The organism is Nonomuraea sp. NPDC049655 (genome assembly GCF_044465465.1).
In the GTDB taxonomy this organism is placed as follows: domain Bacteria; phylum Actinomycetota; class Actinomycetes; order Streptosporangiales; family Streptosporangiaceae; genus Nonomuraea.
In genome coordinates this window covers 279581-392766 of the sequence record NZ_JBITLS010000001.1, presented here as the reverse complement: position 1 = coordinate 392766, position 113186 = coordinate 279581, and the positions used below count along the sequence as shown (strand labels likewise).

General features: G+C 72.7%; 92 protein-coding genes and 1 pseudogene (2 of these 93 running past the window's edge). 35 read left to right on the top strand and 58 right to left on the bottom strand.

Annotated features, from left to right (window positions below; all coding sequences use genetic code 11):
* The 3 genes from bla to ACIBQ6_RS01830 form a co-directional block, all read left to right on the top strand.
* A protein-coding gene (bla, locus tag ACIBQ6_RS01840; RefSeq protein ID WP_397209708.1) for a class A beta-lactamase crosses the window boundary here: on the top strand, positions 1–870 show its 3' portion. The gene continues 102 nt to the left of window position 1, outside the view; the window shows 870 of its 972 coding nt (coding positions 103–972); its start codon lies beyond the left edge, outside the window; its stop codon occupies positions 868–870.
* A 97-nt stretch (positions 871–967) separates the two neighbouring features.
* Positions 968–1567, top strand: a complete 600-nt coding sequence (locus ACIBQ6_RS01835) for a GNAT family N-acetyltransferase (protein WP_397209707.1) — start codon at positions 968–970, stop codon at positions 1565–1567.
* A gap of 109 nt (positions 1568–1676) precedes the next feature.
* Positions 1677–2615: a hypothetical protein gene (locus tag ACIBQ6_RS01830; RefSeq protein WP_397209706.1), complete on the top strand. Its 939-nt coding sequence runs from the start codon at positions 1677–1679 to the stop codon at positions 2613–2615.
* A 71-nt stretch (positions 2616–2686) separates the two neighbouring features.
* Here ACIBQ6_RS01830 and ACIBQ6_RS01825 read toward each other — a convergent pair whose 3' ends face one another.
* A complete protein-coding gene (locus ACIBQ6_RS01825) occupies positions 2687–3952 on the bottom strand; it encodes a valine--pyruvate transaminase (protein ID WP_397159776.1) in 1266 nt (421 codons plus the stop codon).
* A 204-nt stretch (positions 3953–4156) separates the two neighbouring features.
* A complete protein-coding gene (locus tag ACIBQ6_RS01820; protein WP_397209705.1) occupies positions 4157–4843 on the bottom strand; it encodes a hypothetical protein in 687 nt (228 codons plus the stop codon).
* Positions 4844–5069: 226 nt separating this feature from the next.
* Between ACIBQ6_RS01820 and ACIBQ6_RS01815 the strand changes: the two genes are divergently transcribed.
* From ACIBQ6_RS01815 to ACIBQ6_RS01800, 4 genes are read left to right on the top strand one after another with little or no spacing between them, the layout of a single operon-like run.
* Positions 5070–8738, top strand: coding sequence for an amino acid adenylation domain-containing protein (locus ACIBQ6_RS01815; RefSeq protein WP_397209704.1), 3669 nt, complete (start codon positions 5070–5072; stop codon positions 8736–8738).
* Complete coding sequence (locus ACIBQ6_RS01810; RefSeq protein WP_397209703.1) at positions 8731–12441, top strand: type I polyketide synthase; 3711 nt, start codon at positions 8731–8733, stop codon at positions 12439–12441. The genes ACIBQ6_RS01815 and ACIBQ6_RS01810 overlap by 8 nt, the downstream gene beginning before the upstream one ends.
* Complete coding sequence (locus ACIBQ6_RS01805; protein ID WP_397209702.1) at positions 12438–13880, top strand: amino acid adenylation domain-containing protein; 1443 nt, start codon at positions 12438–12440, stop codon at positions 13878–13880. The genes ACIBQ6_RS01810 and ACIBQ6_RS01805 overlap by 4 nt, the downstream gene beginning before the upstream one ends.
* The gene (locus ACIBQ6_RS01800) at positions 13877–14116 is read left to right on the top strand and encodes a phosphopantetheine-binding protein (RefSeq protein ID WP_357988788.1); all 240 of its coding nucleotides are present in this window, start codon (positions 13877–13879) and stop codon (positions 14114–14116) included. The genes ACIBQ6_RS01805 and ACIBQ6_RS01800 overlap by 4 nt, the downstream gene beginning before the upstream one ends.
* A 38-nt stretch (positions 14117–14154) precedes the next feature.
* Here ACIBQ6_RS01800 and ACIBQ6_RS01795 read toward each other — a convergent pair whose 3' ends face one another.
* The 9 genes from ACIBQ6_RS01795 to ACIBQ6_RS01755 all read right to left on the bottom strand — a co-directional run bounded on the left by ACIBQ6_RS01795 (position 14155) and on the right by ACIBQ6_RS01755 (position 23557).
* Positions 14155–14817, bottom strand: coding sequence for a hypothetical protein (locus ACIBQ6_RS01795; protein ID WP_358012259.1), 663 nt, complete (start codon positions 14815–14817; stop codon positions 14155–14157).
* Positions 14818–14842: 25 nt separating this feature from the next.
* Positions 14843–15574 carry a BTAD domain-containing putative transcriptional regulator gene (locus tag ACIBQ6_RS01790; protein WP_397209700.1) on the bottom strand — a complete coding sequence of 244 codons (732 nt, stop codon included), beginning with the start codon at positions 15572–15574 and terminating at the stop codon, positions 14843–14845.
* A gap of 83 nt (positions 15575–15657) precedes the next feature.
* Complete coding sequence (locus ACIBQ6_RS01785; RefSeq protein ID WP_397209699.1) at positions 15658–18735, bottom strand: amino acid adenylation domain-containing protein; 3078 nt, start codon at positions 18733–18735, stop codon at positions 15658–15660.
* Between the two features lie 17 nt (positions 18736–18752).
* On the bottom strand, positions 18753–19421 hold the full coding sequence (locus tag ACIBQ6_RS01780; RefSeq protein WP_397209698.1) for a hypothetical protein: 669 nt from the start codon (positions 19419–19421) through the stop codon (positions 18753–18755).
* Positions 19422–19518: 97 nt separating this feature from the next.
* Positions 19519–19767: an Lrp/AsnC ligand binding domain-containing protein gene (locus tag ACIBQ6_RS01775; RefSeq protein WP_397209697.1), complete on the bottom strand. Its 249-nt coding sequence runs from the start codon at positions 19765–19767 to the stop codon at positions 19519–19521.
* Between the two features lie 34 nt (positions 19768–19801).
* Positions 19802–20437: a hypothetical protein gene (locus ACIBQ6_RS01770; RefSeq protein WP_397209696.1), complete on the bottom strand. Its 636-nt coding sequence runs from the start codon at positions 20435–20437 to the stop codon at positions 19802–19804.
* Positions 20434–21207: a HisA/HisF-related TIM barrel protein gene (locus ACIBQ6_RS01765; protein ID WP_397209695.1), complete on the bottom strand. Its 774-nt coding sequence runs from the start codon at positions 21205–21207 to the stop codon at positions 20434–20436. The genes ACIBQ6_RS01770 and ACIBQ6_RS01765 overlap by 4 nt, the downstream gene beginning before the upstream one ends.
* A 14-nt stretch (positions 21208–21221) precedes the next feature.
* Positions 21222–22241 carry a zinc-dependent alcohol dehydrogenase family protein gene (locus ACIBQ6_RS01760; RefSeq protein ID WP_358012276.1) on the bottom strand — a complete coding sequence of 340 codons (1020 nt, stop codon included), beginning with the start codon at positions 22239–22241 and terminating at the stop codon, positions 21222–21224.
* Positions 22242–22306: 65 nt separating this feature from the next.
* On the bottom strand, positions 22307–23557 hold the full coding sequence (locus ACIBQ6_RS01755; protein ID WP_397209694.1) for an FAD-dependent oxidoreductase: 1251 nt from the start codon (positions 23555–23557) through the stop codon (positions 22307–22309).
* A 194-nt stretch (positions 23558–23751) separates the two neighbouring features.
* On the opposite strand from ACIBQ6_RS01755, the gene ACIBQ6_RS01750 reads away from it, so the two are divergent.
* Positions 23752–24591, top strand: a complete 840-nt coding sequence (locus ACIBQ6_RS01750) for a universal stress protein (RefSeq protein ID WP_397209693.1) — start codon at positions 23752–23754, stop codon at positions 24589–24591.
* 28 nt (positions 24592–24619) lie between these two features.
* Here the strand turns inward: ACIBQ6_RS01750 and ACIBQ6_RS01745 are convergent, their stop codons facing one another.
* The 8 genes from ACIBQ6_RS01745 to ACIBQ6_RS01710 form a co-directional block, all read right to left on the bottom strand.
* On the bottom strand, positions 24620–25900 hold the full coding sequence (locus ACIBQ6_RS01745) for a pyridoxal phosphate-dependent aminotransferase (RefSeq protein ID WP_397209692.1): 1281 nt from the start codon (positions 25898–25900) through the stop codon (positions 24620–24622).
* A complete protein-coding gene (locus ACIBQ6_RS01740; protein ID WP_397209691.1) occupies positions 25884–26744 on the bottom strand; it encodes an arylamine N-acetyltransferase in 861 nt (286 codons plus the stop codon). The genes ACIBQ6_RS01745 and ACIBQ6_RS01740 overlap by 17 nt, the downstream gene beginning before the upstream one ends.
* Positions 26687–28189: an amidase family protein gene (locus tag ACIBQ6_RS01735; RefSeq protein WP_397209690.1), complete on the bottom strand. Its 1503-nt coding sequence runs from the start codon at positions 28187–28189 to the stop codon at positions 26687–26689. The genes ACIBQ6_RS01740 and ACIBQ6_RS01735 overlap by 58 nt, the downstream gene beginning before the upstream one ends.
* Complete coding sequence (locus tag ACIBQ6_RS01730; RefSeq protein WP_397209689.1) at positions 28186–29589, bottom strand: aspartate aminotransferase family protein; 1404 nt, start codon at positions 29587–29589, stop codon at positions 28186–28188. The genes ACIBQ6_RS01735 and ACIBQ6_RS01730 overlap by 4 nt, the downstream gene beginning before the upstream one ends.
* A 60-nt stretch (positions 29590–29649) precedes the next feature.
* The gene (locus ACIBQ6_RS01725; protein WP_397209688.1) at positions 29650–31104 is read right to left on the bottom strand and encodes a tryptophan 2,3-dioxygenase; all 1455 of its coding nucleotides are present in this window, start codon (positions 31102–31104) and stop codon (positions 29650–29652) included.
* A gap of 271 nt (positions 31105–31375) precedes the next feature.
* Entirely contained in the window at positions 31376–31771 is a 396-nt protein-coding gene (locus ACIBQ6_RS01720; RefSeq protein WP_397209687.1) for a carboxymuconolactone decarboxylase family protein, read from the bottom strand.
* 34 nt (positions 31772–31805) lie between these two features.
* The gene (locus ACIBQ6_RS01715; RefSeq protein ID WP_397209686.1) at positions 31806–32633 is read right to left on the bottom strand and encodes a tryptophan 2,3-dioxygenase; all 828 of its coding nucleotides are present in this window, start codon (positions 32631–32633) and stop codon (positions 31806–31808) included.
* Positions 32627–33952 carry an aminotransferase class I/II-fold pyridoxal phosphate-dependent enzyme gene (locus ACIBQ6_RS01710; protein ID WP_397209685.1) on the bottom strand — a complete coding sequence of 442 codons (1326 nt, stop codon included), beginning with the start codon at positions 33950–33952 and terminating at the stop codon, positions 32627–32629. The genes ACIBQ6_RS01715 and ACIBQ6_RS01710 overlap by 7 nt, the downstream gene beginning before the upstream one ends.
* A gap of 221 nt (positions 33953–34173) precedes the next feature.
* Here ACIBQ6_RS01710 and ACIBQ6_RS01705 point away from each other — a divergent pair, with 221 nt between their 5' ends.
* Together ACIBQ6_RS01705 and ACIBQ6_RS01700 are read left to right on the top strand one after the other, a co-directional pair.
* Positions 34174–35616, top strand: coding sequence for an amidase family protein (locus tag ACIBQ6_RS01705; RefSeq protein ID WP_397209684.1), 1443 nt, complete (start codon positions 34174–34176; stop codon positions 35614–35616).
* Positions 35613–36830 carry an amidohydrolase family protein gene (locus ACIBQ6_RS01700; protein WP_397209682.1) on the top strand — a complete coding sequence of 406 codons (1218 nt, stop codon included), beginning with the start codon at positions 35613–35615 and terminating at the stop codon, positions 36828–36830. The genes ACIBQ6_RS01705 and ACIBQ6_RS01700 overlap by 4 nt, the downstream gene beginning before the upstream one ends.
* A 114-nt stretch (positions 36831–36944) precedes the next feature.
* Here the strand turns inward: ACIBQ6_RS01700 and ACIBQ6_RS01695 are convergent, their stop codons facing one another.
* Both ACIBQ6_RS01695 and ACIBQ6_RS01690 read right to left on the bottom strand, forming a co-directional pair.
* Positions 36945–38000 carry an LLM class flavin-dependent oxidoreductase gene (locus ACIBQ6_RS01695; protein WP_397209681.1) on the bottom strand — a complete coding sequence of 352 codons (1056 nt, stop codon included), beginning with the start codon at positions 37998–38000 and terminating at the stop codon, positions 36945–36947.
* A gap of 55 nt (positions 38001–38055) precedes the next feature.
* On the bottom strand, positions 38056–39141 hold the full coding sequence (locus tag ACIBQ6_RS01690; RefSeq protein WP_397209680.1) for a DUF5937 family protein: 1086 nt from the start codon (positions 39139–39141) through the stop codon (positions 38056–38058).
* Positions 39142–39241: 100 nt separating this feature from the next.
* Between ACIBQ6_RS01690 and ACIBQ6_RS01685 the strand changes: the two genes are divergently transcribed.
* The 4 genes from ACIBQ6_RS01685 (at position 39242) to ACIBQ6_RS01670 (ending at position 43072) form a co-directional block, all read left to right on the top strand.
* Positions 39242–40486 (top strand): MFS transporter, encoded by a 1245-nt coding sequence (locus ACIBQ6_RS01685; protein WP_397209679.1) that lies wholly within the window; start codon positions 39242–39244, stop codon positions 40484–40486.
* 52 nt (positions 40487–40538) lie between these two features.
* On the top strand, positions 40539–41060 hold the full coding sequence (locus tag ACIBQ6_RS01680; RefSeq protein WP_364338469.1) for a carbonic anhydrase: 522 nt from the start codon (positions 40539–40541) through the stop codon (positions 41058–41060).
* A gap of 112 nt (positions 41061–41172) precedes the next feature.
* Positions 41173–41913, top strand: a complete 741-nt coding sequence (locus tag ACIBQ6_RS01675) for a helix-turn-helix domain-containing protein (RefSeq protein WP_397209678.1) — start codon at positions 41173–41175, stop codon at positions 41911–41913.
* Positions 41903–43072, top strand: coding sequence for a cytochrome P450 (locus ACIBQ6_RS01670; protein ID WP_397209677.1), 1170 nt, complete (start codon positions 41903–41905; stop codon positions 43070–43072). Before ACIBQ6_RS01675 ends, ACIBQ6_RS01670 begins: the two co-directional genes overlap by 11 nt.
* Here ACIBQ6_RS01670 and ACIBQ6_RS01665 read toward each other — a convergent pair.
* Positions 43062–44537, bottom strand: a complete 1476-nt coding sequence (locus ACIBQ6_RS01665; protein ID WP_397209676.1) for an SDR family oxidoreductase — start codon at positions 44535–44537, stop codon at positions 43062–43064. The genes ACIBQ6_RS01670 and ACIBQ6_RS01665 overlap by 11 nt on opposite strands.
* Positions 44538–44707: 170 nt before the next feature.
* Here ACIBQ6_RS01665 and ACIBQ6_RS01660 point away from each other — a divergent pair, with 170 nt between their 5' ends.
* Entirely contained in the window at positions 44708–45958 is a 1251-nt protein-coding gene (locus ACIBQ6_RS01660; RefSeq protein WP_397209675.1) for a cryptochrome/photolyase family protein, read from the top strand.
* 15 nt (positions 45959–45973) lie between these two features.
* Here ACIBQ6_RS01660 and ACIBQ6_RS01655 read toward each other — a convergent pair whose 3' ends face one another.
* From ACIBQ6_RS01655 to ACIBQ6_RS01645, 3 genes are read right to left on the bottom strand one after another with little or no spacing between them, the layout of a single operon-like run.
* Positions 45974–46240, bottom strand: a complete 267-nt coding sequence (locus tag ACIBQ6_RS01655) for a DUF3303 family protein (protein WP_358297913.1) — start codon at positions 46238–46240, stop codon at positions 45974–45976.
* On the bottom strand, positions 46240–46548 hold the full coding sequence (locus ACIBQ6_RS01650; RefSeq protein WP_397209674.1) for a hypothetical protein: 309 nt from the start codon (positions 46546–46548) through the stop codon (positions 46240–46242). The genes ACIBQ6_RS01655 and ACIBQ6_RS01650 overlap by 1 nt, the downstream gene beginning before the upstream one ends.
* On the bottom strand, positions 46545–46697 hold the full coding sequence (locus ACIBQ6_RS01645; RefSeq protein WP_397210359.1) for a rhodanese-like domain-containing protein: 153 nt from the start codon (positions 46695–46697) through the stop codon (positions 46545–46547). Before ACIBQ6_RS01645 ends, ACIBQ6_RS01650 begins: the two co-directional genes overlap by 4 nt.
* 213 nt (positions 46698–46910) lie before the next feature.
* Here ACIBQ6_RS01645 and ACIBQ6_RS01640 point away from each other — a divergent pair, with 213 nt between their 5' ends.
* Positions 46911–47150 carry a LuxR C-terminal-related transcriptional regulator gene (locus tag ACIBQ6_RS01640; protein WP_397209673.1) on the top strand — a complete coding sequence of 80 codons (240 nt, stop codon included), beginning with the start codon at positions 46911–46913 and terminating at the stop codon, positions 47148–47150.
* Between the two features lie 61 nt (positions 47151–47211).
* On the opposite strand, the gene ACIBQ6_RS01635 is transcribed toward ACIBQ6_RS01640, so the two are convergent.
* From ACIBQ6_RS01635 to ACIBQ6_RS01610, 6 genes are all read right to left on the bottom strand, one after another.
* Positions 47212–50037 carry a BTAD domain-containing putative transcriptional regulator gene (locus ACIBQ6_RS01635; RefSeq protein ID WP_397209672.1) on the bottom strand — a complete coding sequence of 942 codons (2826 nt, stop codon included), beginning with the start codon at positions 50035–50037 and terminating at the stop codon, positions 47212–47214.
* Positions 50038–50074: 37 nt separating this feature from the next.
* A complete protein-coding gene (locus ACIBQ6_RS01630; protein ID WP_358297922.1) occupies positions 50075–51892 on the bottom strand; it encodes a potassium transporter TrkA in 1818 nt (605 codons plus the stop codon).
* Positions 51893–51894: 2 nt separating this feature from the next.
* The gene (locus tag ACIBQ6_RS01625; RefSeq protein ID WP_358297924.1) at positions 51895–52752 is read right to left on the bottom strand and encodes a hypothetical protein; all 858 of its coding nucleotides are present in this window, start codon (positions 52750–52752) and stop codon (positions 51895–51897) included.
* Between the two features lie 260 nt (positions 52753–53012).
* Complete coding sequence (locus ACIBQ6_RS01620) at positions 53013–53372, bottom strand: hypothetical protein (protein WP_358297925.1); 360 nt, start codon at positions 53370–53372, stop codon at positions 53013–53015.
* Positions 53373–53472: 100 nt separating this feature from the next.
* The gene (locus ACIBQ6_RS01615) at positions 53473–53850 is read right to left on the bottom strand and encodes a hypothetical protein (protein ID WP_397209671.1); all 378 of its coding nucleotides are present in this window, start codon (positions 53848–53850) and stop codon (positions 53473–53475) included.
* 86 nt (positions 53851–53936) lie between these two features.
* Complete coding sequence (locus ACIBQ6_RS01610) at positions 53937–55850, bottom strand: ATP-binding protein (RefSeq protein ID WP_397209670.1); 1914 nt, start codon at positions 55848–55850, stop codon at positions 53937–53939.
* Positions 55851–55979: 129 nt separating this feature from the next.
* Here ACIBQ6_RS01610 and ACIBQ6_RS01605 point away from each other — a divergent pair, with 129 nt between their 5' ends.
* Both ACIBQ6_RS01605 and ACIBQ6_RS01600 read left to right on the top strand, forming a co-directional pair.
* Positions 55980–57791: a BTAD domain-containing putative transcriptional regulator gene (locus tag ACIBQ6_RS01605; protein ID WP_397209669.1), complete on the top strand. Its 1812-nt coding sequence runs from the start codon at positions 55980–55982 to the stop codon at positions 57789–57791.
* Between the two features lie 142 nt (positions 57792–57933).
* Positions 57934–58752: a DUF4344 domain-containing metallopeptidase gene (locus ACIBQ6_RS01600; protein WP_358297933.1), complete on the top strand. Its 819-nt coding sequence runs from the start codon at positions 57934–57936 to the stop codon at positions 58750–58752.
* On the opposite strand, the gene ACIBQ6_RS01595 is transcribed toward ACIBQ6_RS01600, so the two are convergent.
* On the bottom strand, positions 58742–60553 hold the full coding sequence (locus tag ACIBQ6_RS01595) for a BTAD domain-containing putative transcriptional regulator (protein ID WP_397209668.1): 1812 nt from the start codon (positions 60551–60553) through the stop codon (positions 58742–58744). The two genes, ACIBQ6_RS01600 and ACIBQ6_RS01595, sit on opposite strands and share 11 nt — an antisense overlap.
* A 613-nt stretch (positions 60554–61166) precedes the next feature.
* Here ACIBQ6_RS01595 and ACIBQ6_RS01590 point away from each other — a divergent pair.
* From ACIBQ6_RS01590 to ACIBQ6_RS01575, 4 genes are read left to right on the top strand one after another with little or no spacing between them, the layout of a single operon-like run.
* Positions 61167–63332: a TOMM precursor leader peptide-binding protein gene (locus ACIBQ6_RS01590; RefSeq protein WP_397209667.1), complete on the top strand. Its 2166-nt coding sequence runs from the start codon at positions 61167–61169 to the stop codon at positions 63330–63332.
* Positions 63333–63343: 11 nt separating this feature from the next.
* The gene (locus ACIBQ6_RS01585; protein WP_397209666.1) at positions 63344–64666 is read left to right on the top strand and encodes a SagB family peptide dehydrogenase; all 1323 of its coding nucleotides are present in this window, start codon (positions 63344–63346) and stop codon (positions 64664–64666) included.
* A complete protein-coding gene (locus ACIBQ6_RS01580; protein WP_397209665.1) occupies positions 64663–66933 on the top strand; it encodes a lantibiotic dehydratase in 2271 nt (756 codons plus the stop codon). Before ACIBQ6_RS01585 ends, ACIBQ6_RS01580 begins: the two co-directional genes overlap by 4 nt.
* Positions 66930–67682 (top strand): thiopeptide-type bacteriocin biosynthesis protein, encoded by a 753-nt coding sequence (locus tag ACIBQ6_RS01575; RefSeq protein ID WP_397209664.1) that lies wholly within the window; start codon positions 66930–66932, stop codon positions 67680–67682. Before ACIBQ6_RS01580 ends, ACIBQ6_RS01575 begins: the two co-directional genes overlap by 4 nt.
* Here the strand turns inward: ACIBQ6_RS01575 and ACIBQ6_RS01570 are convergent.
* The 3 genes from ACIBQ6_RS01570 to ACIBQ6_RS01560 form a co-directional block, all read right to left on the bottom strand.
* On the bottom strand, positions 67668–68603 hold the full coding sequence (locus tag ACIBQ6_RS01570) for a LuxR C-terminal-related transcriptional regulator (RefSeq protein WP_397209663.1): 936 nt from the start codon (positions 68601–68603) through the stop codon (positions 67668–67670). The two genes, ACIBQ6_RS01575 and ACIBQ6_RS01570, sit on opposite strands and share 15 nt — an antisense overlap.
* Positions 68591–69664 (bottom strand): cytochrome P450, encoded by a 1074-nt coding sequence (locus ACIBQ6_RS01565; RefSeq protein WP_397209662.1) that lies wholly within the window; start codon positions 69662–69664, stop codon positions 68591–68593. The genes ACIBQ6_RS01570 and ACIBQ6_RS01565 overlap by 13 nt, the downstream gene beginning before the upstream one ends.
* A gap of 608 nt (positions 69665–70272) precedes the next feature.
* Positions 70273–70881, bottom strand: coding sequence for a helix-turn-helix domain-containing protein (locus ACIBQ6_RS01560; RefSeq protein ID WP_397209661.1), 609 nt, complete (start codon positions 70879–70881; stop codon positions 70273–70275).
* Positions 70882–70994: 113 nt separating this feature from the next.
* Between ACIBQ6_RS01560 and ACIBQ6_RS01555 the strand changes: the two genes are divergently transcribed.
* Complete coding sequence (locus ACIBQ6_RS01555; protein ID WP_397209659.1) at positions 70995–71816, top strand: MBL fold metallo-hydrolase; 822 nt, start codon at positions 70995–70997, stop codon at positions 71814–71816.
* A gap of 597 nt (positions 71817–72413) precedes the next feature.
* On the opposite strand, the gene ACIBQ6_RS01550 is transcribed toward ACIBQ6_RS01555, so the two are convergent.
* Positions 72414–73343 (bottom strand): zinc-binding dehydrogenase, encoded by a 930-nt coding sequence (locus tag ACIBQ6_RS01550; protein WP_397209658.1) that lies wholly within the window; start codon positions 73341–73343, stop codon positions 72414–72416.
* A 75-nt stretch (positions 73344–73418) separates the two neighbouring features.
* On the opposite strand from ACIBQ6_RS01550, the gene ACIBQ6_RS01545 reads away from it, so the two are divergent.
* Positions 73419–74060 (top strand): TetR family transcriptional regulator, encoded by a 642-nt coding sequence (locus ACIBQ6_RS01545; protein ID WP_358297957.1) that lies wholly within the window; start codon positions 73419–73421, stop codon positions 74058–74060.
* A gap of 20 nt (positions 74061–74080) precedes the next feature.
* On the opposite strand, the gene ACIBQ6_RS01540 is transcribed toward ACIBQ6_RS01545, so the two are convergent.
* Entirely contained in the window at positions 74081–74668 is a 588-nt protein-coding gene (locus ACIBQ6_RS01540; protein WP_397209657.1) for a TetR/AcrR family transcriptional regulator, read from the bottom strand.
* A 105-nt stretch (positions 74669–74773) separates the two neighbouring features.
* On the opposite strand from ACIBQ6_RS01540, the gene ACIBQ6_RS01535 reads away from it, so the two are divergent.
* The 3 genes and pseudogenes from ACIBQ6_RS01535 to ACIBQ6_RS01525 all read left to right on the top strand — a co-directional run bounded on the left by ACIBQ6_RS01535 (position 74774) and on the right by ACIBQ6_RS01525 (position 77552).
* Positions 74774–76231, top strand: coding sequence for an MFS transporter (locus ACIBQ6_RS01535; protein WP_397209656.1), 1458 nt, complete (start codon positions 74774–74776; stop codon positions 76229–76231).
* Positions 76232–76352: 121 nt separating this feature from the next.
* Positions 76353–76628, top strand: a pseudogene (locus ACIBQ6_RS01530) (NUDIX hydrolase); the annotation flags it as partial.
* Between the two features lie 150 nt (positions 76629–76778).
* Entirely contained in the window at positions 76779–77552 is a 774-nt protein-coding gene (locus ACIBQ6_RS01525; protein WP_397209655.1) for a polyprenyl synthetase family protein, read from the top strand.
* A 30-nt stretch (positions 77553–77582) separates the two neighbouring features.
* On the opposite strand, the gene ACIBQ6_RS01520 is transcribed toward ACIBQ6_RS01525, so the two are convergent.
* Complete coding sequence (locus tag ACIBQ6_RS01520; RefSeq protein ID WP_397209654.1) at positions 77583–78896, bottom strand: hypothetical protein; 1314 nt, start codon at positions 78894–78896, stop codon at positions 77583–77585.
* Between the two features lie 223 nt (positions 78897–79119).
* Between ACIBQ6_RS01520 and ACIBQ6_RS01515 the strand changes: the two genes are divergently transcribed.
* Entirely contained in the window at positions 79120–80940 is a 1821-nt protein-coding gene (locus tag ACIBQ6_RS01515) for a M4 family metallopeptidase (RefSeq protein WP_397209653.1), read from the top strand.
* A gap of 135 nt (positions 80941–81075) precedes the next feature.
* On the opposite strand, the gene ACIBQ6_RS01510 is transcribed toward ACIBQ6_RS01515, so the two are convergent.
* Entirely contained in the window at positions 81076–81351 is a 276-nt protein-coding gene (locus ACIBQ6_RS01510; RefSeq protein ID WP_397209652.1) for a hypothetical protein, read from the bottom strand.
* 115 nt (positions 81352–81466) lie between these two features.
* On the opposite strand from ACIBQ6_RS01510, the gene ACIBQ6_RS01505 reads away from it, so the two are divergent.
* A complete protein-coding gene (locus ACIBQ6_RS01505; protein WP_397209651.1) occupies positions 81467–82309 on the top strand; it encodes a universal stress protein in 843 nt (280 codons plus the stop codon).
* A 69-nt stretch (positions 82310–82378) separates the two neighbouring features.
* Here the strand turns inward: ACIBQ6_RS01505 and ACIBQ6_RS01500 are convergent, their stop codons facing one another.
* Positions 82379–82990, bottom strand: coding sequence for a TetR/AcrR family transcriptional regulator (locus ACIBQ6_RS01500; RefSeq protein ID WP_397209650.1), 612 nt, complete (start codon positions 82988–82990; stop codon positions 82379–82381).
* 96 nt (positions 82991–83086) lie between these two features.
* On the opposite strand from ACIBQ6_RS01500, the gene ACIBQ6_RS01495 reads away from it, so the two are divergent.
* Positions 83087–84607, top strand: coding sequence for a carboxylesterase/lipase family protein (locus ACIBQ6_RS01495; RefSeq protein ID WP_397209649.1), 1521 nt, complete (start codon positions 83087–83089; stop codon positions 84605–84607).
* A 25-nt stretch (positions 84608–84632) separates the two neighbouring features.
* On the opposite strand, the gene ACIBQ6_RS01490 is transcribed toward ACIBQ6_RS01495, so the two are convergent.
* A complete protein-coding gene (locus tag ACIBQ6_RS01490) occupies positions 84633–85484 on the bottom strand; it encodes an alpha/beta fold hydrolase (RefSeq protein WP_397209648.1) in 852 nt (283 codons plus the stop codon).
* Between the two features lie 69 nt (positions 85485–85553).
* Here ACIBQ6_RS01490 and ACIBQ6_RS01485 point away from each other — a divergent pair, with 69 nt between their 5' ends.
* Positions 85554–86528: a DUF5937 family protein gene (locus ACIBQ6_RS01485; protein WP_397209647.1), complete on the top strand. Its 975-nt coding sequence runs from the start codon at positions 85554–85556 to the stop codon at positions 86526–86528.
* Positions 86529–86624: 96 nt separating this feature from the next.
* Here the strand turns inward: ACIBQ6_RS01485 and ACIBQ6_RS01480 are convergent, their stop codons facing one another.
* Positions 86625–87212 carry a TetR/AcrR family transcriptional regulator gene (locus tag ACIBQ6_RS01480; RefSeq protein ID WP_397209646.1) on the bottom strand — a complete coding sequence of 196 codons (588 nt, stop codon included), beginning with the start codon at positions 87210–87212 and terminating at the stop codon, positions 86625–86627.
* 81 nt (positions 87213–87293) lie between these two features.
* Between ACIBQ6_RS01480 and ACIBQ6_RS01475 the strand changes: the two genes are divergently transcribed.
* Positions 87294–87755, top strand: coding sequence for a DoxX family membrane protein (locus ACIBQ6_RS01475; RefSeq protein WP_397209645.1), 462 nt, complete (start codon positions 87294–87296; stop codon positions 87753–87755).
* 63 nt (positions 87756–87818) lie between these two features.
* On the opposite strand, the gene ACIBQ6_RS01470 is transcribed toward ACIBQ6_RS01475, so the two are convergent.
* Positions 87819–88166 carry a hypothetical protein gene (locus tag ACIBQ6_RS01470; protein WP_358297985.1) on the bottom strand — a complete coding sequence of 116 codons (348 nt, stop codon included), beginning with the start codon at positions 88164–88166 and terminating at the stop codon, positions 87819–87821.
* A 307-nt stretch (positions 88167–88473) separates the two neighbouring features.
* On the opposite strand from ACIBQ6_RS01470, the gene ACIBQ6_RS01465 reads away from it, so the two are divergent.
* Positions 88474–89379 carry a S41 family peptidase gene (locus ACIBQ6_RS01465; RefSeq protein WP_397209644.1) on the top strand — a complete coding sequence of 302 codons (906 nt, stop codon included), beginning with the start codon at positions 88474–88476 and terminating at the stop codon, positions 89377–89379.
* Between the two features lie 45 nt (positions 89380–89424).
* On the opposite strand, the gene ACIBQ6_RS01460 is transcribed toward ACIBQ6_RS01465, so the two are convergent.
* The 4 genes from ACIBQ6_RS01460 to ACIBQ6_RS01445 all read right to left on the bottom strand — a co-directional run bounded on the left by ACIBQ6_RS01460 (position 89425) and on the right by ACIBQ6_RS01445 (position 95203).
* A complete protein-coding gene (locus ACIBQ6_RS01460) occupies positions 89425–91500 on the bottom strand; it encodes a WD40 repeat domain-containing serine/threonine protein kinase (RefSeq protein WP_397209643.1) in 2076 nt (691 codons plus the stop codon).
* A 280-nt stretch (positions 91501–91780) separates the two neighbouring features.
* Entirely contained in the window at positions 91781–93445 is a 1665-nt protein-coding gene (locus ACIBQ6_RS01455; protein WP_397209642.1) for a TROVE domain-containing protein, read from the bottom strand.
* A gap of 723 nt (positions 93446–94168) precedes the next feature.
* Positions 94169–94510, bottom strand: a complete 342-nt coding sequence (locus ACIBQ6_RS01450; protein ID WP_397210358.1) for a LysR family transcriptional regulator — start codon at positions 94508–94510, stop codon at positions 94169–94171.
* Between the two features lie 57 nt (positions 94511–94567).
* Positions 94568–95203 carry a TetR/AcrR family transcriptional regulator gene (locus ACIBQ6_RS01445; RefSeq protein ID WP_397209641.1) on the bottom strand — a complete coding sequence of 212 codons (636 nt, stop codon included), beginning with the start codon at positions 95201–95203 and terminating at the stop codon, positions 94568–94570.
* Positions 95204–95299: 96 nt separating this feature from the next.
* Between ACIBQ6_RS01445 and ACIBQ6_RS01440 the strand changes: the two genes are divergently transcribed.
* Positions 95300–95992 carry an SDR family oxidoreductase gene (locus ACIBQ6_RS01440; RefSeq protein ID WP_397209640.1) on the top strand — a complete coding sequence of 231 codons (693 nt, stop codon included), beginning with the start codon at positions 95300–95302 and terminating at the stop codon, positions 95990–95992.
* 170 nt (positions 95993–96162) lie between these two features.
* Here ACIBQ6_RS01440 and ACIBQ6_RS01435 read toward each other — a convergent pair whose 3' ends face one another.
* The 11 genes from ACIBQ6_RS01435 to ACIBQ6_RS01385 all read right to left on the bottom strand — a co-directional run bounded on the left by ACIBQ6_RS01435 (position 96163) and on the right by ACIBQ6_RS01385 (position 112604).
* Positions 96163–97434, bottom strand: coding sequence for an FAD-dependent monooxygenase (locus tag ACIBQ6_RS01435; RefSeq protein ID WP_397209639.1), 1272 nt, complete (start codon positions 97432–97434; stop codon positions 96163–96165).
* A 169-nt stretch (positions 97435–97603) separates the two neighbouring features.
* Positions 97604–100657 carry a tetratricopeptide repeat protein gene (locus ACIBQ6_RS01430; protein ID WP_397209637.1) on the bottom strand — a complete coding sequence of 1018 codons (3054 nt, stop codon included), beginning with the start codon at positions 100655–100657 and terminating at the stop codon, positions 97604–97606.
* A gap of 165 nt (positions 100658–100822) precedes the next feature.
* The gene (locus ACIBQ6_RS01425; protein WP_397209636.1) at positions 100823–101566 is read right to left on the bottom strand and encodes a hypothetical protein; all 744 of its coding nucleotides are present in this window, start codon (positions 101564–101566) and stop codon (positions 100823–100825) included.
* 449 nt (positions 101567–102015) lie between these two features.
* Positions 102016–103269, bottom strand: a complete 1254-nt coding sequence (locus ACIBQ6_RS01420) for a hypothetical protein (RefSeq protein WP_397209635.1) — start codon at positions 103267–103269, stop codon at positions 102016–102018.
* The gene (locus ACIBQ6_RS01415; protein ID WP_358298005.1) at positions 103266–103784 is read right to left on the bottom strand and encodes a SigE family RNA polymerase sigma factor; all 519 of its coding nucleotides are present in this window, start codon (positions 103782–103784) and stop codon (positions 103266–103268) included. Before ACIBQ6_RS01415 ends, ACIBQ6_RS01420 begins: the two co-directional genes overlap by 4 nt.
* 107 nt (positions 103785–103891) lie before the next feature.
* Entirely contained in the window at positions 103892–107533 is a 3642-nt protein-coding gene (locus tag ACIBQ6_RS01410; protein ID WP_397209634.1) for a carbohydrate-binding protein, read from the bottom strand.
* Complete coding sequence (locus ACIBQ6_RS01405; protein ID WP_397209633.1) at positions 107533–108498, bottom strand: Gfo/Idh/MocA family protein; 966 nt, start codon at positions 108496–108498, stop codon at positions 107533–107535. Before ACIBQ6_RS01405 ends, ACIBQ6_RS01410 begins: the two co-directional genes overlap by 1 nt.
* Positions 108495–109505: a Gfo/Idh/MocA family protein gene (locus ACIBQ6_RS01400; RefSeq protein ID WP_397209632.1), complete on the bottom strand. Its 1011-nt coding sequence runs from the start codon at positions 109503–109505 to the stop codon at positions 108495–108497. Before ACIBQ6_RS01400 ends, ACIBQ6_RS01405 begins: the two co-directional genes overlap by 4 nt.
* Positions 109502–110353: a carbohydrate ABC transporter permease gene (locus tag ACIBQ6_RS01395; RefSeq protein WP_397209630.1), complete on the bottom strand. Its 852-nt coding sequence runs from the start codon at positions 110351–110353 to the stop codon at positions 109502–109504. Before ACIBQ6_RS01395 ends, ACIBQ6_RS01400 begins: the two co-directional genes overlap by 4 nt.
* Entirely contained in the window at positions 110350–111318 is a 969-nt protein-coding gene (locus ACIBQ6_RS01390; RefSeq protein WP_397209629.1) for a carbohydrate ABC transporter permease, read from the bottom strand. The genes ACIBQ6_RS01395 and ACIBQ6_RS01390 overlap by 4 nt, the downstream gene beginning before the upstream one ends.
* Positions 111315–112604: an extracellular solute-binding protein gene (locus tag ACIBQ6_RS01385; RefSeq protein ID WP_397209628.1), complete on the bottom strand. Its 1290-nt coding sequence runs from the start codon at positions 112602–112604 to the stop codon at positions 111315–111317. Before ACIBQ6_RS01385 ends, ACIBQ6_RS01390 begins: the two co-directional genes overlap by 4 nt.
* Before the next feature lie 95 nt (positions 112605–112699).
* Here ACIBQ6_RS01385 and ACIBQ6_RS01380 point away from each other — a divergent pair, with 95 nt between their 5' ends.
* A protein-coding gene (locus ACIBQ6_RS01380) for an ROK family protein (protein ID WP_397209627.1) crosses the window boundary here: on the top strand, positions 112700–113186 show its start. The gene runs 701 nt beyond the window's last position; 487 of the gene's 1188 nt are visible here — the first part of the coding sequence; its start codon is at positions 112700–112702; its stop codon lies beyond the right edge, outside the window.

The following is a 113186-nucleotide window of genomic DNA, read 5'->3' as shown; positions in this document are numbered from 1 at the left end:
GGGGCCGACACGCGCTCGGCGTCCGCCGTCGCCGCCGCGCAGCCGGAGAGCGGCACGGCCGGCGTCAGGAGGCAACTGCGCGCGCTGGAGGACTCCTACCAGGGACGCATCGGGGCCTACGCGATCGACACCGGCACCGGGAAGACCGTCTCCTACCGGGGCGGCGAACGATTCGCCGGCGCCTCCACCTTCAAGGCCATCCTGTGCGGCGCCATCCTGAACAAGGCCCGCACGACCGATCCCGGCCTGCTGGACCGCACGCTGCACTGGACGGCCAAGGACGTGGTCGCGAACTCGCCGATCAGCGGACTGCCGGAGAACGTCAAGAACGGCATGACCGCGGACCGGCTGTGCCACGCGGCCGTCACCGCCAGCGACAACACCGCGGCGAACGTGCTCCTCAAGCAGATCGGCGGACCCGCGGGGCTGACCCGCTACTACCGCTCGCTCGGGGACCCGATCGGGCGGCTCGACCGCTGGGAGCCGGAGCTCAACGACTGGAAGCCGGGCGAGAAGCGCGACACCGTCAAGCCCGCGTTCATGGCCCGCAACCTGCAGAAGCTCAGCCTGGGCGGCGCGCTCGTCCCCGAGGACCGGCAGCGGCTGAACGACTGGCTGCGGGCCAGCGTCACCGGCGCCGAGCGCATCCGGGCCGGGGTGCCGCGGGACTGGATCGTCGGTGACAAGACCGGGGGCGGCATCGGCGCGTACGCGCCGGGCAACGACATCGCCGTCGCCTGGCCGCCCACCGGCGCGCCGGTGATCATCGCGATCTACACCAATCGCACGGACCCGGCCGCGACCATGGACAACAGCGTGATCGCCAAGGCGGCCACCGTGCTGGTCCGCGGGCTCGGCCTCGCCAAGTAGGGTGAATGCGGCTGGTCGGGCCGGGCCGGCCCGGCAGTGACGACCTGGGGCGTAATCGCCTCGCGCAGGAGCCGTACCGTGCCCTACCGTCGCGGCCATGACGTCATGCGATGCGTCCGAAGGCTTCCCGATCGCTTCCGATGGTGCCGGGCTGGTGATCCGGCGAGAGACCGCCGACGATCACCAGAATGTGCGGGAGGTTCATACGCGCGCCTTCGGTGACGGCGAGCGGGTTCCCGGGCTCGTGGAGGCCCTTCGCGTGGCGGAGGCCGCGCTGGCGCCGATGTCCTTCGTCGCCACCGTTGACGACCGGGTTGTCGGGCATGTCCTGCTGAGCGCGACCCGGTTGGACGCTCCACGCCGGATCGTGGACGTCCTGTCCCTGTCACCGCTGGGCGTGGCCCCGGAGTTCCAGCGTCAGGGGATCGGCACCCGGCTCATCGCGTACGCCCTCGACGCGGCCGACAGCCAGGGGGTGCCGTTGGTGTTCCTGGAGGGCTCGCCGCGCTACTACGGCACGCGCGGCTTCGAGGGTGCCTGCGCAGCGGGCTTCCGTTCGCCGTCGCTGCGCATCCCTGAAGCCGCGTTCCAGGTCGCCCGGTTGTCCGCGCACGAGCCGTGGATGACGGGCACATTCGTCTACTCGGAGCCCTTCTGGGCCTTCGACTGCGTCGGCCTGCGCGACCCCGGGAACTGAGGGCCGGGTCGAAGCCGACCGGAATCCGGCGCGGGTGTCGCAGGCAACCTTGTGCGGCGCTCACGCGTATGGGGTGGGGACAGCACTTCCCGACCTCTGGAGGAAAGACATGAAGCTCGCGACCGCACGGGTCCGGCCGCTGATCGCCGTCGGCACCGGCCTGGCCGCCGTGGGCGTCGCCGCCCTGCTGGGCCTGCCGAGCGTGGCGGAGGCATCGCAGACACAGCTCGCGGCCGCCGCGTCGGCTCCGGCGGAAGGCGCCTACTGGCACACGCGGGTGCTGACCCAGCGCACCGGTCCCCGCCAGATGGGCAGCGGCGCGAATCGCTACTGGGTGGTGGAGCAGGCGCTCACCGAGGAATGGACGGCGCCCGACGGCAAGGCGTGGCTCGGATACCGGAACGCGGGGGCGTACCCGAAGAGCGCGGCGGACCGGAAGGCGTGGCGTCGCGACGGTTCGCCGGCCAAGTGGACCCGCACGGCCGACGGCCAGGTCGTGAAGCTGTCGACCGAGCCGGACAAGGGGCACGTCGGGCCCGTACACAGCAAGAACGACAAGTTCTTCCTGGCCGGGCAGTGGCTGACGTACGACGAGGTCCAGCGACTGCCCGCGGACCCGAACGGCTTGAAGTCCTGGCTCTCCGAGGCCGCGCGGGTCTCACGGGTCAAGCAGAACGACACGGACCGGTTCGTCACCGGGGTGCTGCCGGAGATGCTCCATCAGCTTCCGGCGCCCAAGAACGTCCGTGCCGCGGCCTACCAGGTCCTGCTGACGATGCCCGCCGTCCGTGCGCAGGGACAGTCCAAGGACGGCATGGGCAGAGCCGGCGCGGCGCTGTCGATCGACCACCCGAAGGTCGTGCAGAAGAACGGACTGATGATCGAGGAGCAGACCGGCCTGATCGTGGACACCGGCACGATGCTTCTGCTGTCCAAGACCCGGACGACCGCGATCAGCGGCAAGCTGTCCCTCAACGAGGCCACGACCGACACCATGATCGAGACCGGCTGGACCAACAACCCGCCGGCCGTGCCCGCCTTGCCGTAGCGGCGTCATGGCGGCGGGGCCGCGCCGGGCCTGGGCTCATGGGAGGCGGCAGGTCCGGGCGGCGCGGGCCTTCAGGAGCCGCGGCGCAGCTCCAGGAGGCCTTCGGCGATCCTTCCGACGCCCTCGGCGATCACGTGTTCGTCGGCGGTGAGGCTGATCCGGAAGCACCGCCTGGCGTGGGACGCGGCCGTGGCGTCCGACGCCGGGGTCGCGAAGAAGTGGCGGCCGGGAACGACGAAGACCTTCTTGGTCTTCATCAGCCGGTACAGGGCCATGTCGTCGAACCAGTCGTGATCGATCCACAACCAGCAGAACATGCCGCCCTCTCCGGCGTGCAGCCGCCAGGTGACGGACTCGGGCAGGAGGTCGGCCAGCAGGCGCTCGGCGTACAGGCGGCGGGCTCGGTAGAACGGGTTGATCACCGTGGCGGCGAGCCGGTCCAGCAGCCCCGAGGACAGCGCCCTGGCCGCCACCCGCTGCATGAGCTGCGGCGCGTGCAGGACGGAGTTGGCCATGAACGACACCATCGCCCGGATGTACCGGGACGGCCCGATCGCGAATCCGACGCGTTCGGCGGGCATGCCCGCCTTGGACAGGGTGAAGCAGTTGATCAGGTGGTCGTCCCACTGCGGCGCCACCCGGGAGGCGGCGACGCGGGGGAAGGGGGCGCCGTAGGCGTGGTCGACGATCAGCGGCACGTCGTGGCGCCGGGCCAGGCCGACCAGCCGGGCGAGTTCGTCGCCGTCGATGCTGCGGCCGGTCGGGTTGCTGGGGCTGGACAGCAGGAGCATGCCGACCTCGGGGCATCGTTCCACCGCCTCGAAGTCGAAGGCGTAGCGGAAGGACCTGTCGCCGGTCAGCTCGATCTCGGGGGCGATGCCGGTCACGCCGTCGGGGTCCGTGGACAGGCCCAGGTAGCCGGCGTAGTCGGGGGTCATGGGCAGGACCACGCGCTGGAACGAGCCGTCGGCGGTCTGGCCGGAGAACAGCGCGGTGGCGATGAAGAAGAGCATCTGGCTGCCAGGTCCCACCACGACGTTGTCGGCCGTGATGCCCCAGCCGTACCGGGCGTTGAAGGAGGTGACGATCTCCTCGACCAGGGTGGGCATGCCGCGCGAGGGCCCGTAGCGGCTGCTGGTCGCGGCGAAGTCCTCTGCCACGACGGTCGCGGTCAGGTCCCTCCAGGCGTCGATGACCTCTTTGATCTGGGCGGGGTTGCCGATGCTCAGGTTCAGCCAGTCGGACGCGCCCGAGGCGGTGGAGGTCGCGACGTCCTCCATGATGCTCCGCAGGCCCGACATGTCAGACATCTTCTGGCCGCTCCGCGATAACTTCATTCTTGCGTGTCCCTTCTCGGATCTGGCCCGCCGCCGGCACACACCCGCGGTTTGTCGTGATCAAGCGAGTCCACCGCATTAGTCGTCGCCGCACAAGACGGTGACGACGTGCGCCGGCACGGGCGGAGCGCGCCGCCGGGCGTCGCGCACGGAGATCCAGGTCGCGGGGCGAAGAGCCGCGCCTCCGGGAAGGGACCGCCGGGGTCAGGGCCGGGGCTCGTGCGGGTCGGCGGCCGCGGCGGCCCAGTACTGGCCGATGCTCTCCTCCATCAGGCGGGCGGCGAAGACGGCGTCGTCCGCGCTCTGTCCGCGCCGCAGGCCGTGCTCGGCCACCGCCAGCGCCTGCCGTTCGAGCTCGTCGGACTGCCCGCCGCCGTAGTAGACGACGAACTCCTCCGGCACGTCGAGCCCGGTCTTGGGCAGGCGGGCGAGCATCTCGTCGCTGTCGGGGAAGTAGCGGACCATGTCCCAGTACAGGGCGAGCGCGGCGTCGGCCTGGGTGCCGAGGAAGCCGAGCCAGCCCCACGTCCCGGCGACCTGGTAGGCGGCGGGGTCGGCCGGCCAGCGGTGCAGGCGTTCCTCGTCGAGGCCCAGGACGGCCATCACGCTGCGCAGCTTGGGCCGGGCCCGGTGGATCAGGCCGAGCATGCCGTCGAAGAACTCGACCGCGAGCGGGTGCGGGTCGCGGGCGATCAGCGTGGCGAACGCCGTGATCTCGGCCTGGTGGCACTTGTGGGTCACGCCCACGAGCTGCCTGACGTGGTCCATCGTGAGCGTCCCGGCGTCCATGCGTTCGAGGAACCGGTTGCGTACGGGGTTGTCGTCCCGCATCTGCCGCAGCCGCCGTACGGCCTGGCCCGCCAGGGGGGTCGGCTCGAAGTCGGTGTACATGGTTCTCCCGTCGTCGATGGGACGTGCATCCGCCCCCCCTTCTGCCAACCCGGCCTGACGTGCGGCTGATCGTGCTGTGACAGGGCTCTGACGTGCGCGGCGGTCGCCGTGTGCCCCCACGGAGGGCCGGGTAGGGGCGGGCGCCCGGCCCGCGGAATCCAGCGGGCACACGATCACGCGAGCAGCCGCTCACGCGACCACCTGACCAGTCGAACGGGAGCTCCCAGTGACACGACGACCGCAGGAAGGGATCGAGGCGTTCCTGGCCGAGGTGGGCGGCGACGCCTCTCCGGGACTGCCCGGGACGACCGTGGAACGGCCGGTCCCCGTTCCGCCGGACGCGGCGCGGGAGCCGGCGGTCCTTCTCGTGGCAGGCCTGGGCGCGCTGCTGTCCCTGTACGGCGCGGACGGCGGCGTGCGGCTCGCCCTGCACCGCCCCGGCGACGGCTCGGCCCGGCCGGTCGAGGTGCGGGTGGGGGTGGACGTCCCGTTCTCCCTGCTGTGCCGGGAGGTGGCGCAGTCCCCCGCGCTCTCCCCGCCGCCGGACGCCCTCACGGTACGGACGGCCGGTCCCGGCCGGGACGCACCGGGCCCGCTGCACGTGCGCCTGGCCCTGGAGGACGGCCGGCCACGGGCATGGCTGGGCGTGTCCGGCCCCCGCCCGGCCGCGGAACGCGTCGGACAGCTGGCCGGCTACCTGGGCGCGCTGCTGGACACGGTGGCGGGATCGCCGGACCGGCGGCTGGGCGACCTCGACCTCGTGACACCCCCGGATCCGCAACCGGCGGGGCGGCAGGCATCCGGGGGGACCCTCCACGGTCTCGTCCGGGCACGGGCGGAGGCGCAGCCGGACGCGGTGGCGGTCGTCGGGGGCGGCGAGCGCGTCACGTACGGCGAGCTGTGGCGACGGGCCACCCGGATCGCGGGCGGTCTGGCCGCGATGGGGGTACGGCCGGGAGATCCCGTCGCGCTCAGGCTGCCGCCCGCCCCCGCCACTGTGGAGGCCATCCTCGGCACGCTCCTGGCGGGCGCCTGGTACGTCCCGATCGATCCCCGCCATCCCGGCTCGCGGGCCTCGTTCATCCTCCAGGACAGCCGTAGCCGGCTCCTGGTCGAGGAGACCCCGTCAGGGGAGGACAGCGCCGTCACGCTGGACGCCGTCCGGGCGGCGGCCGGGCCGTCCGGCGCCGGGAACGGCCCGCTTCCGGAGCTCCCGGGATCGTCGCCCGCCTACTGCCTGTACACCTCGGGCACGACGGGGCAGCCGAAGGGCGTCCTGGTCACCCACGCCAACGTGGTGGCCCGGATCTCGGGCCCGCACTTCCCCTTCGGCTTCTCGCCGCACGACGTGTGGGCGCAGTTCCACTCCTGCGCCTTCGACATGTCGGTCTGGGAGATCTTCTGCTGCCTGGCCACCGGCGGCCGGCTGGTCGTCCTGCCGGACGGGGACGTCCAGAACCCCTGGGCGCTGCGCGAGACGCTGCTGCGCGAGCGCGTCACCGTCCTCAACCAGACGCCGTCGGCCTTCGCCCGGCTCGTCGCCGTGGACGACGCCGACCCCAAGCCGCTGCCGGACCTGAGGTACGTGCTGTTCGGCGGCGAGCGGCTGGACCCGCCCCGCCTACGCGACTGGCGCCGCCGCCATCAGGGCGTCCGGCTGGTCAACCTGTACGGGATCACCGAGGCCACCGTCCACGCCACGGTCCACGAGGTGACCGCCGAGGACTGCGAGCGGGACGTCAGCCCGATCGGCCGCCCCCTCCCGCACACCAGCGTGCACCTGGTGGACCCGCGTTCGGGGCGGCGGCTCGTCCCGGAGGGCGCGACCGGCGAGATGTGGCTCGGCGGAGCGGGCGTCGCCGCCGGGTACCTGCGCCGGCCGGAGCTCGACCGGGAACGGTTCGTGCGGGACGCGTTCGGCGAGGACGTGCTCCTGCGGACCGGTGACCTGGCCCGCCTCGGCCCCGACGGCGGCCTGCTCTACCTGCGCCGCATGGACGACCAGTTCCAGTGGCACGGTTACCGGATCGAACCGGGCGAGATCGCCGCCCGGCTCCGCGAGCACCCCGGCGTCGGCGACGCGGCCGTGCTGCTGGAGGGCGGCTCCGAGGGCAGGATCGTGGCCTACCTGGTGCTCTCGGGCGCGCCGCCGGCGCCCGACGAGCTGAGCGGCCACCTGGCCGAACGGCTGCCGCCCTACATGATCCCGCACGCCTACGCCACCGTGCCCGGCCTGCCCTTGACCGTCAACGGCAAGCTCGACGTCCAGGCGCTCGCCGAGACCGCCGCCGACCTGCGCAAGGCGGGCGCGGACGAGGCGCCGGCCTCGGCCACCCAGCGGCAGATCCACCTGGCCGACCGCCTGCTGCCCGGTTCCTACCAGGAGACCGTCGCCTGGCGGGCGGCCGGGCGGCTGGACGACGGCGCGCTGCGCCGGGCCGCGGCCGAGCTGACCGGGCGGCACGAGATCCTGCGCACCCGCTTCCGCGTCGGCGAGCACGGGCTGCGCCGGCTCGTCGGCGAACCCTGGCAGCCGGACGTGGACGTGCGGGAGATCCGGGCGCGGGAGGTGTCCGAGGACGACGTCGCGCGATGGGCGGCCGGGGCTCCCGCGCTGGACCCGGCCGCGGGACGGCTGCTGCACCTGGCCGTCCTGCGCCCTGCCGCCGGGGACGACGTGCTGGTGCTGCGCCAGCATCACCTGGTCACCGACGGGGGCTCGGTGCGCGTCCTCGTGCGCGACCTCGGCCGCTGCTACGCCGCCGCGCTGGCGGGTGGCGCGCCGCCGCCGTGGGAGGGGCCCCAGTTCCGCGACGTCGCGGCGGCCGAACTCGCCGGGGACGACGAGGCCGCGCTCGCCCGTGCCGAACGGCGTCTGGCCGGCGCGCCGGGCACGATCCTGCGGCCGTCCGCACATCCCGGCGAGGAGCCCGTCACGGTCCCGCTGCCGCCGGTGCGGCGTGAGGAGCTGCGCGCCGCCGGGCGGCGGTTGCGGGCGACCCCGTTCACGGTGGTGGCCGGGGCCGTGGCCGCCGCTCTGCACCGCTGGACCGGACGCGACGACGTCACCTTCGGCGTGCCCGCCGAGAACCGGGCCGATCCCGCGCTCGCCCAGGCCGTCGGGCCGTGCGTCAACCTGGTGGTCCTGCGTTCCCGCGCCGAGCCGGCCGGCACGCCGGACGAGCTGGTCGCCATCCTGCGTGGCCAGCTCGCCGAAGCGCTCGACGACCAGCACGTGCCCTACGAGCGGGTCGTGGCCCGGCTGCGTCCGGCCCGGCGGCTGGACGCGGCGCCGTACTGCGAAGTCCTGCTCGCCTTCGAGACCGGCGACGCCGGCGAGCCGACCGAGCTGGGCGGGCGCCCGTTGACCAGGATGCGTTTCCCGGAGATCCGGCCGCACGCCGCCCACCCCGTCATGATCACGGTCTGGACGACCGCGGACGGCGGCCTGGAAGGGACGGTCACCTGCCGGGGCGGCCTGCTGGACGAAGGCGAGGCGGCCCGCCTCGCCCGGCTGGTCGCCGCGGCCCTGGACGACCTCGCCCGGGGCCGGACCACGCCGCTGAGATCCGGCGGCCCGCCGGCGGCCGCCCCGCCCCGGGAGGACGGGGAAGGCCCCGTCCGCCCGGCCGGGCGGGCGGCGGCGCTGGAGGAGCACGTCCTGAGCGTGTGGCGCGAGGTGCTGCGCCGGCCGGGGATCGGCGTGGACGACAACTTCTTCGAGGCCGGCGGCGACTCCGGCCTGCTCACCCGCGTCCAGGCGCGGCTGGAGGACGAGCTCGGCGCCGAGGTGCCCGTGACGGTGCTCTTCGCCTGCCCGACCGTGCGTTCCCTGGCCGCCCGCCTGGCCGCGGACGGCGTGGCGGCGGCCGTGGAAGGAGGCGGGCATGTCTGAACTGATCGCCATCGTGGGCATGGCCTGCCGCTTCCCCGGCGCGGCGAACGTGCGGCGGTTCTGGCACAACCTGCGCGCCGGCGCCGACACGATCGAGCGCCGCCCGAGCCCGCGCGGCGGCGCGGACCCGTCCGGCGAGGGGTTCGTCGCGGCGTACGGCGTCATGCCGGGGGCGGCCCTGTTCGACTGGCGCTTCTTCGGCTACAGCCGGGCCGAGGCGGCGTCCATCGATCCGCAGCAGCGGGTGTTCCTGGAGACGGCCTCGCTCGCGCTCGACGACGCCGCCCTCGACCCGGCCCGCTTCGACGGCGCGATCGGCGTCTTCGGCGGCTGCGACCCTCCGCTGATCAAGGAGGGCGCTCCGGAGACCTCCTGGGACAAGGACATGCTGGCCACCCGGGTCGCCTACAAGCTCGGCCTGCGCGGGCCCGCGATCACGGTGCAGTCGGCGTGCTCGACCTCGCTGCTGGCCGTGCACCTGGCCTGCCGCAGCCTGCGCGACGGCGAGTGCGACGTGGCGCTGGCCGGGGGCGTGCGCATCGGCGTCCATCCGGAGGGCGGCTACCGGCACGCCGAGGGCGACGTGCTCTCGCCGGACGGCTACTGCCGGCCCTTCGACGCCGGGGCCCGCGGCACCGTGCCCGCCGACGGCGTGGGCGTCGTGGTGCTGAGGCGGCTGGAGGACGCCCTGCGCGAGCGGCACGAGATCGTCGCCGTCGTCCGCGGGTCGGCGGCCAACAACGACGGCGCCCGCAAGGTGGGCTTCACCGCTCCGTCCGTGCAGGGGCAGCGGGACGTGACGTCGCGCGCCCTCGACGCGGCGGGCGTCGATCCGGCCGAGGTGTCCTACGTCGAGGCGCACGGCACCGGGACCCGGCTCGGCGACCCCGTCGAGGTGGCCGCCCTGACCCAGGCGTTCCAGGCGCACACCGGGCGGACCGGGTTCTGCGGCCTCGGCTCGGTCAAGGGCAACATCGGGCACGCGGGCGCGGCGAGCGGCGTCGCGGGCCTCATCAAGACCGCGCTGATGCTCCGGCACGAGGAGATCGTCCCGAGCGCGCACTTCGAGCGCCCCAACCCGGACCTCGGCCTGGACGGCGGCCCCTTCCACGTCGCGACCGAGCGGCGGCCGTGGCCCGGCCCCGCGCTGGCCGGGGTGAGCTCGCTCGGCATGGGCGGGACCAACGTCCACGTCGTGCTCGCCTCGCCGCCGACGCCGGCGGCGAGCACGCCCCGCCCCGGGCCGCGGGTCCTGTGCCTGTCGGCGCACAGCGGGCCCTCCCTGTCCGCCTACCGCAAGGACCTCGCCGACCGGCTCGGCGCCGCGGACGCTCCCTCGTTGCCGGACGCCGCCCGCACGCTGAGCCGCGGCCGCCGCGAACTGCCCCTGCGGCGGGCGGTGGTGGCGCAGACGCCGGAGGCGGCCGTCCGCGAGCTGGCCAGGGAGACCACTCCGCTGCGGGCGCGGGACGCCGGGCGGGTCGCGCTGCTGTTCCCCGGCCAGGGCGGTCCGCGCCTCGGCGGCGCCGCCGAGGCGCTGCGCGCCTGCCTGCCGGCCGTGCGGGAGGCCGACGCGCGCGCCCGGACCGTCCTCGCGAAGCGGCTCGGGCTCGACCCGGACGTCCTGGGCCGGGACGGCGGCGACACGCTCGTCCAGCAGGTGAACCTGTTCGTGCTCGGCTACGGGATCGCGCGCCAGCTCATGGACTGGGGCCTGCGGCCGGTCGCCGCGCTGGGCTCCAGCCTGGGCGAGTACACCGCGGTGGCCGCCGCCGGGCTGTGGACGTTCGAGGACGCCCTGGTCCTGGTGGCGGAGCGCGCGACCGCGATGCGCGGCTGCCCGCCCGGCCGGATGCTGGCCGTCGATCTGCCGCTCGACCGGGTGGCGGAGGCGGTGCCCGGGTTCGGGCGGGACACCGGCCTGTCGGTGGCGGTCGAGGACGTCGGCCGTACGGTCCTGGCCGGCCCGCGCGAACGCGTCGAGCGGCTGCGCGCGGAGCTGGCGGCGGCCGGAGTGGCCCACACGCCGCTGCGCACGGGCCACGCCTTCCATTCCCCGTCCATGCGCGCCGCCGCCGACGCGCTGTCGCGGGCCGTCGCCAGGACGCCCGTGCGCGGCGGCCTCGACTTCACCGTGCTGTCCGGCCTCACCGGCGAGCCCCTGGACGCCGGGACCGCGGCCGATCCCGGCTATTGGGTGGCGCAGCTGTGCGGCACCGTCCGGATGCGCGCCTGCGTGGGCAACCTGCTGTCCGGCCCGGCCGAGCTGTTCGCCGAGCTGGGCGCGGGGACCGCGACGACGGCCTCCGTGCGGCGCCATCCGTTCTGGAACGCCGATCTCGCGGCCGTCGCCCTCCCCGGCCGCCACGGCACGGACAGGACCGGCGTGCTCGACGCGCTGGGCTCCCTGTGGGCCCACGGCGCCCCCGTGAACTGGGCGGACGTGGACGACCCCGACCAAGACCACCCCGACCAAGACCACCCCGACCGGGACGACGCCGGGGCCTGGCGGCGCCCGCTCCCGGCCCCGCCGTTCGACCCGGTCACGCCGGACGACACCGCCCCGCTCCCGCCGCCCGCGACCACCCGCGACCGTCCGGACGCCGCCCGCACCTCCTTGGAGGACCTGTGGCGGGACGCGCTCGGCGTGGACGCGGTCTCCCCCGACGACGACTTCTACCGGCTGGGCGGCGAGTCCCTGGGCCTGGTCCGGCTGGCCGCCGCCGTGCGGGAGCGGCTGGGGGCCGAGATCCCGGTCGGCGTCCTCGCCGAACGCCCCACCTTCGGCCACTTGCTCGACCTCGCCGGACGCCCCACCGTCGGCGAGCTGATCGACCTCGCCGACCGGCACTCCGCCGACGACGAGCAGGACGACGAGCAGGACGACGGGCCGGACGACGGGCCCGCGCTCCTCGCCCGGGGCACGTCGCCCGCCCCGATCTTCCTGGTGCCGCCCGCGTCGGGCAGCTCGCTCGCCTACCGGCCGCTGGCCGCCGCCCTGACCGGCCGGACCTGCCACGCCTTCGACACCCCCGGGCTCGTCCCCGGGACCCGCCACCCCGGCACGGTCGAGGCCCTGGCCGCCGGCCACGTACGACAGCTCCGGCGGGTACGGCCGGAGGGGCTGCCCGTCGTCCTGCTCGGCTGGTCGATGGGGGCGGTCGTGGCCCACGAGATGGCCAGGCAACTGACCCGTGACGGCGACCCGGTCGCCCTCCTGATCTGCGTGGACGGGCATCCGCCGCCAGGGCCCGGCATCCCCGTGGGCGCCCACCCCCGCCACCTGGCCGACGCGCTGACCCATCTGCGCCACCTGCGCCGTGCCCGCCGTCGCCCCGGCGGATCCACCCCCGGGACCGCCACCGGAGCCGCCACCGAGACCGGGCGGCGCATCGCCGGGCTCGTCGAGGCGTCCGGCGACGGATTCGACCTCGCCGGGGTCTACCGCCGCAACCTGCGCGCGCTCCTGCGCCACCGCCCGCGCCCGGCGCCCTGCCCGGCGGTCGTCCTGCGGGCCGGCGCCTCGCCGCGCCGCTGCCGGTGGTTGGAACGGTGGCTGTCGTCCCTGTACCCGGCAGGCGTACGGGTGCGGCCGATCCCCGGGGACCACTGGAGCGTGCTGACCGGCGAGGGGGCCGCCGCGATCGCCCGCGCCGTGCAGGACGTCCTGCCCCCGACCACGCGAGAGGTGAGCCGCCCATGAACGTGACCGTGCCCGACATGGTGGCGCGGATCGCCGCCGCCCATCCCGGCCGCGTCGCGATCGAGGACGACCGAGGCGGCCTCACGTACGGCGAGCTGCTACGGCGCGCCGTCAGCGGCGCCGCCGCCCTGGACCGGGCGGGCCCGCCGGGCGCGCCGGTCTGCGTGCGCCTGCCGCGGGGGCGCGACTTCGTGGTCGCCGCGCTGGCGGCCATGTTGTCCGGCCGCCCGTACGCGCCCGTGGACGTGGCGCTCCCCCGGCGGCGGCAACGGGCCCTCCTCGACCAACTGGGGCCGGACACGATCCTGGTGTCCGGCCGCTCCGGCCGCACGCCCCGTGAGCTCGACCGGGGCGGGACGGAGTACCGGCCGGCCCGAGCCCGGGCCGCCTACATCGTGCACACCTCGGGGACCACCGGGACGCCCAAGGGGGTCCTGGTCGGCCACGAGAGCCTGGCCAACCTGGTCGCCTGGCATCACCGCACCTACCGGACAGGCCCGCGCACCCGTCAGCTGCACACCGCGGGCCTGGGGTTCGACGCGGCCATCTGGGAGATCTGGCCTTGTCTGTGCGCCGGGGGCACGCTCGTGGTGGCACCCGACGAGGTGCGGGTCTCGCCCGTGGAGCTGGTCGAGTTCGGCCGCGAGCGGGCGATCGACATCCTGTTCGCCCCCACCCCGCTCGCCGAGATGATCGTCGAGCTGGACGCCGACGACGACATCCCCTGGCGCACGATGCTCACCGGCGGTGACGCGCTGCGCCTGCGCCGGCTCCCCCGGGGCTGGGACCTGGTCAACCACTACGGGCCCGCCGAGGCGACCGTCTGCGCCACCTGGCACACCGTCGGCCGGGTGCCGGACTCGGGCCTGCCGCCCATCGGCCGGCCGATCGACGGCGCCCGCGTCGTCCTGGTGGACCCGCGGGGGCGGCCCGTGCCGGCCGGGAGCACCGGCGAGATCCACATCGGCGGTACGGTGCTCGCGCTCGGCTACCACCGCAGGCCCGAGGAGACCGCCCGCCGCTTCGTCACCCTGCCCGGCCTTCCCGGCCGCTGGTACCGGACGGGCGACCTGGCTGCCGTCAACGCTCGCGGCGAGCTGGAGTTCCAGGGGCGGATGGACGACGGCCAGCTCCAGGTGCGCGGCGTCCGCGTCGAGGCCGCCGAGATCGAGGCCGCGCTGCTGCGCCATCCGCGCGTCCGCCAGGCGGCCGTCGCCACCGTCGGCGACACGCGTGCCCTCGGCGCGCTCGTCGTGGTGTCCGGGCCGTGCCCCACCGTGGGGGAACTGCGGCGCTTCATGTCGGCGGAGCTGCCGGAGAGCGCCATCCCCACCCGGGTCGTGCCCGGCCCGGCGATCCCGCTGACGCCCAACGGCAAGATCGACCGGCCCGGCGTGCGGCGCCGGCTGGCGCAGGAGCAGAACAGGAGCGGACGATGACCATCCCCCTGACCGGCATGGTGGAGATCTGGCGTGAGGTCCTCATGGTGGACGACGTCGGCCCCCGATCCGACTTCTTCGACCTCGGCGGCCACTCGCTGGCGGCCACCCGCATCGTCCAGCGGGTCGAGGAGGTGTGCGGCGTCCGGCTTCCGGTGTCCGCCGTCCAGGACCATCCGACGCCCGAGGCCCTGACCGCCCTCGTCGCCGGTCCGCGGGGCACGGGCCGGGGTTAGGGATGCAGGCAGGGCCCGGTCCGCGGGCCGCCGGAGCGTCAGCCGGTCGACACCGCTCGCCAGAAGTACCCCATGACGTCGCGCATCACGTCGCTGAGGCGCAGCGCCTCGTCCGGGTCGTCGCCGGCGTCGAGCCCGGCCTGGATGAAGGCGACGGCCGACGCGCTCAGCCCCTCCGGCTCACTGCCGTAGAAGGCCACCGCCTCCTCGGGCGCGCCGATGCCGGAGCTGCGCAACCAGGCGCCCAGCTCGTCGGAGGTGGAGAAGTACGAGCGGACGTCCACCAGCGAGGCGGCGCCCAGACCGGCCCGGTTCGCGTTGAGCGCGAGCCAGCTCAGATAGGAGCCGTAGGCGTAGGCGGTGAAGCCCTCCGCCTGCCCGTCGGCTCCGGTGCGCGGCTCGATGGGCAGCACGCGCGCGCAGTCCAGCAGTTTCGTCCGGGCGCGCGACGCCATTTCCTGGAGCTGCAGGCAGTACACGTCCTCCGGCCGGCCGGTGAATCTGGACGCGGCCAGCGCGTAGGCGGCGAGCTCGGTGCGGTTCAGTCGCACCTCGAATTCCAGCAGCCGCCGCAGATCCGCCAGGGCGAACCGCCCCTCACGCAATTTCGCGACGATCGGATTGTCGATCGGATTTTCCGCCGTCCGCCGGTCGATCTCCTGCACGAGGGAGACGGCGTCGAGCCTGCGGTCGGTCTTCATATCGGTTTCTCCTTTTCTCGTCCGGCTATTTGGTGGAACGATTGAGAATGGCCAGCATTTGCCTTTCCAACGCGGGCGAGGGGGACAGCCCGATCTCTTTCGCGAAGGACACGCGGGCGAGCTGGTAGATCCCGAGCGCATCGGCGGGCCGGCCCGCGCGATGCAGCGCGACCATCAGCTGGGAATAGAGCCGTTCTTCCAGGGGGTTCTGCAGCACCAGCGCCTCCAGCTGGGGGATGATCTCGACGTGCCGGCCCAGTTCGAGGTTGATCTCTATGAGGCTGGTGGTGGTCAGCATCCGCCGGCTCTCCAGGAGCTGCGCCGCCTGGTCCCTGATCGGGCCGCGCGGCACGTCCTGCAGCGCCGGGCCGCGCCACAGCGCCAGCGCCTCGCGCAGGAGGGCGACGGCCTTGTCCGGCTCGGCCGACTTCAGCGTGTTCGCCGCCGCGTCGAGCTTTTCGAAGCGCACGGCGTCGATCGCGTCGGCCGGAACCTGGAGACAATATCCGGGATAGCGGGTCTGCAGCGATATTTCCAGGCCGTGGCGTTCCCGCCAGCGCATGATGGACATTCGCAACCGGGACGCGTGCGCGTGCAGCGCGTTCGCCGCCTGCCTGGGCGGGTCGTCCCGCCACAACTCGGCGACCAGGTCCTCGACCGGGACGACGTCGCCGTGCCGGAGCAGCAGCACGGCGAACAACGAGCGTTTTTTCGGGCCGGCTATCTGGATCCGGTCTTCATCGACCCTGACTTCCAATGGGCCCAGAATGTCAAATGAGATCATCATCGCCCGCATCGATTGTGCCGCGCCGCCACGCAGGCATTCCTGTAAATATTAACTTATCCACGTGAACCGCGCGGAGAATGTGTTTCCCGGGGTGCTGCTGTGCTTTGATGCAGGTAGCCGGTTTCGCGCAGCCAGCCGATATAGAGGTCGAGCAGCCCGGCGTCCACGGGCGGGCAGGCGGCCGGCACGTCCGGGACCGCCTCGGCCAGGTTGGCGAGATCCGGCTCGGGTAGGGCGCCGGTGAGCTGCCGGGCCGTCACGGAGCCGTCCGCGGCCTCCTCACCGGTGAGCAGTGTGAGGTACCCGGCCAGCGGCGCGGCCGGGTCGGCGGCGCACAGACGTTCCATCTCCCGGACCCAGTCCTCCCTGGAGATGACCCGGACGGGGTAGCCTTGCCGGCGCAGCCGCTCGACCAGCAGGGGCAGGGCGGCGGGGCGCGGGTTCGCCAGATGGTAGACCCGGCCGCGCGCGGGCGCCCCGGCCAGCAGCGCCACGACGGCCTGCGCCACGTAGTCCACGGGGACGAAGTCCAGCCGGAGCGGCACGTCCGGCGCGAGCCCGGTCTCGGCGATCGCCTTGATCACGGCGGCCATCATGGTGCCGGTGTTCCACACGCCCCGGTCCCGGCTGCCGGTGATCTCGTACGGCCGGTAGAGGGCGACCGGCAGCCCGCGCCCCGCGGCCTCGCCCAGCAGGGCCTCGGCCACCCATTTGGTCTCCGCGTACCCCTGCCGCAGCCGTTCCGGGCGCGGCAGCGGATCGTCCTCGCGCACGCGCCCGCCGGTGGGCGGCCCGTCCGCGGCGGCGAGCACGTCCACCGTGGACACGTGGTGGAACGGGCGCGCGCGCCCGCCGTGGGCGGCCAGGCGGATGAGCGAGCGCACGCCGCCGACGTTGGCGTCCTGGAGCCGGGAGTAGGGGTAGACGAAGTTCACCTGGGCGGCGGCGTGCAGGATCACGTCCGTGTGGTCGGCCAGTCCGTCCAGCTCTGCCTGCGGGAGTCCCAGGCCGGGCAGGGCGAGGTCGCCGGGCACCGCGGTCACCCTCGTGCCGAGGTCCGCCGCGGGCAGGCCGTACCTGCGCAGCGCCGCGCCGACCCGGCGGAGCCCGTCCTCTCCGTCCGCCGCACGTACGAGGCACGACAGGCGCAGGTCCGTGGCGTCGAGCAGCCGCCGGACCAGGAAGGCGCCCAGGAAGCCGGTCGCGCCGGTGACCAGGATCTCCCGAGGGGGCGCCGGGTCGGCCGGGCCGAAGCGGAGGCCGGGGTCGAGCCGGGCTTCCCGGGCGAAGTCCACGGTCGGTTCGCTCTCCACGCCGCCGTCGGCGCCGCTGCGCAGGGCGGCGATCCGGGCGGCGAACGCCTCCAGCGACGTCGAGTCCAGCAGCGCGCGCACCAGCGCGGGGCCGGGGAGGCCGCCCATGCCGGGACGGGCGCGCAGCGCGGTGACGATCTGGACGGCCTGCAACGACGTGCCGCCGAGCTCGTAGAAGTCGTCGGCGCGGGACTCCACCGGCGTGCCGAGGACGGCCGCCCACACCTCGGCCGAGTACCGCTCGACCTCGCCCCGCGGCGGGTCGGCGGGGCCGGCCGGCGGCTGGTCGCCGGTCCCGGCCAGGGCGCGCGTGTCGACCTTGCCGCTGCTGTTCAGCGGCAGCTCGTCGGCGACCGCCACCCGGCCGGGGACCATGAACGCGGGCAGCCGGTCCCGCAGGAACGCCCGCACCCGCAGCGCGAAGGACCGCCGGTCCGCCGGCCGCCGAGGCACCGCCCACGCCACCAGCGCCCGGTCGCCCCGCCCGGACTCCCGTACGGCCACGGCGGCCTCGCGCACCTCCGGATGGGCCGCCAGCTCCGACTCGACCTCGCCGATCTCCACCCGGTGGCCGCTGATCTTGACCTGCCGGTCCAGCCGGCCCAGGAAGTCCAGCACGCCGTCCGGCCGCCAGGCCGCCCGGTCGCCGGTCCGGTACATGCGCGCGTCCCCGCCGAGGAACGGGTCGGGCAGGAAACGTTCGGCCGTGCGTTCCTCGTCGCCCACGTAGCCGAGCGCCACGCCGTCGCCGCCGACGTACAGCTCGCCCTCCTCCTCGGGCTCGCACGGGCTGCCGTCCTCGCGCAGCACGTAGCACGTGGAGTTGGCGATCGGCCGTCCGATGGGCACGCGTTCGGCGTCCGGCGGCAGTTCGGTGACCTCGTGGGCGGTGGAGAACGTGCCGTTCTCCGTGGGGCCGTAGCCGTTGACCAGGTGCTCGGGCGGGCCGGCGGCCAGGACGCCGCGCACGCAGTCGGGGTTCAGCACGTCCCCGCCCGCCACCAGGTAGCGCAGCGAGGAGAACATGCCGGGGTCGGCGAAGCCGAGCTGGTGGAACAGGCCCGCGCTGAGCCACATCACGGTCGCGCCGCGCTCGCGCAGCTCGCGGGCCAGGTCCGGCGGCGACAACAGCGCCTCGGGCTCGGGCACGACAAGGTGGGAGCCGTTCAGGTGCGCCCCGAAGATCTCGAAGCAGGACACGTCGAACGTCGGGTTCGTGGTGGCCAGGACGACGTCGTCGGGGCCGAACGCGGCGCAGTCGGTGCCCGTCGCCAGCCGGACGGGCCCGCGATGCGGTTCGGCGACCGCCTTCGGGACGCCGGTGGATCCGGAGGTGAAGATGACGTAGGCCGGATCGGTCGCCGAGGCCACCTTCGGGGGCAGCGGCCCGGCCTCGGGCACCGGTCCGTCCAGCGGCAGCACGTGCCGCGCGTCAAGCGACGGACGCCGGTCGGCGCGCGTCACGACGTGCTCGACGCCCAGCCGCCGGGTCAGCTCGCGCAGCCGGGCCGGCGGGTCCTCGGGGTTGAGCGGGACGTACGCGCCGCCCGCCTTGAGCACGGCCCAGATCCCCACGACGGCCTCGGCCGACCGTTCCACGGGCAGGGCCACCGGCGTCCCCGCCCGCACGCCCTGCCGCCGCAGCACCCTGGCCAGCGCGTCCGCGCGGCCGGCCAGCTCCCGGTAGGTCATCGTCCGGCCGCCGCCGGTCAGCGCGGGCGCGTCCGGGGTCCGGGCGGCCTGGGCGTCGAACAGCTCGGGCAGCACGGCGTCGCGCGGGTAGGGGCGCGCGGTGTCGTTCCATTCCTTCAGGCTCATGCGGGGTCCTCTCCAGCTCAGCCGGTGTGCGCGGCTGCCTTCCAGAAGCGGCCGATGTGCTCCTCCATCTGCCTGGCGCGGGCGATCGCGGTGGCCTTGTCCTCGCCGTTCCGCAGGCCGTGCTCGACGACCTCCAGGGCCCGCCGTTCCAGCTCGTCGGACTGACCGCCCTCGTAGTAGTCGACGAACTCGGCGGGCACCTCCAGTCCCTGCTTGCGCACCGCTTCGAGCAGGGCCTGGCAGCCGGGGAAGTAGACCGTCATGTCGGTGTGGAGGGCCAGCGCGTTGTCGGCCTGGCCGCCGTGCAGGGCCAGCCACGAGACACAGCCGTTGAACGCCTGCGCGTCGGGCCCGGACGGCCACCGCCCCGCCGCGTCCGGGTCCATGCCCAGCGGGCGGACGCAGGCCAGCAGCTTGGGGTGCGCGTCGTACACCAGGCGGGCGACGTCCAGGTAGAGGCCGACGAGGGGGCTGTCGGAGAAGCGGGCGATCACGGTGCCGTACGCGGCCAGCTCGGCGATGTGGCACTGCAGCTCGATCCCGACGAGCCGGCGCAGGTGCTCCAGGGTGAGCCCGCCGACCTCGGCCAGGTCCAGCAGGCGGTTGCCGACCGGAGAGCGGTCGCGCAGCCGTTGGAGCTCGGTGACGGCGGAGGTGGCCAGGGTGAGGTCTGCGGTGGCGGTCATGGTGAAGCCTTTCTGTTGTGCGAACCTGTCTGCGTTCCCCGGGGTCATGACAAGGGCCTGACGCGGACCTGACATCCGGCTGCCGTGCCGCGCGGCCCTAACCGAGCAGCGTGCGGACGATCAGCTCGGCGGCGAGGTCCTGCGCGCCGGCCCGGCGCAGGCGCGCCAGCGTCCCCCGGAGCTGCGCGCCGTCCTCGCAGGCCACCCGTACGGTGAGGTCGAAGTCGCCGACGACCACGTGCGCGGCGACCACGCCGCTCATCTCGCGCAACCTTCGCTCGTAGTCGCGCGTCGTCACCCCCGGGGCCAGGCGGACGTGCACGTCGGCCCGGACCGGGGCGGTCATCCCGGGCTCCTGCCGTGGCGTCCGAGTCGTCTCCTCACGTGCGGGCCGCCGCCGTCCAGAGCAGGGCCATGTACCTGTCGCACAGCCGGGCCGCGCGCAGGGCCTCGCCGGGGTCGTCCCCCCGGGCCAGGCCGTCGTCCACGACGGCTGCGGCCTCCTCGGTCAGCAGCGGGTCGGGAGTGTTGCCGTAGTACGCCGTGAACTCCTCGGGCACCGTCACGCCGTGCTCGTCCAGCAGCCGCACCAGCTCGATGGCGCCGCCGTAGTAGACGCCGTCCGGGGCCGAGTACAGCGACAGGGCCATGGCCGCCTGGCTGCCGTGCAGGGCCAGCCAGGAGACGTACCCGCAGAAGGCGTGCGCGGCCAGGTCGTCGCCGAGGTCCGGCGGCTCGCCCAGACGCTCGGCCACGACGGCGAGCGCGGCACGCGCCCCGTCCACCAGCCCGGCCACCTTGAGCAGGAACCCGGCGGCCGGCGGGTGCGGGAACTGGGTGAGCAGCTCGCCGTAGGCCACCAGCTCGGCATGGTGGTAGGCGCGCTCGATCGCGACGAGGCGGCGCAGGTGATCGGCGGTGACCCGGCCGTCGGCCGCCAGGGCGAGCAGAGGGTTGGCTGGCGGCGACTCCGCCCGGGCCCGCGCCAGCTCCTTGACCAGCGTCTCGGCGGTCATTCCGCGGCTCCTTCCGCCGGGTTTCTGAGGCCGCCCTTTTCGAGGAACTCATGCGCCTGGGTCATCGTGGCCTGGCCGCTGTGGAACAGGTTGTTGACCAGGGCGTGCCGGGCGCCACCCGTCGTGAGCCCTTCGTACAGGTGCTCGACGGAGCCGGCGCCGCCCGAGGCGATGACGGGGACGCCCACCGCCGAGGCGATGGCCGGCGTCATCTCCAGGTCGTAGCCGTTGCCGGTGCCCTCCTGGTCGAGGCTGTTGGCCAGCAGGCGGCCGGCGCCCAGGTCGGCCAGCATCTTCGCCCAGACGACGGCGTCCAGGTCGGTCTCCTGCTCGCCGCCGCGGATGGCGACGTTCCAGCGGCCGTCGCCGGCGCGGGCGACGTTCATGACGCCCACCACGCGGGCGGATCCGTGCCGCTGCACGAGCGTGTGCAGGACCGAGGGGTGCTCCACCGAGGTGGTGCTCAGGCCGACCGCCGCCGCGCCCGCCGCCAGCAGGGCCTCGGCCGCCTCGATCGAGGGCATGTAGCCGTTGTCCACGGTGACCCAGAACGTGCCGCCCGTCCCGCTCAGCGCCTGGATCAGGGGCAGGAACGTCTCGTGCTCCGTCCACGGCTCCTGCACGTCCACGAAGATCGGCCCGGCGCCGTCGCGCAGGTAGACCGAGGCGATCTCGACGGCGTCGGCGGGGTCGGCCAAGCCGGCGATCGCCGAGGGCGGCGTCGCCCTGCCGCCGGCCACGTCGATGCACGGGATGATGAGGTCGTTCATGATGTCCCTTTCCGTCATTCGGGTTGTGGGTCGCCGGCCGGCCCCGGGGCGGGGGCGTCCGGTCGTCGTTCGGTGAGCAGCACCTTTCCGGCGCCGCCGGTCCTGGCGCTGTGCCGCACCGCCGCCCGGACCTCGGGCAGCGCGTACCGGCCGGCCACGTCCACGCCGGGCCGGCCGCCCGCGAGGTCCGCGACCACCTCCTCGGTGAGGCGGGCCCGGTCGTGCGGGTCCAGCGCGGCGAGCCGTTCGGGCAGCCAGAAGCCGCTCACGGTGAGGGAGGAGAAGATGACCTGGCGGGACGGCAGCGGGATCGGCTCGCCGGACAGCGCCCCGAACACGACCAGCCGGCCACCGGGACGCAGGCAGTCCAGCAGGCCCCGGCCCACCTGGCCGCCGACCGAGTCGATCGCGGCGGCCGCCCCGCCCGACGTGACGGCCAGCACCCGGTCCACCCACGGGCCGCCGGAGACGTCGATCACCTCGTCCGCCCCCAGCAGGCGCAGCGGCGTCACCTGTTCCGGCCGCCTGACCAGATGCAGGCACCGGATCCGGCGTCTTGCCGCATGGGCCAGGACCATGCGGCAGACGGCCGACGCGCCCGCCGACAGCAGCAGCCACCCGCCGGGCGGCACGTCGAGCTGGTCCACCAGCAGGCGCGCCGCGAACGGGTTCACCGTGAGCTGGCAGGCGACCTCGTCGGGCATGGCGTCCGGGACCGCGATCAGCTCGGCGGGCGCGGCGCTGACGTAGTCCTGCCAGGTGCCGGTGGCGGCCACGGCGACCCGCGCGCCCTCGCGGTACGTGCCCGCCCGGTCGGCCCGCTCCACCACGCCCACGCCCTCGAACCCCGCCGGTGCGGGGAACGTCGCCTCGCGTCCGTACTCCCCTCGCACGTACATGAGGTCGGAGGGGTTGATCGGCCGGGTGGTCATCCGTACGAGCAGGTCGTCCGGCCCTTTGACGGGGACGGGCACGTCGTCCACGGACAGGACGGCGGCGGGGTCACCGTGATGATGGAACCGCACGGCGCGCATGACATACCTCCTTGCCTGGGTCGGATGTGTCTCGGTCGGGTGTGTCTGGTTCGGACCTGTCCCGGTCAGGCGGACAGGAGCTGCGCCAGGCGCGGCGAGCGCGGCGCGAGCCTGCGGGCGACGGCGACCGCCGACCGCACGGCCGACTCCTGGCTGGAGACCCACGTGGTGTACTGGCCTGCGAGGTGCAGCCCGCCCCGCCCCTGCAGCGCGTCGAGGCGGCGCTGGGCCCGGACCACCGCGGGCGTGATGAGCAGGTGCCGGTAGTCCTCCCGCAGGACCACCTGCCTCGGCAGCCGGTCGCGGTGGGTGAGCTGGCTCTTGAACACCTCGACGCCCCTGGACGGGCCGAACCAGTCGGTGCTCTCGCTCCAGCCGTCGTGCACCTCGAAGGCGCTGGTCGACCAGTGGGCACGGCTCTCGGGCAGATACGCGGGATCCAGGTGCAGCGCGTACGTCGTGTCCACCGGCTCGAAGCAGGCCAGGACGTCACGGACCTCCTGGGTGCCCGCCAGCGGCCCGAGCAGCCGCACCGCCTCCCACGGCGGCACCGCGAGGACCAGCTCGTCCACGACGTGCCGCTCGCCGGCGGTGTCGAGGAGCTCGTAGCGCCCCTCCGCGCGGCGGACCTGCCGCACCCCGGCCGCGGTCCTGATCCTGGCGGCGGGGGCCCGCGCCGCCAGGGCCCAGGCCGTGCTCTCCAGCCCCGGGAGGAGCTGCTGCCATCTCGGCTCGCCCGCGGTGTTGACGTAGAAGGCGACGGCGGCGCGGGCCGAGAGTGTCATGGCCTGTTCGAGGCTGCAGCAGAACAGGAAGGCCGGGCGGGCGTAGAGCACGTCCCGCTTGATCTCCTGGCTCACCGGCAGGGGCTCGACCAGGTCGGCCAGCGGTCGTTCCCAGCTGACGTCCTCCTTGTCCCATTCGGTGGCCCGCTGGAGGAAGGTCCCGACCGCCTGCCACGCCGCCCCGAGCCGCTCGTCCCGGGGCCAGGACGCCTCCGGGGTGTGCGGGCTGACCAGCAGCGGCTCCCGGCGTCCCGCCTTCAGGACGGTGAGCGAGGCCGGCAGGTCCACGAACTGCTCGTCGCCGTACCCCAGCAGCTCCAGCAGCCTGCGATGCGTGGGGAACAGGTCCGGCGAGATGTCCTGGGCGCCGAGGTCGAGGGTCGCCTCGCCGCCGCCGGCGCGGACGCGGACCGACCGCATCGTGCCGCCGACGCGGTCACGGGATTCGAGCACCACGGTCTCGCAACTGTCGGCCAGGAGCCAGGCCAGGGTGAGCCCCGACAGACCGGCTCCGACGATTCCGACGCGCATGTCATTTCACCTTGAGAAAGCTAGAGGGGACGTGCTCCGGTAGCGCGCCATTACCCGCCGCCCTGGAGATCGCACGGCGACTTGCGGCGGAATCGAAAGGCGTGCGGCGGATGTCAGCGCGAATTCAGGGCCATGTCAGGAATGCGTGGCAGCGCATTGTCCGGCAATGCCTGCGCGATGAAGGAGGAATTTTTATGAACGGGCCGTCGAACAGGGCTCCTGTGGTGGTCGGCGCCGACGTGTCCGCGCCTTCGTCCGTCGCCCTGGAATGGGCGGCGGAGGACTCGATCCGGCGGAAAAGGCCGTTGCGGATCGTGCATGCCATGGATCTGGCCGGATATTTCGCGGGGCCTCCGGCGGCCAAGGCGTTCGCCGCTCCGATGATCGTCGAATCGGCGCACGAGATCGCCGTGGGGGTCGCCGCCGACGCGCTGGCCCGGGTCCGCGGCAGGCGGCGGCACCCGGCGGTGACGGCGCACGTCGCGCCCGGCGCGCCGGCGGCCGTCCTGCGCGACGCGGGGCGGGACGCCGTCGAGATCGTGGTCGGCCACCGTCCCCGCAACGAGGTGATCGATCTGCTGTTCGGCTCGGTCGCCCTCGCGCTGGCCGCCAGGGCCGACGCGCCGGTGGTCGTCGCCAAGGGCGCGACGGCACGTCCGTACGACGACGTCGTCGTGTTCCTGGAACCAGGGCCCGCGCCGGACGCCCTCCTCGGTTACGCCTTCCGGACCGCGTCCGCGCACGGCGTCCGGCTGCGCGTTCTGCGCGCCGACTCGGCCGCCGGGCCTTCGCTCGGCGGGTGGCGGCGGCTGCATCCTGAGGTCCGGGTGCACGAGCAGCGCTGCGACGGGGACGCCCGCTCCGCCCTCCTGGCGGCCTCGGTCGCGGCCCGCCTGCTCGTGGTGGAGTCCCGGCGTCCGGCGGGGGTTCTGGCGTGGCGGCGGCCGTGGGGGCTGGCCCGGCTGATCCGGCGCTCGGCGTGCCCGGTGGCGATCGTCCCCGCCCCGGCGAACTCCGGGCGGCTCGGGCCCTGAGCGGCCGTTCGAACCGCGGCGGCCGGCGTCATGTCCAGCCGAGTCCGTGGCGGGCCAGGCGGTCGATCGCCTCGTCGAGGATCGGCCGCGGGTGGCCGAGGAACAGCCGCACGTGGGCGTGGCCGTCGCCGGGAGGGCCAGGGGTGACCATGCTGCCCGTGCCCGGCAGGACGCCTGCCCGGTCGAGGCAGAGTCGGCGATAGCCCTCTTCGCCGCCGGTCTCGTCCACGTAGCGGGGCGGGACGCGCAGGCGCAGATAGGACGTGCATTCGCCCGCGTGGCAGGCGTGCCGGGGGAAGCCGAGCTCGGCGGTCAGGCGTGCGGCGGCGTGCCGGCGGGCGTCGGCGTAGTGGGCTCGCATGGCCTGCAGGTAGATCTCGCAGGCGGGGTCGCGCAGCCAGCGGGCCATGGCGGCCTGGAGGGGCAGGCCGCTGCCGTAGGAGTGATGGTGCTGCTGCGCCGCCAGGGCCGCCAGCGTTCCCGGATGAGCGGTGAGAGCGCCGACGCCCCAGCCGTTGCAGTGGAACTGCTTGCCGAGCGTGCGGACGGCGAGCCAGGGCGTCGCGCCCCGCGGATGCCGCCCCATCTCCGCCAGCAGGATCTTCAGCGTGTTGGTGGGCCGGACGTCCGGGTCGTGGACGGCGTAGTAGGCGTCGTCGACGAGGACGGCGGCACGGTGGTCCAGGGCCGTGGCGATCATGGCCCGGACGGTTCGCGCGTCCCAGTTCGCGGCGGTGGGGTTGTGCTGGGCGTTGAGCACCAACAGCGGGCGGCCGGTCGCCGCCGCTCGTTCCAGCTCCGCCGCCACCTGGTCGGGGACGGGCTGGTGGCCTTGCGCGGCATCGACCGCGTAGTACCGGACACGGCACCCGAGAGGCGCGAAGACCCCTGGGTAGTCCCATCCGGGCGCCGGGACGAGCACGGTGGGCGGCGCCGCGCCGTCGCGTACGAGCAGCCGGCCGAAGTCGAACATGGCCGCCCGAGTGCCGTCCTGGCTCACCGCCACCTCGTAGTCGGCCGGGCCTGACGGGCGCGGCAACCGGTGCGTGGTGACGATGTACTCGGTGAGCGCGCGTCGCAGGTCGGGCAGCCCGTACGGCGAGAGCGTGTAACCGTGGCTCAGATCGGGCAGCCCCCGGGACAGGGCGGCCACGAGGCCGGGAGCCGCCTGCGTCCAGGTCTCCCCCAGGCTGAGATAGATGAGGCCGGCCGGATCGCCGCCCGAGCCCCGGTAATGCTCGATGAGGCGGGCGTCGCCCAGCGGGTTGGCCAGCCGGCCGCTGTCGAGGACGTCATGTAACGCGTGCATCGTGTCTCCTACCGTACGCCTCGGATGTCGCCGCGACCCGTCGCCGCAGCGCCGCCAGTTCCTCTTCGCGCAGGACGATGCCGAAGGCGTTCAGCACGTCGGGCAGGCCGTCGGAATCCACCGAGCTCTCCTCGGCGTGCTCCGCGGTCACTCGCGTCAGCGTGTGACCGCGGAGCTTCAGCCGGGTGGTGCCGGACAGCCGCTGGAGGTACAACTCCCGCTTGAGCATCGAGCGGGGATGCGTGCTGAGGTAGTGGTGCGCGACGGCGAAGTCGACGGGCGGTCGGGCCTCCAGGCTCAGCAGGTACAGGCATTCCCACTCCCCGTTCCGGTTCACCTCCACACGACACTGGTGGTCCTGGTGGGTCCGGACGCGGAACGCGCGCGAGCCCTGTGTGGTCACCTCGCCCGGCCGCAGCGGCAGCGGGTCGAGGAAGCCCTCCTCGCCGAAGCCCACGTCGCACAGCCAGGCGTCGCCGTCGGCCAGGACCCGCAGGGCCATGTGCGTGCGGGGACGCGGGCCCCGGCCGCCGAGGATGACCCGGGCCGCCAGGCGGTCCACGCGGAAGCCGAGGCGTTCCAGGACGCAGCCGAAGAGCAGGTTGTGCTCGTGGCAGCAGCCGCCGCGCGGCCGTCGGCACATTTTGTCCACGATGTCAGGGACATACAGGCTCGGCGTGCGGTCGAGGAGCAGGTCGATGTTGTCGAACGGCAGCGTGGTGGCATGGGCCCGGTGCAATCGGGTCAGCAGGGACAGTCCGGCGGTGCCGGGCAGCGTGCCGGGAGTCACGCGGGCCAGATAGGCGGGCAGGTCGAGCGTGTCGGTGTCCCACAAGTCGGACACGGCTCCTCCTCAAGGGTCGCGGTGGGCGGGGCAGCCGGCGGTTCGGCGGAGGAACGCCAAATCCCGGCGCATCGCGCGGCCAGTGCGAGCAGAAATCTGTCGGTATGGGGCGGGGTGTCGAGGAGCAGCCCGACAGGCAGCCCTTCGGGGGTCGTACCGGCGGGCAGGCTGATCGACGGCCAGCCCATGACCGCGGCGAAGGCGGTGTTGCGGATGTAGGAGAGGAAGACCGGCTCGGGCCGGCCGAGCACGCTGACCTCGGCGCCGACGTCCGCGGGCGCGGCGGGCAGGATGGTCGTGGGCGACAGGAAGGCGTCGGCCCGATGCTCGCGCAGCAGGCCAACGGCTGCGCCGGCGAGGTCGTCCTGAACGCGCAGGGCGTGCCGGTAGCGCTCGTCGGGGACCACTGGGCCGTGCAGCAGTGGAGCGAGCACGTCGGCCACGTCCGGGCTGGCGATCCGGCGGATCAGTTCGCCGGGGTCGCCGCAGGTCTCGCACCGGGCCAGGTAGAAGGCCAGCTCGTGCCAGGTCTCGTGCAGCGGCACCGGCAGTGCGGCCTCGCCCAGCAGGTCGGCCGGGTCGGGCAGGTCGACCTGCACGAGGTCGGCTCCGGCGCACCGCAGCTCCCGCAGGCAGCCGGCGGCCACGGCGGCCACCCGGGGGTCCAGCCCCGTCCAGGCCCGCCGTGGCAGCAGGAGCCGGATCCGCCCGTCAGGCCGGGGCGACGGTGCCCGCGGGTACGCGTACCGCTCTGCCGGGTCCGCGGCCAGGAGGCCGTCGAGGAAAGCGACGTCCGCCAGGTCCGTGGCGATGACTCCGACGGTGTCCCGGGTCCGGGAGATGCGCAGGACTCCGGCGGCCGGATAGCGACCGGTGGTCGGACGCATGCCGACCAGGCCGCAGAGCGCCGCCGGGATGCGGACCGAGCCGCCGGTGTCCGTGCCGAGTCCCGCCGGGGCGAGCCCGGCGGCGACGGCCGCGGCCGTTCCCGAGCTGCTGCCGCCGCAGATGTAGCCGGGGACGACCGGGTTGCCCACGGTGCCGAAGGCGGCGTTCTGGCCGGTGACGCCGTAGGCGAGCTCGTGCATGCCGGTCTTGCCCAGGGCCAGGGCACCGGCACCGGCCAGACGCCGCCACACCTCCGCCGAACGGCCGGGCCGATGATGCCTCAGGGCCGGAGTCCCGGCGGTGGTGGGCAGGAGGGCGACGTCGATGTTGTCCTTGACGGCGAGCGGGATGCCGTGCAGGGGACGGCGAGCGGGACCCGCGTGATCGGCGGCCCGCGCCGCGGTCAGCAGGCGGTCGGCGTCCAGGGTGACGAAGGCGTTGCACGAGGCGTGCTCGGCACACCGGTCCAGAACATCGCGTGCGTGTTCCTCGCAGCTCAGACGGCCCTCGCGCAGCAGTCGCGCGGCCAGCGCGAGCGAGCGGGCGGGACGGCTCATGGCGTCGCCGGAGCAGGCGCCAGGAGATCCGGATGGCGCTCGGCCAGGTAGGGGCGCAACGTGTCGAGGGCGTGGGCGAAGGCGGCGGCGAAGGCGGTCACGTCCGCGTCGTCCATCGGCAGGCTCAGGCACAACAGGCCGTGCCGGGCGGTGAGGAATCCCTGGTTGAGCAGGTGCAGGTGGAGCAGGGCACGCAGCTCCTCCCGTCCGTGCCGCAGGGCGGCCGTCGCGGCGGCGTCACGGGGCCGGTCGGCGCCGAAGTGGAAGTAGCCGAGCGAGCCCGCTCCCACGGCGTGGCCCGCGATGCCGCGTTCACGGGCGGCATCGTCCAGCAGGGCACGCAGCCGTCCGCCCATGGCGTTGAGCCGGTCGATGTCGTCGGGGCCGAAATGGTCGAGCGCGGCGATGCCGGCGGCCAGCGAGAGGTTGTTGGCCCCGAACGCGCTCGCATGATAGACGGGGTCCGGCCCGGACGGGTCGAAGATCGCCATGACGTCGGCCCGGCCGCCGAACACGCCGATGGGCAGCCCGCCGCCGATGATCTTGCTGAAGGTGGTGAGGTCGGGCCGCAGGTCGTGGCGGACCTGCCAGGGGCCGATGCGGAAGGTGGCGCACTCGTCCAGGATGAGCAGCACGCCCTCCTGTTCGGTGGCCGTCCGCAGGCCCTCCAGGTATCCGGGCTCGGCGGGCACCCCGCCGCCCACGCCGAGCATCGGCTCGACCAGCACGCCCGCCACCTCGCCGCGGCAGGCGCGCAGCACCCTGCGCACGGCGTCGAGGTCGTTGAACGGAACGGTCACCACGCACTCCAGCACCGCGCGCGGCACGCCTTGGGCCAGGCGGGCGTCGGGCAGGCCGGGAAGCCGCTGCGGGAACCGCGGACCGGAGGTGATGAAGGCGCTGACATGGCCCCAGTCGTGGGTGCCGTGGTAGCCGCCGTCGATCTTGACGATGAGGTCGCGGCCGGTGAAGGCGCGGGCCGTGCGGATGGCCCACATCGTCGCCTCCGTGCCGGAGTTGCAGTAACGCAGGCGTTCCAGCGCGGGGACCCGGGCGCACAGCCGCTCGGCGTGCCGGATCTGCAGCAGACTGGGGCCGCCGGGCGCGGTGCCCCGGCCGACCTGCTCCCGCACGGCGGCCACCAGGGCGGGATGGTTGTGCCCGTGGACCAGCGCGCCGTAGTTGGACAGCACGTCGAGATACCGGTTGCCGTCCACGTCCTTGACGTGGGCGCCTTCGCCCTCGTCGAAGTACAGCGGGTACGGCGTGTAGGTGATCATCGTACGCGTGTCGCCGCCGGGCAGCACCTCCGCCGCCGTTCGGAAGGCGGCCCGTGAGGAGGGGCTGCGGGCGGCGTAGTCGTCGAGGATGGCCTGGGCCACATGGTCGGCGTCGGACATGGACTTTTCTCCGTTCGATGGCGGCTCGGCAGGACGGGATGCGGTGCGCGGGGGCGTGGGTCAACCCTTGTCGCGGGCGGCGGGGCAGCGCTCGGGGTTCGGTGCCGGCCGGGCGCCGTCCGGCCCGAGGTCGGACCTGGCCTGCCACAGCTCGGGGAAGAAACGGTGCTGGACGCTGCGGCGCAGCCAGCCCACACCTGCCGTGCCACCGGTGCCGGGCACGCCGCCGATGGTGCGCTCGACGGTCAGCAGGTGCCACGAGCGCCATCTGCCGAAGGCGGCGGCCACGTCCGTCAGCGCCTCGGCCAGCCGGAACAGGTCGTCGTCCGGCCCGCGGTCGCGGTAGAGGGCGGCCCATGCCGCTCGCAACGCCTCGCCGCCGAGCTCGCCGGGACGGCCGGGCACGCCGATTCCCGTCCCGCGCCTGGCCAGCAGGGCGGTCGCCTCGTCGTAGAGGCTGGTCTGGCGAAGAGCTCGGTAGACCTGCTCCGCCACGCCCGGCACCCCGGCGTGCCGGCGCGCCATCTGCTCGGACTTGTGGCCGAGCACGAACTCCACCATGCGGTACATGTAGGAGTCGATCCCGGAGGCGCCGTCCAGTTCGCCGCGGAAGGCGCCGAACTCCGGCGGTGAGATCGTCTCCAGCACCGACCAGGCGTAGGCCAGCAGGTCGATGGTCCGGCACACGCGCCGCAAGGCCCAGGTCGCGTCGTCCACGCGGTCCTCGACCAAGGCCAGCCGGGCGGCGCAGGCCTCCTCGTACACCAGCTTGAACAGCAGTTCCTTGACCTGGCCCACCAGATAGAACGACATCTCGGCCGGTTGGCGGGTGTGCGGGTGCTGCAACGACAGCAGCACGTCGATGCTCTGGTAATCGATGTACGGCGTCCTGGTCGCTGTCGTCCCCGGCCCTTGGGCCGCGGCCCGGTAGAGCTCGGCGAAACGTGGATCGACGTGCGCGGCGTCGTCGCGGTACCGGTCGGCGAAACGCTCCTGGTACGCGGCGAAGGTCGCCGGATCGGCGTGCAGGAACAGGATGTCGTGCAGGGCCATGTGGCGGATCGCGAACAGCGGGCGCGGCGCGCGCGACACCGCGAACCCGGGGTTGCGGGCGGCCGGTTCCGGGCAGCCCGGATGGAACTGGCCGATCATGAGCCCGTCCGCCACCACGTCCCCTTTGACCCGCCGATGCGCTTCGTCCAGCAGCGGCGTACGGTGCTCGGGCAGGCCCCGCACCAAGGTGACCAGCGTGGCCAGGCCCTCCTTACCCTCGGGCGGCCGCCGCCGGGCGAACCGCCCGGCCTGGGCGCGCATCGCGGCGCACAGCTCGTCCAGGCCCTCCCCCTCCTCCAGCGCGGCCACCTCGATCGTGACGGTCCCGGCGTCCAGGGCCGAGCGAACGAAGGGACACACCGCGTTGTCCCGGCCCAGTTCCGGATGCGGACGGGTGAGATAGTCCTCGAACCACGGCAGGATCGCGGCGGCCTCCGCCGCGGAGGCTCGCTCCAGCTTCATGGGAACTCCTCGGTCATGGAGTCGACGTGCGGGACGCCGCGCCGGAAGGTTCCTTCCGGCAGGCGCCGCCTCCTACCCGTCGCCCCATGCCGCGAACGCCGGTCGGACTCGACGTGGGCCGGACGTCAGGACCGGGTAAGGCGCAGGTCAGGATGGCGGAACGGGGACCCGCGACGTCGCGCCGGCACCTGGAGCGACAAGGCGCAGGTCACTGCGCCCGCGGCGGCCGTCCTGGTGTGGCGCCGTTCCGTGCGCCGGTGTGCCGGTCGGGTCAGTCCTGGTCCTGCCGCTCCTCCGCGATGGCCTTGAGCTGTTCCATCGCGGTGATGACCCGGGGGAAGCCCGCGTAGGGCAGGCACTGGATGAACGTCTCGGCGATGTCGGAGACCGGGAGGCCGACGTTCAGCGCGGAGTTGATGTTCGCCCGCATCGGCGCGCCGCCGACGCCCATCGCGGCCAGGGCGGCGAGCCGGACGAACTGCCGTTCGCGCAGCGACAGCACGGATCTGCTGTAGATGTCGGCGAAGGCGAACTCGACCAGGAACCGTCCGAGATCGGGGGCGATGGTGGCGAACTCGTCGAGCATGCGTCCGCCGTCGGCGGGGTCGATCTCGTTCATCAGCTCCAGGCCGCGCCGGTGGCGCGGGTCCTGAGATCGGTCGCTCATGGCGGGGCTCCTGGGCGGGTGAGGGTGGTGCCGGTCAGGGGTCGAGGACGGTGCGGGCGGCGTAGATCTCGGGGAAGAGCGGCCGGTCGACCAGGGAGGCCAGGTACGGCACGCCGCGGGAGCCGCCGGTCCCCCGCTTGTCGCCGATGACGCGCCGCACGGTGCGCATGTGGCGGAACCGCCACAGCTGATGCCGCTCCTCCAGCTCCACCAGGCGTTCGGCCATCTCGTACTCGGCGGCGTGGGCCCGCTGGTCCTCGTAGACGCGGCGGAGCACGGCGACGATCTCCTGGTCGGGTTCCTCGTGACAGCTGTGGGTGCGGTCGAGGTGGCGGGCGGGGACAGGATGCCCTGCCCGGTGCAGGAACCGGATGAACTCGTCGTACACCGTCGGCTGCGCGATCGCCGCGCGCAGCGCGTCCTGCCGGACGGACCCGTCGTACTCCTCGACCAGCTCGGGGCGTTTGTCGCCGAGCCGGAACTCCAGCATCCGGAGCTGGACGGACTGGAAGCCGGTGGCGCCCCCGAGCACCGGGCGGAACTCGGCGAAACGGTCGGGTTTCAGGGTGGCGATGACCGACCATTGCTCGATGAGCTGCCGCTGGATCACGAAGATCCGGTCGAGGGAGCGGAACGCCGATCGCAGCCGGTCGTGCCGGAGTTCGCGGATCGCGTCGTCGAGCTCGTGCAGGATCAGCTTCACCCACAGCTCGGTCGTCTGGTGCTGCACGATGAACAGCAGCTCGTCGTGGTGCGGCGGCTCCGAGATCGGGCGCTGGGCGCCGAGCAGCCGGTCCAGGCAGAGGTAGTTCTCGTAGGTCAGCTCGCAGGGGGCGGTGGCGCGCCGGCGACGTCTCAGCATGACCGCTCCCAGCCCATCCCGGCCTCCGCCAGGCGGTGCAGCGCGGTCTCGACGCTGCTCAGCGGCGGGCCGAGGAACATCCGCACGTAGGGGACGGCCATGGCCTGTCCCTCCTCGGGCGCCGCCTGCGGGGTCATGGTGCCGGCGCCCAGCAGCACCCCGGCGCGGCGCAGGCAGTCGCGGCGGAACCGGGTGACGCCGTCGCGCGCGTCCGCCGCGTACGGCGGCGGCACCCGGAACAGGAAGTAGCTGGTGCAGTTCCCCGGGCAGAGCGCCTCGGCGGGACAGCCGAGCTCCTGCCGGAGAAAGTCGGCCGCCCATGCCCGCTTGCCCGCGCAGCCTTGCCGGAACGCCCGCAGGTACCGCTCGGACTCCTCGCCGTCCAGCCACCTCGCCATGGCGTTCTGCAACGGCACGGCGGCGGTGAAGGAGCGCTGGAGCTGGAAGTGGTTGACGAGCCTGTCCAGGATGGGCGGCGGCGCGGTGCTGACCCCGATGCCCCAGCCGTTGCAGTTGAACTGCTTGCCCAGGGAGCGCACGGCCAGCCAGCGGACGGACCGGTCCCCGGCGCCCGGACGGGCGAGCCGTTCGGCGAGCAGCCGCAGGGCGCTGGTGGGCGCGGTGCCCGGATCGGTGACCCCGTAGTAGGCGTCGTCGATGAGCAGGTTCGCCCGCGCCTCGACGGTCAGGCGCACCATGTCGGCGACGAGGTCTTCGTCCCAGTTGACGCCGGTGGGATTGTGCTGGGCGTTGATGACGACGATGACCCCGCGCGGATCGCCCGCCCGGGCCAGCGCCTCGCGCAGCGCCTCCGGCGCGGGCTGGAAGCCCTGCGAGGCCGCGAGCGGCAGGTAGGTCATCCGGAAACCGAGCCCGGCGAACACCCCCCGGTAGTCCCAGCCGGGCGCGGGGGCGATGACGGTGGGGGACGCGGTGCGCGGCGCGTCGGCCAGGATCAGCCGTCCGTAGTCGAACATGGCGTTCCTGGTCCCCGAGCACGTGACGGCGACCTCGAAGTCGGCGCCCGCGGTGAGGCCGGCGGGCAGGGCGTGGGTGCGGGCGACGTAATCGCGCAGCAGGCGTTGCAGCGCGGGCAGGCCGTACTGGGAGATGACGTATCCGTGCGCGTACGCCGGCAGCCCGCTGCCGAGCAGCCGGGCCAGCCCCTCGGGCGCCTCCGACCAGGTCTCCCCCAGGCTGAGGTAGATCGGGTCGCCGGACGGCGCGCCGGCGTCGAGGTATTCCGCCACCCATTCGGCGTCCTTGAAATGACCGCGCAGCCAGGAATCCTCGGTCACGTCGTCGAGAACGGTTCCCATGTCTACTCCGCCGTCCGGTTATTTCCGGTGGTCGGCACGATTACCCGGCATTCTCCCGCCTTAACAACAGACTTATCGCGGCTTTTATCACACCGACCGCAAAAGCCTCCTGAGTGTCAGGCGAACTCTCGTTCCAGCCCCATGACGGGCCCGACATTCCGTCCCGCCGGGAGGTGTTACGTTGGGTTGGCTCGTGCGGCGCCCCTGAAAGGTGAACGCTCATGTGTGACGACGTGGCCGCCTGGAGCTCATGGACGGCCGTCAACGCGATTCGCGACAGGCGCATATCCGTTTCCGAATATGCGCGATGCCTGCTCGGGCGATGCGCGGAGGAGTCGCTCGGCGCGTTCGTCTCGTGCGACGAGCGCGCCGTCCTCGACGCCGCCGCGCAGGCCGACAGGGCGGACCGGCGCGGCCCCCTGCACGGCGTCCTCGTCGCGGTCAAGGACAACGTCGACGTCGCCGGTCATCCCACCACCGCCGGCACGCCGGCGCTGCGCGCCCATCGTCCCGGGCGGGACGCCGAGATCTGGCGGCGGCTGCGCGCCGCCGGCGCACTGGCGCTCGGCAAGACCAACATGCACGAGCTGGCCGTCGGCATCACCGGCAACAATCCCGGCTTCGGCCCCGTCCGCAACCCGTGGGCCGCCGATCGGTTCGCCGGAGGCAGCAGCAGCGGCAGCGCCGCCGCCGTGGCCGCCTTCCTGGCGCCGGCCGGTCTCGGCACCGACACCGGGGGTTCCGTGCGGATTCCGGCGGCCCTGTGCGCCGTGTTCGGCTACCGCCCGTCCGCGGGCCGGTATCCGCAGCGCGGCCTTCTCCTGCTCTCCCGCACCAGGGACACCGCCGGCTTCCTGACCCGCACCATGCGCGACATCGTGCTGCTCGACTCCGTCGTGGCCGCGCCCGGCCCGGCCCCCGAACCGGTGCGCTGGGCGGGGCTGCGGCTGGGCGTGCCCCGCCGGCCGTTCTGGGAGGGGCTGGAGCCGTCGCTGGCCGCGGTGGCCGAACGACGCCTGGAGGAGCTGAGCGCGGCCGGCGCCGTGCTGGTCGAGGCCGACCTTCCGGCGGGCGCCGGCGCGTCGCTCGCCCGCGACGCCATGACGGTGGCCCTGTACGAGGCGGCCTGGGAGATCCCCTACTACCTGGCCCAGACGTCGCCCGCGCCCACTCTCGACCAGGTGCTCGCCCAGATCGCCTCGCCCGGCGTGCGGGCGGCATTGAACGACGCCCTGGGCCCGGCGCGCGCCCCGGCCGCCGACTACCGGGCTGCGTGCGCGAACCTCTCCCGTCTGGCCGGCGCCCTGTCGGACCACCAGCGCGCCCACCGGCTGTCCGCCCTCGTCTATCCCACCACTCCGCTGCCGGCCCAGCCGTTCGCCTGCGAGGACTCCGTGGTGATCGACGGCCGGGAGCATCCCACCTTCCCCACCTTCATCCGGAACACCGACTGGGCCGGCGTCCTCGGCCTGCCCGCGCTGAGCCTGCCCGCCGGCCTGACCGCGGACGGGCTTCCCGTCGGGCTCGAACTGTGCGCGCCGGCCGGCGCCGACGCCCATCTGCTCCAGATGGGATGCGCCTACGAGGAGATCTGGCCGCCGCCCGCCCTGGAGCCGTCCGTTGCCCACCGCCCCGGCCTCCCACCCCGGGCGCCGGGCCGATGACCGGCCCGGACGAGCCGCATCTGCTCGTCACCGCCGCGCAGGGCTGGGACGGCCTGCGCGACGACTGCCTGCGCCCCTTCCAGGTGCTGATGCGCGGTGACCGGATCGTCGAGACCGGCACGCGGGTGGAGCGTCCTCGCGGCACACGCGTCCTGGAGGCGTCCGGGACGGTGCTGCCCGGCCTCATCGACTGTCACGTCCACGTGGCGGCCGGTGACGGCACGGGCGGCGGGCCCGCCTCCCGTCAGGCCCTCGACGCGCTGCCGGCGTTACGGACCCTGCTGTCCCACGGCTTCACCACCGTCCGTGACCTCGGCTGCCCCGCCGCGGACCCGGTGACGGTGGAACTGGCCCGCGCCGTGGAGGCCGGGCTGATCGAGGGGCCGCGCATGCTCGTGGCCCCCCACATCATCTCCCCTCGGGGTGGTCACGGCGATCCCCGTTCCACCCTGCAGCCGCCCTACGGAGGCCGCGCGGCGGCGGTCGCCGACGGCGTGGACGAGGTCGTCCGCCAGGTCAGGATCGAACGCCAGCTGGGCGCCCACTGGATCAAGTTCGCCGCGACCGGCGGCTTCGTCAGCCCCGCGGACGCGGCGGACACCGTGGCCTACACCCAGGAGGAGATGACCGCCCTGGTGGCGGCGGCCCGCGACCTGAACCTGCCCAGCGCCGCGCACGCGCACTTCGACGAGGGCGTCCGCCGGGCCGTGCGCGCGGGCGTCCGCAGCGTGGAACACGGCACCTTCGCCACCGACGACACCTTGCGCCTCATGGCGGAACACCGGACGACGCTCGTGCCCACCCGATGGGCCTGCCACCTCTACATCGACCATCTCGACGACCCGCGGTTCTGGGCGGGCCAGCCGGCGGGCGCGCGGGACAAGGTGGCGCCGGTGGCCGACGACATCCTGCGCAACGCCCGCCGCCTGCTGTCGGGCCAGGTCCCCGTCGCCTTCGGCACGGACGCGGGGACCGTCCCGTTCGAGGACAGCTGGCGGGAGTTCGTGGTGCTGGTGTCGGAGGGGATGACCCCTCTCGCCGCGCTCCGGGCCGCCACCTCGCAGGCCGCGCGGCTGCTCGGCCGGGCCGACCTGGGTGTCCTGCGGCCCGGTGCGCGCGGGGATCTCGTCGTCGTCGCGGGAGATCCGTTCGCCGACATCGAGACGATCGGTGAGGTCGCCCACGTCGTCCGGGGAGGGCGGGTGCGCAGCTGAAGATCCCGCCGGCCGGCAGGCGGAAGGGCGGCCTGCTGTTGCCGCCCGGCGGCCCGGCGCGAACGGTGGTGTCGGGCTGCTCGCCGTGCCTGATCCCGTGCGCGGCGGGTTCTGTCAGGTGAGGAGTTCGGCCAGGCGGGCCATCTCGGTGGGTGGGTCGATCACCGGCTGGATGAGCAGTTCGTCGACGCCGGCCCGTTCGAGGGTGGCGATGCGGGCGCGGAGGTCGTCGCGGGTGCCGACCAGGGCCAGGGTGTTCATCAGCGAGGGCAGGATCAGGTCGCGATCCTCCGGCGCGATGCGTCCGAGGTAGCCGGGGTAGAGCTTGGTGTGCCGGTCGGGCGCGGTGGCGGTGGTGCCGCGCCGGTCGAGAAGTCGCCGCACGGCCTCGCGTTCCCCGGGGTCCAGACGCCCGGCGAAGGCGTCCGTGTCGGCCGCCGTGTCGGCGGCGAAGGTCAGCAGTGACAGGACGAGGTGGCCGGTCGCGTCCCTGGCCGCGTCGCCGCGGGGATCCTCGTCCTCGCCCAGTACGTGCAGTGCGGTGACCACGTAGGAGGCGGGGTCGCGGGGTGCGCCGTGGGCGGCGTGGCGGCGGGCGTCGTGCAGGGCGCGCCAGGCGGCGGGGTCGAGCAGGCCGAAGGAGATCAGGCCGGTGCCGCGGCGGCCGGCGACGGCGGCGGCCTTCGGCCCGGCAAGCGCGGCCACGACGAACTCGATCGGGTCGTCCGTGTGCACGTGCGCCCCGGCGTGCAGGAACCGGACGTCGCGGGCCCGGTCGCCCTCGCGGTACTCGACGCTCCGCCCGGCGCACAGGTCCTGCAGCGCGGCGGTGAAGTCCTCCATCGTCGCCACCGAGGCCGGCCGCATGCCCAGCGTGCGCCGGGCGGTGTTCCCGGTGCCGACCCCGCAGATGATCCGGCCCGGCGCCAGGGCGTTGAGGCTGGCCAGCCCGCTCGCGGCGGCCGGGGCCGAGCGCAGCGCCGGTGAGGTCACGCCGACGCCCAGCCTGATGCGGCTGGTGGCCTTCGCGCACAGCCCCAGGGCGACGAAGGGGTCCCCGTGGAGCATCGGGCTGTCGTTCACCCAGAAACTGTGCAGGCCCAGTTCCTCGGCCCGCACGGCGAGATCCTCCACACCGGGCTGGGCGGCGACCACGACGCCTGCGCGCATCTGACCTCCACGAAAGGATCGGCTCGAACGTCCTCAGCCTGACAGCCGAAGCCGCTCAGCGCAGTACGGCCGTCAGCAGGTCGGCGCCCAACGCCGTCAGGTCGGGGACATTGACGGTGTAACGGACGTAACGGCCGTGCCGCCGGGCTGTGAGCAGGCCCGCGCGGCGCAGGACGGCGAGGTGGCGGGAGACCTCCGGAGGTGAGAGTTCCCAGGCGTGGGCCAGCTCGCCGGTGGTGTGCGGACCGCGGGCCAGGGTGCGCAGCAGCCGCAGCCGCACCGGATGCGCCAGCGCCTCCAGCCGCAGCGTGACCGTCTCCAGCGACACCGGCTCCGACGGCCCCGCCTCGGCCACGGGGTACTGCACCACCGGCTGCCATCCGGGCGCGTGCACCACCACCAGATGCGGGCGGCCGAAGACGCTGGGGAGGAAGGTGACCCCCGTGCCGTTGGCGGTGGTGGCGTTGTCCTGCAGCTTGTCCACGACGATGCGGGTGCCGTCCGGCGCCAGGGTGACGGCGCCGGAGACGGACGCGAGCGCCGCCCCGAGGCCCTGGCGCTTCAGCAGGTCGTTCTTCAGGCGCAGGTCGGTGGCGAGTTGTGCGGCGACGCCCGTCCAGGCGGCGTCGAAGAACGCCTCGGCGCACTGTTCGAGGGTGTCGCGCACCCGCGCCCGCACGGCGGCCGGGTCCGCGAGCAGCCGTTCGGCGAAGGCCTCCTGGAGCGCGCCGCGGGCCTGGGCCAGGTCGAGCGCCCGCTCGCGCGCCGTCGCGTCGGTGAGCGGCGACGGCGCGGCGAAGTGCACCCGGTTGCTGCCGCACGTGGTGATGAGCGCGGCGGTCACGTAGGTCTCGTCGTCGATCCGGTCGACGTCGTCCAGCTCCTCGGCGAGGGTCGGCCGGGGACGCGCGGGGACCAGGAAGTCGGCTCGTGAGGAACGCCAGAGGAACTCCGCCTCCCTGAGCCGCTCGGCCAGCTCCGGCCGCAGCCCGGCCCAGACGTCCCCGGCCCAGCCGGCGAGCTGCGGGTGATGCCCGGGTTCGGCCAGCACGTGCAGCATCGCGGTCAGCTCGGCCAGCGGGGAGGCGGCGAACCGCAGCCGCCCGGACGGCAGGCCGCCGATGTCGATCCTCAGCGTCATCCCCACATCATCCCTGGCCGGACGGCCGACGACCGCGTCGGTTGACGGTGTCCGTCAACTGGCGGAGCCGTCCCCCGCGGCCGGACGCATGGTTGACGCCATGGCATCCACCACCACGATCCGGCCGCGTGCCCTCGTCCGCGCCTCCGGAGGCCCCCGCTACGCCGTCGCCCTGGCCGTGGACGCGCTCGGCACCGGCCTGCTGCGGCCCTTCCTGCTGCTCTACGGGGTGACGGTGCTGAGGCTGTCCGCGCCGGTCACCGGCATCGCCATGACGGCCGGCGTCGTCGTGGGCCTGGTGTGCATGCCCGCGGTCGGCCGGTGGCTGGACCGGGGCGCACGCAGCACGGTCGTGGCCGCGTCGATGCTGGTGCGGGTGCTGGGCGTGGCGCTGCTGCTGGCCGCCCCGGCGGGGCACGTCTGGCTGTTCGCGACGGCGGCGCTCTTCCTCGGCATCGGCAACCAGGCATGGCCGGCCGCCCACGCGGCTCTCGTGGCCACGGTCGCCCACGGCCGCGACCGCGACGCCGCCCTCGCGGCGGGCCGCGCCCTGCGCAACGCCGCTCTGGGCGTGGGCGCCCTGCTCGCCACCGCGTGCCTGGCGGGCGGCGCCGCCGCGTTGCAGGCGCTGGCGGCCGTCACCGGGCTCGCCTGTCTCGCCGCGGCGGCCTTGGCGTGGTCGGTGCGCCTGCGTGCGCGTCCGGCCGCCGCTGCGGCCACGGACGTGACCGGCGGGCCCGCGCCCCGGATGCGCGCGCTGCTGGCCGCCAACGTGGTCTACGTCTTCTGCCTCAACGTCCCCGAGATCGCGGTGCCCCTGGTCCTGGTGACGCAGATGCACGCGTCCCCGGTGTGGCCGGCGGCCGTCTTCGTGGCCAACACGGTGCTGGTGGTCACCTTGCAGGTGCCGGTGACCGTCCTGCTGTCCCGCTTCTCCCGGCGGACCGTGCTGGCGTTCGCCGGCGTGGTGCTCGCCGCGTCCTACCTCGGCTTCCTCGCGGCCACCTCCCTGGGGCCCGGCTGGGGTGTCCCGGCCGTCGCCGTGGTGTCCGTGGTCTGCACCATCGGCGAGATCGTCTACGCCGGCAGTGCGACGGCGCTCGTCACCGCCCTCGCACCGGCCCATCTTCTGGGACGCGCCCTCGCCCGCTTCCAGCTCTCCACGGGCTTCGGCCTCGCCGTCTCCCCGGCGGTCATCACCGCCCTCGCCGCCCACGGCCCGGCCACCCTCTGGGGCACCCTTTCCACCGCGACCCTCCTGTCCGCCTCCGCCGTCGCCGACCGCCGTGTTCGCCGTCGACGCAGGGGGGCTACACAGCGGGGCAATAACATGTACAGTCAGTAGGGAATGTGGACTATGACCGCGGGCCGCGGCACGTGACAGGAGGACGTCCCCCATGAGCGTCACCGACCAGCTGATCGCCAACTCCGAACGCTACGCCGCCGCCTTCGACTCCGGCGACCTGCCGCTGCCGCCCGCCCGGGGTGTGGCCGTGCTTGCCTGCATGGACGCCCGGCTCAACGTCTACGGCCTGCTCGGCCTGCGCGAGGGCGACGCGCACGTGATCCGCAACGCCGGCGGCGTCGTCACCGCCGGCGAACGTCGCAGCCTGGCCATCAGCCAGCGCCTTCTGGGCACCCGCGAGATCATCCTCATCCACCACACCGACTGCGGCATGCTCACCTTCACCGACGACGGCTTCAAGCACGACATCTACCAGGAGGTCGGCGTCAAGCCCGACTGGTCCGCCGAGGCGTTCCAGGACCTGGAGGCGGACGTGCGCCAGTCGGCCAGGCGCATCCAGGCCGACCCGTTCATCCCGCACAAGGACTCCGTCCGCGGGTTCGTCTACGACGTCGCCACGGGCCGGCTGAACGAGGTCAAGCTGGACGCCGGCCCGCAGGGTTCGTCCGACTGATCGGGTGCGGATCCGGCATGCCTCGCCGGGGCCTGCGCCTGTGGCGCTCGTCGGGCGTCCGCGGCCCGGTTAATCGGTGGCGGGCGCGGCGGTCGCCGGGTTGACTGCACGGGTGACCGCGTTGCCCGTGCCCGCCGACCTGGCCCACCTCGTGGCCGGGAGTTGGGTGCTGGCCGGCGACACCGTGCCGCGAGGGTTGCCGTACCCCGCCGTCGACCTGCTCGTCATGCCCGACGGAGAGTGCCGGCTGGCCGGGCCGGAGACGCGCCTCCGGCAGGGACGGCTGCCCGGGGGCGGGCCCCTGGTCGGAGTGCGGCTGCGACCGGGAACGGTGACCGGGCTGTTCGGGGTGGCGGCCGACGAGGTGCCACTGGCCGGGGCGGCCGTCGACGTCGGGCGGCCGGACGGGGCGGTGGGCGAACGGCTGGCCGGGGCGCTGGCCCTGGTACGGGCGCGCGCCGGCCGATGCCGGGTCGACGAGCGGGTGCGCGTCGTGCTGGCGGCGATGCACGCGGCGCCAGGTGCGCCCGTGGAGCAGCATGCCGCCCGGGCCGGGCTGTCCGAGCGGCAACTGCGGCGGCGGTTCGGGGCGGCGGTCGGGCTGCGGCCCAAGTCCTACGCGCGGGTGGTGCGGCTGCACCACGCGCTCGCCGCCGCGCGCGCCGCGCTGGCCAGGGGCGAGCGCCCCGACTGGGCGGCCATCGCCGTGCGCAGCGGCTGCTACGACCAGTCGCACCTACTGGCCGAGTTCCGGCACGCGGTGGGCGCACCGCCGACCACGCTGCTGCCGGATGGCCGTTTTCTCCAAGCCTCGGCCAGCCGGGGGCCAACACACTCGACGCATGACCGATGACGTCGTCAAGGAGATCCTCGACTGGTACCGGCAGACCGCACAGGACGGTCTGGCCGGGGACGGGGTGCGTTTCGCCGAACCGTTGCAGAGCTGGCTGGTGCACGGCTACCCCGAGGTGAAGCAGGTGCTCACCGACCACCGGACGTTCTCGTCCGACGAACTGCGCCACAGCGCGCAACCCCCGCCGCACCGGGACAACCCGCTGCTCGGCAGCCTGTCGGCGATCGACCCGCCCCGGCACCACCTGCTGCGCCGGCTGGTCAGCCGGGCCTTCACGCCCCGCGCGATCCAGTCGTTGCTGCCCTCGATCACCGACACCGTACGGACGCAACTGGCCGGCGTGGACGGCGAGCTGGACGTGATCGACCGGCTCGGTCATCCACTGCCCGTGCGCACCATCGCCGCGCTGCTCGGCGTGGAACCGGACCGGCAAGCGGACTTCGTGCGCTGGACCGAGGCGATCACCTCCTTCGCCGGCGCGTTCAGCGAGGACCCGGCGCGCCGGGCCGCGTTCCGCGCCGCGCGCGCCGAACTGGCCGCGTACTTCGGCCAGGTGTTCGCCGAGCGCCGCGCCCGCCCCCGGGGCGACGTGATCGGCACCCTGCTGGCCGCCGAACCGGACGGCAGCCGGCTCTCCGACGAGGAACTGCTCGACTTCTGCACGCTGCTGCTCGTCAACGGCCACGAGACGACCAGGACCCTGCTGGTCAACACCGTGTTGTGCCTGGCGGCCCACCCGGAGGCGCCGGCCCGGCTGCGTGCCGCCCCTTGGCTGGTGCCCGCCGCCGTCGAGGAGGTGCTGCGGTTCCTGCCCCCGATCGGCGGCACCGACCGCTTCACCACCGGCCCGGCCGACATCGCCGGACACCCCGTCGAGGCCGGCCGGCGGGTGGTCGCCATGGTGCTCTCGGCCAACCGGGATCCCCGGGTGTTCGCCGAGCCGCAGGAGTTCCGGCTCGACCGGACGTCCGACGAGCACCTCTCCTTCGGCCACGGTGTGCACTTCTGCCTCGGCGCGCACCTGGCCCGGCACGAGGTCGCGATCGCGCTGCACGCACTGCTGCACCGCTTCCCCGGTCCGTGGTCGCTGAGCCGGATCGCGACCGAGCGCACCCCGGTCGGCATCGACGTGCTCGATCTGGCGCTGGTCAGCTCGTAGCCGCGGACCGATCCCTGCGGCGTGCCGCGGCGGCCACGTTGACCGGCATCCGGCCGAAGATCAGGCCGTGGAAGGGCGAGATCGCCCACCAGTACAGCTGGCCGAGCAGGCCGTGCGGATGAAAAATGGCACGTTGCGTGTAGATCGTCCGGCCGCCGGAGCGGGTGACGCCGAGCTCCAGCCAGGCCAGTCCTGGCAGCCGCATCTCGGCGCGCAGCCGCAACAGCCGTCCGGGCAGCACCTCCTCCACCCGCCAGAAGTCGATCGAGTCGCCCACCCGCAGCCGGGCCGGATCGCGCCGGCCGCGCCGCAGCCCCACCCCGCCCACCAGCCGGTCGGCCAGGCCCCGCAACTGCCACGCCACCGGCAATGAGTACCAGCCGTTACGGCCGCCGATGCCCTCGATCACCTGCCACAACGCCTCCGGGCTGGCCTGCACGGCCAGGCTGCGGTCGTCCACGAACAGGCTGCCGCCCGCCCAGTCGGGATCGGTGGGCAGCGGATCGCTCGGCGCGCCCGGCGTGGACGCCGAGGACCAGCGTGTGGCGACGTCGGCCTCCTTGATCTTCATCAGCGCCAGCGACACCGCCCGCCGGAAGCCGACCAGCCCGCCCTCGGGGTCGGGTACGTGGCGGGCGATGTCGTGCTCGCCGCACACGGCCTCGTTGCGCAGCGACTCCACCAGCGGGCGGGCGATGCTCGCGGGGACGGGCGTGACCAGCCCCACCCACAGGCTCGACAGCCGGGGGGTGAGCAGCGGCACCGGGATGATCCACCTCGGCGGCAGCCCGGCCACCGCGGCATAGCCGTGCATCATGTCGGCATATGTGAGGACATCAGGCCCGCCGATGTCGAACCCCCGGTTGACCGTTCCCGGCGCATCCGCCCACGCCACCAGGTAACGCAGCACGTCCCGCACCGCGATCGGCTGCGTCCGGCTGCGCACCCAGCGCGGCGTCGTCATCACCGGCAACCGCTCGGTCAGGTATCGCAGCATCTCGAACGAGGCCGACCCCGACCCGATGATCACCGCGGCCCGCAGCACCACCGCCGGGACCGCGCCGCGCAGGAAGATCTCCCCCACCTCGGCCCGCGACGACAGGTGCGGCGAGAGCCGCTCGTCCGCCGTCAACCCGCCCAGATAGACGATCCGGCGCACGCCCGCCTCGGCCGCCGCGGCCGCGAACGTGCGCGCCGCCAGGCGGTCCCGCTCGGCGAACCGGCCGCTCGTCCCCATCGCGTGGATCAGGTAGTACGCGACGTCCACCCCGTCCAGCGCCCGGCGCGTGCGCTCGGCGTCGGTGGCGTCGGCCTCGACGGCCTCGACCCGTTCGGCCCATGACAGATCGCGCAGGCGTCCGGCCGAGCGCACCATGCACCGCACGTCGTGACCGGCGGCCAGCAGCTCAGGCGCCAGCCGCCCGCCGATGTACCCCGTCGCCCCGGTCACCAGGCACAATGCCATGCCCACGCACCTTCCCCGTCCCTCGGGCCTCATGCCGGAGCGGGCCGGTCATCGTCACGTCCACCAGCACTGCCGCCGCGCGCGTGCGGGCGCGGCCGGCGGGGCATCTGTGAGGCATGGGGGAGGTGCACGGTCGCGGCAGGCCGCGGGGGGCCGTGAAGGGACCGTCGATGGACACGGTGATCGTCCTGCTCAACAGGGACCTGCGGGTGCACGACCACCCGGCCCTGGCGGCCGCCTGCGAGCGCGCCCGCGCCGTGCTCCCCCTGTTCGTGCTGGACGAGACCGTCCCCGCCGGCCGCCGCCGCGGCTTCCTGCTGGAGTGCCTGGCCGACCTGCGGGCGTCCTTGCGGGCACGCGGCGGGGACCTGGTCGTACGGCACGGCGACGTCGTGACCGAGACCATGAGGCTCGTCCGGGAATCCGGAGCCGAGGCGGTCTTCGCCAGTGCCGACGTCAGCCTGCTGGCCAGGCGCAGGCAGGACCGGCTGGCTCGTGAACGGATCGCGTACGAGCTCTTCCCGGGGGTCACGGTGGTGCCGCCCGGCACGCTCACCCCGTCCGGGGGCGGCGATCACTACCGGGTCTTCACGCCGTACTGGCGCGCCTGGAGCCGGCACCGGCGCCGCCCCCTGCTCGCGGCCCCCGACCACGTGCCGACGCCCCGCGACCTCAACGCCGGGCGGCTGCCGGGCCCGGCCAGGCCCGAACCCGTGCCCGGCGGCGAGACCGCCGCCCGCGACCGCGCCCGCCGGTGGATCCGCCACGCCCTGCCGGGGTACGCCGACGGCCACGACGACCTGGCCGGCGACCGCACCTCCCGGCTGAGCCCGTACCTGAGGTTCGGCTGCCTGTCGCCGCTGGAACTGGCCCACCTGGCCGCGGGCAGCGAGCCGTTCGTCCGCCAGCTGTGCTGGCGCGACTTCCACCACCAGGTCACCCACGCCTTCCCGCGGATCAACCGGGACGACTACCGCCCCCGCGGCCACCGCTGGCGCGACGACGAGGACGCGCTGCAGGCCTGGCGGGAGGGCATGACCGGGCTGCCCATCGTGGACGCCGGCATGCGCCAGCTCCTGGCCGAGGGCTGGATGCACAACCGGGCCCGCCTCATCGTCGCCTCCTACCTGGTCAAGGTCCTCGGGATCGACTGGCGGGCCGGCGCCCGGCACTTCTTCGAGCACCTCCTCGACGGCGACGTGGCCAACAACTCGGGCAACTGGCAGTGGATCGCCGGCACCGGCAACGACACGCGTCCCAACCGCGCCTTCAACCCGCTGCGCCAGGCCCAGCGGTACGACCCGGCGGGCGACTACGTGCGCCGCCACGTGCCCGAGCTCGCCGCCGTGCCCGCCGCCCACGTGCACCAGCCGTGGCTGCTGGGCACTCCACCGGCCGGATACCCACGTCCGATGCTCTGACCGGCGACGTCCGGGTCAGCCGTCAAGGGCGGCGGCGGTCGCGGCTCCGGGCGCCACCGGCACGATCTCGAACTCGACGAGGTCCGACCATTCGGCGACCCAGCGTTGCAGGAGTGCGATGTCGTCACATTCCATGAGCTGGAAGCAGCGGCTCAGGTCGGCCGTCACCCAGCTGGAGACGAACACCAGACCTTCGCCGGTCATCCGGCCCTTCTCCCGGAACCGCCGGTAGACGGCCTTGGCGTCCTGGCCGCGGAAGCGTTCGATCACCATGAACAACATCAGTCCTCCGCCGGCTCCCCGTCCGGGACGGGCCGGAAGCCGGAGCACAGGATACGCAGCCAGGCGATGCGCTCGCCGGCGACGCCGTAGTAGACCTGCTGTTCGACCAGATGACGGGTGGCGCCGGGTTCGAACCACTGGCCGAGGATGATCCGGTCCACGACCTCGCCGGGGTCGTCGGCGTCCCAGTGGGCCCCGGGGGTGAGCGCCTTGAAGTCGACCGGGTCGCCGAGCAGGGCGTGCAGCGTGTCGCGGTCCTTGGCGGGCAGCGCCCGCGCGAACGCCGCTCCGAGCGCGTCCCCGTTCACCGGCGTTCCTCCTCGGCCTGGAGGGTCACGGGGCGGCCGTGCTCCTTCCAGGCGTTGAGCCCTCCGTCGAGGTGGGCGACGTCGGCGTAGCCGAGTTCCCGCAGCGCCAGGGCGGCGAGCGCGGAACGGCCGCCTGACGCGCAGTACAGGATGGTCGATCAGGCTCACCGTGCCCGACTCCAGGGCCTCGGCCACCTCTGCGACCGACAGGTTGCGTATCCGTGCGCGAGCGTGCGCGATCATTTCGGTGACGGAGCTTGCCATGCGCGGGTCCTTTCAGGAGGCTTCCGCCATCACACCTCATGCTCGGAGCCGGCACATCCGTGCTCAGTACGGAGCTTTTCCGGGGGATGATTCGCGTCATGAAGGACGCCGCGCTGCCGGAGGCGTCACGGTCCGCCGGGGTCACCAGGCGGGAGGCGGAGGTCTTCTGGCTGGTCGGTGACCGGCTGGCGAACCGGGAGATCGCCGACCGGCTCAGGCTGTCGGAGCGGACCGTGGAGAGCCATGTGTCGTCCCTGCTGCGCAAGCTCGGCCACCCGGCAACGCCACCCGCCGAGCTGCTGGAAGCCGTCAAGGCCGCGGACGCAGGACCCGGGTGAGCCCCGGGCATCGCCGTCCGGCGGAGGCGGCGGCCCCGCCGACTCCGCGGGGCCCGGCGGCTCAAACCGCGTCGAGCAGCAGGCGCACGTCGGCGGCCTCCGGCAGCGAGAGCCGGTCGAAGACGTGCAGGGCCTCCTGCAGGCAGGCCCGCGACCGTCCCGGCTGGCCCTGCTCGCGCAGCGCCCTGCCGAGCACGGTCAGCGCCATCCCCCGCCCCCACTCGTCACCCACCTCCGTGAGGATCGCGAGCGCGTCCTCGGCGTAGTCGAGCGCCTGCTCGGCCGCGCTCCCGGCCAGGTGCGTCTCGGCTATCCGGAAGAGCACCGCCCCCTCCCACGTCCGCTGCTTGAGCCTGCGGTACTCGGTGAGCGCGAGCTCCAGCTTGACCAGGGCCTCGCTCGGGTGGCCTGCTTCGCGCAGCACGATTCCCAGCTGGTAGACCGCGCTCGGGTCCGGCCGGCCGCCGCCGAGGTCGAGGGAGATCTGCTCGGCCTCCCGCGCCGCGGCGATCGCCTCGCTCACCCGGCCGAGGTCGATCAGCGCCCGTGCCAGATTTCCCAGCCCGAGCGCCAGGTCGGCCTTGTCGTCCAGTGAGCGCCACACGTCGACGGCCTGGACGTACCAGTCGACGGCCTCGGTCAGCTGCCGCCTGCTCATCGCGCTCAGCGCGAGGAGGTTCAGCGACTCGGCGTAGGTGTCCAGGTCGCCCTGCTGGCGGCTGAGGTCCCGGCTTGCCAGGCCGTCCTCGGCGGCGGCGTCCAGACGGCTCCTGCTCACAAGGGTCAGCCCGCGCAGGCAGCGGGCCTGTGCCTCCAGGGCTCTGTCGGCCGACTCGACGGCTGCCGACACGACCAGGTCGCCGAGCCGTTCGTAACGCGCGGGGTCCGACTCGTACCCGAGCGCGTCCGCCGCCATGTCCAGCAGCTGTACGACCTGGGACACGGAGGTGCCGGTCGTCCGCGCGGCCTGCTCGACGCATCCGAGCAGCCCCTGCTCCTCCTGGTCGATCCACTCGACCGCGGCCGGCGCGCCGGCGAAGTACAGCCCGGCCAGACGGGTCCGCACCTTGGCGGGCCGGCGGTCGCCGGGATACAGCAGCCGGAACGCCGAGGCGACGGACGCCAGGTAGAAGTCGAGCAGCCGGCCGAGCGCCGACCGCCGTACTCCGTGATCCTCCGACCGGGAACGGGCATAGATCTTGAGCAGGTCGTGGAAGCGGTAGCGCCCGGGTGACGGCGACTCCAGCATGCTCATGTCCACCAGCCCCTCGCACACCGCCTCGGCCTCGTCCTCGGGCAGGTCGAGCAGCGCGGCCGCGGCCGGCAACGAGACCCCGGCGGCATCCGGCACGGCGAGCAGCCGGAAGGCCCGCGCGTGCGCGGCGTCGAGCTGCTCGTAGCCCAGCGAGAAGGTGGCCTCGATGGCCAGGTCGCCGGCCCGCAGCTCGGCCAGCCGGCGGCGTTCGTCCGCCAGCCGGTCGCGCATGGTGGCGACGCTCCAGTTGGGCCTGGCCGCCAGCCTGGCGGCGGCGATCCTGATCGCCAGGGGGAGGAAGCCGCAGGCCCCGACGAGGTCCAGGGCGGCGCCGCGCTCCACGGCCACGCGGTGCTCGCCCACGATCCTGGTGAACAACGCCAGCGCCTCGACGGGGCCGAGCACCTCCAGGTCCACCTGGCGGGCGCCGGTGAGCCCGGTCAGCCTGGCGCGGCTGGTGACGAGCACGCCGCAGCGTGGCGAGCCGGGCAGCAACGGCCGCACCTGGCCGACGTCGCACGCGTTGTCCAGGACCACGAGCATGCGCCGGTCGGCGAGCACGGACCGGTACAGCGCGGCGCGTTCCGCCACTTCCTCCGGCGGGTCGTCCTGCCCCAGCGCCCGTAGGAAGGAACCGAGGACCGCGGTGGGCTCGACCGGCGTGGCTCCGGCGCCACGCAGGTCGACGAAGAGCTGCCCGTCCGGATAGTCGCCGGCCAGCCGGTGGGCGACGTGCACGGCCAGGGTCGTCTTGCCCACTCCCCCCACGCCGGCGACGGCCGAGACCACCAGGGCCGAGGTGTCGCCGGCGCGCAGCGCGGCCGCGATCTCCTCGACCTCCCTCTCCCTGCCGGTGAAATCGGCGACGTCGGCGGGCAGTTGCCTGGGCGTGTGCCTGGGCGCCGCCGCCCGCGCCGCCGGCCGTGCCGTCCGGCCGAGTGCCGGGTCGGCGCTGATGATCTGCTGGTAGAGCTCGGCCAGCTCCCGGGACGGATCCACGCCCAGCTCGTCGGCGAGCAGCCGGCGCGTGTCGAGGTAGACGCCGATCGCCTCCGCCTGGCGGCCCGACCGGTAGAGCGCCAGCATCAGCAGCGCCCGCAGCCGCTCCCTGGTCGGGTGGCTCGCGCACAGCGCGGTCAGCTCGGAGATGACCTCCGCGTGGCGGCCGTTCCCGAGGTCCTGGTCGAGCCGGCGTTCGAGGATGGTGAGCTGCCGCTCGGCCAGCCGGACCCGCTGGGCCTGGGCGTAGAAGCCCTCAAGCCCGGCGAGCGGCTCGCCCTGCCAGAGCGCGAGCGCCTCGGCGTACCGCATCTCGCCGTGGAGCCGCTCCACCTCCGCGACGTCACGCAGGCCGCCGTGCAGTGCGTAGCCGTCCCCGATGGAGAACACGACGCCGTCACCGAGCACGCGGCGGAGCCGTGAGACGTAGGTGCGCAGCGTGCTGAGCGCGGTGCGCGGCTGTTCCCTGCCCCAGACGGCGTCCACGAGCTGATCGTTGCCGACCGCCCGGCCTCCGGCCAGCAGGAGCATGGCCAGGACCAGGCGCTGCTGCGGCGAGCCCAGATCCAGCTCCTGGTCGCCGCGCCAGGCGCGCACCGGGCCCAGCAGGGAGAATCTCAGGTCCTGCCCCATGTCGTCCGCTCCTCCGTCGGTTTCTGTCAGTCCTCTGTCAGTCCTCGGAGAGGACGATCACTCTGTCGCCCGGCCGGAACGCCAGCGGGGCTGATTTGTCGGGGTTGAGGGTGACTCCGTGCTGACGCGCCTGACCGGCGGAGGCCGTCAGGCGGTAGCCGATCGCGGTCTCGCCGCGCCGCCTGGCCGCCTCGATCACGGTGGCGAACGTGGCGGTGGCGCCCGGGACGATGTAGTCGCTCGCCGGCTTGAGGTAGATCTCCGAGCCCTCGTGGGAGAAGAGCTGGTCGAAGACCTGGCCCAGGTGCCGGTTCTCGGCGAGCTGGGTGAGCAGCAGGCTGACCAGCTTGCCGCCGACCACGAAATCGTCGGCCTCGGCGATCTCGGCGAGCTTCCTGTTGCGCTCGTCGTTCATCTCGCTGACGATCGCCACGCCGGTCCGCATGTCCCGCAGGTGCAGCAGGGTCACCAGGGTCCTGGCGTCGGCCTTCTGAGCGTCGTAGGCGCCGTCGGAGAGCACGATCGCGTGGTCGTAGCCGCCGATGCCGAGCGACTCCAGCGCGGTGCGGCTGGTGACGTCGACCTCCTTGGCGGAGACGAGCACACCGGGTGGCAGGGGCTGGTCGGCCAGGTCGGGCCCGGCGAGATGGATCTCCGAACCGGTCAGCAGGTACGGCGCCAGGTCGCGCAGGATCCTGGAGCGCCGATGGTTCGAACCCATGATCAGCGTCCTGGTCGGCTCCCGTCGCGGGGCGCCGGGGCGGGCGATGGCCTCCTGGCGCACCACGGCCGGCGCCGCCGCCAGACGGATGGCCGAGTCGTCGGGGGCGATGAGGATGAGCTGGTCGCTGTGCCGGATCACGCTCTGGCTCGGCGGGTTGAGCACCACGGAGCCGTCGCCGTGGCGCAGGCCGATCGGCACCGCGCTGGCGTAGGCGAACAGCGCCTCGCCGTACATCCTGCCGACGAGGGCGGGCTCGGCCCGGATGTAGATCTCCTCGCCGTCGAAGTCCAGCAGGTCGCTGTAGACGGTGGACAGTCCGGGCTGGCGGCAGGACTGCGCGACCAGACGGGCGCCGAGGTCCTGCGAGTCGACGATCTCGACGTGCGCCCCGCCCGCGAGCCGGGCGGCGGGCAGGTTGCCGCTCTCGGTCACGGCGGCCACGATCGGCGGCCGGGTGCCGGCCCAGGGGCGGTTGCCCAGCGCGAGCAGGATCTTGATCAGCTCGGCGTCGTCGGTGGGCAGCACCAGGATCGAGTGAGCCGTGTCCGGGCTCACCAGGTCCAGGGCCGTCGGCTCCGCCGGATCGCCGCTGCGCGCCACGATCCGGGTGCGCCCCACGTCACCGAGCCGGTCGCGCAGCTCTTCCTCCATCTCGACCTTGTCCCGGTCCGCCAGGACGGCCACGACGGGGCGCTTCTCGCTCTCCTTGGCCTTGGCCAGCTCGGAGACGATCGCGAAGACCTCCTCCGACCAGCCGAGGACGACGCTGTGCCCGCTCTCCACCACGCGGGACCGGCCCTTGCGCAGATTCTCCAGCTTCGCGTCCAGGCCCGCGGTGAGCACGCCGACCAGGGCGCTGACGATGAAGATCCCGCCGATGGTGACGAAGAGCATCATGAAGACGAAGAACGGGCTGCCCTCGTCGCCGCCCATGGTGCCCGGGTCGAGAGTGCGGAGCAGGCTCATCCAGGCGACGTTCCACCAGGGCCCGTTCTCGCCCGCGATGGGCGCGGCGATCACGGTGACGACGCCGACGAGCACCGCCGACGCCACGGCCAGCCAGCCGATCAGGGCGGGCGTGCCCTTGGACATCGTGTTGTCGAACCAGTAACGCAGTCGCTCACGGGACACGGCTATTGCTCCCCGGTTGCGGGGTCCTGCGCCTCCAGGGCGTAGCCGCAGGCCTTGACCTCGCCGGTCTCGGGGTCGGCGAAGTCCGGGTCGAACTCGATCTTGCCCAGCGTGGTGCCCTCGATCGAGCGGCGGAAGGTCTCCTGCCTGCCGCAGTCGTAGAGCACGTAGGCGCCCTCCTTCTCGCCCAGGAGCAGGAACCTCTCGTCCGGGCTGTCCTTGTGCAGCGGCTTGCCGTCGCCGTCGCCCACGGTGGCCCACTGGTTCTGGAAGCCGACGGTCTGCAGCAGGGCGTTGCCGTTGCCGTTGGCGGCGATGTCGACGGCGCCGTGGACCATCTGGGCGACCAGGATCAGCCCCAGCCCGATGCCGAACAGCGCGCCGGTGAGCACCTTCATGCCGGCCCGTCCCGTGTCGCGGGTCCGCATCAGGCGGAACGGCACCAGCAGGCCGAAGACCGCGACGAGGACGACGGCCACCAGGAGCCGGCCGCCGGACAGGTCCCACAGCGTGCCGAAGTAGGCCCAGTAGGCGACGACGGAGACGAGAGCGCCCACCGTGGCCGCGATCCAGGGCTGTTCCCGGAGCCGGCGCGTCAGCCGGCCGACGGATCCGCGGGTGACCAGGTTGAGCAGCCAGCCCAGCGCCACGAGCAACCCCACTCCGGGCAGGGCCACCAGGAAGAGCTCGATCAGCGTGCCGATGAGCCGGCCGAAGATCGTCGCCTGGTCGAGGCCGGCCTGCTCGGGGGTGATGCCGAACACCACGTAGACCTGGGCCAGGCCCAGGTACAGCATGGCGTACATGCCCACGGCGACCGGCACGGCGACCGATCCGATCTTCTCGAAGACGTCGAGCACGCCGCCCTTGGCCGTCGCCGGCTCGGGTACGGGGGCCGTGGGAGGTGCCGGGAGCGGAGGAGCCAGGGTCTGTTCTGGCGGAAAAGGCTGATAAGTCATGGGAGGAGAGACTGGGTTGTGCGCCTCTACACCTGGTTGACGGGAGATAAACGTTTTCGTCCATCGGGCGTCCACGCGGGCGGCCGTACCCGGGCATGAGAACGGCCGGCGGCAGATTCGATCTGCCGCCGGCCGTGTCCGGATGTGCCGACGTGCCGGGCTCAGCCGGCCCGGCAGGCGGAGTTCAGCGCCGTCGTCTTCGCGTCCGTGCCTTTCTGCGCGGCGTCGATGCCCGCTTCGTCACCTGCGTCGATGGCGGCGTTCGCGGCGTCGAGCGAGGCGGCCATGTCGTTCATGGCCGACCTGACCGCGCCGTCCGCCTTGCCGGCCTGCTCGGTCAGCACCGCCTTGTACGCGGCGTTGACCCCCTTGACCGCCTCCGCACCCTGCGCGGAGCCGAGTTCCTTCTCCCAGGTGGCACTGGCCGCCGCCGCCGCGTTGCACGCGTCGGCGGAGGTGGAGCCGCAACCGGTCAGGAAGGGCACGGCGGTCATCAGGGCGATGGTCATCACGATCTTCATGGCGCCAGATCCTGCGAGACCCACCTTGACGGCTGATGAACGGTCCGTCCACGCCGGGCTGCGCCCAGGCGGAGGAGGCGACGGCGGCGCCCGGCGCCCGTCAGGCGGCGCAGGCGGAGTTGAGCTTCGACACGGCGTCGCCGGCCTGGGCGGTGTACTCATCCGCCTCCTCCGGCTCGCCGATCGCCGCCAGCTCCTCGTACAGGGAGACGGCCGCCTCCTGGGCCTCCTTGACCTTCTCGTCGACGTTCAGCCCCTTGAGCTTCCGCGCGCTCTGGCTGTAGAGCTGCTTCATGGCCTCAAGGTCCCCGGCCTTGCTCTGCAACTCGGTCAGCGTGGTCGTCATGACGGCTCGCAGCTCCTTGCACCCTCTGGTGCCGGCCACGGCGGCGCTCTCGCCTCCGGAGCCGCAGGCCGCCGCCCCCAGGGTCAGGAAGGCAAGGGCTGAGACGCTCAGTGCGAGTCTGTGGCAGGACATGACTTTCCTCCGTACTGTCGCTATGGGTCACGACAACCTTCGCCACGGCCATGGACAGCCGGTCATCAACCGGTGAACCCCTCCCGTCAGGCGATCCCGAGACGGCGGCGGACGGCTCGCCCCTCGGCCATGTCGTAGGGGCCGAGGATCGCGTCGGCCTCCTGCCAGCAGCGCCGGGCCTGTTCCGGTTCCCCGAGGTCGGTCCACGCCTGTCCGAGACGGCTCAGGATCCTGCCGGCGAGCAAGGGGTCGTTCATCGACCGGTAGAGCGGCAGCGCCTCCTCGCCGACCTGCACCGCCTCCTGCGGGCGTCCCAGGGCGCGGTAGGCGTCCATGAGGCGGTGGGACGCCCACGCCGCCCTGAGCGGCAGGCCGCCCTCGCGGTAGGCGCGAGCGCTTTCCAGCAGGCTGTCGATGGCCTCCTCCAGGTCGCCCGAGTGGAACGCCGCCGCCGCGGCGCCCAGGTGGTTGACCCCGATCCCCTGGGTGTCGCCGATCTCGTGCGCCAGGCGCAGCCCCTTGCGCACGTGGGCCCTGGCCTCTGTGACGAAGCCGGCGTCGCCCAGCGCCATGGCCAGCAGGCCGTGGGCGCTGGCCGCCAGCTGGGGGCTGTGCTGCGCCTCCGCGACGGCCAGTGCCGCCGACAGCAGGCTGATCGCCTCGTCCACGCCGCGCACCCGCAGCGCGCCCAGTCCCAGCGCGTGCAGGACGGCGCCGAGGATGAGGCGGTCGTCGATCTCGGTGAGCCCCGTCACCTCGGCCAGCAGCGGCACCTCTTCCGACAGGACGCGGGTTCCCGACCGTCCCGCCTGCTCGACCGCCGCGCTGACGTTGGCCTGCTCGGCGCGTACCCAGGCGCGGGCGGCGGGCGCGTCGGCGAAGGCGAGCTCGGGGCCCTGGTGCCCGGCCTGGTGGACGAACCCGGGGAGCGAGACCCGGCAGACTCCTCTGATTCCGGCGAGGTAGTGGTCGAGCAGCCGGTCGAGCGCGGCCGCCCGTTCGCCCGCCGGGTCCGCCCGCTCGGCGAGCCCTCTGGCGTACAGGCGGACGAGATCGTGGTACCGGTAGCGGGCGGGCCCCCGCGACTCCAGCAGGCTCAGGTCGACGAGCGACTCGCAGAGGTTCTCGGCCTCCGCCGGGCCCACGTCCAGGACGGCCGCCGCGGCGGCGACGGACAGGTCGGGCCCGTCCATCAGCGCCAGCAGCCGGAACGCACGGGCGTGCTCGGCGTCGAGCGGCTCGTAGCCGAGCGCGAAGCACGACTCCACCGCATCGTGGCCGATCTTGAGCTCGGCGAGCCTGCGCCGCTCGTCGGCCAGCCGCCTCGCCAGCATCTCCACGCTCATGCCCGGCCGCGCGGCCAGTCGCGCCGCCACGATCCGCACGGCCAGCGGCAGCAGCCCGCAGGACTCGGCCAGCTCGATCGCCGCCGCGGGCTGGGCGGCGACCCGTTCCGCCCCCGCGACGCGGGCCAGCAGCTCCAGCGCCTCTTCCTCGCGGAACAGGCCGAGCCCCTCCTGGTGCGCACCCGGCAGGTCGCCCAGCCAGGACCTGCTGGTCACCAGCACCGCGCAGGTGGCGGCGCCGGGCATCAGGGGCGCGACCTGCGCGGCGTCCGCGGCGTCGTCGAGCAGGATCAGCACCCGCCGTCCCGACAGCACCGAGCGCAGCCGCGCGGTCCGCTCGTGGACCCCGGAGGGGATCTCCCGGGCGCTGAGCCCGAGCGCCCGCAGGAAGTCGGCGAGCACGTCCTCGGCCCGCAGGGGTGCGGCTCCCGTGCCGCGCAGGCTCGCGTGGAGCTGGCCGTCCGGGTACGCGGCCCGTACGGCGTGCGCCACGTGCAGCGCCAGCGTGGTCTTGCCGATCCCGCCCGCCCCCGAGAGGGCCACCACGGTCAGCGCGTTGCCGGGGCTGGTGAGCCGATCCGCCAGCTGAGCGATCAGCTGCTTCCTGCCGGTGAAGTCAGGAATGTCAGCCGGTAACTGTGCTGGCCGCAACACTGAGAAACCCACCCCAAACCTGATCCACAACGAGTCATCGAAGAGAGCAAATGACTATCATTCGTACAAATATTCCGAAGGCGCGGTATGGAACGATCTCACAGGTTGTACTTTTCGGTGCTGGGTCCGGTGCGGGCCTGGGAAGGCGACAAAGAGCTCAACCTCGGCTCGCCGCAGCAGCGCGCGGTGCTCGGCGCCCTCCTCCTCCACGAGGGCAGGGCGATCACCTGCGACGCGCTCATCGCCGCGATCTGGGGACAGGAGCCGCCGTTGCGCGCCCTCAGCACCCTGCGCACCTACGCCTACCGCCTGCGCAAGGTGCTGGAAGCCGACAGGTCGCGGCCGGGCGTGGTCGTCTCCGCCGGCACCGGCTACGCCCTGTCCGTCCCCCGGGACGCGCTGGACGTCGCCGTCTTCGAGGACAGGTACGCCGAGGCCGAGAAGGCCCGCGCGGAAGGCGACCTCACCCGTGCGCGCACGCTGATGTCAGCGGCCCTCGGGCTGTGGCAGGGCGACGCCATGGACGGCACGGTCGGGCCGTACGCCGAGGCTCAGCGCGACCGGCTCGGCGCTCGCCGCCTGAGCGCCCTGCAGGTCAAGCTCGAACTCGACATCGAGCTCGGACGGGCCACGGAGGCCGCGGCGGAGCTGGCCGTGCTGTCGGCCGCGCACCCGCTGCGGGAGTCGCTGAGCGCTCTGCTGATGCTGGCCCTGTTCCGCTGCGGCCGGCAGGCGGAGGCGCTGGAGGTCTTCGACCGCACCAGGCGTCTGCTCGCCGAGGAACTCGGCATCGACCCCGGAGGCGAGCTCAGGGAGCTGCACCAGCGCATCCTGACGTCGGACCCTGAGCTGCTGCCCGCCCGGGTCGACCCCAGACCCGGCCCGAGGCCCGCACCGGCCCGCCACGAGGACGAGGCACTCCCCCGGGTGGCCCAACTGCCGGCCGACCTGTCCGACTTCACCGGCAGGGACGACGAGGTCGCCCTGCTCGGCGAGGTGCTGAAGTCCGGCTCCGGGCAGGCGACCACCGTGGTGAGCCTTTCCGGCAAGGGCGGCGCGGGCAAGACGGCCCTGGCGATCCACGTCGCCCACCTGCTCAGCGACGCCTTCCCCGACGGCCAGCTCTACATCGACCTGTGCGGGGCCGGCGGCCGGCCCGTCGAGCCCGCCGCGGCGCTGCGCGCGTTCCTGTGCGCGCTCGGCCATCCTGACCTGGACGTCCCCGAGGACCCGGCACAGCGGGCGGCGCTGTTCCGCAGCTTCATGGTCAACCGCAGGATGCTCGTCGTCCTGGACGACGCGGTGGACGACGCGCAGGTCAGGCCCCTGCTGCCGGGGACGGGAGGCTGCGCCGTGCTGGTGACGAGCAGGGCCAAGCCCGCGGGGCTGCCGACCACCGGCCGAGTCGACCTCGACGTGCTCGAACCCCGCGACGCGGTGCGGCTGTTCACCAGGATCGTGGGGGAAGACCGAGTCGCCGCCGAGCCGGCGGCGGCGCAGGACGCGGTCGCTCTGTGCGGGTTCCTGCCGCTCGCGGTGCGCATCGCGGCCTCCCGGCTGGTCTCCAGGCCGCTGTGGACGATCTCCTCCCTGGTCAGGAGGCTGGCCGACGAGCGCACCCGTCTCTCGGAGCTGCGGCTCGGCACCATGACCGTCGAGGCGACCTTCCGGCTCGGCTACGAGCGGCTCGGCGCGACGCAGGCACGGGCCTTCAGGCTGCTCACCGATCTCCCCACCACCTCGTTCTCGCTGCCTGTCGCGGCGGCCGTGCTCGGCCTTGAGACGCTCGACGCTGAGGAGATCGTCGAGGGCCTCGTCGACCTGGGCATGCTCGACTCGCCCAGCCCGGGTCACTATCGCTTCCACACGCTGCTGTGGCTCTACGGCCGGACCCTCGCCGAACCGTCGGACAACCTCGTCGTGCCGATGGTCATGACCTGAGACGATGGCCCGCCGTCGTCGACAGCCGATCGACGGCACATTGACGGAACCGCCGGTGGCGCACGCGGACGCGGAGACCATCCGTCCATCGGACACCAAGATCGTGACTGCAGGATCCGAGGGTCAACTCAGACCTGGAGACATGATGAAGTGGAATCAACTCACGATGGGCGCCGGCGTGCTGCTCCTCACCACCATGCTGTCCGCCTGCGGCAGCGCGGAGCAGCCGGTGGCGGCCGCGGAGGAAGCCCCCAAGGCGACCCAGGCCGCCGGGGGGAAGTTCGTCGCCGAGTACGGCGAGGCCGACACCGACCTCGCCGCCGAAGGGCTTCAGCTGCTGAAGCCGGGCAAGGTGCTCGAAGGCTTCGCCGCCAGCCTCAACGGCATGCTCATCCTGCCGTACGACGTCACACTGGCCGGTGAGCAGTGCGGCGAGGTGAACGCCTACTACAGCCCCGACGAGAAGAAGATCACCATGTGCTACGAGCTCGTGGCCGACGGCTTCACCCGCTATCGCGACAAGGCCGAGTCGGAGGAGGAGAACGACCAGCACGGCCAGGCCAACCTCGTCGACACGCTGTACCACGAACTCGGCCACGCCGTGATCGACCTCTACGACCTGCCCGCCCTCGGCAAGGAGGACGACGCGGCCGACCAGTTGTCCGCGCTCATGATGTCGCAGAACGACGACGACTCCGCGAGCGTCCAGACGATCAACTACTACTTCTCGTCGGCCGGAGACCAGGACCGGGCCGCGCTCCCGTTCTACGACGAGCACTCGATGGACGAGCAGCGGGCCTTCAACTACATGTGCTGGATCTACGGCTCCGACCCCAAGGCCTACGCCGACTGGGTCGGGGAGGACGGCCTGCCGGAAGGGCGCGCCGCGAAGTGCCCGGCCGAGTACGAGAAGCTCGCCGGCTCCTGGACGAAGCTGCTGGAGCCGCACATCAAGGGCTGAGGGCGAACTGCGGGACACCGGCCCGCACGCCTTCGAGCACGGCCCGCCGCACGACAGGCTGGGTGAACCGCAGCGGCGACCCGGCGCCCAGGATCCCCATGCCGACCAGCGCCGACAGGGCCGCGGCCGCCTGGCTGTCCGGCAGGCCGGCCAGGTCGGCCACAGCGTGAAACTCCGCGTCGTGGTCGAGTGCCGCGACCGCCTCGGCCAGCGCGGCCGCCCCGGGCCCGGCGTGGCGGAGCTGACCGGCCACCCACCGCTCGATGGAGGTGGACCGCTCCCCCGCCCCCTGCGCCCGCACGTGCTCGGTGAGCAGGAACGTGTTGCCGCCGGTCTCACGCAGGCACGAGGAGATGAACGCGGGCTCCGGTTCCGCGCCCAACAGCTCGCCGGCGAGGGCCGCCGCCGCCTCGCGGGGCAGACCGCCCAGGCGCACGAGGCCGAAGATCGAGCAGAGCGACTCCAGCAGCTGACCGTCGCCGGCCGGGACGCCGGTCGCCCTGCTCGCGGCGACCAGGAGGGGCACCCGCTCGATGCGCCTGGCCAGGTAGGCCAGCCAGCGCAACGAGCCGGGGTCGCACCACTGCAGGTCATCGATGAGGATCAGCAGCGGCACCCGCTCCGCCAGCCGCACGGCCAGCCGGTAGAGCGCGTGCAACGCGTCCGGGCCACCCGACGACGGCCGGTTGTGCCAGACGATGTCGGCCGCGGGCTCGACCGTCCCGCTGAGCAGTTGCCGCCGCTCCTGCGCCGGCAGGGCGTACAGGATGGGCTCGAAGATCTGCCGGGCCACGCCGTAGTCGTACTCGCTCTCCAACGGATGCGCCTGCGCCTGCGCCACCTGGAATCCGCGCATGTCGGCCAGGGCCTCCACCCCTCTCAGGAGCTGGGTCTTGCCGGCGCCCGGCACGCCGTCGAACAGCAGGCTGCCGCCGGTGCCGGACTCGGCGGCGGCCATGGCCGCACCGGCGGCCGCGAGCTGGTCGTCCCTGCCGAGGCAGCGCAGGCGGGTGACCGGCTTCCTGGTCGCCACCGGCGCCGGCGGCAGGTCGAGCTCGGAGGTCTGCGCGAGGATGTCGGCCTCAAGTCTGCGCAGCTCGGGCCCCGGATCGACGCCGAGCTCATCGGCCAGGTAGCGGCGTGCCTCGGCCAGTACGGCAAGGGCGTCGCCCTGCCTGGACGAGCGGTAGAGGCCCAGAGCGAGCAGCCGCCAGCCCTCCTCGCGGGTGGGCTGGGCGCGCGCGTGCGCCTCCAGCGCCGGCACGGCCTCGGCGTGCCGGCCCAGGGCGAGCAGGATGTCGAGTCTGCGTTCCGTCGCCCCGAGCTGGAGTTCCTGCAGCCTGGTCGCCTCTCCCCGCGCCCACAGGGTGTGCGCGAACTCGGCGTAGGCCGGGCCCCGCCACAGGGCGAGTGCCTCGTCGACCAGGTCGAGTGCGGTACGTGGCTCGGCGGCCGCTCTGGCCTGCTGCAGCAGCCGCTCGAACCTGGCCGAGTCGAGTGCCGGCTCCTCCACCCGCAGGACGTAGCCGCGCGGCTCGGTGATCAGCACGGACGGCTTGCCGGGTTCCCGCGCGGGCGGCTCGACCACGCGACGCAGCCGGCAGACGAACGTCCGCAACGAGGACAGCGCCTGCGGTGGCGGGTTCCCCTCCCACAGGTCGTCCAGCAACTGGTCGACGGGGATGACCCTCCCGGGCGACAGCAGCAGCCGGGCGAGCACCGCCCTGTTGCGTGGCGTGCCCACCTCCAGACGTTCGTTCCCCCGCCACACCTCGACAGTTCCGAGCACGCCGAAACGCATCGACCGCATCGTTGACCCCCCAACGGTTCCGATCTGAACGCAGGCAATGGTGAGGGGGGCCGGTAGACGTTTCATGGACGAAGAATCGACGACCCGTTGATCGCCGTCCCGTGCCTCAGGTTGCTGTCGTGGCACCTTCCTGCCGTCTGTTTTCCGTGGCGAATTCCCAAAATGCCGGGCAGAGTGGCTCCCGTTCCCCGGAATCACCGAAAGGAGGAACCATGGACCATTCCATGGGCACGGCTCCGGAACTGACCATCGAGGACCTGAGCCAGGACGTCGACACGGCGCCGTCGTCACTCAGCTCCGTTTTCTGCGTGGGCTGCGACTGATTATCGAAAGGGCGGACATGGAAGACATCAGCATCGCCGCGACGGACATCACCATCGAGGAACTCTCGGACGCCGAAGGAATCGCACGGGGCTGCACCAGCACCGTCCTGTGCTTCACCCTTCCGCCGACGTAAACACCTGCCGATCTGAACGACAGCCGATTCGGCCCCCCACGCGGGGGGCCGAATCACTTTTCACCCGAAGGAGCGGAATTGCCGGTCGCCATTGGATTCACCAGGTTCGCCGCGGCGCATGTGGTGCCGGAGCACGGCGTGTTTCTCATGTCCGAACACCGTCAGCTCCTCCTGCGCGGCGCGCTGATCGAGAAGATGGCGCCCCTGCTGGACGGATCCCGCACCCGCGCCGAGGTCGTCGGCGAGCTGGCCGCGGCGTACGGGGCGGAGGCCGTGGAGCGGGCGCTCGGGCAGCTGACCGAGGCAGGGCACGTCGTCGAGATGGATCCGGGCACCGATCGGCGGGCGGCGGGGTACTGGGAGCGTGCCGGGCTGAACGGCGACACGGCCTGCGAGGCGGTGCGCGCCGGCAGCGTGCGGCTGCTGGCGCTGGGCGGCACCCGGCGCGAGTGGTTCACCGTCGCCGCCGACGAGGCGGGTCTGCGCCTGGGCGGCGCCGAGGCCGGCCTCACCGTCGTCCTGACCGACCACTACCTGCACTCCGAGCTGGCCGGCATCAACCGGGCCTGCCTGCGCGAGGGCCGCCCGTGGCTGCTGGCCAAGCCGACGGGCACGACGATCTGGATCGGCCCGCTGTTCCGGCCCGGACGGTCCGCGTGCTGGGCCTGCCTGGAGCACCGCCTGCGCGGCCACCACCCGGTCGCCTCCTTCGTACGGCGGGCCGGCGGCCTGCCCGAGTTGCCGCTGGCGGCCACGGACGTCCCCGCCGGCGTGGCCGTGGCGGTCCGGCTGGCCGCGCTGGAGGCGCAGAAGTGGCTGGCCGGCGCGCATACGGAGGAAGACGCCGTGATCACGCTCGACACCCTCACGCTGACGCCGGAGCGGCACGCGGTGCAGGCGAGACCGCAGTGCCCCGAATGCGGCACCGCCGACACCAGCCCCGAGCGCGTCCCCGGCGCCGTGCGATTCACCGACCGCGTCAAGGCGGCCACGTCGGACGGAGGGCACCGGGCCCGGGATCCCGAGCGGTTCCTCGCCGACCACCAGCATCTGGTCAGCCCGGTCACCGGCCTCGTCCCCCGCCTGGTGAAACAGGAGACCGACACGGACCTGCTGCACACCTACACCGCCGGGCACAACTTCGCCGCCCGCGCGCGCGACCTGGACGGGCTGCGGTCCGGCCTGCGCATGAGCAGCGGCGGCAAGGGCCGCAGCGACGTGCAGGCCAAGGCCGGCGCGCTGGCCGAGGCCATCGAGCGCTACTCGGGGGTCTTCCAGGGGGACGAGCCCCGCGTCACCGGCTCGTTGCGCTCGCTCGGGGACCGGGCCGTCCACCCCAATGCCGTCTCCCGCTACAGCGACCGGCAGATCAGCGAACGCGATTCCTGGAACGCCGGGGACTGCCCGTTCCACTGGGTGCCCGAGGCGTTCGACGAGGACGCCGAGCTGGAATGGAGCCCGGTGTGGTCGCTGACCGAACAGCGCCACAAATACCTGCCGACCGGCTCCCTCTACTACCAATACCCCGGCGGCGGCATGGTGAAGGCCGACTCCAACGGCGCCGCCGCGGGATCCAGCACGGAGGACGCCGCGCTGCAGGGATTCCTGGAACTCGTCGAGCGCGACAGCGTCGCCATCTGGTGGTACAACCGGATTTCCCGTCCGGGCGTGGAGCTGGCCGGATTCGGTGACGACTATTTCCTCCGATGGCAGCACGAGTACCACCGGATGAATCGCGAGACGTGGATTCTCGACCTCACCACCGATCTCGGCGTCCCGGTCGCCGCGGCCGTTTCCCGGCGATACGACAAACCGGCGGAGGACATTCTCGTCGCGTTCGGCGCGCATTTCGACATGCGCATCGCCGTTTCGCGGGCCATGACCGAGATGAACCAGTTCCTGCCCGCGGTGCTGCCCATGCGGGCCGACGGGACGGGTTCCTACGCCTACGACGATCCGTACCAGGTGCGGTGGTGGCGTACGGCGACCGTCGCGAACCAGCCCTACCTGCTGCCCCACGCGAGCCTGCCCGCCCGGACGGCCGCCGACCACCCCTGCGTCTTCCGGCCCAACCTCCGTGACGACCTGCTGGAGGCGCAGCGGATCGTGGAGGGCAAGGGGATGGAGATGCTGGTGCTCGATCAGACCCGGCCGGACACCGGGCTGCCCGTGGTGAAGGTCATCGTGCCCGGTATGCGGCATTTCTGGCCCCGCTATGCGCCCGGACGCCTCTACGACGTGCCCGTGGAGCTGGGCTGGCTGCCGGAGCCGCGCACCGAGGACCAGCTCAACCCCATCGGCGTCTTCGTCTGAGGAGTGGTGAGATGAACCCGGAGCTGTCGCCGCGCCTGGCCTTCAGGGAGGGCGTGCAGGTGCTGCCGGAAGGCTCGGTCACGCACGTACGGCACGCCATGGCGGCCTTCCGCCTCCGGGGGGTGCCGCCTGCGCTGCGGGCCGCGCTCCACCGCCTCGCGGGCGGGCGCGTCGCCTGCGACCCAGAGCTCGACCGGCTGTGCGCCCGGCTGTCCCCGCTGGTCACCAGCTTCCTCGTCGACGCCGAGGACCGTCCCGTGCTGAGCGTCGAGCGGCTGACGCGCACCGCCACGTTCGCGCCGGCGCCCCTCGCCGCCGGGACGCGGGTCCGGCTCTCCCGGTTCACGATGTCCCGCCGGCACCAGGGAGACCTCGTCCTGGAGTCGCCGCTGTCGATGGTCCGCCTGCGCTGGCACTCGGACGAGGGCTGGCGATTCATGGCGGGCCTGTCGGCCGGCCGGGCGGCGTCCGGGCTCACCGACGCCTACCTGCACGCCGCCGGGCTGCTGGAGCTCGACACCGGCAGCGGATTCCACGAGCCGGACGTCCTGCGCCAGTGGGAGTTCCACGATCTGCTCTTCCACTCGCGCAGCAGGCTGGGACGGCACGGCGAGCCGTTCGGCGCCACGTACCCGTTCAGGGGAGAGATCCCGCCGCGGCCCGCCGTGAGACGGCCGCCCGCGGGGCCGGTCGTCGGCCTTCCCGCACCCGACCTGGACGCGGCCTGCGAGCGCGACCCGGCCTTCACCGACGTGCTGGAGCAGCGGCGCTCGATCCGCGAGTACGGACAGCGGCCGCTGCGGGCGGACCAGGTGGCGGAGTTCCTGTACCGGGTGGCGCGGGTGCGTTCGCTCACAGACGCCGAGGGGCTGCCCTACCAGGCCAGCTCGCGGCCCTATCCGTCCGGCGGCGCCTGCTACGACCTGGAGCTCTACCCGCTCGTCGAGAGGTGCGACGGCCTGGCCTCCGGGATCTACCACTACGACCCGCTGGGTCACCGGCTGACCGGCGTCGAGGCCCGCTCCGCCGACCTGGCGAGGATACTGGGTGACGCCCGCGCGGCCGCCGGGCTGGACTGCTCCCCCGACGTCATGTTCGTGATCACCTCGCGCTTCCAGCGTCTGTCCTGGAAGTACCGGGGCCTGGCGTACGCGGCCACGCTCAAGAACGTCGGCGTGCTCTACCAGACGATGTACCTGGTGGCGACCGCCATGGGGCTGGCGCCGTGCGCGCTCGGGTCGGGCGACTCCGAGCTGTCGGCCCGGGTGCTCGGCCTCGACCGGCTCGAGGAGTCGGCCGTGGGCGAGTTCATGCTGGGCAGCCGTCCCTCATGACGCCCGTCGTGGCCCTGGTGCTGATGAGGGTGGCCGGACTGCCGGTGCGGGATCTCGACGTGCTGGTCGCCCCCGAGCTCGGCGGCCTGCTGGAGCGGGCCGCCGAGCAGCGCGACCGCTCGGCGGAGCTCGGCCGCCGGGTCGCCGGCGCCCTGCACGACGTCGTCCCCCGCCTGGCGGACGAGGCCCGGCGGGAGGCGCTCAGGCTGCGGCGGGACGCCCACAACGGCCGCTGCACCGACCGCACGCGCGCCGCCGCCGGCGCCGTGGAACAGTACCTCGACCGTGAGCTCCGCGATCTCGTCGGCTCCTGGCTCCGCTCGGTCACCGCGCTGCGGGCGAGCCTGGCCGAGACCGACCGGGCGGCGGCCGCGCACGTCGCGGCGGCCGGCCGCCAGGTGTTCGGCCTGCTGACCCGGCCCGGCATCATGGGCACGCTCGCGCTGGCGAGCCCCGCCTTCACGCGCGTCCTGCTCGGCCCCGGATCCGCCCGGCCGTCCCCGCCGGACAGCAGGACGTGCAGGACCGCCGTGTCGTACGCCACCAGGGCGGCGCTGAAGCCGAGCCCGTTCGGGTCGCTGGGCCGCACCGTCCCCTCGACCGCGACGGTGAGCTCTCCCCTTCATCTGGCGGTCGCCCTCGTCCGGGCCTGCGCGCAGCACCCGGGCCTGTCGTCGCGGTTCCCCTCCCGGGTCAACCCGAGCCTGCGCGACGTCGCGGGAAGGTGGTACGCGATGCTGCCCTGCTACGACGTGCCCGCCGGGCTCCTGCCGCATCGCTGGGACGAGCTGACCGACGCCTCCCTCTACGTGCCCGGCCACCTCGTTCCTGACCACCCGGACAGCGCCCGCCCCCTCGACAACTGGCCCCGAGCCGGGACGGAACTGGCCGGCAGGTGGGTGGAGATGGGGCTGCTGCTCCCCGATGTCCCGTGGCGATCCGGTGAACGCGACTGGCTGGCCCGGCTCGCCGACCGCGTACCCGCGGGACCCGTGTCCGGCGCCCTCGCCGAGTTGAAACGGGCCGAACAGCGGATGCCGGCCGCCGACGCCGCCGAGCGGGTACGGCTCGACGCCCGGGTACGGCAGGCCGCCGCCGACGCCTTCGAACGCCTGGACACCTCCCCGCCCGCCTGGCTCCGGAACGCCCCCCTGTTCCACGAGACCCTGCCCGCCGACGACGTCCCGCTGCCCGCCCTCCCCCCGCAGGTGAGCGAGGACCTGGGTGTCGTGGCGGCGCAGATCCGGGCCGGGCTCGGCCGAACACGCCTGTACGAGGGCCTGGTCCGGCACTTCGTCGCCCGGTACGGCCCCGGCGGACACTGCGACGACCTCCTGGAGTTCCTCTACACCTATCCGTGGACCGCCGCCCCCTCCCCGGCGCACCCGCCACAACCCGGCGGCACGCTGGGCCTCCCCGCCGCCACGGTGTTCTACCAGATCGCCGCGGACGACCGCGCGGCCCTCGACCGGGGCGACTACACCCTGGTGGTCAACCAGGTCTGCGTCGAGCCGGGCGGGCAGGCCGCGCGATGGGACGGCGCCCACGGCACGGCGGACACGCTGCGGGCCTGGATCTCCTCGCTGCACCCGGGGTGCACGGTGTACGAGCTGCTCGCCGGAGCCGACTTCGCCGCCGTGCAGATGCCGGCCGCCCGGCTCTTCGAGCGCGTCGCCTGGCCGTCCGACCTCGGCCCTCCGCAGGGCCGCGACCTGCGCGGCTTCGCGGTGACCCACGACCGCCGGACCGGCACGCTGCAGGTCCGTGATCCGGCGGGCACCCGTGCCGCCTTCGTCTATCTGGGCGCCGTGCCGCTGCCCCTGCTCCACGGGCCGGTGCGGCTGCTGGCCACGCTGACCCACCCCTGGATCCCGGCGTCCCTGGAGACGCCGGGAACGCCGGGAGCGCCGGCCGCGAGGGTGCGGCAGGGCAGGGTGGTCATGAGCCGGGCGCGGTGGCGTCTGCCCGCCGCCGCCGTCCCGCGGCGTACCGGCTCGTGGGCCCGGCACCTGGCGGACCTCGACGTCTGGCGGGTCGCTCATGGCGTCCCGCGTCAGGTGTTCGTACGGCGCGGCGGGCGCAAACCGTTCTGGGTGGACTTCCGCGCGCCGCACACCGTCGCGCTGCTCGACCACGAGCTGACCGGCGGGGAGATCGAACTGACCGAGGCCCTGCCCACCCGTGAGCAGCACTGGGTGCGCGACGGCTCCGGCCGTGCCCGTGCCGCCGAGTTCGTCGCCCTCGTCCGGCTGGACGGCGGCGCATGAGGTGGGACTGGCTCTACTACCGGCTGCTCGTCCAGTCGGGAGACCACCTCCAGGACGTGGTGGAGCACCCGCTGAGCCGGCTGATCGGCGCGGCCGACGGGATCGAGCGGTGGTTCTTCCTCCGGTTCACCGACCGGTGGGGCCCGCACGTCCGGCTGCGCCTGGCGGCGACGCCGGACCGGATCTCCGGCCTGCGGCGGCTCGCGCGGCAGGTGTTCGAGGTCCGGGACGCGTGGCCGAAGCGCCTGACCGAGTCCTGGCGCGGTGCGGCACTGTCCCTCTACGAGCCCGAGCTGGCCAAGTACGGCGGCGTCGCCGGCGTGGCGAACGCCGAGCGGGTCTTCCATGCCTCCAGCGAGCTCGCCCTGTCCCTCGCCCCCTCCCTCGCCGGGCCCGGCCGGCGGGAACGGCGGCTGGCCGCCGCGCTGGCCGTCACGCGGACGGCGGCCGAGCTGCTGCCGCCGACGGGCCGCAGATCGTTCCTCTACCACATGGCGTGGCACTGGACCGGCCACGACCAGGAGCGGCGAGCCAGGATCCGCCTGCTCGCCGGCCGCCGCCCGGTGGAGCCGGCCCCCATGAGCGGCCCCGCGTTCGACCTGTACGGGCACCACCTGGAACGGGCCCTGGCCGAGGGGCCTCGGCCCGCCCCGCACCTGCTGTTCCACTTCGTCCACACCACGAACAACCGGCTCGGCCTGAACGTGCTGGAGGAGGCGCTGATCGCCGAGCAGCTACTCCTCGGCTGACGGAGTCAGCTCCTTGGCCAGGTATCCGGCCTGGAAACGGCTCTGTGCGCCCAGCGTCTTCATGATCTCGGCGATGTGCCGGCGGCACGACCTGACCGACAGCCCGATCGCGCGGGCGATGAACTCGTCCTTGGCCCCCTCCGCCAGCATGGCCAGGATGGTCGAGCGCAGGTCGTCCAGCACCGGCGCGCTGTACTCCGCGGCGAACTGCTCCCCCGACGTCCAGTACGACTCGAAGACCCGGCGCACGAACGCCACCAGCGCCGGCTCCCGGACCACCAGCATCATCGCCGGCTCGCCGGACGCCGGGACGAGCGCGATTCTGGCGTCCAGGACGACGACGCGCGCGGGCACCTCGGCGACGCTGCGCACCTGCGCGCCCATGCCGGACAGGTCGAGCACGTCCTGACGCGACCTCGCGACGCGCCGGTGCGCGTGCGGGCACAGCAGCCGGACCGCGACGCCGCGCTCCAGCGCGCGGCGAAGCCCGCGGGCAATCGATTCCTCCCCCGGCTGCGCCACGGCCACCTCCTCGACGCAGGCGGACAGCTCGCTGTCGAGCAGCGCCTCCGCCTCCGCCATGGGGACGGCGGTGACGGCCTGCTCCCGCCACCCGTCGAGCGCCTGCACGTACAGCGGCCCGAACTCGGCCAGCACGCTGCGGGTACGTTCCAGCCGCAGCTGTTCGAGACGGAGCCGGGCCTCCTCCTGCAGGGTCTCGGCCGCCACCAGGGCCGGCCCGATCGCGTGCAGGCGGCCTGCTGCGTCCTCACGCAGCAGGCCCAATCCGGTGAGCCAGGTGGTGGCCCGCGCAGGGGGCTCCCGGAGCCGGAGACCCTCCCGCAGTTCGGCCATGGTGGCCCCGCCATGCCGGACCACGTGCAGATAGATCTGCACGGCCTCGTCGCTCAGCTCGGGCATCGGTGCTCGTCCCACACCATGGGCAGCCGCTCGAAGTCCTCGGTCGTGGTGCCCCCCACCTGGCGGAGCTCCGCCACCGGGATGGCCAGCCGGAGGCCGGGGAGGCGGCGCAGGATCGCGCTCACCGCCTCGGTGAGTTCGACCCTGGCCAGCCCGGCGCCCACGCAGTGGCGCGGACCGCGGCCGAAGGCGAGATGCGGGGCCGGAGAGCTTCGCGTGACGACGAAACTGCCCGCGTCGGGGAAGACGCCGGGATCCCTGTTGGCCGCCGGCACGTTGAGCAGGATCCCGTCCCCCTCCCTGATCGTCACCCCGCCGATCCTGAGGTCGGCGTGCGCGTAGCGGGGTATCCCGTGGGTGTTGGCGGACGCCAGCCGTAACCCCTCCTCCACCGCGGCCTCGACGAGCGCCGGACTCCGCTGGACCAGCGCCCGCTGGTCGGGGCAGGCCAGCAGGAAGGCCGTCACGAAGTCGACGCGTAGGGCCGTGGTGGCGTACCCGCCGAAGAGCACCGCCGCGCCGAGGCGCGCGAGCTCGGCGACGGAGAACGGGCTCTCGGCGACGACCAGATCGCTCAGCAGGTCCCGCGCCGGCCGGCGGCGCTTGCGGTGGAGCAGTTCCTCCACGTATGCGACAAGCCTGCTCCAGGCCGCCCAACTCCGCTCCGGCTCGCTCAGCAGGCTCGCCTCGTCGGCCCAGGCGGCGAAGTCGTCACGGTCGGCGTACGGCACGCCGAGCAGCTCGCAGATGACCCGCCCGGCCAGCGGACGGGAGAAGCAGGCCCGCAGGTCCGCCGGAGGACCGTGGGCGGCCACGCCGTCCAGCACCTCCTCCGCGGTGCGCCGGACGAACCCGCGGAGCGCGGCCGTCCTCCTGGCGGAGAAGGCCGGATTGAGCAGCCGCCGCATCGCGGCGTGATCCGCCCGCTCACTCGCGTGTGCGCCCGCCGGGCCGCCCAGCCTGATCGAGCCGGACAGGCGGGCGGCCCGTTCGGGGCACGGGTGCGATCTTCCCAGCCGCCGGTCCGACAGCAGGTCGCGAACCTCGGCGTAGCCCGTCACCAGCCAGGCAGGGTCCCCTGCCGGTGTCGTGACTCTGCGGACGGCCGGGCCTTCCAGATAACCGGCGGCCAGTTCGAACGGGTGAAGTCCGGCAAACGGAAGCCGCGGTGGTTCTTGCACGAGTCATCCCCCAGGTCGTTACGATCATCCCGATCCAAGAACTCGATGATCGACAGCCGGTTGACACGGGGTTGACGGCAGAACCTCGGCGGCCCGCGCCGTCCGGTACGCGACGCACGGCACGGCGGACGAGCTTCTCGTCGGAATCATGCCGTCGTGACGCGACCTTCGCGGGTGCTCGCGCATGGCGAAGGCATACAGTTCGACATCACCCACGGCGCTCCCCGTTCTCCGGCCGCCGCGGCGTCGGTTGACGCGGCGGTGACCGAGTCGTTCCCCGTCCACCGGCTTTCCGTGGTACGGCTGGCGTTCCTGCTGGCCGGAGACCGGCAGACCGCCGAGGGACGTGGTCCAGGACGCCTTAGCCGCGGTGTGTCGCAGGCGGCCGGCGCGAGGTTCCGCTTCGGTCGGCCGAGGCCGCGGCGCTGCTGGGCGAGACCCTGACGGAGGTCGCCGTCGCCGGTGACCGGTCGGCGATGGGTGAGCGATCAGGGCCGGCGTGAGATGAACATGATGTACTCGCAGGGAGCGTTCGTCCGGTTGGCGAAGCCGTGGTCGGCGTCGGCCTGGAAGAACAGGGAGTCGCCTGTCTCCAGGGTCTCGTTGATCCCGCCGATCGCGACGGTGAGACTGCCTTCGAGCACCAGGAGCTGTTTCTCCGTACCCGGCGGATAGGCGGGCAGCAGCCCGGTGGACACCTGGGCGGGGAGGTGGTGGAAGACCATCTCGGCTCCTCCCGCGCCCGGGGCCGCGGACACCATGTGCCGCTCGAAGCCGGTCTCCGGGTCACGGAACACGGGACGATGGTTCCTGCGCATGACGACGGCCACGCCGGACGCGGCCCCGGCCGGCGCGCCGATCAGGTCCGAGAGCGACGCGTCGAGCGCGTGGGCGATCCTGGACGCGACGCCGATCGTCGGGCTCTTCTCACCGCGTTCGACCTTGGACAACATCGCCCGGCTGACCGACGACTGCGCGGACAGCTGCTCCAGCGTCAGGCCCGCCTCCTCGCGACGTCGCCGCACGTTGACGCCGAACGCGCCGGCCAGGTCGTCACCGTGCTGTGGTTCGGCCACGTTCCCGTCTTTCTCGACCACCGTGCTCCTCGATCGATCCGTCCCTCGCTGTCCCACAGTGTAGGGTTTCTTCTAAAGAAGATAATGTCTTCTATCGAAGACGGGCGATGCGCGCCCGACATGACGGAGGTTCCATGCGTTTCACTTCGGGTGGCCGGCTCCACGCCACGTTCGAGTTCGGCGAGCTGCGGGTGATCTCGTTGCGCGACGGGTACATCGACATGCCGCCCACACGGCTGCGCGGCGAGGACGGGCGCGCGCTCGGCGAGCTGCCGGCCGCCGTCCCGCTGGCCGGCGACAACCTGCGGCTGTCGGTCAACGCCTTCTACGTCACCGACGGCACGCGGTCGGTGCTCATCGACACCGGCGCGTCCGACGCCTGGCACGTCCCCACCATGGGGCTGATCTACGACGCGCTCGACGAGGCGGGGATCGACCGCGCGGACGTGACGGACGCGGCCATCACCCACAACCACGAAGACCACGTGAGCGGCCTGATCGCGCCGGACGGCTCAGAGGCGTTCCCCAAGCTTGAGCGCGTGTGGATCGGCGCGGGCGACGCCTCGGTCTTCGCCGGGCGGCGGCTGGAGCCGGTCCGCGACCGGGTCGTACCCGTGTCGGAGAAGGTGGCGATCAACGAGTGGGCCACCGCGCTCCCGACGCCGGGCCACACCCCCGGGCACACCGTCTACGAGATCAGCAGCTCCGCCGGCCGTCTTCTCGTCTGGGGCGACACCGTTCACGTCCCCACACTGCAGTTCGATCGGCCGAAGGTGTCCTGGGAGCTCGACGGCGACCAGGCCGAGGCCCGCGCCGCGCGGGCGGCGCTGCTCGAACGACTGAGCCGGCCACACCACTTCGTGGCCGGCGCCCACCTCGACTCACCCGGCATCGCCCGCGTGACCCCCTCCGGCGAGGGCTACGCGCTGGAATACCTCGCACCGCCGATCGGCTGATCGACCCCGCCGGCTCCGGGCCGCGCCCGCGATGCGGCAGCCGGTCGGTCCGGCGCTCACGCGTCCCGTACACGGGGACGGAGTCCAGGCCGGGCCGGGGCGTCGCCGTCCGGGCCCGGCCGGGCACGGCCACCGGGCCGGACGCCGGGTTGCGGAACCACGCCTTCCGCCCCAGGTACCAGATGGCGGTCCACTCGCCCTGCCGGTCGGCGACGACGTAGCGCTGCCCGGTGGCGGCGCGGGCGGCGTGGTCGTACATGCTGAACGTGGACTGGTCCGTCGGATGCTTGCCGATGTCCTTGACGAGCGGCGCGTCCTCGCGCGGCTCGGTGTGCAGCCAGACCGAGGCCGACCCGTGGGCCGGGCAGTCGGTTTCGGGGTGGTCGTCGTCGCAGCCGATGTAGTGCGGCCGGTTGGTGTCGTAGTCCGGCCGGATCATGACCGTGGCCGTGCCGGAGTCGCCGTCGGGGCTCAGCGGAGCGCCCAGCAGGTCGAAGCAGTGGGCCCGGTCCCATTTCTTTCTGGAGACCCCGGCCTTCTCTCTGGAGACCCCGCCCCCTCGCGCAGGCTCTCCGGCTCACTCGTCCAGCCCGCCTCTCACGCCAGGTCGAGCACCGCCTTGCCGTGCACGCGGCGGTCGAGGAGGGCGGTCGCCGCCTCGGCGGCGTCGTCCCAGCCGCCGCGCCAGGTGATCTCCGGGCTCAGCGTGCCGTCCGCGACCCGCCCGGCCAGCCAGGTCAGGTCGCGGTGCAGGCCCTGGCAGTAGAGCAGGTGGAAGGTCACCAGCGAGCGGTCGTGGCGGTCGGGCCCGCCGAACAGCGCGCCGAACGGGAAGTTCTCGCCCTCGCCGGTGGAGTGGCCGACGGCGACCAGCGTGCCGCCCTCGGTGAGCTGGTCGAACGCCTCGACCAGCGGGACGCCGCCGAGCAGGTCCAGGACGCCGTCGAGCCGTCCGCCGCTCTCGGCGGGAGCGGCGACGACCTCGTCCGCGCCGAGCGCCCGCAGCCCGTCGCCGTGCCGGGCCGGGTCACCGGTGGCGGCGATGACGTACGCGCCGCCGAGCCGGGCGAGCTGCACGGCGTACCGGCCGACGCCGCCCGTCGCGCCGGTGACCAGGACGCGCCGCCCCAGGATCGGCCCGAGGCGGTCGAGCGCGCGCAGCGCGGTGGCGCCGGCGACCGGGATCGTGCTGATCGCGCCGGGGTCCGCGCCCTGCGGCACGACCCCGATCCGGTCGGTCGGAACGGCCCGCAGCTCGGCCCACCCGCCGTCCCAGCCCAGCGTGACCACGGGCGTGCCCGCCGCGGGCCCCGAGCCGTCGGCCGCCGCCTGGACGACGACCCCCGCCGCGTCCCAGCCGAGCACCGTGCCCTCGGGCGCCTCCTGCAGGGCGTGCCTGACCTCGCCGTAGTTGAGCGACGTGGCGGTGACGCGGACCAGCGCCTCGCCGGACGCCGGCACCGGGTCGGGCGCCTGGCCCACCCGCAGACCACCGGGAACGGAACGGTCGACGATCAAAGCGCGCATGCTGACATCCTCCAAAGTGCCACTGAGTGGCATAAGCCTATAGGAGGCATATGCGCTCCGGATACACTGGGGACGATGACCGCCGACCTGCTGCCGCTCCGCGAGCGCAAGAAGCTCAAGACCAGGGCCACCCTGGTGGACACCGCGCTCGCGCTGTTCACCGAGCGCGGCTTCGACCAGGTGACCCTCGACGAGCTGTGCGCGGAGGTCGAGGTCTCCAAGCGCACGTTCTTCCGCAACTTCGCCAGCAAGGAGGAGGTCGCCTCCGCCCCGCTGGAGGCCCTGTGGACCGCGCTCCTCGACGACGTCGAGCACGCACCGCTCGGCGGCCGTCCCGTGCTGGAGGTGCTGCAGGAGGCGATGCTCGCGGCGGTGCGCAGGATGTCGGCGGAGGGGCCGGAATGGGTGGCCCGCGTGCGGCTCAGTCAGGAGCTGTCGCAGCGTACGCCGTCCATCGCCGCGCACGGGCTGCAGTTCTGCGACCGCACCAGCGCGGCCTTCGAGACCACCCTGCGCAGGCGGCTCGGTCTCGGCGACCGCGACCACCGGCCCAGGCTGGCGCTCGACCTGCTGGTGGCCGCCTTCCACGCCGCCCTGCGCGGCTGGACCACCGCCTCACCGGACCCCACGCTCGACGACCTGCTCGCCGAACTGCGCACCGTCTTCGCGGCCACGCCGCAGGCGGCGACCTTCACCGGCGACGAGCCGGGCCGCTGAGCCCCCCTGGACCAGCAGGCTCAGGCCGGCCCATCCGCCCGGCGGTGGAGCCCGTCGAACATGACGGCCAGAAGCTGATCACGGTGCGCAGGGGTCCGCTCCACCGCCCAGGCGACTGAAGCGATCAGCGAGAAGAGGGCGGACGCGTCCACATCGGGCCGGATCTCCCCCGCCTGCTGGGCCCTGGTCAGCAGTTGCGCCCCGGCGGCCTTGACGGCCTGGCAGGTGGCGTGGAGTTCGGACGCGGGGTCGGCGAGGCTGTTCACGAGGGCGTCGACCAGGCCGCGATAGGCCATGGCGTGCTCGACAGCGGCCGTCGTCCAGGTGATCAGGGCCCTGCTCGGGGACGGTGAGGCGAGCAGCTCGTCCGAGCGCGCCCGCAAGCCGCGCAGGCTGTCGCCCAGCAGCGCCTCCAGCAGCGCCTGGCGGGTCGGGAAGTGCCGGTAGAGGGTCACGTTGCCGACGCCGGCGGTGCGCGCGATGTCGTTCAGCGACGCGCCGACGCCGTGTTCGGCGAACGCCGCCTGGGCGGTCGTCAGGAGCCGCTCGTAATTGCGTCGCGCATCTTTGCGCCCTACGGGCCGGGCCTGCGTCGACCGATCCGCCACCGGAACCCTCCACACATTTGCCAAAACGAGGAAGCTCCTCGTATCTTAGCCCACCAAAAGCGAGGAGGTTCCTCGTTTTTTGTGGACACCATTCCGAGGAGTGCCATGACCGAGCACAGCACGCATGCGGCGAGAACGGGCCGCGGGCCGGCCGGTGCCGCCTCCCACCAGCGCCACCCCGGCCTGGTGCTCGCCATCGTGCTGATCTGCCAGACGATGTTCATCCTGGACACCAACGTGGTGAACATCGCCCTCCCCGACATCCAGCACGACCTCGGCTTCTCCGCGGCCGGCCTGTCCTGGGTGCTCAACGCCTACATGCTGGCCTTCGGCGGTCTGCTGCTGCTCGGCGGTCGCGTGGGCGACATCGTCGGCCAGCGGCGGGCGCTCGTCGGCGGAGTGGCCGTCTTCATCCTCGCCTCACTGGCCGGAGGGCTGGCCACCTCGGCCGGGATGCTGCTGGCGGCCCGTGCCGGTCAGGGGATCGGCGCCGCCGTCGCCGCACCGACCGTGCTCGCGCTGATCACCGTGGGCTTTCCTGACCCCGCGCGCCGGGCGCGGGCGCTGGGGGCTTACGCGGCGGTCTCCGGTTCCGGCGCCGCGATCGGCCTCATCGCCGGCGGCATGCTGACCGACTGGATCTCCTGGCGGTGGGTGCTGTTCATCAACGTGCCGATCGGCGTCGTCCTGCTGATCCTGGCCCCGCTGTTCGTCACCGAGACCGATCGCCACCCGGGCCGCTTCGACCTGGCGGGTTCCCTGACCTCGACGCTCGGCATGACCGCGCTCGTCTACGGCTTCATCCGCGCCGCCGAGCAGGGCTTCGGCGACGCGGTCACGCTCGGCGCGCTCGGCGTGGCCGCCGTCCTGCTGGTCCTGTTCGTGGCCGTCGAGTCCCGTGCCCGGCAGCCGATCGTGCCGCTGCGGCTGTTCGCCGACCGTAACCGCGCCGGCGGCTACGTCGTGCTGCTGTTCGTGCTGGCCGCGGGCAACGGCATGTTCTTCTTTCTCACCCAGTTCCTGCAGCAGGTCCGCGGATACAGCCCGTTGCAGGCGGGCTTCGCCTTCGTGCCGCTGGCCCTGGTGATCCTGGCCCCTTCGGGAGCGGCGGCCCGGCTGCTGCCGCGCCTGGGCGCCAAGACGCTGATCGCCGCCGGCGCCGGGGCGATCAGCCTGGCCCTGCTGTGGATGACGCGGCTGACGCCGCAGAGCGACTACGCCTCCGCGCTGCTCGGCCCGATGATGATCGCCGGTCTCGGCATGGGCGCCTTGCTGGTGGGAGCCACCACCGTGTTGTCCTCCGGCATCCAGGCGCGGGACGCCGGCGCCGCCTCGGGCCTGCTCAACGTCATGCAGCAGATCGGCGGCGCGCTGGGGCTGGCCATCCTCGTCACGGTGTTCGGCGCGGCCACGCGCGCTTCGCGCGGACCGTCCCACCAGGTCCTCACCGAGGGGGTCAGCGCGGCCTTCACCGTCGCCGCCGTGTTCACCGCCGCCGCAATCCTCCTGGCCCTGACCATGAAGACCCGTCCGGCCCCCGCGGCCGTCTCTGAGGCGCCGTAGGGCCTCCAGCCTCGCTCGGCTCACAACGTAGGCCCGCGTAGCGTCTCGCGCAGACAGGTGAGCTGGACGAGCCGGCCGGGTTCCTGGAAGTCCGCGCCCCCCGGTACCGGTCGAGGTCGCGGCGGCGCGGGAACTGCTGGAGGAGACCGGCTACGAAGCTGCGACGCTCGAAGTGGTCATGCGGACCTTTCTGGCGTCGTACGCCTCACATCGCCGCCACGCGCTCCTGGCCCGCGGGTGCCGGAAGGTCGCCGAGCCGGGACTGGACGACGGCGAGTTCATCGAGACCGTGCTCATGCCGGTCGGCGCGTTCGTCCAGCACGTGCTCAGCGGGCAGATGACCGACACCGACCTCGCCTTCGCGGGGCTGGTCGCCGCCGGCTACCTGAAGCCGTGAGCACCGGCGCGTCGATCGCCATGAGGTGCTGCAGGCCGCGCCGAGGTAGGTGAAGGCCAGTTCGAGCTGGCCACCCTGCTGCGCAAGGCCCTCAACGGAACACGGGGACCCACCTGAGGCGCGCCCGCCGTCGTCGCCGGCAACCTCCTCATGAACGTGGCCACCCTCCACGACGACATCGTCGACCTGGAGGCTCGGCGTCGCGGCCGGCCCACCGTCCTGGCGGCCTACACCACCGGGCACGCCATCATGGCCGGTGACGCCCTGCTGGCCCTGGCCTTCTCCCACCTGGGCGAGCACCCGCACCCCCGGACCCAGCAGGCGCTGCGGACGATGCGCGCGGGCTGGCTCCAGCTGTGCGCGGGCCAGGTCCGCGACGAGGAGCACGAGGGCCGCTGCGAGACCAGCCTCGACCAGGCCGTCTCCGTGCAGGCGGCCAAGACCGCCGAGGGCGTGCGCGCGGTGTACTGCCTGCCCGCCCTGCTGACCGACGCCTCCGGCGCGCAGGTGGAGGCCGTCGGCCGGTTCGGGTTCCATCTCGGCATGGCCGTGCAGTACCACAACGATCTGTCGGACCTGTGGCCGGCGGAGCAGCTCAGCCGGTCCCGCTACGGTGACGTCCGCCGTCGCAAGATCACGCCCACGGTCGCGGCGTGCCTGGAATCGGGGCACCGCGACAGCGGGCGGCTCGCCGCGTTCTACCGAGGGGACGGCGAGCCCGCCGAGGAGGGGCTGGCTGCCGTCGCGGACCTGATCGACCGGTGCGGCGGCCGCGCCTGGACCCGTGAACAGAACCACGCGCACCTGCGCCTGGCCCTCCAGAGCCTCCAGGAAGCCGACCCGCCGCCGGCCGTCTACCGCGACGCGGTCACCCTCGCCGGCATCTACCAGGTGGGCGATGCCGGGCCCCCTGCCCACCAGTGAGCCGTTCCGGCTGATCCAGGGGCGGAGCCGTCAGTGCGGCACGTCCAGACCGGCGCTGCGGGCCGCGTCCATCGCCGCGGTGACGAACTGCTCGTAGGTTCCCATGCCGTTCTTCAGGCCGAACAGGTCGGTCTGCCGGTACTCCACGACGACGTGCGTCGCCTTGTACGGCGTCGTCTTCTGCCCCATGGAGTACGTGAACCACTCCGCCGGCCGTCCGGGGAAGGGCTCGTGGGCGGGGTAGCCGCGCGGCGGGGACATCGCGTCGTAGGCGATGCCGCGCGGGCCGTCGCCGCTCATGTGGAGGGCCAGCGTCTCGTCGCCCTGGCCCGGGTCGCCGGCCTGGATCGAGCGCAGCCACCAGAAGAGACTGAGCTGGTTGTCATACGTCTGGCGCCCGCCCAGACCGTACGGCCGGGGGCACACCCGGGAATTCTTGTCCCCGTCGGACAGGGCGTTGACCATGGCGTCGAAGGCGGACCGTTCCACCTCCGTCAGCGCGTTCATGTAGACCGAGCGCAGGTTCGTGCGCGGCAGCAGCGCGAAGCCCGCCTTCGGCCCGTCGCCGGAGGTGAGGTTCTGATGGGCGAAGACCCACAGCATGTACTGGATCAGCGTGACGAACCCGATGAGGTTGGCCGTCTGGTGGCGTCCCCGCAGCCATGCGCCCACCTGGGCACTCGGATCGAAGCCGAGCACCCCCAGCCGGGCGGGCAGCTCGGCCAGCGGCACGTCCAGGGTGGCCTGAGCGGTGCCGTGGACGAGGTCCCTGCCGGCGGTCAGGGCCAGCACCTCGCCCTTGGCGTAGACGGGCGTCATGACCGGGTTGCCGGCGAAGTCGAAGTCGCACCGCTTGATGGGCGCGGCCAGGGACACGGTGATGATGTTGCCCACGTTGGTGCCCGGCACGAAGCGCAGCCCGTCGGTCGGCTGGACGTCGTCGTGGGTCTTGAGGTGCCCCTGGGCCACGCGCACGGCCTGCGTCTTGGCGCTCGTCCGGGTCCTGCTCGATCGCCGGGTGCCGGTCGTCTCCTCGTCCTCCTGCTCCCCTGACCGCAGGAACGTGGCGGGAAGCTTGGCGGTGTCGGGCGAACGGCCCGTCAGCAGGCTGATCAGCTCGCCGATGAGGACGAGCTGACGGCGCAGGGCGGCCCACGTCGTCACCGAGTCGGTGATGATCTCGACGTCGCCGCCGTCGGACTCGATGGCGATCCCGGGGTCCTGCCAGTAGCAGACGCGTCCCTTGGACGGCAGGGCGTCCTCGGTCTGCCAGCCGTCCTTGGAATCCGCCAGAAACCTCAGCTCGTTACGCTGGAACTGCCATTCGAACCCGATCCTGGGCATGGGCGCCTCCTGGGGGATGTGTGTGGCTGCCCCTCCCGAGCAGGTCCGGCGTGCCTCAGATACGTGCTGACGGGTGGAGTTCCTTGCGTCACCGACTTCGGGGCTGAATGGCCATAAATCCCGATTTTTCCGCCTATTTACCTCGATATTGACCTGCTGTAGTTCATCAACTCAAATGCAGGTGACCCCGTCCATCGCCCGCCGGCGCAAGAGGAGCGATTCCATGAGACGCAATGCCGTGTTAGCCCTGGTCACGAGTGCCGTCTGTGTGCTCGTGGCCACTTCGGTCCCCGGCCCGGCCAACGCCTCCAAAGGCGATCCCGCCGACCTCCTGGTGAAGTCCAGGCCCGCACTGCTGCACAGCTCGACCGAGGACGCGTACGTACGGCAGGGCCCGATCGAAGGGCAGAACGGGCTGCGCTACACGCCCTACACCCGCACGTACGCGGGGCTGCCCGTCTACGGCGGCGACTTCGTCGTGGTCAGCGCCGCCACCGGCGAGGTCCTGAGCACCTCCGTCTCCCAGGACAGCCCCCTGGACGTGGCCACCACGCCCAGGCTCGGCGCCGCCGAAGCAGCCCGCGTGGCCAGGAGCCAGCTGCCCCAGGTCTCCTCGATCGCCGCGCCCCGGCTGGTGGTCATGGCTCAGGGACGCGGCCGGCTGGCCTACGAGGTGCTCGTCCACGGCTCCGTCGGCGGCAGGGAGAGCAGGCTGCACGTCTTCGTCGACGCGCTGACCGGCGCGGTCGTCCTGAAGTCCGACGAGGTCAAGGCGGGGGTGGGCAACAGCTACTACAACGGCAACCCGGTCACCATCGGCACCATGGCGACCGGCTCCTCCTTCGCGATGATCGACCCGGTGCGGCGGAACGTGCGCTGCGGCGGCCCGAACGGCTCCGCCTTCACCGGGCCCGACGACTACTGGGGCAACGGCAGCGGCACCAACCTCGAAACCGCCTGCGTCGACACGCTCTTCGCGATCGACACCGAATGGGACATGCTCAAGACCTGGCTGGGACGCTCCGGCTTCAACGGAGCCGGCGACGGCTACCCCGCCCGCGTCGGCCTGAACGACGTCAACGCCTACTGGAACGGCGTCAACACCGTCTTCGGCCACAGCTCCGACAACCTGCGCCAGCTCACCGCGATGGACGTCGTGGCGCACGAGTACGGCCACATCGTCTTCGCCACCACGCCCGGCCTCGACCTCGGCGACAACGAGAAGGCCATACTCAACGAGTCCACCGGCGACATCTTCGGCGCGCTGACCGAGCAGTACGCCAACGAGCCCGCCACCCTCGACCCGCCGGACTACACCGTCGGCGAGGAGGTCAACGTCGACGGAACCGGCCCGATCCGCTACATGTACAAGCCGTCGCTGATCCCCGGTCACCCCGACTGCTACAGCAGCGCGGTGCCGTCGATGCCGCCCCAGGTCGGGGCCGGCGTCCAGAACCACTGGTTCTACCTGCTGGCCGAGGGCAGCAACCCGACGAACGGCCAGCCCCCCAGCCCGACCTGCGACTCCTCCTCCATCGTCGGGCTCGGCGCGCGCAAGGCGGGCCAGATCTACATGGGCACGCTGCTGCGCAAGACCTCCGCCTGGCCGCACACCATGGCCCGCCGCGCCTCGCTGCAGGCGGCCCTGGACATGTTCCCCTCGTCGTGCCTGGAGTACAACACGGTCAAGGCCGCGTGGAACGCCGTCCGCGTGCCCGCGCGGGCCGGCGAGCCGTACACGTGCGACTTCTCGGTCGCGGTCAACCCCGCCGCGGCGACCGTGCAGCCCGGCCAGACCGTGAGCGTCACCGTCGGCAGCGCCGTCGTCTCGGGCGCCCCGCAGCAGATCTCGCTGTACGCCAGGGGGCTTCCGGCGGGCATGACGGCGTCCTTCAGCCCGTCGAGCATCACCACCGGCGCCACCTCCACGCTGACCGTCACGGTCGGCAGGAGCACCCCGTCCGGGACCTACCCGATCACGGTGCTGGGCGACGGCGTCGCCCTCGACCACACAGCCACCCTCACCCTGACCGTGGCCCCATGAGCCGATGACGCCTCAGCCGGGCTTGCGCCCGGCTGGCGTTGCGGCGGCCGCGCAGGCCAGCGCTACAGATCGCCCAACGCTGACGATGCCCACGCCTGCGGTGCAGCACCAGCGACACCAGGACGGGCGGCAGCGTCAGGGCCGTCGCGACCGCGAGCGCGGACGGTCCCGGCAGCCAGATCCCGGCCACGGCCACAGCAGCCCGTACACCCCCCACGAGAAGGCCAGGCCGCCCAGCAGCCGGCCCATCCCGCCTGCCGACCGGACGTGCCGCGCCAGGCAGGCGGGCAGGCGCACGCACACGTCGGGCAGCGAGGTGTCGAGCGGGAGCACCGGCCGCTCGGCCTCGGACGGCTCGTCCGCCCCGGACGGGCCTTCCCTGCGGCTGAGCGGATGAGGAGCATCGTTCACCCGCCCTGATCTACCAGGGCCGTCTTGTGATCCACTGGAGGTCACTGGTCACGCCAGACATGACGGTGGGCGGCTTCGGGGTAGGGGAAGGGCGGGGGCTCGGGGGAGGCGGAAGATGGCTGGACGGATCGTGGCGGGCGTGGACGGCTCGCCGCCCTCGATGGCGGCCGTCGAGTGGGCCGCGGCGGACGCCCGCAGGCGCTCGCTGGCGCTGCGGCTGGTGCACGTGTGCGAGCCGTGGACAGGCGACGTCGGGACGGCCGAATACTGCGCCGGGATGCTGGAAGCGGCGGCGGACCGGGCGCGCGGCCTGGTTCCCGGCGTGGAGGTCGGCACGGAGATCCTGCCCGGCCCGGTGGTGGACGACCTGGTGCGGGAGTCGGCGGAGGCCGACAGCCTGGTGCTGGGCAGCAGAGGGCGGGGCGGCTTCGCCGGGATGGTGCTCGGCTCCACGAGCCTGGCGCTGGCCGGGCACGCCGCGAGCCCGGTCGTGGTCGTCCGGGAGGCCGTCACGATGCGCCGCGGCCGGATCGTGGTCGGATACGACGGCCGGCAGTCACCGGCCGCCATGGAGTACGCCCTGAAGCAGGCCCGTGCCCAGGACGCGGAGCTCCTGGTGCTCTACGCCTGGCGGCCGCCGCTCCTGTCCTCGTACGCCTCCGCCTACAGGATGACCGGCGAGAGCTTCGAGGAGAACGCCCGCGCCGCCGCCCAGGAGGTGATCCCGTGGCGGGAGGGGAACCCTGACGTGCGGATCGTGGACGAGCAGGTGTGCGATCATCCGGTCGCCGCCCTCAGGAACGCGTCGTCCACGGCCGACCTGGTCGTGGTGAGCTCGCGCGGGCTGGGCGACTTCGCCTCCACGATGCTGGGCTCGGTGAGCCACGGGGTGCTCCACCACGCCGCCTGTCCGGTGGCCGTGGTGCCGCCCGGCGGGGCCTCCAGCGCGTCCCGTTGACGGGCCGGACGCCCCGTCACTCGAACCCGCCGGACTTGACGGGCACCGGGCCTTCCTTTGCCCGGCCGGTCACGCGCTCCGGCTCTCGCCGGCGAACAGCCTGTCCAGATGCAGGTCGATCGCGGTGAGGGCGTCCTGGGGGGCGATCACGTCCAGTTCGAGTAGGGGGGTGAGGCCGGTGAGGGCGAGGAGCAGGTTGGTCTCGGTCGCCGGGTCGCGGTCGGGGGCGAGGTGCCCGTCGGCGATCGCCTGGCGGACCAGCCGCTCGACGAGGGCCCGCCCCTGGAGGAGGCCGCGGCGCGCCTGCTCGTGGACGGCCTCGTCGTGCAGCGCCTCCAGGACGTAGGCGGCGCTCATCCGGCTGGTGGCGCGGGCGTCGGCGTGCAGGGGCAGCATTTCCGCGAGCGTCAGTCGCAGCACGTCACGCGGGTGCGGACGGTCGCCGAGCCCCGCGAGGCCCTGCTCGACGCGCAGCGAGGTCTGTTCCGAGGCGAAGTCCATGGCGAAGGAGAGCATGGCGGCCCGGGAGGCGAAGTAGTGCTGCAACTGCCCGAGTGAGATGCCCGCCTCCTGCGCCACCACCCGTGTCGTCAGGTGCGCGACGCCGCGCTGCGCCACCACCCGCCACAGCGCGCGGGCGATCGCTTCGCGGCGTTCGCGGTGGTCCACCTGTTTCGGCATCGCGGGCCTCTCCCTCGTCACTCCGAGCTTTCCCATACAGTTGACATAATACACTTGACCTATAACCATGGGGGTCCGTTCGAGGAAGGAGCCGTCATGTCCGAAGAGCCGAGGGTGCGGACCGCGGAAGGGGTGGTGCAGGGGCGCCGGCGGCCGGGCCACGCGGTGTTCCGCGGCATCCCGTATGCCCAGCCGCCGGTGGGAGCGCTTCGTTTCGCCGCGCCCGCCCCGCCGCGCCGCTGGGACGGCACGAGGCAGGCGGCGGAGTTCGGTCCCCGGGTGCCGCTGTCCCTGCCGGTCGACGTGGGCCCGCCGCAGGGCACGGACTGGCTGACGCTCGACGTCGGCACCCCGGATCCGGGCGCGGCCGGGCTGCCGGTGCTGGTGTGGCTCCCCGTGGGCGGCTACGTCTCGGCGGCGTCGAGCGACCCGATGTACGACCCGGCGGCGCTGGCCGGGGCGGGGCTCGTCGTGGTGACCGTCAACTGCCGCGTGGGCGCGGAGGGTTTCGCGTTCCTCGACGACGCGCCGCCCAACCGCGGCTTCCTCGACCAGATCGCGGCGCTGGAGTGGGTGCAGCGGAACATCGCCGCGTTCGGCGGCGACCCCGGCCGGGTCACCGTGGCCGGACAGTCCGCCGGGGCCGGGTCGGTCGCCGCCCTGCTGACGATGAAGCCGGCGCGCGGCCTGCTCCGGCGGGCCATCGCCCACTCGGCGCCGGGGCTGCACAGCACCCCCGCGCTGGCCCGGCAGGTCACCGCCGCGCTCGCGGACCGGGTCGGCGCGGCGGCCCCCACCGCCGCGGCCCTGCGCGACATCGACCCCTGGCGCCTGGCCGCGGAGCTCACCTCCTTCAACGCCGCCCTCCATGCGCACCGGGAGAGCTGGGGGCGGCTCACGAAGACCGGCACCGCCCTGTGCCCCGTCGTCGACGGCGAGGTTCTGCCGGAGACGCCCTGGTCCGCGCTGACCGGCGGGCGCGCGGGCGGGATCGAGCTGCTCGCCGGCCACACCCGGGACGAGTTCCGGCTGTTCAGCGTCATGAGCGGGCGGCAGGGCGGCTTCACCGAGCAGGACGCGCGCACGGCCCTGGAACTGCTCGCACCCCGGCCGCATGGCGCGCGGGCGTACCGCGCCGGGTTTCCGCAGGCCGGTCCGGAGGAGCTGGTGGAGACGGTGTACTCCGACGCCCTCTTCCGCATGCCGTCACAGCAGCTGGCCGAGGCCAACGCCGCGGCCGGCGGCACCTCGTACCTGTTCGAACTGTGCTGGACCGCCCCGGCGCTCGGCGGCGCTCTGGGCGCCTGCCACAGCCTCGACGTCCCCCTGGCGTTCGGCACGCTGGACAGTCCCATCGGCGCGCAGCTCCTCGGCGATGAGCCCGCCCCCGAGGCCGTCGCGCTCTCCCACGAGCTCAGGGAGGCATGGGTGCGCTTCGTCACCACCGGCGACGCGGGATGGGCCGCGTACCGGCCCGACCGGCGGCTGACCCGCGTCCTGGACGCCGAGCCGGCCACTCTCCCCTACCCCGAAGAGGTCTCCCGCCGGATCTGGGCAGGCCACTCCCCCGCGCCCTTCGACCTCTCCCAGGGCGGAGAGACGGCGCCGCGGCAATGAGGACGATCTCCGGCCGGGTGTGCGCTCAGCTGGGCGCCTGACGCAGGAACGCCGAGGTCGTGGCCACGAACCGGCCGGCGTCGTCGAGCCACGGAAAGTGCCCTGCCCCGGCCTGCACGACGAGCTCGGCGTGCGGGAACAGCGCGGCGAGCTCGGCCACCGCGGCGGGCGGGGAGTTCAGGTCCACCTCACCCGCGAGCAGCAGCACCGGCGAGGTGAAACGGGTCAGCGCGGCGCGGGTGGCGTCGGGGGCGAAGGCGCCCTCGGCGCCGAAGACGGCTGCCGCCTCGTTGTTCCGCTGCTCGTCCTCGGCGGCCTTGTGAGCCTGGGCCGTCTCGTCCCAGCGGCGGTACCAGAACGGCGCGATGGCCTGGAAGGCGTCGTGGCTGGCCTGGCCTGACATGACCTTCTCCAGGGCCGCGAACGCCTCCGGGAACCAGGACTCCCCCTCGCGCAGCCGGGCGGTCGCCCGCCGGACCTCCTCGGTGATCCTGACGCCGACGGCGGCGACGCTCGGAGCGACCAGAACGAGCCTTCCGACGCGTTCCGGATGGCGAGCCGCGTAGAGCACGGCCAGATTCGTGCCCCCGGAATGGGAGAGCAGGTCCATCCGGTCGAGCCCAAGGTGCTCGCGCAGGGCCTCGACGTCGTCGACAAGGCGGTCGCAACGGTACGAGGCGGTGTCCGGCGGCACGGCGGACCGCCCGGTGCCCCGCAGATCCGCCATGATCAGCCGCCGGTGCGCCGAGAGGCCCCCGAGGTCGCCGAGATAGGCGGAGGCCTGCATCGGCCCGCCGGGCAGGCAGACCACAGGAGGGCCGTCGCCGGACACGTGGCAGGCGAGCTTGAGGCCGTCGTAGGAGGTGAAGAAGTCCATGCCCGCCAGCCTGCGGGGAAACGGCGCGCCGCGGCTATCGTTAAGCCACAGCTACATGATGAGGGGCGGATGGCGGTCGAGATCAGGTTCACCGCGGCGTCGGTCGCGAAGGTGCGATTCGCCGTCTCACCGCTGGGCGAGACCGTGCTTGCGCTGCGGATCCTGTTCGGCACGGGCGGTCATGCCGTCCACCGGCCCTGGGTGCGCCAGGCGCGCCCGCTGCTGGCGCGCGAGCGCGAGCTGCCGCTGCTGCGCGCGCTGATCGCCGGGCCGCTGCCGTCGTTCCTGTTCCCGGCGCCGGCTCAGCGCCTGCCGTCCATCGCGACGGAGCTGGACCTGGTACGCGCCACGCAGGACGACTTCTTCCGGCAGGAGTACGCCGCGGTCCTGGGCATGCCGGCCGAGGACGTCCCCGAGCCCGCGACGGTCCTGCCAAGGCTGGCCGAGGCGCTGCACCGCTGCCACGAGCTGCTGATCGCGCCCCAGTGGGGCCGGATGTGCGCCGTGCTGGAGGCCGACATCGGACGGCGTGCGCTGACCCTGGTGGAGGGCGGGGTGCAGGCGCTGTTCGCCGAGTTGCACCGCGACATCGCCTGGGAGGACGGCCAGCTGGTCGTGCACGGCCGGCGCACCCCGCACTCCGTGTTCACGGTGGACACCGGCGGGCATGGCCTCGTTCTGCAGCCCAGCGTCTTCAACTGGCCGGACGTGGGCGTCGACAAGGCCCCGGTCGCCGCCGCGTCGATCCGCTATCCGGCGATGGGCGTCGGCCTGCTCCGGGAGTCGCCCCGGCCGGCGCTGACGGGCCTGATCCCGGTGCTCGGCCACACGAGAACGCTGATCCTCGCCGCCTTGGCCGAACCTCAGACGACCGCCGCCCTGGCCACCCGCCTGGACATCACGCCGAGCGCGGTGTCCCAACACCTGGGCGCGCTGCGGGGGGCGGGGCTGGTGCTTACACAACGCAAGGGCCGCACGGCCCTCCACCTGCGCACGGAACGAGCAACCCACCTGATGGACGGTCCGGCCCCGAACGGTCACTGACACGACGGAATCAGGTCTCAGGGCGCAGGACGGGCGAGGCCGCCGACCGTCAGACCGTCTCAGGGTGCAGGACGGGCGAGGCCGCCGACCGTCAGATCACGGGCTGCCCGCCCCGCCCGCCACGGCGCCGAGGACGAGGCGGAGCATCGAACGGGCCAGGGCCTCCGGGTCTCCGTCCGCGCTCTCCGGCAAGGCGCCGCTCAGCCACAGGGTGGTGAAGCCGTGCGCCAGCGACCACGCGGCGACCGTGGTCGTCCGGTCGTGTTCGGCGCCCGGGGACAGCGAGTGGGCACTGGCGTTGAGGACGTCCGCGGCGCGCTGCTGCGCGGATCGAACGCCGGGATCGTCCACCCGGTAGAGCTCCGGCCGGAACATCACCTCGAAGTGGGGCCGGTGGTCGAGGCCGAAGCGGAGGTAGGCGACGCCGACCTCCCACACGTCGGAGGCAGCGTGCTCAAGAGCGTCGGCGAACAGGGTGAAGCCCTCGGCGGCCACGGCCGTCAGCAGACCTTGCTTGTCGCCGAAGTGGTAGGCGGGGGCGGCGTGCGAGACGCCGGCCCGGCGGGCCAGCTCGCGCAGGCTCCATCCGGCCGGGCCGGATTCGCCGATGGCCTGCAGCGCGGCGTCGATGATGACGCGCCGCAGGTTGCCGTGGTGGTAGGACGGCTGGCTGATGTTCCTCACCTCCGCGTTCCAAGGCTCAGCGGGACGACCACACCCTAGCTTGACATTGACAAGATGACGAACCTCCCTCCAATCTGTCCAATGACAAGATTGGAGTACGGAATGGTTCCGTTCATCGCCCTCATCGGTGGCTTCGTCGTCCTGCGGCTCGTCGGCCTGGTCGGCGTCGACGCACTGGACGCCTGGCAACCGGCCCTGCGCGGCGCTTTGGCCCTGATGTTCGTCTTCACCGGCGTGCCCCACTTCCTGCCCTCGTGGCGCCGCGACTTCGTCGCGATGATCCCGCCGTCGTTCCCGCAACCGGCCCTGCTGGTCACCCTCACCGGCGTCCTGGAACTGGCCGGCGCCGCCGGGGTGCTGTTCGCGCCGGTCGCGCCGTACGCGGCGATCGGGCTGGCGCTGCTCATGATCGCCATGTTCCCGGCCAGCGTCTCGGCGGCCCGCCGCGGCCTCACGCTGGCCGGGAAACCCGTGACCCCGCTGCCGGCCCGTACGGCCCTTCAAGTGCTCTTCATCGCAGCCGCCGTCGCGGCAGCCGTATGAGCTCGGGGGCCGTCGATCCACACGTCGGCGTCCGGCATCGGCGAGTTCGCGGGAAGGCCGGGGCTAGCAGTTCACGGTGCGGTCATAGGAGCCGAAATGCCAGGGGTAGTAGATGGTCTCCGAGTCGCTCAGGGTGCGGCAGTAGGAGTCGGGGCCGTGTTTGACGACGACCTTCACCTTCATCGTCCTGCCGCAGCGATTCGAGATCCAGACCGTCTTCCTCTTCTTGCTCACACTCCGCTCGATGCAGGCCGGCGCCGTGGTTCTCCCTGCCGCCACGGACGCCGGAACGGCCTGCGCCTGGGTGACGGCCGCGCTCGCGGGCGCCGGGAACGAGGTGACGCCCAGCGTGAGCGTTGCCGCACAGGCCAGACCGGACAGCGGAGCCTTGATCGTACGGGCGATGCGCATGGTCACTCCCTGTTTCATTCGAAGTCGGGTCGAACGTCATGGGAAGTCTGAACCGCGCCGCGTTGAAGATGCATTGAGGATTCGTTGAGTCGGCAAGCTGATGCCATGCCGCTCGGGGGCCGATTCCTTTCTGTGGCGGCCGGGGTCTACATGAGAGATCGGCTCGCGCGCCGGGCCGATCGTTCGGCCGGACGCGCTCATGCGCTGACCCGCCGACGAGCACAGCCGTGCAGGCCGTTTCGCCGCCTGCCGAAGGCGTTTCAAGCGTCTTTGACGTCTTCGGAGGGGCGGTGCTCTACTTCCAGCCATGACGCCCCTGACGAACCTTCGGCCTGCCCCCGTCATCGACGAGACGACCCGCCTGCTGACCGAGCACTACATTTTCCCCGAGACAGCCGAACAGCTTGCCGACCTGCTGCGACGACGCCTCGCCGAGGGCGCCTACGACGTCGGCGGCGCCGAGGAGCTCGCCCGTCTGGTCACCGCGGACCTGCAGTCCGTCAACGGCGACAAGCACCTGAGGCTGAAGCACCACGCCGACCCGGTGTCCCCCGAGCAGGGCGCGGCGACCCTGGAATCCATCCGCCGCGACTACGACACCTCGCTGGGCGGTGCGCCCCGGGTGGAGCTGCTCGACGGAGGAGTCGCCGTGGTGGAGCTGGCGCCGATGCTGTTCCCGCTGGATTGGGCCGCCGAACCGCTGAGCGCCGCGCTCACCTTGGCCTCTCGCGCCCAGGCGCTGATCGTGGACCTTCGCGACAACCGGGGCGGCGACCCGGACACCGTCGCCTTCGTCTGCAGTTACCTCCTGGACGAGCGCACCCACCTCAACACCATGCACTGGCGCGGCGGCGAGCGCGGCGAGCAGTCCTGGAGCCTGCCGCACGTTCCCGGCGCGCGTTTCGGCGGCAGCAAGCCTTTGTACGTGTTGTCCAGTGGCAGCACCTTCTCCGCCGCCGAGGAGCTGGCCTACGACCTGCAGCAGCTCGGCCGCGCCGTTGTCGTCGGCGAGCCCACCCGCGGCGGCGCGCACCCGTGCAAGGGCTGGACCGTGCATCCCCACCTGGAGGCCACCGTCCCCACCGGCCGCGCCGTCAACCCCGTCTCGGGCGCGAACTGGGAGGGCACCGGCGTGCAGCCGGACGTCCCTTGCGCCGCCGCGGACTCCCTCGACCAGGCGCACGCCCTGGCCCTCACCCGGCTGGCAGGCTGACGCAACCGAGCTCATCGTCGGTGCGGCACCGGACGCGTAACCGGGTCACGAGTCTTCGACCGGCCACAGCCGGCAGCCCTCGGCATCCACGAACCAACCTCCTGAGACCAGGAAGGTTCCATCGGGATGGAAGGCCAGCGCAGCAGCCCTGCGGTCGGTCACGGTCGCCTTCGCCCGGCCGGTCGCCGGGTCCCACAACCCGATGCCTTCCTTGTCGGCCACTGCCAGGGTGGCGCCGTCCGGGCTGAAGGCGAGGGCGTCGACGTCCGCGTTGCTGATGGTGCGCAGCCCGGTTCCGTCACCGGATGTCAGGGAGCAGCCGTGTGCGCCGCCCAGCGCGTACTGCTTCCCGTCGGGGCTCACGGCGACCGCCGAGCCGTCTCCGTCGGGGCCGATCGCCTCCAGGTCGCCGCTGTCGAGGTTCCAGCGCCAGAAGCCGTCCGTCCCGTCGGCTGCGGTGAGGTCCTCCCCTGCCAGCAGGATCGAATGGCCGTCGTCGATGAAGGCCGCCGAGTTCACCGCGGAACTGGCCTTCGTGGCGAACGGCAGCTTGCGCTTCGGCTCCTTGGCTGCGACGTCCCAGACGACACAGATCTCGGCGGCTTCGAGGTTGCCGACCGGGATGTTGCCCGCCACGACGAGTTGGGCGCCGTCCGCGCTGAACGCCATCGTGCGAGCGCCCCCGACCGGCGAGGGAAGCGAGTGCGTCACCTTCCCGGTGGAGGGGCCGCGGAAGCTCAACGGCACCTTCATCCCGGCTGTCACCAGTGCGGAGCCGTCGGGGGTGAAGGCCATGGCGCCGTTGACGGAATTCTCGGCGGAGAAGTCGGCGATCATCTCGTGCGAGTCTGCGGCCCACAGCCAGCCGCCGCCGGAGATGTTGCCTCCCGCGATGGTGCGCCCGTCCGGGCTGAACGCCACCGCGTACAGATCCTCGTCGGTCAGCCGGTTGCGGCGGGACCAGAGGTTCCAGCCGATCGGGACCGCCGCGGCGCCCAGCGCGGCCAGACCGCCGAGCAGGAACCGGCGCCGGGTCGGGCGGCGCCTGCCGGCGGGCATGTCGGCGGGCATGTCGGCGGGCATGTCGGGGCCCTTGGGTGCCTGGTGCTCCGGCTGGTGCGGGTGCCGCTCCGTGTCACCGGGAGCGTCCAGGGCTCGACCGTGGTCGGGATCGTGTCGGGTGCTGCCCTGGTGGGCGCCGGGATCGGAAGGCGGGAGAGGCGCCAGGTCCGGCGGGGTCCGCAGCTGACGTTCGGCGATCATCGTCGCGAACGGCGGCGGAAGCCATCGGGTGGTCGTCCGGGTGGGGTCGGTGAGCTCCTTGAGAATCCCGGCCACGCCGGGACGGTCACCGGGATCCTTGGCCAGGCAGCGCTTCACCAGCTCCGTCAGGGGGGCGGGCAGGCCGGTCAGGTCGGGTTCGTCGTGGGCTATGCGGTAGACGACCGCCTCGGCCCGTCCCGCGCCGAACGGGCTGCGACCGGTGGCGGCGAACACCAGGACGAGCCCGAGGGAGAACACATCGCTGGACGGGCCGATTCCCCGGCCTCGTGCCTGTTCCGGGGACATGAACGACGGCGTGCCGACCACCGCGCGGGAGAGGGTGTGGGAGGTGGCGTCCAGTGCACGGGCGATGCCGAAGTCGATGACGCGGGGGCCGTCGGCGGCAAGGATGACGTTGGACGGCTTGAGGTCGCGGTGCACCAGGCCGCAGGCGTGGATCGCGCCGAGCCCCTCGGCCAGTCCCGCGCCCAACACGATGATCGCCTCCGTGGGCATCGGGCCGTGCGCTTCGACGGCCTGGTGCAGGGACGGGCCGGGAATGTAGGCGGTGACCAGCCAAGGCGGGTCGGCCTCCGGGGCGGCGTCGACGAGTTGGGCGGTGTAGAACCCGCCGACCCGGCGGGCGGCCTCGGCCTCCAGGGCGAACCGGCGCCGGAACCCGGGATCGTCGGCCAGGTCGGGCCGCACCAGCTTCACCGCGACCGGGCGGCCGCCGGGAGAGCGCCCCAGGAACACCTGTCCCATCCCGCCGCCACCCAGCCGCCCCTCCAGCCGATAGGCCCCCGCCTGGCGCGGATCACCCGGCCGCAAGGGCTCCGGCCAGAGCGGGAAGTTCATCGCACCTCCGTGTGCAGGTCCTGGAAGCGTTCCAGCAAGCGGTACGCCGTCGCCCGGTGAACGGAGAAAGCGTTTGTCAGCTTCGCCCGCTTGCGATCCATCGGCGCACACCCCATCGAGAAGAACACAGGTGTCCGTCCATCGGAGATCTTTTCAGGAAACCGCCCGCTGGGAGAGGCGTGAGCGCTGCGACTCACGCGAGTGTTGAGCCCTGCCGTCCCAGGCGCAAGCGAGGGGAGAAAGCGACGCGTCACGCCTTTCGAGCAAGTCACCGCGCTTTTCAGCCGCGGATGAAGCCGTTGACGATGAGCGGAAGCGACGCGTCCAGGCCGGCCACGTTCAGGACGCCTTCGTCCTTCGCGTCGCCGATCGAATGTCCCGCGGCCGTCATCGCGGCGACGACCACGCGAGCGTCGGCGTTGACGGTGCGGCGGTAGGCGTCGAGGGCCTGCGTCGGGTGGGAGCGTCCCGCCCAGGTCTCGTTGTCGGTGAAGACGATGATGCCGTCCACCTCCATACGCCGGTCACGCGCCCACGTGAACGGCAGTGACAGGTCCGTGCCGCCGCCCGACGGCTGCCACGAGGCGATCTCGCGCAGGTTCGTGCGCGGGGTCACCTTGGAGGCGTGCACGGACGTGTCCACGTCGATGACGTGCAGGTCACCCTTCTCGATCCGCGACAACATGACCGCCATCGCGTTGCCCACCTCGTACGGGGAGCCGATCGGGGAACCGCCCACCCGGACGCCGCCGCCCCAGCTCATCGACCCGGACGAGTCGACGGCGACCAGCAGCCGCTTCCCGGACGGCTCGACCGCGCCGAACGACAGCTCGTACGTCTCCTCCAGCGCGTCGAGGATGGCCGGGACGGGCTGCCAGGTGTGCACGTCGGCGCGCGGGTTGGGCTGCGCCTGCCCGGAGGCGTAGACGCGCATCGCGAGCCAGGCGTCCATCGGGTGGATGCGGGCGCGCAGGATCGCCTGCTGGTCGGTGAGCCGCAGCACCGCCCGCGACGTGGCGTCCGCCCTCGGCTTGAGGGTGCCGAGCCGGGTCATGCGGGCCAGGTTGCGGATGAGCGCGGTCAGGCCGACCGTCTCGATCAGCGCCTCCCACACCGACGGCTCCTTCAGAACCGAGTCCGGCAGGAACTCCCACGGCACCTTCGCCTCGGTGACCACCCGGACCGCGTCCTCGGCGGTGGTGACGGCCTTCGCGGTCAGGAACCGGTCGACGGCGGGCAGCTCGTCGCGCGCCTCGTCATCGGAGATGTTGCCGGCGATCCAGCCGAACAGCGTCCTGCGCTGGTCGGAGTCGGCGACCGGGTGGGCGATCCGCAGCACGTCCCGCAGCGCGAACGCCTCGCCCTGCGGCGTCCTGCGCTGGGCTGCCTTGCACGCCTTGAACGCGACCGCGTCGGCCTCGCCGGTGAGGAACCAGGAGCCGAGCGCCGTGCGCAGGCTCCGGCCCATCGTGGGCGCGGTGCCTCGACCGGTCGCCTTGCCGCCGAGGTTCTTGTAATAGCCGAAGAACTGGGCCAGGTGGTCGGTGGTCCGGGCGACCTTCGCCAGGGCCTGCTTGGCCGCTCGGCGGGTGTCGGCGTCGCCCTTGGCGTAGCAGGCAGCGAGCGCGAACAGTGCCGGACGCTGCTTCGGCGCCCGCGGCGGCCGGGCCGTCGAGATGTCGGTGAGCAGCCTGACGACGCGCGGACCGTCCTCGGCGACGGCCTGGAACAGCACGCCCGCGTTGTCGGCGGTCAGCTGGTTCTCGCCCACGTAGTAGGTGCCGCCGGTGGTGCCGAGGATGAGGAAGTCCTCCACCTTGCGCCACACGTCCTTGGCGAACGCGTAGCCGCCGGCGGCGTTCCGCACCTGGTCGGTCCGGCCGGGGATCGGCTGCGTCTGCGGGGTCGCGAACGCCGAAACGCTCGCGAGAGGGTCACGTGCCATCGTCAGCTCCTTGCTTTCGACCCGCCCGAGGGCGGATATGACGAAGGGGAGCGGACGAACTTCGACCCGCTCCCCCGCCTGTGCGCGTCAGCCTTGCCGGCGGTACGGATGTGGGGGTTCCGACCGGCTTTTCAGCGTGCTGCCAGTTACACCACGGCCCGCGAGTGCGGGCCGCCGGGGCTCGAACCCGGACAACTCGAATGGGAATCGATAACCGATCGAATTCGACCCGTACCGCCGATAAGGCTGACGTGCGATCAGGTCGGGAACCGGCCCGGATATGGGTGACCCACCGGCCGTTACGGTGCTCTGCCATTGAGCTGCACGGACCGAGATCCGCGGCGGGATTCGAACCCGCAACCACCGGCTTAGAAGGCGATAACCGATGAGATTCGACCCGTGCCGGCACCAGACCTGACCAGCTTCGCGCGGCCCGGAAAGGCGCGGATGTGTGCGGCGGGCACCGGAGGGTTCTTTGTTGGAGAAAGATAACCGATGCCCATTCGACCCGCGCCTTTCCGTGTCTCGCGAAGCTGATCCCACAGTAGCGATCAGCGTGCCGCATCACACCTGAATATCGCCGAGATGGGGAAATATCAGTCCATCATCCCGAGCAATGCACTGCCCCGCCCTGTTCCGGCGGACGGCGTCGTCACCGCCCCGCTCGGCAGGGCAGTCCCGCGGCGGGCAGGTAGGTGATGTCCGGGCGGATCCAGTAGCGGGTCATGTGGGCGGGGAAGAGCACGACGATCTCGGCCGTGCCGGCGAGCGTGATCGCGTCTTCGGTGTCGTGGACCAGGGGTCCGCGTTCGATCGTGCGGCCGTGGCCGGTCGCGCGGGATGGCGGCGTCGTACCAGTAGCCGGGCCGGGTGTCGGAGCGCGGGTGCTGGAAGTCGGCGGCGATCTCCAGGGAGACCGACGTGCGGCGGGTGAGCTCGCGGCCGGCGGAGACGGCGAGGACGCGCGGTCTGGATCGCCTGGCCGATGCGGGCGGGTGACACGTGCAGCCGGGCCGCGGTGCGGCCGAAGTGCGGTTCCTCGGCCAGGGCCAGGAAGATCTCGATGTCACGTAGTTCCGCGTCCGCTCTGCCCGCTCCACCTGAAAGATGAGCTTTCCGGACTCATCGTGGTTCCGGCTGGGCACGGTAGTTGATCAGCGGAACGTGCGAATCACGTGCGGTGTCCCTCTCGGGAGTGGTCCGGTCGCCGGTCAGTGCCGTGCGGGCGGCGGCGAGGATGTCCTCCGACAGCGGGTCGCCCGCAGTGGCGCGGGCCAGGACGAGGGCGCCGACCATGGTGCACAGCCGTACGACGCCGTCCTGGTCGGCGGTGGCGAGCCAGGCCGCGGTGTCGCCGACCTGCTCGGTGAACACGCGGCGAGCCTCCGCGTCCCCGTGACCGCGGGCGATGTCGACGGCGAGTCCGGCGGCGGGACAGCCGTCGGCGGCGTCGTCGCGGTGCGTGGCGGAGAGGTAGGCGTCGATGAACGCCCGCTGGGCGGCTTCGCGATCTCCCTCGTGCCGTTCGAGCGCGCCGGCGCGAACGTCGGCGTGGTCCTCGAAGGCGCGCGCGGTCGCCTCGCCGATGAGGGCTTCCTTCGAGGCGAACTGCTTGTAGAAGCCGCCGTGGGTCAGCCCCGCGGCCTTCATCAGGTCGGCGACGCTGACCTCGGTGCCCTGCTCGCGGAAGAGGCGGGACGCCGTGTCGACGACCCGCCGGCGGTTCTGCCGCGCCTGCGCCTGTGATCCGCGTCCCATATGCGCCTCCCATTCGGATGTCAGTTGTCATCTATCCTATGCTGCGGCAGATAGATTACGTTCATCATCTATCTCATCCGCATCAAGGAGGCAGGCATGGTTCTGAACGGCGCGGTCGCGGTGGTCACCGGCGCGAACCGGGGTCTGGGGCGCCACCTGACCGCACAACTGCTGGACCGCGGCGCATCGGTCTACGCGGCCGTCCGCCGCCCCGACGACCTGGACCTGCCAGGGGTCACCCCGCTGCTCCTCGACGTCACCGACCACGCGTCGATCCGGGCTGCCGCGCGGATCGCCACCGACGCGAACGTTTTGATCAACAACGCCGGGATCTCCACCGGTACGCCTCTCATCGGCGGCGACCTCGACGCGGTGCGCCGGGAACTGGAGACGAACTTCTACGGCCCCCTCGCCGTCACCAGAGCGTTCGCCCCGGTCATCGAGGCCAACGGCGGAGGTGCGATCCTGAACATCCTGTCGGTGATCTCGTGGTTGCACCCGGCGCGAGCCGGGGCGTACGCGGCGGCGAAGGCGGCCGCGTGGGCACTGACCGACGCGGCCCGCGAGGAACTCCAGCCCAGGGGGATCAGCGTCTCGGCACTCCATGTCGGCTTCATGGACACCGACATGACCGCCGGCCTGGACGGTGTCCCGAAGGCGGACCCCGCCGACGTCGCCACCCAGGCACTCGACGGGCTCGCCACCGGCCAGGCCGAGATCCTGGCCGACGACCTCACCCGCCGGACCCGTCAGGCTCTGGCACGAGGACCCGTCCCGACCGGCAGGTGATCCCCGGCGCCAGCCGGACCGGCCGTTCCGCGCGCCGCCTTCCGGAGACGACGTTCACTGATCCGATCGGCGGCGCTTCGAGCATGGCGTGCGGTCCCGGCGGGGGTCGTCCACAAGCCGTACGGGCCGGCGAGGGGTGGGGTGGCCCCTCTCGACACGCTCTGTGGCACCTACGGCTTGGCCGAGGAGGTGATCGGGGCTGCGGAGTCCGGTATCCCCGCGTAGTCGGGCAGCTCGACGCCGTTGATCGCGCGCCCGACCAGCTCGGTGAACCATTCGCCGGTGAAATCGGGGCGCGGCTCGGCGTCCGGCCCCGGGACGACGCGGCTGCGGGCGTTCAACCGGCCGATCTCCTGGTTGGCCTCGACGAACGAGCGCATCCGCGCCTCGTAGCGGGCGAACCCGGCGTCGGGGTCCCATCCGGCGGCGGCCAGCTCTCCGGCCAGCAGGTAGGCGCCGACCAGCGCCAGCCCGGTGCCCTGCCCCGACATCGGCGAAGAGCTGAACGCCGCGTCCCCGAGCAGCCCCACCCGTCCACTCGACCAGCGGCCCATCACCACCTGGGCGACCTGGTCGAGGTAGAAGTCCGGGGTGTCGTCCAGGTGCGCGAGGATGTCCGGGGTCAACCAGCCCAGGCCCGCCATCCGCTCACGCAGCAGGACCTTCTGGGCCGCGATGTCACGGTGGTCGACGTCGAAGTCGGCCGAGGGGAAGGAGAAGATGGCCATCGCCCGGGTGGCGTCCTGGATGGGCCGCAGGAGGGCGGAGCGACCGGACTCCTGATCCTGGTACTCCAGCAGCCAGCGGTCCAGCCCGAACTTGTTGGGCACACTGTAGAAGGCCAGCACGTGCCCGAGGTGGCGGAGGAACCGCTCATGCGGGCCGAAGACCGTCGCCCGCAGCGCCGAGTGCAACCCGTCGGCCCCGACCACCAGGTCGAAGCGCCGCCGGTCGCCGCCCGCGAAGACCACGTCGACCCCGTCCGCGTCCTGGGCGAGCTCCGCGATCCGGTCGCCGAAGACGTACTCGACGCCGTCGCGGGTGTCGTCGTAGAGCAGCTGGGACAGGTCCCCGCGCAGGATCTCGATGTCCGCGATGTACCCGTCGCCACCGTCGTCGTCGGCACGGAAGGTCTCCAGCACTTGCCCGTCCGCGTCCACGGTGTGGGCGCCGGCGGTGTCGGTGCACGCCGCGCGCACCGCCGCGTCCAGCCCCATGCGCACGATGACCTCCTTGGCGACCCCGCGCGCGTCCACCGCCTGCCCGCCGGGACGCAGCTCGGCAGCCCGCTCCACCACGGTCACCTCGGCCCCCCGCCGGCGCAGCCAGTGGGCCAGCGCGGGCCCCGCGATGCTGGCCCCCGCCACCAGCACCCGGGGACCGCTCGCCCGCTGCTCGCCGGTCCGGATGGTGTGCTCCTGCTTGGAGTCGCCGACGCTCATCACTGCCTCCATCTGCTTCCTCCCGCGCTGAACGTTCCCAGCGCAGGCCCACCGCTGCCGGTGTGTCCAGCCGTATCGACCACGCATCCGCACAGAACTCATCGGCGCACCCGAAGTCGCGTCCACGCTCCCGCGCCGGGTTCCTCCGGGGCCGCCTCGCGTTTCCCGCTCATGTGAGGCTGAAGGGGGCCGGTTCCACGTCGAGCTCTCTCATCGCCTCGGCATAGAGCCGGTAGCGTCGACGGGCCTCACCATGGCGGCGGGCCTTGGTCAACGTCCGAACCAGGTCCAGGTGGGCCGCCTCGTCGTAGGCATCCCGTTCGAGCAGCCGGAGCAGGTAGCGAACCGCTCTGTCGGGGTCGTCGGCCGCCTCCGCGAGCGAGGCCAGCTCGCGAAGCAGGGCCTGGTGCACGGCGCGGGCCTCCTCACGAAGAGGCTCCAGCCACTCGGCGTAAGGTGAGTCCTCGCAGACGTCCCCGGTGTAGCGGGCTTCGGCCGCGACGAGCAGATCCTCGTCCTCGGCGGCGAGCGCCTCGGCGGCGGCGCAGAGGAACTCCTCGACATCGGTACGGAGTCCGACCAGCTGGATGCTGTACTTGTCGGCGCGCACGAACTCCCCCGGGCCGAACTTCCGCTGCGGATCCAGGACCGAGCGCACGGTGGACAGAGCGACCGAAAGCCGGTTGGCGCAGGACGCGGGCTCCTCGCCCGGCCAGAGGATCTCCATCGCCGCTTCCCGGGCGACAGTGCGGCCGCGTTGGCACGCCAGCCAGGTCAGCAGGTCGCGCGCCTTGCGGGACTGCCATTCGACAGCGCCGCCGCGGCGGCTGAGCCGTACTCCGCCCAGCATGCACAACCGCACGGCGTCCTGGTCGAGGAGCGTGATACCGCGGAGCAGGCCGGCGCCGGAGCCGTGCGGCCCGCGGACCCCGGCGCGGCGGAGCTCCTGTTCCGCCTCGTCAAGGCCGGAGCCGCTGAGCCGCGCGCGGGCGAAGGCGTTACGCGCGATGTCCACAGGGCTGCCGATCTGCGCCCAGATCTCCGCTGCTGAGGCCAGCAGGTCCGCCCGCTCGCCCGGGGATTCGGCCACGGTGAAGGCCGACAGTTCCAGGGCTTCGGCCATCTTGGCCCGGTCGCGGCGGCTGACGGCCGCCTCGTGGGCGGATCGGGCGTAGGCGCCGGCTTTGGCCCGGTCGCCGGTCTCTGCCCAGACCCAGCCGGCGGCCAGGAGCGCGTCCACCCGGCTGGAGCCGCCGCCTGCCGCGACCGCGCGTTCGGCCAGCTGTACGGCCAGCGCCGGATCGTCGACCGCGTGGACACGGGCCAGTCCGGCCAGGACCGTCTGGGTCAGATGGGCGTTTCGGAGTTGTTCGGCATGCTTCAGGGAGTTCTCGAAGCTGATCCGGGCATGCATCAGCTCCCCGCGCTCCAGATAGACCTGGCCGAGCCCCGCCAGTGGGTGGCCGAGCTTGTCGCTGCCCACCCGGCTGAAGATGTCGCGGGCCCGTTGGAAGTCGGCCAGGGCTTCGTCGAGCCTGCCCAGGCCCATGAGCGCATCGGCGCGGTTGTGCAGGGCGATCGCGGTCTGGACGGGGTCGCCGACCAGGTCCGCTCGCCGTACCGAGAGGTCCGAGTCGGCGATGGCCTCGTCGTAGCGGGCCTCCTCCGTGCGGCTCGCGGCGCGGTTGGCCAGGACGCGGGCCGACAGCAACAGGTCTCCCGCGCTCTCCGCGGCGGCGAGGGCGAGGGCGCTGTGCCGTTCGCTTCCGGCCCCGTCGCCGGCGTCGTGGGTGACCATGGCCAGCGCGGTGTGGGCGCAGGCGGCAGCGCGTTCGTCCTGGCAGCGGGTGGCCATCGCCAGGGCCTGTTCGGCCAGCTGGGTCGCCTCCGCGCTCTCGCCGACCAGCCAGCGAGCGCTGGCGGACCAGGCCAGCAACATCGCCCGGTCGGAGGAGCTCGACGAGGGCAGCGGAAACGCCGAGCCGTCGAAGCCGCCGGCCAGCTCGAACGTCGACAATGCCGCCTTGTAGTCCCCCCGCTGGTAGTAGATCATCCCCATCCGCCAGGCCACCGCGGGGTCGGTGGCGTCGACACGGCGAAGGCACTCCAGCGCGCCGGCCCAGTCCCCCTGAACCTGGCGGGCCCGCCCCTCGGCCAGATTCACGGCACACGTCCGCCACTCCTCCGGTACGGCGACGCAAGCCCGGACGAGCTCGGCCGCGTGCCCCTTGGCAAGCAGCGACGCATGCCACCTTTCGATCATCGCCACCCGATGGCCGGGCTCGTCACAAACCGCCAGCGCCTCCCGGACGAACCCATGCGACTCATACCAATGGGCCGCCGCCGCCCCCCGTCCGGCATCGCCCATGAACTCCCTGACCAGGGTGGACACCACATAACCTTGATCGCAGGGCGTGATCAGGATGTGCTGAGCGGCCAGAGCGCGGAGCTCCTCGCGGGAGACGGCGACCCCCATCGCCCGGCACAGCTCGTGAGTGAACCACGGCAGCCGAGCGGTCGCGCGGAGGAACTCCTCATGCTCGTCCTTCACCACCTCCTCGACCAGATAGTCGAACACCGGCGTGGCGGCGATCCGTTTGGCACGGTCCGACCAGGGCAGGCCGCTCAGCCAGCTCAACGTGAGCCGTACGGCGACCGGCCACCCCCTGGTGAGCTCGTGAACCTCCTCCGCCAGGTCGTCCGCCCCCAGGACGATCGAGGAGAGCGAGCGGGTCTCGGCAGGAGTGAAGGCCAGCTGTTCGGCCGACACCTGGAAGACATGGCCCAGGCCGCGCATGCGCTGGATCGGGAAGGGCACGGCGGAGCGTGAGATCAACACCAGGTGAAGGTCGTCGCCGCCGTGGTGACAGAGCTCTTCGAGCAGGCGCGCCCCGGGGGTGCCCGGCTCGATCCGCTCCACCCCGTCGATGACGAGGACGGTCGGCCGGCAGACGGCGGCGGCCAGTTCGGTGGCGAGCCCGGCCGAGCGGATCCAGCCGGGCGGCGCGCCCAGGGCTTGGCAGATCTCTTCGATCAGGGTGGCGTCGTCGGCCCAGGTCAGCCACGCCACCGGATGATCAGGCCGGGCCCGCGTCCAGCCGCGTACGGCTGAGGTCTTGCCGCCGCCCGGGCCCGCGGTCACCACGGTGAGCCGGTGTCGCGGGATCTGATCGAAAAGGGCGGTGAGTTGCGCTCGTGCCAGCAGAGGCTCGGTCGCCGTCACAGCGAGAAGTATCTGCCGGGCTGGACTTCAAGGCAACCGAAAGATCCATTTGCCCTCCGGCGACGTGGGCGTCGTCCAGACCGCCTTCATCGGCCGAGCCAGGCCATCGACCGGCAAGCGGACGGCGGCCTGGGCGGTGATCGCAGAGAGTTGCCGGACGTGAGGTCAGCGGTTGAAGTCGCGGGCCGTCACGCTCCCCAGTCCATTGCTCCCGTTCTTCGACAGGTAGACGGTCATCCCCTCGTCGTGGAGGTTGATCCACCCGCCGCCCTGCCCATAGGGGGCGTCCTTCGCGCGTACGGAGTCGGCGTACACGACACCATGGGTGCTGGTGCCCGTCCCGCCCGGGTACACCTGCAGCCCGAACCTGGTGACGCCATCGACGGCGGTGAGGGTTCCCAGGACGGGGTTGCGCACCTGGACGCTCGTGGTGAGGGTGTGCCGCTGGGCGCCGAAGCCGGCGACGAGGGTGTAGGTGGTGTCGCGCCGCGGGGCGTCGGCGGCGTCCAGCACCAAGGAGTACGGGCCGTGCGACCCGGGGTGCTCGACCCGGGGAACGGGCTTCCGGCCGCCCGGGAACAAGACCTCGTACGTGAAGTCGTCGGATCCCTCCCAGTTCAGCGTGACCTTCGTTCCGGCGTCCACCACGACGTCGTCCGCGAGGAAGCCGTGCGGCGCCGGTATGTCCTTCGGCGCGGTCTTCACCACCACCACCACCGTGTCCCTCCTGCGCAGGCCCCCACTCTTGCTTCTGCCGGCGGCCTCGGTCACCCGCAGCACGGCCAGCCCGGGTTCGGGGGCGACAGTGACGTTCTCCAGCGTCACCACCATGTGGTCACCGGGACCGAAACTGACGGCGCTGCCCTGATCGCTGACCTGGACCGCGAAGTTCTGCGTCTGGACGGTCACTGCCCGGGTGCGGCCGGTCTTGATGTCGGTGTGCTCGCCTTTGGGGGTGATCGTGGTGAAGTCGTGGGTGAGGTGGCCGGCGCCGGGTCCGTGATGAGGGTGTAGGTCAGCATGGTCACGATCGCGACTCCTTCTCCTGGCAGCAACAGCGGCAGGCCGACGACCTGCGCGCTATGAGAGGACCGGGCCGGGCAGAACGGGCGCCGCCACGGAAGAGCACTCCTACGTGATCCAAGCGTCAGGACGATGGCGCGACAAGAGCGCCCGAGGCGGCTTTAACGGGACGCTTCAGCAACACCCTCACCACCTTGACATGCGACCTCGGCCTTGACGCCGGAGCAGCGGTCGTCCTGACCACAGTCGCTCTCGCCGGATGTGACCGCGACCCCGGGCGAGGGCCGCACTCGCGGATCACCCTCGCGGCCACGCCGTGCCTGACTGATCGCTCGTCAGCCGCTGGGGAAGCCGGGCGCCGAGACGCCGCCGCCCCATGGGGGCAGCCGGTAGGCGCCGAGCTTCCGGATCTTGCCGGTGGTCACGTCGATGGCGTAGGCCGTATCCCCGAGGTCGGGCCACCGGTCGGAGCCCGGGTCCCGTATGGCGGTGCCCAGGGCCAGGACCTCACGCTCGTTGAGCCAGTATCCGAGCCGGTGCGGATTCAGCTGCCGCGGCGGGTCGAGCTTGACCTCGGACCTGACCTGGCCGCTCGCCCGGTCCACGGTGACGATCTTGTCGTACGGCTCGCTGTTCGTCACGGTCTCCCCCTTCGCCGCCGGGCCGGTCAGCATGGCCACGGTCGTGCCGTCCGGGCCGACGGCTCCCGTCAGCGCCCAGGTCTTGGGCTCGGCGAAGACCGTCACCTTGCCGTCCGAGAGCACGCCGAACCGGCCGTCCTCGTGCTCCACGACCATGGGGACGCCCTCGTCGGCGGGATAGAGGGATTGCCAGCCCTTGGGCACCTCCTCGACGACCCGCCCGCTCTCCACGTCCACGACGACCTGGGGGATGCCGGCCAGGTTCAGGCCGAGCCGGCGCCCGTCCGGCGAGAAGGTGATCAGCCCGCCGCCCTTGACCATGGCCTTGCGCCTGACCACCTGGGGGATGTCCCAGACCTGGCCGGTGTCGAGCTCGCGAACGGCGAAGCGTTCACGCTCGGGGACGTAGTAGGCGATGCGGCGTCCGTCGCGGGAGATCGCCAGCGGGGCGGCGGTGTTCATGTAGTTCTTCTTGGTCTGGTCGGTGTAGACGCTCAGCGCATCGGCGACCCGGTACCGGGTTCCGTCCCGCAGGACCACCTTCCACTGCAGGCACGTCTCGTCGGCCACCGGCGCGTTGTCCTGGCCGGGCTTCCATGCGTCCTGGCAGAAGTCGTAGTAGGCGTAACGCACCGGCCCCACCCCGGACGCGGGCAGCACGGCGCGGACGGGGACGAGGTCCTCCGGCGACGGTGTCGGCCCCGCGGGGACGCCGCGGGAGGTCGGCGCGGACGAGGGCGTGCCCCTCGTGACCGCGCCGACGTCGGCGGGCCCGCCGGGATTGACGAGAAGGGCGACGGCCAGCGTCAGTGCGGCGACGGCCGCGACCGCGGAGCCGCTGATCAGAGTCGTTCGCGTACGCCGGGCGCCCCGCAGCGCGACCTCGGCGAGATCGACGTCGGGCGCCTGCCGGGCGATCGCGTCGAGCTCGTCACGGAACCTCGTCATCGCGGCACCTCCACCGGATCGATTTCGGACAACAGATCGGCCAGTTCGGGCGCGAGGACGCGCAGGCGGCCCAGGGCGTAGTGGGTCTGGCTCTTGACCGTGCCGGCTGAACAGCCCAGCGCTTCGGCGGTCTCCTCGACGCTGAGGTCCTCGTAGAAACGCAGCACGAGGACGGCGCGCTGCCGTGGAGTCAGCCGGACGAGCGCCTGTTGCAGGACCATCCGGTGCAGCCCGGCGGACTCCGGATCGTAGGCCGGTTCCGGCGGGCTGCTGGTCAGGATGTCCGTACGCCTGCGCCGCAGCCAGGACACGTGCTCGTTGACCAGGGCCCGCCGGGCGTATGCCTCGGGGTTGCCGTCCTTGGCCAGCTTGGGCCAGTGTCGGGCGATCCGGGTCAGCACGGTCTGCAGGAGGTCCTCAGCCCGGTGGGCGTCTCCCGTGAGCAGGTACGCGGTGCGCATCAACGCCTGTTGGCGGGCGCTGACGAACTCCCTGAATCCCTCATATTTGTCCATGCGACTCCTTCCGCCCTAATGAACGCAGGACGTCGGAAGCCGGTTGGAGGCGATCCACCCCCGAGCTCCCCGATCTCCGCAGCTCGGCCCGCTTCGAGCGGGTGCGGTCAGCCCTTGGTCCGGACCGTGGCCGACAGTTCGATCGGGAGCGTCGTGCCGTCGGCGGCCAGCGGGCGGACGGTGAAGGTGTAGCTCGTACGCCCCCGGAGCCCGGTGACCCGAGCCGTCGTCCCCGTCACCCGCATGACCTCCGTGCCGCCGTTGAAGACCGCGTAGCCGGTGGCGGCCGGCACGGACGGCCAGGTCAGGGTCACCGACTTGGCGTTGACGTTGCCGACGCCGAGTTCGGCGCCGTTCCAGGTGTTGGGCGTCTCGACCACGAACGCGTCGATGATGAGGAACTTGTCCGCGCCGTTGACGACCTTGATGGTGTGATCGCCCATCGGCAGCCCGGTGAGCTGGAACACCCGCTGGGCGGTCAACCGTACCGGGGAGTCGCAGTCGACCGTGGCCCTGAGCTCGCCGTCGACGTAGATGTCGATGGCGCTCATGTCGGAGTAGCGTTCGGACAGCAGGCTGATGCCGGTGCCGGTGAAGGCGAACTCGACCGCCTGCCCGGCGCGCCAGCCGGCGTGGACGTCGTCGCCGTAGTCGCCCAGCCCGCGGTCGGGGCTGTAGGTGAAGTCGTCGTCGGGGTAGACGATGCGCTTGTCGGTGTCGTTGACGTAGGTGAGCACCACCTTCGGGTCGGTGACGGTGATCTTGTGCTCGCCGGAGAATCCGTCGTGGATCGCGGTGATCGTGGCGCTGCCCCAGGTGCGGGGGGTGACGAGGCCGGCCGCGTCCACGGTGGCGATCGACGGGTCGGAGCTCTTGAAGGTGACGCCCTCGGTGACCGGGGTGCGGGTGCCGTCCGCGCCGACCGTCGCGACGGACAGCCGGGCGGGCTCGCCGACCTTGAGAGTGCCGGCACCCGTGACGTCGAGTGCCTTGATCGCGGCGGTGGAGGCGGTGAGGGTGAACTTGTCGAGTGCCAGCCCGCTGCCCTCGCTCACGATCCGGAGGGTGTGCAGGCCGGCGGACATCTTGATCCAGGTGGTCACGTTCGCGTCGTCGGACTTGGGGACGAAGACCGTGTTGCGGTCGCCGTCCACCTCGAACCGGAACGTGGTGTCCTGGGCGGCCGAGCCCTTGAAGGTCACCTTGTACATGCCGGTGTTCGGGACGAACACGTTCTCGTAGCGCAGGTAGTCGTTCGGGTCGATGCCGCCGACGACGCCGTCCTTGGTGACGACGCCGGTGTCGGGGCCCTTCCAGTTCCACTCCTGGTCGGTGTTCCACTGCATGGTCCAGCGCTCGGCCTCGACGGTCTGCTCGGACGTGCCCTGCAGGTCGAGCCGCAGCCAGTTCCAGACGATGTTGGCGCTCGCCTCGATCCAGACGACCTTGACCGAGTGCTCGCCCGCGGTCAGCGGCAGGACGAAGTCCTCGGTCCGCGGGCTGAGCATGCCTGCGGTGGGGCGCAGGCTCAGCGGTCCCGTGGCGTCGGCGCCGTCGACCTCGACGCGGAACTTCAGCGGCTTGTCGTTGACGGTCGAGTAGCGAAGTTGCAGCAGGTACTTGCCGTCGGCGGGGACGCTGACGGCGTCGAAGCGCGACCAGTCGCCGGTGTCGATGGAGGCGACGCCGGGGGTGCCGTCGTCGCTGTCGGTGAGGTCGGTGTTCTGGGTGCCCTGCTGCCCGGTCGCCGACTCGGCCTGGAGGGTGATCGACTCGGGCCGTTCGAGGGTGAACCGCATCCAGTTGAGGAAGAGCCAGCGCCCGTCGGGCAGGGTGAGCTTGATCGTGTGCCGGCCCTCGGTGAGCGGGATCCGCCGTTCGAAGGTCCGGTAGGTGTTGTAGCCGCCGGAGTCCGGCACCTTGACGGTGGTCACCTCCTTGCCGTCGACCTCGACCTTCAGGTGGTTGGCCTCCTCGGAGGAGGCCCGGAACTCCACCCGGTAGGCGCCGGTGGCGGGCACGTCGACGTTGTCGTACTCGGCGGACTCGCCGGCCGCGTCCATGTAGAGCGCGCCGAGGCCGCCCTCGGGCGGGGTCTCGACGCCGTAGGCGCCGCTGGCCGCGGTGTAGTCCTCGTTCTGGATGGTGAACTGCGTCAGCGGGGTCGTCGGCCGCCCGGCCGGCACGGCTCCCGCGGCGACCCGGACGCCGCCGATCGGGTAGACCTTGTCCTTGCCGCCCGGCATCGCCAGCTCGATCCGCGGCTTGCCGTCCGCGCCGAGCATGGCGACGGCCACGTCGTAGGAGCCCGCGGGCAGGTCGGACGGGAGCGTGAAGGCCGAGTTGATCTGGCGGACGTCGCCCTTGAAGAGCTTGGTCTGGTCGAGGGTGGCGTCGGTGCCGCGCCACACGACGTCGCCGGTGGACCTGTCGGTGAAGCGCACCTCGACCGGGTAGCGCCGGGGGCTGAAGCCGACCGCGTTGTTGGTCCAGGTGTGCGAGATGCGGAACTCGCCGCCGGGCCTGACCTCGGTGTCGTAGGTCGCGGTGGGCATGAGGAAGCGGTAGCCGGTGAAACGCGCCAGCGTCTCGAACCACTCGCCGTAGGCGTCCTTCATCGGCTGCCAGTTCTCGAAGCCGGTGTTGTTGATGCCCTGGAGGTTGGAGTGGTAGCCCTCCAGCGAGTTCTTCACGAACAGCCGGGGGTTGTTCAGCATGATCGTGGGGTTGTCCCAGTTGGAGCCCTCGGACACCTGGATCATGTCGCGGCGGAGCCTGCGGTTGACGTACGGGGCCTGCGCGGTGTCGCCGTAGTTGTGCCAGACGAAGCCGGCGTTGACGGTGTCGGACCGCACGCCCCAGTTCTCGAACGTGGCCGCCTTCTCGTAGCCGAACACGCTGAACCGCTTGGCCTGGGTGTCGGCGTCGGGGTCGTTCTTGTTCACCTCCGCGCCGGCGTTCTGCATCATGACCATCGACTTGTCGAACGCGTCGTCGTAGATCTTGAGGATCGCCTGGAGCGTCGAGACGCGGGTGGCGTTGTCGGGCCACGGGAAGTTCATCGCGTCGTTCCAGCCCGACCACTCGCCGAACAGGGAGAAGGCGCGCAGGTCCACCCACGCCACGCCCGGGTCGCCGTCGTAGCGGCCGGCGAAGGCGTCCACCGCGCGCTTGAGCCGGTCCAGGTAGATCGGGTTGTAGTAGATCGGCTGCTTGGAGAAGTAGTCGTTGTACGGCGCCATCCGGAAGGGCACCCCGGCCTTGTCGAACAGCCAGGCCGGCGGGTACTCGTACGGGAAGACGCCCGGGTCGTTCTTGTAGTCGGGCGCCTCCGACATGAGCAGCTGGAACTCGACCGTCTTGCCCTGCTCGTTCACCCGCTTCATGAACGCGTCGAGGCGGTCCCAGACGAAGACGCCGTCGTCGGGCTCGAAGTCGGCCCACGCGAGCTGGAGCCGGACCACGTCGGCGTCGGCGGGGATCTTCTTCCTGCCTTCGATGAAGTCGGTGATGCCCGGGTCGTTGGTGAAGGTGTAACCCGGCGTGCCCGGCGTCCGGTGCGTGTTCACGTCGAACGCGGTGCCGGTGTACGGGTTGCCGTGCAGGATCTCGTGGGTGTCGGAGAAGGTCACCGTCGTACGGCCGGCGGCCGGTTCGGCGGCGGAGGCGGCGTGCGCGGGCAGCACCAGTAAGGCGGCGGTCATCGTGGCGGCGGTCATCGTGGCGGCGCCGAGGACGTGGCGGATCATCAGATCTCCAGGGGGACGGGGGCGGCGTCGTGCAGGGAGCGGTAGGCGGCCTCGACGAGGGCGACGGTCCGGTGGCCCGCCCTGGCGTCGGGCTGGCGGGCCTCGCCGTCGCGGACGGCGTCGAGGAAGGCGCGGATGAGCAGGTCGTCGAGCGGCGCGCCGTACCCGTGGGCGAGCGGGCCGCCGTTCCATCCGGTGAGGACCCCGGAGAAGGGCGCGATGTCGGCCACGCCCTCGGTGCCGATCACGGTGAGGGTGACCAGGTCGCCGGTGTTGGGACGGCCGGGCGGGCGCGACCAGGAGCAGTCGATGGAGGCGATGACCCCGTCGCGGTAGCGCAGGGAGACCAGCCCGGCGGTCTCGACGGCCTTGCCCGGGTTGGGGATGGAGTTGGCGATCGCGTAGACCTCGACCGGGTCGTCGTCCAGCAGGTCGGCGAGCAGGTCGGCGACGTGCACGACGTGGTCGGTCAGGGCGCCGCCGCCGCTGCTCGCCGGATCGGTGAACCAGTCCCGGCTGGTGGGGACGCCGCCGCAGTTGGTGGCCGCGATCGACACGATCCGGCCGAGGTCGCCCCGCCGTACCGCGGCCCGGAGGTCGGCGTAGGCCGGCGCGAAGCGGACGGGGAAGGCGGTCATGAGGACGGTGCCCGCGGCGCGGGCGGCCGCCAGCATCGCGGTGGCGTCGGCGAGCGAGGTGGCGAGCGGCTTCTCGCAGAGCACGTGCACGCCCTCGGCGGCGGCGCGCAGCGCGAACTCCCGGTGACGCGCGTTCTCGGCGCAGATCACCACGCCGTCGGGCCGCCAGGCCCACAGTTCGTCCTCGGTCTCGAAGGCGGTGACGCCGTCCGGGACGCCGTCGTAGCCGTCGGCGTAGGCGCCGATCTCCACGTCGTCGCAGCGCAGGAGCGCGGCGGCGTACTCGGCGGCGTGCAGGTGGGCGAAGGAGAGCAGGGCGATCTTCATGCGGCTTCCAGGGGCTTGAGGTCGACCGGCCGGCCTTCGGCGGCCGAGCGGGCGACGGCGTCGGCGATGCGCATGGCGGCCAGGCCGTCCAGCGCGGTGACGCGGGGCGGGACACCGGTGGCGACCGAGCGGACGAAGTCCTCGATCTCGGCCCGGTAGGGGCTGGTCAGCGGGGAGAAGTCGGGCAGGATGTCGGGCGCGGGCACGGCGTCGCCCTGGTAGCGGTAGGGGCGGCGCTCGTCGGAGTCGGCGTGCAGCAGCCCGTGCGAACCGGCCACCTCGAACAGCGTCCTGAACTCGATCGGCGCGGTGGTCCAGGTCGCCGTCAGCACGGAGACCGAGCCGTTGGCGTGCGTGAGGAACGCCTGGGTGCTCTGGCTGCCGCCGACCGCGTGGGTGCGGGCGAAGACGCGCTCGACCTCTCCCCCGATCCAGCGCGCCATGTCGATGTCGTGGATCATGAGGTCGAGCAGCACGCCGCCGGAGAGCGCCTCGTCCAGGAACCAGCCGCCGGCCGGGCTGCGGCCCTGGCGGGTGTGCCGCTGCACGGCGACGCTGCCGATGTCGCCGCGGGTGACGGCCCGGTGCAGTTCGGCGTACTCGGCGAAATAGCGTACGACGTGCGCGGGGAACAGCGGGACCCCGGCGTCGGCGAAGCGGGCGACCAGGTCCTCCGCCTCGGGGAGCGTACGGGTCAGCGGCTTCTCGCAGATCGTCGGCAGGCCGTGACCGAGCGCGGCGAGCGCCAGTTCGTAGTGGGTGTGGGTCGGCGTGCAGATGTCGACGACGTCCGCCGCCTCGAACAGGGCGTCCAGGCTGGGGACGATCCGGCCGCCCCCGTGGCGCCGGGTCAGCGCCTCGGCGTCGTCGGCGATCGAGTGGACGACGACGTCGTGGCCGAGGTCGAGCCAGGCCGGGAGGTGCGCGTTGGCGATGCCTCCGGCGCCGATGAGTCCGACCGTTGCGTGCATGGGAGATCCGTTCCTTGTCATGTGCCGATGCGTCATTTGCCGATGCCTTGCGTCATGCCGTTGACGATGCGGCGGCCGAACCAGAGATAGGTCGCGATCATCGGGAGCACCACGATGACGACGCCGGCGAAGAGCCCACCCCAGTTCGAGGTGTATTGCATGTTGGAGTAGAAGTTGAGCAGGGCGACGTTGAGGGTCTGCGCGCTCTGCTCGGGGACGAGCATCAGCACGATCACGGTCTCGTTCCACAGGCTCAGCGCGTTCAGCACGGCCACGGTCGTGATGCCGGGCTTGGCCAGCGGGACCATGATCTGCAGGAAGGTCCGGAACGGCGACGCGCCGTCGAGGGCGGCCGCCTCCTCCACGTCGCCGGGCAGCGAGCGGAAGTAGCCGATGAGCACGAAGATGCTGAACGGCAGGCTGAGCACGACGTAGAAGAGCGTGACGGTGATCCGCGTGTCCCAGACGCCGGTGACCCAGTCGATCATGAACCGGGACAGCCCCGCCCCGATGAGGACCATGGGGACGGCGAACGCCTGGAACGGGATGCTCATGCCCACCGCGAAGAAGGTCGCGACAGGACCGCTGGAGCGGCCGCCCAGCCGTGCCACCGCGTAGGCGGCGGGGATGGACAGCGCCATGATGAGCACGACGGACACGAGCGTGAGGACCACCGAGTTGATCGCGGCGGCTCCGAGCCCGGAGTCCGACCATGCGGTGGCGAAGTTCTCCCACATCCAGGTGGCGGGCAGGCCGGCCGGGTTGTCGAAGATCTCCCGCGAGCTCTTCAGCGAGTTCAGCAGGACCCAGACCACCATGCCGACGTTGAACAGCACCCAGGCCCAGATCAGGGCCCTGATCAGGGCGAGCGCGGCGCGGATCATGCCAGCTCCAGTCGTTCGCGCCGCTGGATCCTGCGCGACAGCACGATCAGGACGGCGGTGATCACCGTCATCACGATCCCGATCGCCGCGGCCTCGCCGAGCTGGGCCAGTCCGCCCTCACGGCCGCCGGTGACCCGGAGGTACTGCTCGACGGCGAGGGTCCTGGCCTCGGGGGGCGGGGTGCCCGCCGTGCCGACGAAGGCGATGACGATCTCGAAGGTCTTGATGCCGGCGATCGCCCAGAGCGAGGCGGCGATGGCCAGCATGTCCCTGGTCAGCGGGAGCGTGACGTAGCGGAACTGCTGGAGCTCGCTCGCGCCCTCGATCCTGGCCACCTCGTAGTAGCTCGGCGGGATGCCGTCGACCGCGGACATCACCAGCACGACGTAGAAGCCGGCCGCGCTCCAGACCACTCCGGCCATGATCACGTTGAAGATCAGCTCGGGGGCCAGCCAGGGCTGGCGCAGCTCGGACAGGCCGAGGGCGCCCAGCACGGTGTTGATCAGCCCGTCGGGGTTGAAGAGGAACGAGACGGCGAGGCCCACCGCGATGGGCGAGATCATGAACGGCAGGAAGACGGCCGCCCGGATGAACGCGCCGCCGCGCGCCGCACGCAATACGATCATGGAGGCGCCGGCGATGAGGAACAGCGCCAGGCCCACGACCAGCGTCAGGATCAGCGTCTGCACGAACGAGGCACGGAACAGCTCGCTCCCGGCCATCGACACGTAGTTGGCCAAGCCGACCCAGGAGAGCTCGGTCCCCAGCCCTGACCACTCGGCGAAGCTGAGCACGACGCCGAACAACGACGGCAGCACGAAGAAGACCAGGTAGGCGATCAGTGCGGGAAGCAGCATCGGCAGGTACAGCCGGCGTCGCTCGCCCTGGAGCGCGCCGCGGGGCGCCTTCGCCCGCCTGCCCGCGGACGGAGCCCGCAGGGCGGTGTCGGACACGGTCACGGTCATCCGTTCATGGCGGCGGTCTTCGCCTTGCCCTCGGCCAGGAACTCCTCGGCGCTGAGCTTGCCGGCGACGAACTTGTCGTCGAGGGGGAGGAAGACGTCGGCCAGCCACTTGGGCTGCACGGTCGAGACGCCGTCGCCGTCGAGCGTGACCTGCTCCGCGTCGCGGATGGACGCCTGCAGCTGCTGGAGCTCCACCGGGGCGGACGAGTCGGCGCGCGAGGGGATGTTGGCCGCGTCGGTGCCGATGCGGTCGATGTACTTCTTCTGCATGGCGAAGGCCAGGAAGTCGGCGACCGCCTTCTGGTTCTTCGACTTGGCGTTCACGCCCCAGCCGAGCGCGCCGACCGTGGCGACCGCGCCCTTGGCGGGGTCGACCGGCGGGAAGGCGATGATGCGGGGCTTGACCGCGGCGGCGCGCAGCGAGGCGGTCTCGCTGCCGAGCCAGGAGCCGTTCAGGATGAAGCTGTGCTTGCCGCCCGCCCAGGCGTTCTGCGCGGCCGGGAACTTGGTGGCCATGTAGTCGGGCTCGAACAGATCGGCCTTCACCAGCGACTCCAGCGCCTTGGCCGCCCGCTTCACCTCGGGCAGGTCCCAGGCGGCCGGGTCGGCGGCGAGCTTCAGCAGGATGCCGGGGCCGGCGGTGGACAGCAGCATCTGGTGGATCCAGAAGGAGTTGTAGGCGTTGACCGAGCCGTCGAGCGCGATGGGCGCGCGGCCGGACGCCTTCTCCTTCTTGGCGATCTCCAGCAACTCGTCGAACGACTTGGGGGCGAAGTCGGGATACTTGGCGGAGTCGTACCACAGGCCGATGGAGAAGACGCTGTGCGGGACGAAGCCGTACCCCTTGTCGTCGCCGATGGCCTTGAGCACGCTCTTCGGCAGGACCTCCTCGATGGTCCTGTCCTCGCCCGGGATCTTCGTCCTGAAGATCGGGCCCATGTCGCCGAGCACGCCGGCGGTGCGGAACTCGGCGGTGTGGTCGATGGCGGTGTCGAAGAAGTCGGGACCGGCGCCGGTGGCGACAGCGTTCTTGACCTGCTGCTCCTGGCCCTGCGCGAGCCACTGAACATCGATCTTGACGCCGGTCTGCCGGGTGTAGTCGGCGATGACGCTCTCGAACAGGTTCGCCTGCGGGGTGCCCTTCGCCCACTTGCCCCAATAGAGGAGGCTCGCGGGCGCGGCGCCGGCGGAAGCCGACGGACCGGCGTCCTGGAGCTTCTGGCCGCACGCGCCGAGGGCGAGCACGGCGGAGGCGCAGGTGGCGACGGCTATGGCGCGATTACGCATGGTTGGTCCCTTCTTGCTGGGAGGCACGGTTGGCAATAATAAATACACTTTGTGTTTTAATGGAAGACGTCCCAGGAAACGAAAGGGCCACGTGAGTGCTGATCGGACGTGAAGCGAGCCTGCTGCGCCGGCCCGTGGGCCAGTCGCGCCTGCGCCGCATCAATTCGCTGGCGGTGATCGAGGCGATCCGCCTGGAGCCTCTCACCATCCCGGCGATCGCCCAGGTCGTCGGGCTGTCGAAGACCGCGGCCGACACGGTGGTGGGCGACCTCGTGGCCCTCGGCTGGGTGACGAGCGTCGAGCCACTCTCCCCCACCGGAGCCGGGCGGCCGGCCAACCGCTACCAGTTCAACGCGGGCGCGGCCGTCGTCGCCGGCATCGACATCGGCCAGCACACCACCCGCGCCGAGCTCGCCGACCTGAACGGCGAGGTCCTGGCCACCCGCTCGATCACCGTCTCCGTCGCGGACCCGCCCGAGGCCGTCCTGGCCGACGCCGTCGGGGTGGTCGACCAGCTCCTCGGCTCGCAGGGCCGCGGACGCGCCGACGTGTGGGCGATGGGGGTGTCCGTGCCCGCCGTGG

What these genes read in the sequence shown, in the direction of transcription:
- ACIBQ6_RS01550 (WP_397209658.1), bottom strand. Translation starts at nt 73,343, where the DNA reads ATGCGCGCTTTGATCGTCGACCGTTCCGTTCCCGGTGGTCTGCGGGTG.
- ACIBQ6_RS01520 (WP_397209654.1), bottom strand. Translation starts at nt 78,896, where the DNA reads ATGCCCAGGATCGGGTTCGAATGGCAGTTCCAGCGTAACGAGCTGAGG.
- ACIBQ6_RS01680 (WP_364338469.1), top strand. Translation starts at nt 40,539, where the DNA reads ATGAGCGTCACCGACCAGCTGATCGCCAACTCCGAACGCTACGCCGCC.
- ACIBQ6_RS01795 (WP_358012259.1), bottom strand. Translation starts at nt 14,817, where the DNA reads ATGAAGACCGACCGCAGGCTCGACGCCGTCTCCCTCGTGCAGGAGATC.
- ACIBQ6_RS01745 (WP_397209692.1), bottom strand. Translation starts at nt 25,900, where the DNA reads ATGCACGCGTTACATGACGTCCTCGACAGCGGCCGGCTGGCCAACCCG.
- ACIBQ6_RS01695 (WP_397209681.1), bottom strand. Translation starts at nt 38,000, where the DNA reads ATGCGCGCAGGCGTCGTGGTCGCCGCCCAGCCCGGTGTGGAGGATCTC.
- ACIBQ6_RS01800 (WP_357988788.1), top strand. Translation starts at nt 13,877, where the DNA reads ATGACCATCCCCCTGACCGGCATGGTGGAGATCTGGCGTGAGGTCCTC.
- ACIBQ6_RS01445 (WP_397209641.1), bottom strand. Translation starts at nt 95,203, where the DNA reads ATGGGACGCGGATCACAGGCGCAGGCGCGGCAGAACCGCCGGCGGGTC.
- ACIBQ6_RS01465 (WP_397209644.1), top strand. Translation starts at nt 88,474, where the DNA reads ATGACGCCCCTGACGAACCTTCGGCCTGCCCCCGTCATCGACGAGACG.
- ACIBQ6_RS01455 (WP_397209642.1), bottom strand. Translation starts at nt 93,445, where the DNA reads ATGGCACGTGACCCTCTCGCGAGCGTTTCGGCGTTCGCGACCCCGCAG.
- ACIBQ6_RS01525 (WP_397209655.1), top strand. Translation starts at nt 76,779, where the DNA reads ATGAACGTGGCCACCCTCCACGACGACATCGTCGACCTGGAGGCTCGG.
- ACIBQ6_RS01505 (WP_397209651.1), top strand. Translation starts at nt 81,467, where the DNA reads ATGGCTGGACGGATCGTGGCGGGCGTGGACGGCTCGCCGCCCTCGATG.
- ACIBQ6_RS01705 (WP_397209684.1), top strand. Translation starts at nt 34,174, where the DNA reads ATGTGTGACGACGTGGCCGCCTGGAGCTCATGGACGGCCGTCAACGCG.
- ACIBQ6_RS01390 (WP_397209629.1), bottom strand. Translation starts at nt 111,318, where the DNA reads ATGACCGTGACCGTGTCCGACACCGCCCTGCGGGCTCCGTCCGCGGGC.
- ACIBQ6_RS01440 (WP_397209640.1), top strand. Translation starts at nt 95,300, where the DNA reads ATGGTTCTGAACGGCGCGGTCGCGGTGGTCACCGGCGCGAACCGGGGT.
- ACIBQ6_RS01780 (WP_397209698.1), bottom strand. Translation starts at nt 19,421, where the DNA reads ATGACCGCCACCGCAGACCTCACCCTGGCCACCTCCGCCGTCACCGAG.
- ACIBQ6_RS01665 (WP_397209676.1), bottom strand. Translation starts at nt 44,537, where the DNA reads ATGGCATTGTGCCTGGTGACCGGGGCGACGGGGTACATCGGCGGGCGG.
- ACIBQ6_RS01395 (WP_397209630.1), bottom strand. Translation starts at nt 110,353, where the DNA reads ATGATCCGCGCCGCGCTCGCCCTGATCAGGGCCCTGATCTGGGCCTGG.
- ACIBQ6_RS01580 (WP_397209665.1), top strand. Translation starts at nt 64,663, where the DNA reads ATGACGCCCGTCGTGGCCCTGGTGCTGATGAGGGTGGCCGGACTGCCG.
- ACIBQ6_RS01590 (WP_397209667.1), top strand. Translation starts at nt 61,167, where the DNA reads ATGTCCGAACACCGTCAGCTCCTCCTGCGCGGCGCGCTGATCGAGAAG.
- ACIBQ6_RS01495 (WP_397209649.1), top strand. Translation starts at nt 83,087, where the DNA reads ATGTCCGAAGAGCCGAGGGTGCGGACCGCGGAAGGGGTGGTGCAGGGG.
- ACIBQ6_RS01415 (WP_358298005.1), bottom strand. Translation starts at nt 103,784, where the DNA reads ATGGACAAATATGAGGGATTCAGGGAGTTCGTCAGCGCCCGCCAACAG.
- ACIBQ6_RS01405 (WP_397209633.1), bottom strand. Translation starts at nt 108,498, where the DNA reads ATGAAGATCGCCCTGCTCTCCTTCGCCCACCTGCACGCCGCCGAGTAC.
- ACIBQ6_RS01755 (WP_397209694.1), bottom strand. Translation starts at nt 23,557, where the DNA reads ATGCGCGTCGGAATCGTCGGAGCCGGTCTGTCGGGGCTCACCCTGGCC.
- ACIBQ6_RS01735 (WP_397209690.1), bottom strand. Translation starts at nt 28,189, where the DNA reads ATGAGCCGTCCCGCCCGCTCGCTCGCGCTGGCCGCGCGACTGCTGCGC.
- ACIBQ6_RS01615 (WP_397209671.1), bottom strand. Translation starts at nt 53,850, where the DNA reads ATGTCCTGCCACAGACTCGCACTGAGCGTCTCAGCCCTTGCCTTCCTG.
- ACIBQ6_RS01775 (WP_397209697.1), bottom strand. Translation starts at nt 19,767, where the DNA reads ATGACCGCCCCGGTCCGGGCCGACGTGCACGTCCGCCTGGCCCCGGGG.
- ACIBQ6_RS01685 (WP_397209679.1), top strand. Translation starts at nt 39,242, where the DNA reads ATGGCATCCACCACCACGATCCGGCCGCGTGCCCTCGTCCGCGCCTCC.
- ACIBQ6_RS01535 (WP_397209656.1), top strand. Translation starts at nt 74,774, where the DNA reads ATGACCGAGCACAGCACGCATGCGGCGAGAACGGGCCGCGGGCCGGCC.
- ACIBQ6_RS01715 (WP_397209686.1), bottom strand. Translation starts at nt 32,633, where the DNA reads ATGCTGAGACGTCGCCGGCGCGCCACCGCCCCCTGCGAGCTGACCTAC.
- ACIBQ6_RS01760 (WP_358012276.1), bottom strand. Translation starts at nt 22,241, where the DNA reads ATGCGCGCCGTGCGGTTCCATCATCACGGTGACCCCGCCGCCGTCCTG.
- ACIBQ6_RS01400 (WP_397209632.1), bottom strand. Translation starts at nt 109,505, where the DNA reads ATGACGCATCGGCACATGACAAGGAACGGATCTCCCATGCACGCAACG.
- ACIBQ6_RS01770 (WP_397209696.1), bottom strand. Translation starts at nt 20,437, where the DNA reads ATGACCGCCGAGACGCTGGTCAAGGAGCTGGCGCGGGCCCGGGCGGAG.
- ACIBQ6_RS01660 (WP_397209675.1), top strand. Translation starts at nt 44,708, where the DNA reads ATGGACACGGTGATCGTCCTGCTCAACAGGGACCTGCGGGTGCACGAC.
- ACIBQ6_RS01545 (WP_358297957.1), top strand. Translation starts at nt 73,419, where the DNA reads ATGACCGCCGACCTGCTGCCGCTCCGCGAGCGCAAGAAGCTCAAGACC.
- ACIBQ6_RS01710 (WP_397209685.1), bottom strand. Translation starts at nt 33,952, where the DNA reads ATGGGAACCGTTCTCGACGACGTGACCGAGGATTCCTGGCTGCGCGGT.
- ACIBQ6_RS01810 (WP_397209703.1), top strand. Translation starts at nt 8,731, where the DNA reads ATGTCTGAACTGATCGCCATCGTGGGCATGGCCTGCCGCTTCCCCGGC.
- ACIBQ6_RS01820 (WP_397209705.1), bottom strand. Translation starts at nt 4,843, where the DNA reads ATGTACACCGACTTCGAGCCGACCCCCCTGGCGGGCCAGGCCGTACGG.
- ACIBQ6_RS01600 (WP_358297933.1), top strand. Translation starts at nt 57,934, where the DNA reads ATGATGAAGTGGAATCAACTCACGATGGGCGCCGGCGTGCTGCTCCTC.
- ACIBQ6_RS01700 (WP_397209682.1), top strand. Translation starts at nt 35,613, where the DNA reads ATGACCGGCCCGGACGAGCCGCATCTGCTCGTCACCGCCGCGCAGGGC.
- ACIBQ6_RS01750 (WP_397209693.1), top strand. Translation starts at nt 23,752, where the DNA reads ATGAACGGGCCGTCGAACAGGGCTCCTGTGGTGGTCGGCGCCGACGTG.
- ACIBQ6_RS01490 (WP_397209648.1), bottom strand. Translation starts at nt 85,484, where the DNA reads ATGGACTTCTTCACCTCCTACGACGGCCTCAAGCTCGCCTGCCACGTG.
- ACIBQ6_RS01420 (WP_397209635.1), bottom strand. Translation starts at nt 103,269, where the DNA reads ATGACGAGGTTCCGTGACGAGCTCGACGCGATCGCCCGGCAGGCGCCC.
- ACIBQ6_RS01575 (WP_397209664.1), top strand. Translation starts at nt 66,930, where the DNA reads ATGAGGTGGGACTGGCTCTACTACCGGCTGCTCGTCCAGTCGGGAGAC.
- ACIBQ6_RS01410 (WP_397209634.1), bottom strand. Translation starts at nt 107,533, where the DNA reads ATGATCCGCCACGTCCTCGGCGCCGCCACGATGACCGCCGCCACGATG.
- ACIBQ6_RS01690 (WP_397209680.1), bottom strand. Translation starts at nt 39,141, where the DNA reads ATGACGCTGAGGATCGACATCGGCGGCCTGCCGTCCGGGCGGCTGCGG.
- ACIBQ6_RS01805 (WP_397209702.1), top strand. Translation starts at nt 12,438, where the DNA reads ATGAACGTGACCGTGCCCGACATGGTGGCGCGGATCGCCGCCGCCCAT.
- ACIBQ6_RS01725 (WP_397209688.1), bottom strand. Translation starts at nt 31,104, where the DNA reads ATGAAGCTGGAGCGAGCCTCCGCGGCGGAGGCCGCCGCGATCCTGCCG.
- ACIBQ6_RS01670 (WP_397209677.1), top strand. Translation starts at nt 41,903, where the DNA reads ATGACCGATGACGTCGTCAAGGAGATCCTCGACTGGTACCGGCAGACC.
- ACIBQ6_RS01470 (WP_358297985.1), bottom strand. Translation starts at nt 88,166, where the DNA reads ATGCGCATCGCCCGTACGATCAAGGCTCCGCTGTCCGGTCTGGCCTGT.
- ACIBQ6_RS01475 (WP_397209645.1), top strand. Translation starts at nt 87,294, where the DNA reads ATGACAAGATTGGAGTACGGAATGGTTCCGTTCATCGCCCTCATCGGT.
- ACIBQ6_RS01830 (WP_397209706.1), top strand. Translation starts at nt 1,677, where the DNA reads ATGAAGCTCGCGACCGCACGGGTCCGGCCGCTGATCGCCGTCGGCACC.
- ACIBQ6_RS01835 (WP_397209707.1), top strand. Translation starts at nt 968, where the DNA reads ATGACGTCATGCGATGCGTCCGAAGGCTTCCCGATCGCTTCCGATGGT.
- ACIBQ6_RS01500 (WP_397209650.1), bottom strand. Translation starts at nt 82,990, where the DNA reads ATGCCGAAACAGGTGGACCACCGCGAACGCCGCGAAGCGATCGCCCGC.
- ACIBQ6_RS01570 (WP_397209663.1), bottom strand. Translation starts at nt 68,603, where the DNA reads ATGCCCGAGCTGAGCGACGAGGCCGTGCAGATCTATCTGCACGTGGTC.
- ACIBQ6_RS01555 (WP_397209659.1), top strand. Translation starts at nt 70,995, where the DNA reads ATGCGTTTCACTTCGGGTGGCCGGCTCCACGCCACGTTCGAGTTCGGC.
- ACIBQ6_RS01485 (WP_397209647.1), top strand. Translation starts at nt 85,554, where the DNA reads ATGGCGGTCGAGATCAGGTTCACCGCGGCGTCGGTCGCGAAGGTGCGA.
- ACIBQ6_RS01640 (WP_397209673.1), top strand. Translation starts at nt 46,911, where the DNA reads ATGAAGGACGCCGCGCTGCCGGAGGCGTCACGGTCCGCCGGGGTCACC.
- ACIBQ6_RS01720 (WP_397209687.1), bottom strand. Translation starts at nt 31,771, where the DNA reads ATGAGCGACCGATCTCAGGACCCGCGCCACCGGCGCGGCCTGGAGCTG.
- ACIBQ6_RS01435 (WP_397209639.1), bottom strand. Translation starts at nt 97,434, where the DNA reads ATGAGCGTCGGCGACTCCAAGCAGGAGCACACCATCCGGACCGGCGAG.
- ACIBQ6_RS01595 (WP_397209668.1), bottom strand. Translation starts at nt 60,553, where the DNA reads ATGCGTTTCGGCGTGCTCGGAACTGTCGAGGTGTGGCGGGGGAACGAA.
- ACIBQ6_RS01585 (WP_397209666.1), top strand. Translation starts at nt 63,344, where the DNA reads ATGAACCCGGAGCTGTCGCCGCGCCTGGCCTTCAGGGAGGGCGTGCAG.
- ACIBQ6_RS01825 (WP_397159776.1), bottom strand. Translation starts at nt 3,952, where the DNA reads ATGAAGTTATCGCGGAGCGGCCAGAAGATGTCTGACATGTCGGGCCTG.
- ACIBQ6_RS01655 (WP_358297913.1), bottom strand. Translation starts at nt 46,240, where the DNA reads ATGTTGTTCATGGTGATCGAACGCTTCCGCGGCCAGGACGCCAAGGCC.
- ACIBQ6_RS01620 (WP_358297925.1), bottom strand. Translation starts at nt 53,372, where the DNA reads ATGAAGATCGTGATGACCATCGCCCTGATGACCGCCGTGCCCTTCCTG.
- ACIBQ6_RS01515 (WP_397209653.1), top strand. Translation starts at nt 79,120, where the DNA reads ATGAGACGCAATGCCGTGTTAGCCCTGGTCACGAGTGCCGTCTGTGTG.
- ACIBQ6_RS01785 (WP_397209699.1), bottom strand. Translation starts at nt 18,735, where the DNA reads ATGAGCCTGAAGGAATGGAACGACACCGCGCGCCCCTACCCGCGCGAC.
- ACIBQ6_RS01385 (WP_397209628.1), bottom strand. Translation starts at nt 112,604, where the DNA reads ATGCGTAATCGCGCCATAGCCGTCGCCACCTGCGCCTCCGCCGTGCTC.
- ACIBQ6_RS01635 (WP_397209672.1), bottom strand. Translation starts at nt 50,037, where the DNA reads ATGGGGCAGGACCTGAGATTCTCCCTGCTGGGCCCGGTGCGCGCCTGG.
- ACIBQ6_RS01765 (WP_397209695.1), bottom strand. Translation starts at nt 21,207, where the DNA reads ATGAACGACCTCATCATCCCGTGCATCGACGTGGCCGGCGGCAGGGCG.
- ACIBQ6_RS01460 (WP_397209643.1), bottom strand. Translation starts at nt 91,500, where the DNA reads ATGAACTTCCCGCTCTGGCCGGAGCCCTTGCGGCCGGGTGATCCGCGC.
- ACIBQ6_RS01730 (WP_397209689.1), bottom strand. Translation starts at nt 29,589, where the DNA reads ATGTCCGACGCCGACCATGTGGCCCAGGCCATCCTCGACGACTACGCC.